This is a genomic window from Mesorhizobium sp. M1143 (assembly GCF_040318435.1).
In the GTDB taxonomy this organism is placed as follows: domain Bacteria; phylum Pseudomonadota; class Alphaproteobacteria; order Rhizobiales; family Rhizobiaceae; genus Mesorhizobium.
The window spans coordinates 1-90,935 of record NZ_JAMYMJ010000022.1; the positions used below are offsets into that span (position 1 = coordinate 1).

94 protein-coding genes are annotated in these 90,935 nt (G+C 63.4%); 36 read left to right on the forward strand and 58 right to left on the reverse strand.

The features are described 5' to 3' along the window. Positions 1-236 precede the first annotated feature (236 nt). From NKH35_RS16455 to NKH35_RS16510, 12 genes are all read right to left on the reverse strand, one after another. Positions 237-512, reverse strand: coding sequence for a sarcosine oxidase subunit delta (locus tag NKH35_RS16455; protein ID WP_023704839.1), 276 nt, complete (start codon positions 510-512; stop codon positions 237-239). A 15-nt stretch (positions 513-527) separates the two neighbouring features. After that, on the reverse strand, positions 528-1,781 hold the full coding sequence (locus NKH35_RS16460) for a sarcosine oxidase subunit beta family protein (RefSeq protein ID WP_023668554.1): 1,254 nt from the start codon (positions 1,779-1,781) through the stop codon (positions 528-530). A gap of 36 nt (positions 1,782-1,817) precedes the next feature. Beyond that, positions 1,818-3,125, reverse strand: a complete 1,308-nt coding sequence (glnT, locus tag NKH35_RS16465; protein ID WP_023668553.1) for a type III glutamate--ammonia ligase — start codon at positions 3,123-3,125, stop codon at positions 1,818-1,820. 30 nt (positions 3,126-3,155) lie between these two features. Further along, positions 3,156-4,484 (reverse strand): FMN-binding glutamate synthase family protein, encoded by a 1,329-nt coding sequence (locus tag NKH35_RS16470; protein ID WP_023687061.1) that lies wholly within the window; start codon positions 4,482-4,484, stop codon positions 3,156-3,158. Positions 4,485-4,490: 6 nt separating this feature from the next. Next, on the reverse strand, positions 4,491-5,219 hold the full coding sequence (locus NKH35_RS16475) for a GltB/FmdC/FwdC-like GXGXG domain-containing protein (RefSeq protein ID WP_023668551.1): 729 nt from the start codon (positions 5,217-5,219) through the stop codon (positions 4,491-4,493). Between the two features lie 4 nt (positions 5,220-5,223). Continuing rightward, complete coding sequence (locus NKH35_RS16480; RefSeq protein WP_023668550.1) at positions 5,224-6,120, reverse strand: class II glutamine amidotransferase; 897 nt, start codon at positions 6,118-6,120, stop codon at positions 5,224-5,226. A gap of 84 nt (positions 6,121-6,204) precedes the next feature. Then, positions 6,205-6,522, reverse strand: coding sequence for a hypothetical protein (locus tag NKH35_RS16485; RefSeq protein WP_023668549.1), 318 nt, complete (start codon positions 6,520-6,522; stop codon positions 6,205-6,207). Beyond that, the gene (locus NKH35_RS16490; protein WP_023704841.1) at positions 6,519-7,208 is read right to left on the reverse strand and encodes a hypothetical protein; all 690 of its coding nucleotides are present in this window, start codon (positions 7,206-7,208) and stop codon (positions 6,519-6,521) included. Before NKH35_RS16490 ends, NKH35_RS16485 begins: the two co-directional genes overlap by 4 nt. Positions 7,209-7,250: 42 nt before the next feature. Next, the gene (locus NKH35_RS16495) at positions 7,251-8,645 is read right to left on the reverse strand and encodes an APC family permease (RefSeq protein WP_023668547.1); all 1,395 of its coding nucleotides are present in this window, start codon (positions 8,643-8,645) and stop codon (positions 7,251-7,253) included. Positions 8,646-8,659: 14 nt separating this feature from the next. Then, a complete protein-coding gene (locus tag NKH35_RS16500) occupies positions 8,660-8,821 on the reverse strand; it encodes a hypothetical protein (protein WP_023668546.1) in 162 nt (53 codons plus the stop codon). Positions 8,822-8,848: 27 nt separating this feature from the next. Further along, positions 8,849-9,226, reverse strand: coding sequence for a hypothetical protein (locus NKH35_RS16505; RefSeq protein ID WP_023668545.1), 378 nt, complete (start codon positions 9,224-9,226; stop codon positions 8,849-8,851). A gap of 28 nt (positions 9,227-9,254) precedes the next feature. Further along, entirely contained in the window at positions 9,255-9,542 is a 288-nt protein-coding gene (locus NKH35_RS16510; RefSeq protein ID WP_023668544.1) for a hypothetical protein, read from the reverse strand. A 283-nt stretch (positions 9,543-9,825) separates the two neighbouring features. On the opposite strand from NKH35_RS16510, the gene NKH35_RS16515 reads away from it, so the two are divergent. The 4 genes from NKH35_RS16515 to NKH35_RS16530 are packed head-to-tail and all read left to right on the forward strand — an operon-like array spanning position 9,826 to position 13,609. Beyond that, positions 9,826-10,959: an aminomethyl transferase family protein gene (locus tag NKH35_RS16515; protein ID WP_023823493.1), complete on the forward strand. Its 1,134-nt coding sequence runs from the start codon at positions 9,826-9,828 to the stop codon at positions 10,957-10,959. A gap of 41 nt (positions 10,960-11,000) precedes the next feature. Continuing rightward, positions 11,001-11,597 (forward strand): dimethylamine monooxygenase subunit DmmA family protein, encoded by a 597-nt coding sequence (locus NKH35_RS16520; protein ID WP_023823492.1) that lies wholly within the window; start codon positions 11,001-11,003, stop codon positions 11,595-11,597. Beyond that, entirely contained in the window at positions 11,594-12,559 is a 966-nt protein-coding gene (locus NKH35_RS16525) for a PDR/VanB family oxidoreductase (RefSeq protein ID WP_023815209.1), read from the forward strand. Before NKH35_RS16520 ends, NKH35_RS16525 begins: the two co-directional genes overlap by 4 nt. 9 nt (positions 12,560-12,568) lie before the next feature. Continuing rightward, on the forward strand, positions 12,569-13,609 hold the full coding sequence (locus NKH35_RS16530) for a heme-dependent oxidative N-demethylase family protein (RefSeq protein WP_352625610.1): 1,041 nt from the start codon (positions 12,569-12,571) through the stop codon (positions 13,607-13,609). A 165-nt stretch (positions 13,610-13,774) separates the two neighbouring features. Here NKH35_RS16530 and NKH35_RS16535 read toward each other — a convergent pair whose 3' ends face one another. Further along, positions 13,775-14,485: a helix-turn-helix domain-containing protein gene (locus tag NKH35_RS16535; protein ID WP_023687066.1), complete on the reverse strand. Its 711-nt coding sequence runs from the start codon at positions 14,483-14,485 to the stop codon at positions 13,775-13,777. A 267-nt stretch (positions 14,486-14,752) separates the two neighbouring features. Between NKH35_RS16535 and NKH35_RS16540 the strand changes: the two genes are divergently transcribed. Continuing rightward, positions 14,753-16,111, forward strand: a complete 1,359-nt coding sequence (locus NKH35_RS16540) for a trimethylamine monooxygenase (RefSeq protein ID WP_352915397.1) — start codon at positions 14,753-14,755, stop codon at positions 16,109-16,111. Positions 16,112-16,152: 41 nt separating this feature from the next. On the opposite strand, the gene NKH35_RS16545 is transcribed toward NKH35_RS16540, so the two are convergent. The 11 genes from NKH35_RS16545 to NKH35_RS16595 form a co-directional block, all read right to left on the reverse strand. Further along, the gene (locus NKH35_RS16545; protein ID WP_352915399.1) at positions 16,153-16,947 is read right to left on the reverse strand and encodes a hypothetical protein; all 795 of its coding nucleotides are present in this window, start codon (positions 16,945-16,947) and stop codon (positions 16,153-16,155) included. A 154-nt stretch (positions 16,948-17,101) separates the two neighbouring features. Then, complete coding sequence (locus NKH35_RS16550; protein ID WP_023820990.1) at positions 17,102-17,239, reverse strand: hypothetical protein; 138 nt, start codon at positions 17,237-17,239, stop codon at positions 17,102-17,104. A gap of 4 nt (positions 17,240-17,243) precedes the next feature. Continuing rightward, on the reverse strand, positions 17,244-18,044 hold the full coding sequence (locus NKH35_RS16555; protein WP_023704846.1) for a hypothetical protein: 801 nt from the start codon (positions 18,042-18,044) through the stop codon (positions 17,244-17,246). 7 nt (positions 18,045-18,051) lie between these two features. Continuing rightward, positions 18,052-20,031 (reverse strand): ABC transporter permease, encoded by a 1,980-nt coding sequence (locus NKH35_RS16560; protein WP_352915402.1) that lies wholly within the window; start codon positions 20,029-20,031, stop codon positions 18,052-18,054. After that, complete coding sequence (locus NKH35_RS16565) at positions 20,028-21,107, reverse strand: quaternary amine ABC transporter ATP-binding protein (RefSeq protein ID WP_023732158.1); 1,080 nt, start codon at positions 21,105-21,107, stop codon at positions 20,028-20,030. Before NKH35_RS16565 ends, NKH35_RS16560 begins: the two co-directional genes overlap by 4 nt. 60 nt (positions 21,108-21,167) lie before the next feature. Beyond that, positions 21,168-22,142, reverse strand: coding sequence for an ABC transporter substrate-binding protein (locus NKH35_RS16570; RefSeq protein ID WP_023732157.1), 975 nt, complete (start codon positions 22,140-22,142; stop codon positions 21,168-21,170). Positions 22,143-22,567: 425 nt separating this feature from the next. Further along, positions 22,568-23,386, reverse strand: coding sequence for an SDR family oxidoreductase (locus tag NKH35_RS16575; protein WP_050590350.1), 819 nt, complete (start codon positions 23,384-23,386; stop codon positions 22,568-22,570). Continuing rightward, the gene (locus NKH35_RS16580) at positions 23,364-24,128 is read right to left on the reverse strand and encodes an SDR family oxidoreductase (RefSeq protein ID WP_023732155.1); all 765 of its coding nucleotides are present in this window, start codon (positions 24,126-24,128) and stop codon (positions 23,364-23,366) included. Before NKH35_RS16580 ends, NKH35_RS16575 begins: the two co-directional genes overlap by 23 nt. A 106-nt stretch (positions 24,129-24,234) precedes the next feature. Then, positions 24,235-25,743, reverse strand: coding sequence for a sugar ABC transporter ATP-binding protein (locus NKH35_RS16585; protein WP_023732154.1), 1,509 nt, complete (start codon positions 25,741-25,743; stop codon positions 24,235-24,237). A gap of 30 nt (positions 25,744-25,773) precedes the next feature. After that, positions 25,774-26,712 carry a sugar ABC transporter substrate-binding protein gene (locus tag NKH35_RS16590; protein WP_023684414.1) on the reverse strand — a complete coding sequence of 313 codons (939 nt, stop codon included), beginning with the start codon at positions 26,710-26,712 and terminating at the stop codon, positions 25,774-25,776. 129 nt (positions 26,713-26,841) lie between these two features. Then, positions 26,842-27,825: an ABC transporter permease gene (locus NKH35_RS16595; RefSeq protein ID WP_050589004.1), complete on the reverse strand. Its 984-nt coding sequence runs from the start codon at positions 27,823-27,825 to the stop codon at positions 26,842-26,844. Positions 27,826-28,108: 283 nt separating this feature from the next. Here NKH35_RS16595 and NKH35_RS16600 point away from each other — a divergent pair, with 283 nt between their 5' ends. After that, positions 28,109-29,071, forward strand: a complete 963-nt coding sequence (locus NKH35_RS16600) for a sugar-binding transcriptional regulator (protein WP_352915406.1) — start codon at positions 28,109-28,111, stop codon at positions 29,069-29,071. A 16-nt stretch (positions 29,072-29,087) separates the two neighbouring features. Here NKH35_RS16600 and NKH35_RS16605 read toward each other — a convergent pair whose 3' ends face one another. From NKH35_RS16605 to NKH35_RS16640, 8 genes are all read right to left on the reverse strand, one after another. Further along, the gene (locus NKH35_RS16605) at positions 29,088-29,621 is read right to left on the reverse strand and encodes a hypothetical protein (protein ID WP_352915408.1); all 534 of its coding nucleotides are present in this window, start codon (positions 29,619-29,621) and stop codon (positions 29,088-29,090) included. Between the two features lie 156 nt (positions 29,622-29,777). After that, positions 29,778-31,265: a xylulokinase gene (locus NKH35_RS16610; RefSeq protein WP_352915411.1), complete on the reverse strand. Its 1,488-nt coding sequence runs from the start codon at positions 31,263-31,265 to the stop codon at positions 29,778-29,780. Positions 31,266-31,285: 20 nt separating this feature from the next. After that, the gene (locus NKH35_RS16615) at positions 31,286-32,608 is read right to left on the reverse strand and encodes an NAD(P)H-dependent oxidoreductase (RefSeq protein WP_023668524.1); all 1,323 of its coding nucleotides are present in this window, start codon (positions 32,606-32,608) and stop codon (positions 31,286-31,288) included. 161 nt (positions 32,609-32,769) lie between these two features. Continuing rightward, positions 32,770-33,873, reverse strand: coding sequence for a mandelate racemase/muconate lactonizing enzyme family protein (locus NKH35_RS16620; protein WP_352915413.1), 1,104 nt, complete (start codon positions 33,871-33,873; stop codon positions 32,770-32,772). Positions 33,874-33,890: 17 nt separating this feature from the next. Then, entirely contained in the window at positions 33,891-34,598 is a 708-nt protein-coding gene (locus tag NKH35_RS16625) for a GntR family transcriptional regulator (protein ID WP_352915416.1), read from the reverse strand. Between the two features lie 181 nt (positions 34,599-34,779). Next, complete coding sequence (locus NKH35_RS16630; protein ID WP_023687079.1) at positions 34,780-35,934, reverse strand: efflux RND transporter periplasmic adaptor subunit; 1,155 nt, start codon at positions 35,932-35,934, stop codon at positions 34,780-34,782. A gap of 14 nt (positions 35,935-35,948) precedes the next feature. Continuing rightward, entirely contained in the window at positions 35,949-39,137 is a 3,189-nt protein-coding gene (locus tag NKH35_RS16635; protein ID WP_023687080.1) for an efflux RND transporter permease subunit, read from the reverse strand. Continuing rightward, positions 39,131-39,391 carry a hypothetical protein gene (locus NKH35_RS16640; RefSeq protein ID WP_023668519.1) on the reverse strand — a complete coding sequence of 87 codons (261 nt, stop codon included), beginning with the start codon at positions 39,389-39,391 and terminating at the stop codon, positions 39,131-39,133. The genes NKH35_RS16635 and NKH35_RS16640 overlap by 7 nt, the downstream gene beginning before the upstream one ends. A gap of 242 nt (positions 39,392-39,633) precedes the next feature. On the opposite strand from NKH35_RS16640, the gene NKH35_RS16645 reads away from it, so the two are divergent. Next, positions 39,634-40,215: a TetR/AcrR family transcriptional regulator gene (locus tag NKH35_RS16645; RefSeq protein ID WP_023668517.1), complete on the forward strand. Its 582-nt coding sequence runs from the start codon at positions 39,634-39,636 to the stop codon at positions 40,213-40,215. 336 nt (positions 40,216-40,551) lie between these two features. Here NKH35_RS16645 and NKH35_RS16650 read toward each other — a convergent pair whose 3' ends face one another. From NKH35_RS16650 to NKH35_RS16680, 7 genes are all read right to left on the reverse strand, one after another. Next, a complete protein-coding gene (locus NKH35_RS16650) occupies positions 40,552-41,574 on the reverse strand; it encodes a LacI family DNA-binding transcriptional regulator (RefSeq protein WP_023668516.1) in 1,023 nt (340 codons plus the stop codon). 136 nt (positions 41,575-41,710) lie between these two features. Then, entirely contained in the window at positions 41,711-42,505 is a 795-nt protein-coding gene (locus NKH35_RS16655; protein ID WP_023668515.1) for an ATP-binding cassette domain-containing protein, read from the reverse strand. A gap of 4 nt (positions 42,506-42,509) precedes the next feature. Further along, positions 42,510-43,496 carry an ABC transporter permease gene (locus NKH35_RS16660; protein WP_352915420.1) on the reverse strand — a complete coding sequence of 329 codons (987 nt, stop codon included), beginning with the start codon at positions 43,494-43,496 and terminating at the stop codon, positions 42,510-42,512. A gap of 118 nt (positions 43,497-43,614) precedes the next feature. Then, on the reverse strand, positions 43,615-44,547 hold the full coding sequence (locus tag NKH35_RS16665; protein ID WP_023692133.1) for a substrate-binding domain-containing protein: 933 nt from the start codon (positions 44,545-44,547) through the stop codon (positions 43,615-43,617). A 297-nt stretch (positions 44,548-44,844) separates the two neighbouring features. Further along, complete coding sequence (locus NKH35_RS16670; RefSeq protein ID WP_352915421.1) at positions 44,845-45,873, reverse strand: ABC transporter permease; 1,029 nt, start codon at positions 45,871-45,873, stop codon at positions 44,845-44,847. Further along, the gene (locus NKH35_RS16675) at positions 45,870-47,414 is read right to left on the reverse strand and encodes a sugar ABC transporter ATP-binding protein (RefSeq protein ID WP_023726381.1); all 1,545 of its coding nucleotides are present in this window, start codon (positions 47,412-47,414) and stop codon (positions 45,870-45,872) included. Before NKH35_RS16675 ends, NKH35_RS16670 begins: the two co-directional genes overlap by 4 nt. 138 nt (positions 47,415-47,552) lie before the next feature. Next, positions 47,553-48,710 (reverse strand): fumarylacetoacetate hydrolase family protein, encoded by a 1,158-nt coding sequence (locus NKH35_RS16680; RefSeq protein WP_352915423.1) that lies wholly within the window; start codon positions 48,708-48,710, stop codon positions 47,553-47,555. A gap of 176 nt (positions 48,711-48,886) precedes the next feature. Between NKH35_RS16680 and NKH35_RS16685 the strand changes: the two genes are divergently transcribed. From NKH35_RS16685 to NKH35_RS16710, 6 genes are all read left to right on the forward strand, one after another. Then, a complete protein-coding gene (locus NKH35_RS16685) occupies positions 48,887-50,164 on the forward strand; it encodes an NAD(P)/FAD-dependent oxidoreductase (protein ID WP_352561100.1) in 1,278 nt (425 codons plus the stop codon). A gap of 96 nt (positions 50,165-50,260) precedes the next feature. Beyond that, the gene (locus tag NKH35_RS16690; protein WP_352519957.1) at positions 50,261-51,142 is read left to right on the forward strand and encodes an ABC transporter permease; all 882 of its coding nucleotides are present in this window, start codon (positions 50,261-50,263) and stop codon (positions 51,140-51,142) included. Beyond that, complete coding sequence (locus tag NKH35_RS16695; RefSeq protein WP_023709184.1) at positions 51,139-51,966, forward strand: ABC transporter permease; 828 nt, start codon at positions 51,139-51,141, stop codon at positions 51,964-51,966. The genes NKH35_RS16690 and NKH35_RS16695 overlap by 4 nt, the downstream gene beginning before the upstream one ends. Before the next feature lie 25 nt (positions 51,967-51,991). After that, on the forward strand, positions 51,992-53,098 hold the full coding sequence (locus NKH35_RS16700) for an ABC transporter substrate-binding protein (RefSeq protein ID WP_352519958.1): 1,107 nt from the start codon (positions 51,992-51,994) through the stop codon (positions 53,096-53,098). Between the two features lie 212 nt (positions 53,099-53,310). Then, on the forward strand, positions 53,311-53,919 hold the full coding sequence (locus NKH35_RS16705; protein ID WP_023687089.1) for a helix-turn-helix domain-containing protein: 609 nt from the start codon (positions 53,311-53,313) through the stop codon (positions 53,917-53,919). Beyond that, positions 53,909-54,994, forward strand: coding sequence for an ABC transporter ATP-binding protein (locus NKH35_RS16710; protein WP_023687090.1), 1,086 nt, complete (start codon positions 53,909-53,911; stop codon positions 54,992-54,994). Before NKH35_RS16705 ends, NKH35_RS16710 begins: the two co-directional genes overlap by 11 nt. Before the next feature lie 440 nt (positions 54,995-55,434). Here the strand turns inward: NKH35_RS16710 and NKH35_RS16715 are convergent, their stop codons facing one another. Beyond that, a complete protein-coding gene (locus tag NKH35_RS16715; RefSeq protein WP_023732141.1) occupies positions 55,435-56,139 on the reverse strand; it encodes an SOS response-associated peptidase in 705 nt (234 codons plus the stop codon). 186 nt (positions 56,140-56,325) lie between these two features. Between NKH35_RS16715 and NKH35_RS16720 the strand changes: the two genes are divergently transcribed. Continuing rightward, complete coding sequence (locus NKH35_RS16720; RefSeq protein ID WP_023732140.1) at positions 56,326-56,679, forward strand: nuclear transport factor 2 family protein; 354 nt, start codon at positions 56,326-56,328, stop codon at positions 56,677-56,679. A 90-nt stretch (positions 56,680-56,769) separates the two neighbouring features. Here the strand turns inward: NKH35_RS16720 and NKH35_RS16725 are convergent, their stop codons facing one another. Together NKH35_RS16725 and NKH35_RS16730 are read right to left on the reverse strand one after the other, a co-directional pair. Beyond that, complete coding sequence (locus tag NKH35_RS16725) at positions 56,770-57,249, reverse strand: SRPBCC family protein (protein WP_023732139.1); 480 nt, start codon at positions 57,247-57,249, stop codon at positions 56,770-56,772. Beyond that, positions 57,246-57,602, reverse strand: coding sequence for an ArsR/SmtB family transcription factor (locus NKH35_RS16730; RefSeq protein ID WP_023687094.1), 357 nt, complete (start codon positions 57,600-57,602; stop codon positions 57,246-57,248). Before NKH35_RS16730 ends, NKH35_RS16725 begins: the two co-directional genes overlap by 4 nt. Positions 57,603-57,767: 165 nt before the next feature. Here NKH35_RS16730 and NKH35_RS16735 point away from each other — a divergent pair, with 165 nt between their 5' ends. Next, a complete protein-coding gene (locus tag NKH35_RS16735) occupies positions 57,768-58,115 on the forward strand; it encodes an ArsC family reductase (RefSeq protein WP_023687095.1) in 348 nt (115 codons plus the stop codon). A 139-nt stretch (positions 58,116-58,254) separates the two neighbouring features. Here NKH35_RS16735 and NKH35_RS16740 read toward each other — a convergent pair whose 3' ends face one another. The 3 genes from NKH35_RS16740 to NKH35_RS16750 all read right to left on the reverse strand — a co-directional run bounded on the left by NKH35_RS16740 (position 58,255) and on the right by NKH35_RS16750 (position 60,884). After that, complete coding sequence (locus NKH35_RS16740; RefSeq protein WP_023704867.1) at positions 58,255-58,611, reverse strand: DUF488 domain-containing protein; 357 nt, start codon at positions 58,609-58,611, stop codon at positions 58,255-58,257. 15 nt (positions 58,612-58,626) lie between these two features. Beyond that, positions 58,627-59,883: an aminopeptidase gene (locus NKH35_RS16745; RefSeq protein WP_023732138.1), complete on the reverse strand. Its 1,257-nt coding sequence runs from the start codon at positions 59,881-59,883 to the stop codon at positions 58,627-58,629. Between the two features lie 86 nt (positions 59,884-59,969). Continuing rightward, positions 59,970-60,884, reverse strand: coding sequence for a LysR substrate-binding domain-containing protein (locus NKH35_RS16750; protein WP_023732137.1), 915 nt, complete (start codon positions 60,882-60,884; stop codon positions 59,970-59,972). Between the two features lie 106 nt (positions 60,885-60,990). Between NKH35_RS16750 and NKH35_RS16755 the strand changes: the two genes are divergently transcribed. The 3 genes from NKH35_RS16755 to sbmA all read left to right on the forward strand — a co-directional run bounded on the left by NKH35_RS16755 (position 60,991) and on the right by sbmA (position 63,813). Further along, on the forward strand, positions 60,991-61,200 hold the full coding sequence (locus tag NKH35_RS16755; protein WP_023732136.1) for a hypothetical protein: 210 nt from the start codon (positions 60,991-60,993) through the stop codon (positions 61,198-61,200). Between the two features lie 83 nt (positions 61,201-61,283). Next, the gene (locus NKH35_RS16760) at positions 61,284-62,441 is read left to right on the forward strand and encodes a YbfB/YjiJ family MFS transporter (protein ID WP_023732135.1); all 1,158 of its coding nucleotides are present in this window, start codon (positions 61,284-61,286) and stop codon (positions 62,439-62,441) included. A 115-nt stretch (positions 62,442-62,556) separates the two neighbouring features. Next, on the forward strand, positions 62,557-63,813 hold the full coding sequence (gene sbmA / locus NKH35_RS16765; protein ID WP_023732134.1) for a peptide antibiotic transporter SbmA: 1,257 nt from the start codon (positions 62,557-62,559) through the stop codon (positions 63,811-63,813). Between the two features lie 26 nt (positions 63,814-63,839). Here the strand turns inward: sbmA and NKH35_RS16770 are convergent, their stop codons facing one another. Beyond that, positions 63,840-64,844, reverse strand: a complete 1,005-nt coding sequence (locus NKH35_RS16770) for a polysaccharide deacetylase family protein (protein WP_352915429.1) — start codon at positions 64,842-64,844, stop codon at positions 63,840-63,842. A 193-nt stretch (positions 64,845-65,037) separates the two neighbouring features. Here NKH35_RS16770 and NKH35_RS16775 point away from each other — a divergent pair, with 193 nt between their 5' ends. Then, a complete protein-coding gene (locus NKH35_RS16775; RefSeq protein WP_023732132.1) occupies positions 65,038-65,700 on the forward strand; it encodes a tetratricopeptide repeat protein in 663 nt (220 codons plus the stop codon). A gap of 76 nt (positions 65,701-65,776) precedes the next feature. Further along, positions 65,777-67,207, forward strand: coding sequence for a ribosome biogenesis GTPase Der (der, locus tag NKH35_RS16780; protein WP_023668490.1), 1,431 nt, complete (start codon positions 65,777-65,779; stop codon positions 67,205-67,207). Positions 67,208-67,440: 233 nt separating this feature from the next. Here the strand turns inward: der and NKH35_RS16785 are convergent, their stop codons facing one another. Further along, complete coding sequence (locus NKH35_RS16785) at positions 67,441-68,349, reverse strand: LysR substrate-binding domain-containing protein (RefSeq protein ID WP_023732130.1); 909 nt, start codon at positions 68,347-68,349, stop codon at positions 67,441-67,443. 117 nt (positions 68,350-68,466) lie between these two features. Between NKH35_RS16785 and NKH35_RS16790 the strand changes: the two genes are divergently transcribed. The 7 genes from NKH35_RS16790 to NKH35_RS16820 all read left to right on the forward strand — a co-directional run bounded on the left by NKH35_RS16790 (position 68,467) and on the right by NKH35_RS16820 (position 74,053). Then, positions 68,467-69,762, forward strand: a complete 1,296-nt coding sequence (locus NKH35_RS16790) for an MFS transporter (protein ID WP_023754075.1) — start codon at positions 68,467-68,469, stop codon at positions 69,760-69,762. A gap of 137 nt (positions 69,763-69,899) precedes the next feature. Then, positions 69,900-71,084 carry a cell wall hydrolase gene (locus tag NKH35_RS16795; RefSeq protein ID WP_023732128.1) on the forward strand — a complete coding sequence of 395 codons (1,185 nt, stop codon included), beginning with the start codon at positions 69,900-69,902 and terminating at the stop codon, positions 71,082-71,084. Positions 71,085-71,349: 265 nt separating this feature from the next. Then, on the forward strand, positions 71,350-71,742 hold the full coding sequence (locus NKH35_RS16800; RefSeq protein ID WP_023668486.1) for an AtpZ/AtpI family protein: 393 nt from the start codon (positions 71,350-71,352) through the stop codon (positions 71,740-71,742). Between the two features lie 65 nt (positions 71,743-71,807). Further along, complete coding sequence (locus NKH35_RS16805) at positions 71,808-72,566, forward strand: F0F1 ATP synthase subunit A (protein ID WP_023668485.1); 759 nt, start codon at positions 71,808-71,810, stop codon at positions 72,564-72,566. A gap of 68 nt (positions 72,567-72,634) precedes the next feature. After that, positions 72,635-72,859 (forward strand): F0F1 ATP synthase subunit C, encoded by a 225-nt coding sequence (locus NKH35_RS16810; protein ID WP_006206606.1) that lies wholly within the window; start codon positions 72,635-72,637, stop codon positions 72,857-72,859. A gap of 92 nt (positions 72,860-72,951) precedes the next feature. Next, positions 72,952-73,551 (forward strand): F0F1 ATP synthase subunit B, encoded by a 600-nt coding sequence (locus NKH35_RS16815; protein WP_023668484.1) that lies wholly within the window; start codon positions 72,952-72,954, stop codon positions 73,549-73,551. Between the two features lie 10 nt (positions 73,552-73,561). Beyond that, positions 73,562-74,053, forward strand: a complete 492-nt coding sequence (locus NKH35_RS16820; protein WP_352915432.1) for a F0F1 ATP synthase subunit B — start codon at positions 73,562-73,564, stop codon at positions 74,051-74,053. 247 nt (positions 74,054-74,300) lie between these two features. Here NKH35_RS16820 and rnhB read toward each other — a convergent pair whose 3' ends face one another. Then, positions 74,301-74,999 (reverse strand): ribonuclease HII, encoded by a 699-nt coding sequence (rnhB, locus tag NKH35_RS16825; RefSeq protein WP_023687104.1) that lies wholly within the window; start codon positions 74,997-74,999, stop codon positions 74,301-74,303. A gap of 154 nt (positions 75,000-75,153) precedes the next feature. Beyond that, complete coding sequence (locus tag NKH35_RS16830; protein ID WP_023684378.1) at positions 75,154-76,308, reverse strand: PA0069 family radical SAM protein; 1,155 nt, start codon at positions 76,306-76,308, stop codon at positions 75,154-75,156. 150 nt (positions 76,309-76,458) lie between these two features. Between NKH35_RS16830 and NKH35_RS16835 the strand changes: the two genes are divergently transcribed. Both NKH35_RS16835 and NKH35_RS16840 read left to right on the forward strand, forming a co-directional pair. Further along, complete coding sequence (locus tag NKH35_RS16835) at positions 76,459-76,962, forward strand: glycosyltransferase (RefSeq protein ID WP_023830306.1); 504 nt, start codon at positions 76,459-76,461, stop codon at positions 76,960-76,962. A gap of 253 nt (positions 76,963-77,215) precedes the next feature. Next, positions 77,216-78,190, forward strand: coding sequence for a hypothetical protein (locus tag NKH35_RS16840; RefSeq protein ID WP_023687106.1), 975 nt, complete (start codon positions 77,216-77,218; stop codon positions 78,188-78,190). Here the strand turns inward: NKH35_RS16840 and NKH35_RS16845 are convergent. The 7 genes from NKH35_RS16845 to NKH35_RS16875 all read right to left on the reverse strand — a co-directional run bounded on the left by NKH35_RS16845 (position 78,180) and on the right by NKH35_RS16875 (position 82,453). Continuing rightward, the gene (locus NKH35_RS16845; RefSeq protein ID WP_352915435.1) at positions 78,180-78,611 is read right to left on the reverse strand and encodes a GFA family protein; all 432 of its coding nucleotides are present in this window, start codon (positions 78,609-78,611) and stop codon (positions 78,180-78,182) included. The genes NKH35_RS16840 and NKH35_RS16845 overlap by 11 nt on opposite strands. Before the next feature lie 126 nt (positions 78,612-78,737). After that, a complete protein-coding gene (gene moaB, locus NKH35_RS16850) occupies positions 78,738-79,292 on the reverse strand; it encodes a molybdenum cofactor biosynthesis protein B (RefSeq protein ID WP_352915437.1) in 555 nt (184 codons plus the stop codon). Beyond that, positions 79,279-80,172: a 4-(cytidine 5'-diphospho)-2-C-methyl-D-erythritol kinase gene (locus NKH35_RS16855; RefSeq protein WP_352915440.1), complete on the reverse strand. Its 894-nt coding sequence runs from the start codon at positions 80,170-80,172 to the stop codon at positions 79,279-79,281. The genes moaB and NKH35_RS16855 overlap by 14 nt, the downstream gene beginning before the upstream one ends. A 26-nt stretch (positions 80,173-80,198) precedes the next feature. Further along, positions 80,199-80,384, reverse strand: a complete 186-nt coding sequence (locus tag NKH35_RS16860) for a membrane protein (RefSeq protein ID WP_023668475.1) — start codon at positions 80,382-80,384, stop codon at positions 80,199-80,201. Between the two features lie 72 nt (positions 80,385-80,456). After that, the gene (locus NKH35_RS16865) at positions 80,457-81,314 is read right to left on the reverse strand and encodes a S49 family peptidase (RefSeq protein ID WP_023668474.1); all 858 of its coding nucleotides are present in this window, start codon (positions 81,312-81,314) and stop codon (positions 80,457-80,459) included. A gap of 120 nt (positions 81,315-81,434) precedes the next feature. Next, positions 81,435-82,229: a tRNA1(Val) (adenine(37)-N6)-methyltransferase gene (locus tag NKH35_RS16870; RefSeq protein WP_023807504.1), complete on the reverse strand. Its 795-nt coding sequence runs from the start codon at positions 82,227-82,229 to the stop codon at positions 81,435-81,437. Then, complete coding sequence (locus tag NKH35_RS16875) at positions 82,229-82,453, reverse strand: putative signal transducing protein (protein WP_023692106.1); 225 nt, start codon at positions 82,451-82,453, stop codon at positions 82,229-82,231. The genes NKH35_RS16870 and NKH35_RS16875 overlap by 1 nt, the downstream gene beginning before the upstream one ends. Positions 82,454-82,673: 220 nt before the next feature. Between NKH35_RS16875 and NKH35_RS16880 the strand changes: the two genes are divergently transcribed. From NKH35_RS16880 to NKH35_RS16900, 5 genes are all read left to right on the forward strand, one after another. Further along, positions 82,674-83,690: a polyprenyl synthetase family protein gene (locus NKH35_RS16880; protein ID WP_023668471.1), complete on the forward strand. Its 1,017-nt coding sequence runs from the start codon at positions 82,674-82,676 to the stop codon at positions 83,688-83,690. An 87-nt stretch (positions 83,691-83,777) separates the two neighbouring features. Beyond that, positions 83,778-84,446 (forward strand): GntR family transcriptional regulator, encoded by a 669-nt coding sequence (locus NKH35_RS16885; protein ID WP_023687112.1) that lies wholly within the window; start codon positions 83,778-83,780, stop codon positions 84,444-84,446. 353 nt (positions 84,447-84,799) lie between these two features. After that, a complete protein-coding gene (locus NKH35_RS16890) occupies positions 84,800-85,393 on the forward strand; it encodes a biotin transporter BioY (RefSeq protein ID WP_352915443.1) in 594 nt (197 codons plus the stop codon). A 110-nt stretch (positions 85,394-85,503) separates the two neighbouring features. Next, complete coding sequence (locus NKH35_RS16895) at positions 85,504-85,920, forward strand: DUF1284 domain-containing protein (protein WP_023684368.1); 417 nt, start codon at positions 85,504-85,506, stop codon at positions 85,918-85,920. A gap of 191 nt (positions 85,921-86,111) precedes the next feature. Next, positions 86,112-87,887 carry a tetratricopeptide repeat protein gene (locus NKH35_RS16900; protein ID WP_023709893.1) on the forward strand — a complete coding sequence of 592 codons (1,776 nt, stop codon included), beginning with the start codon at positions 86,112-86,114 and terminating at the stop codon, positions 87,885-87,887. Between the two features lie 478 nt (positions 87,888-88,365). Here the strand turns inward: NKH35_RS16900 and NKH35_RS16905 are convergent, their stop codons facing one another. After that, the gene (locus tag NKH35_RS16905; protein WP_352514476.1) at positions 88,366-88,827 is read right to left on the reverse strand and encodes a GNAT family N-acetyltransferase; all 462 of its coding nucleotides are present in this window, start codon (positions 88,825-88,827) and stop codon (positions 88,366-88,368) included. 176 nt (positions 88,828-89,003) lie between these two features. Between NKH35_RS16905 and NKH35_RS16910 the strand changes: the two genes are divergently transcribed. After that, positions 89,004-89,948: a glycine--tRNA ligase subunit alpha gene (locus NKH35_RS16910; protein WP_023687115.1), complete on the forward strand. Its 945-nt coding sequence runs from the start codon at positions 89,004-89,006 to the stop codon at positions 89,946-89,948. A 3-nt stretch (positions 89,949-89,951) separates the two neighbouring features. Here the strand turns inward: NKH35_RS16910 and NKH35_RS16915 are convergent, their stop codons facing one another. Then, on the reverse strand, positions 89,952-90,122 hold the full coding sequence (locus tag NKH35_RS16915) for a hypothetical protein (protein WP_352500447.1): 171 nt from the start codon (positions 90,120-90,122) through the stop codon (positions 89,952-89,954). 224 nt (positions 90,123-90,346) lie between these two features. Here NKH35_RS16915 and NKH35_RS16920 point away from each other — a divergent pair, with 224 nt between their 5' ends. Continuing rightward, positions 90,347-90,748: an endonuclease domain-containing protein gene (locus NKH35_RS16920; RefSeq protein WP_023732115.1), complete on the forward strand. Its 402-nt coding sequence runs from the start codon at positions 90,347-90,349 to the stop codon at positions 90,746-90,748. Positions 90,749-90,935: the final 187 nt, after the last annotated feature.

The window sequence follows — 90,935 nt, forward strand, 5'->3', positions numbered from 1 at the left end:
GGTCCGGGTGGGGGTGCGGCACCGGGCCCCCCCCCCGCGCGGGGGGGGGCCCCCCCCCCCGGGGGGGGGGGGGGGGGGGGGCGTGTGGGGGCGGGGGGGGGGTGGCTAGGCGGTCGGGGTGGGCGCCGCGGGGCGCCCCCCCCCCCCCCCCCCCCCCACCGGCGGCCCGACCTCCCCACAAGGGGGAGGTAGGGGGCTGGCGCTTTTCGCGACGGCTACGATTTCGACAGGATAGCTCATTTCGCCACCTGCCTCGCACCAGCCCCCGCCGCCGGTTCCACCGCCGAGATCTCGTGCGTCAGCGTGTTGCGGGTGACCTTCAGCCAGGCCCGGCAGCCACCGCCGTGATACCAGTTCTCAGCCATCACGCCGGCGACATTGTCGCGCAGATAGACGTAGTCGTAGACAGCATCCTCGCCGGCACCCGCCGCCGGCCGTACAGGCTTGGCATCGCCGAGATAGCTGAACTCGCCGAGTTCGCGTTCGCCGCAGAAAGGACAGGTGATACGCATCTTGTTCCGGCCGCCTCAATGCAGGTTCGGTTGGGCGCCTTGGCCCTTTTCGTCGATCATGGCGCCGCGCTGGAAGCGGTCGAGCCGAAACAGCGCCGCCTCCTTGTGCGTTTCGTCACGCGCCAGAAGATGGGCAAAGACGAAGCCCGATCCCGGCGTCGCCTTGAAGCCGCCATAGCACCAGCCGGCATTGAGGTAGAGCCCGTCGACCGGCGTCTTGTCGATGATCGGCGAGCCATCCATCGACATGTCCATGATGCCGCCCCACTGGCGCAGAAGCCGCACGCGGCCGATCATCGGGATCAGCGCCATGCCGCCCTCGCAGACATCTTCCATGACAGGCAGATTGCCGCGCTGGGCGTAGGAATTATAGCCGTCGATGTCGCCGCCGAAGACCAGCCCGCCCTTGTCGGACTGGCTGACATAGAAATGCCCGGCGCCGAAGGTCATGACGCCAGGAATGAGCGGCTTGATCGCCTCCGAGACGAAAGCTTGCAGCACATGGCTTTCGATCGGCAGGCGCATGCCCGCCATCGCTGCGACACGCGACGATGACCCGGCGACTGCCATGCCGACCTTGCCGGCGCCGATCTTGCCGCGCGACGTCTCGACGCCAGTCACCTTGCCGTTGCCGTCCCGGACAAAGCCGGTGACCTCGCAGTTCTGGATGATGTCGACGCCGAGTTCGCTCGCCGCATGGGCATAGCCCCAGACCACCGCGTCATGCCGCGCGGTGCCGCCGCGGCGCTGCAGGAGGCCGCCCTGCACGGGAAAGCGCGCATGGTCGAAATTCAGGAACGGCAGCATCTTCTTCAGCGCCGCCTGGTCGAGCAGTTCGGCATCGATGCCATTGATGCGCATGGTGTTGCCGCGCCGCGCATAAGCGTCGCGCTGCGCATCGGAATGATAGAGGTTGAGGACGCCGCGCTGGCTGACCATGGCGTTATAGTTGAGGTCCTGCTCCATCCGCTCCCAAAGCTTCATCGAAAGCTCGTAGAAGCCGGTATTGCCGGGCAGGCCGTAATTGGAACGGATGATGGTGGTGTTGCGGCCGGCATTGCCGGAGCCGATCCAGCCCTTTTCCAGCACGGCGACGTTTCTGATGCCGAACTCGCTGGCGAGGAACCAGGCGGTGGCGAGCCCATGGCCGCCGCCGCCGATGATCACCACATCGTAGTGGTCCTTGGGCGCCGCATCGCGCCAGGTGCGCTGCCAATTCTTGTGGCCGGAAAGGGCAGCACGGGCGAGCGAGAAGATCGAATATTTCATCAGGTCATTCCGAGGTCGCTCGCACAGCGGGGACGATTATATGTCCAGCGTGTGGTCGCGCTCCCATTGCGTGAAGTGCGAAGCATAGGAATTCCATTCCTGGTGCTTCAGCTTTAGATAAGCCGACGAGAATTCCTCACCCAGCGCCGCCTTGAGCGATTTGTCCTTGTCGTATTCGCGAAGCGCGTCGAGCAGATTGAGCGGCAGCTTCGGCGCGCCTTTCACCGTGTGGCCGTTCTGGTACATGTCGATGTCGTAGCGCTTGCCGGGATCGGCCTTGGAGCGGATGCCGTCGAGACCGGCGGCAATGATGACGGCCTGCAGCAGATAAGGGTTTGCGGCGCCGTCCGGCAACCGCAGCTCGAAGCGGCCGGGGCCGGGCACGCGCACCATGTGGGTGCGGTTGTTTCCGGTCCAGGTCACCGTGTTCGGAGCCCAGGTGGCGCCCGAAATGGTGCGCGGCGCGTTGATGCGTTTGTAGGAGTTCACCGTCGGGTTGGTGATGGCGGCCAGCGCCGAGGCATGTTTCATGATGCCGCCGAGGAAATTCTTGCCCTTGGCCGACAGGCCGAGCTCCATCGCATTATCGGCAAAGACGTTGACCTTGCCGGCCTTGTCCCACACCGAAATATGGGCGTGGCAGCCATTGCCGGTCAGGCCCTGGAAGGGCTTCGGCATGAAGGTCGCGCGCAGGCCGTGCTTTTCCGCTACCGACTTGACCATAAACTTGAAGAACGAGTGCTTGTCGGCGGTCGCCAGCACATCGTCGAAGGCCCAGTTCATCTCGAACTGGCCGTTGGCGTCTTCATGGTCATTCTGGTAGGGGCTCCAGCCCAGCGCCAGCATGTGGTCGCAAATCTCGGCGATGACATCGTAACGGCGCATCACCGCTTGCTGGTCGTAGCAAGGCTTCGATGCGGTGTCGTATTTGTCGGAGATGACACTGCCGTCTGGCGAGATCAGGAAGAACTCGGCCTCGACGCCGGTCTTGACATGCATGCCGTCGGTGGCGGCTTCCGCGATCAGCCGGCGCAGCGTGTTGCGCGGCGCCTGCTCGACCTCCTTGTCGTCCATGATGCAGTTGGCGGCGACCCAGGCGACATCGGGCTTCCACGGCAGCTGGATCACCGAATCCGGATCCGGCACCGCCAGCATATCAGGATGCGCCGGCGTGAGGTCGAGCCAAGTGGCGAAACCGGCGAAGCCGGCGCCGTCCTTCTGCATGTCGGCGATCGCCTGCGCCGGCACCAGCTTGGCGCGCTGGCCGCCGAACAGGTCGGTGTAGGAAATCATGAAATATTTGACGCCGTTCTCTTTGGCGAATGCGGCGAGATCGTTCCCCATTATAGTTCCTCGCTTATTTTGATGTGTTTTTTAGAAGCCGTTTTTCCCCGGTATCCAGTTGGTGCCGGCCAGCGGCACGCCAGCCATGGCGGCGGCTTCGATGGTGAGGGCTACGAGATCCTCGGGCTCGAGATTGTGCAGGCTGTTCTTGCCGCAGGCACGCGCAATGGTCTGCGCCTCCAGCGTTATCACCTTGAGGTAGTTCGCCAGCCGCCGTCCGGCGGCGATCGGATCGACCCGCTTCATCAGTTCGGGGTCCTGCGTGGTGATGCCCGCGGGGTCGCGACCCTCGTGCCAGTCGTCATAGGCGCCGGCGGTGGTGCCGAGCGCATTGTATTCGGCCTCCCAGCGCGGGTCGTTGTCGCCGAGCGCGACGAGCGCTGCCGTGCCGATCGACACCGCGTCGACGCCGAGCGCCAGCGCCTTGGCGACGTCGGCGCCATTGCGGATGCCGCCCGACACGATCAGCTGCACCTTGCGGTGCATGCCGAGATCCTGCAGCGCCTGCACCGCCGGCCTGATGCAGGCAAGCGTCGGCTGGCCGACATTTTCGATGAATACTTCCTGGGTGGCCGCCGTGCCGCCCTGCATGCCGTCGACGACGACGACATCGGCGCCGGCCTTCACCGCAAGTGCTGTGTCGTAATAGGGGCGGGCGCCGCCGACCTTGACGTAGATCGGCTTTTCCCAGTCGGTGATCTCGCGCAGCTCGAGGATCTTGATCTCGAGATCGTCCGGCCCGGTCCAGTCGGGATGGCGTGAGGCCGAGCGCTGGTCGATGCCCTTCGGCAGCGTGCGCATTTCGGCGACGCGGTCGGAAATCTTTTGTCCCAACAGCATGCCGCCGCCGCCGGGCTTGGCGCCCTGGCCGACAACGACTTCGATGGCGTCGGCACGGCGCAAATCCCTGGGGTTCATGCCGTAGCGTGACGGCAGGTACTGGTAGACCAGTTGCTTGGAATGGCCGCGCTCTTCCTCGGTCATGCCGCCGTCGCCCGTGGTGGTCGACGTGCCTGAGAGCGTAGCGCCACGGCCGAGCGCTTCCTTGGCCGGGCCGGACAGCGACCCGAAGCTCATGCCGGCAACGGTGATCGGGATTTTCAGCTCGATCGGCTTCTTGGCATAGCGCGAGCCCAGCACGACCGACGTGTCGCACCGCTCGCGATAGCCTTCCAGCGGATAGCGCGAGATCGAGGCGCCGAGGAACAAAAGGTCGTCGAAATGCGGCAGCTTGCGCTTGGCCCCGGCGCCCCTGATGTCATAGATGCCGGTCGCCGCGGCGCGGCGGATTTCGGAAAGCGTGTAGTCGTCGAAGGTCGCGGATTTGCGCGGCGTCGTCGGCGGGTTCTTGTAGGTCATGCTGCCTCAATACGCGTCGGCGTTGTCGATATTGAAATTGTAGAGCGTGCGCGCCGAGCCGTAGCGCTTGAATTCCGACGGCTTGACGCCGGTGACGCCGGCGCGGTCGAGCAGTCCCTGCAGCAGTTCGATATGCTCGGGCCGCATCTCCTTGGCGATGCAGTCGGCGCCCAGGCTTTCGACCTTGCCGCGCACGAACAGCCGCGCTTCGTAGATGGAATCGCCAAGTGCGTCGCCGGCATCGCCCAGCACCACCAGATTGCCGGACTGCGCCATGAAGGCCGACATGTGGCCGATATTGCCGTGCACGACGATGTCGATGCCCTTCATCGAGATGCCGCAGCGTGAGGATGCGTTGCCCTCGATGACGAGCAGCCCGCCCTTGCCGGTGGCGCCGGCATACTGGCTGGCGTCGCCCTTGATGACGATCGAGCCCGACATCATGTTTTCGCCGACGCCAGGTCCGGCCGAGCCGTGCACGGTGATGGCAGCGCCGTCATTCATCCCGGCGCAGTAGTAGCCGACGCTGCCGCGCACATCGATGCTGACAGGCTGGTCGACGCCGACCGCAACCGAATGGCTGCCCTTCGGGTGCAGCACTTCCCACGCCGTTTCGTTGGAGCCGGGCGTCAGATTGTGAAGCGCCTGGTTGAGCTCGCGCAGCGACGACACATCAAGATCGAAGACCCGGGACGCCTGGTCTTGCGCCGCCTTCGAAAGTTTGGTTGCCGGCATGGGCTCAATGCTCCCAGAAATAGACGGTTGCGGGTTCCGGCTCCCAGACCCTCGCATTGTCTATGCCGGGCAGCTTGGTCAGCGCCCGATATTCCGAGCCAAAGGCGACATACTGGTCGGTCTCGGCCATGACGGCGGGCTTGCAGGCGATCGGATCGCGCACCACGCCGAAACCGTTCTTGGTGCCGACGACGAAGGTGAAGAAGCCGTCGAGGTCGGACAGCGTGCCTTCCAGCGCCTCGCCGAGGTTCTTGCCATGCGCCATCTGCGAGGAGAGATAGGCGGCGGCGACCTCGGTGTCGTTCTCGGTCTCGAATTTCATGCCCTCCCGCACCAGCTCACGCCGCACATTGTTGTGGTTGGACAGCGAGCCATTGTGCACCAGGCACTGGTCGGCGCCGGTCGAGAACGGATGCGCGCCCATCGTGGTGACGGCCGATTCCGTCGCCATGCGGGTATGGCCGATGCCATGCGTGCCGGTCATCGAGCGGACGTCGAAGCGGTCGACGACCGCTTCCGGCAGACCGACTTCCTTGTAGATTTCCACCGCTTCGCCGGCGCCCATGATGCGCACGTCGGGGCGGATTGACTGCAGCGCTTCGCGCGCGGCATCGACCTTGTCGGGCGCGGTTCTCAACACTGCATGGGTGGACTTCACCGCTATGCTCACCGGCGCGCCGATGGCCTTCGCGAGTTCGGCGTCGAGGCCGCGGAAATCGCGCTCGGGCTTCGCGGACTGGATGGTGATCTTGGCTTCATTCCTGGAAGGCGCGCCATAGATGGCAATGCCGGCGCTGTCGGGGCCGCGATCGCTGAGCGATATCAGCATCTGCGACAGCATCGAGCCGAGCTGCGGCTCAAGCGACTTGTCTTTCAGAAAAAGTCCGACGATTCCACACATGTCAGCCTCCCGACGTTACCACTAGACGATGATGTATCGAATGCGTCGTGCGAATTCAATCGTATGAAAAAAATATTCCTGTAGTTACGTATCCGGCTCGATGCGGCCTTGTGAACTATCGCCGCCGTCGCGGGCGCTGTGAATCCATGTGGCGGTGCGGATGCGGGCTATTCTGTAGGCATCGAGGATCGACAGCGCATAGATCAGGAAGCCGCCGGCGTGGCGGCCGACGAAGCTGGCATCGGCCGGCGCGATCTTGGCCGTCACCCAGGCGAGGATCACCATGAAGAACAGGAACTGCAGGCCGCGCACGGGCACGCCCAGAATGACGTGGCCGCTGGCCGGTAAGACGATGGCAGCGCCGAGCACCAGATACGGGTTTGTCGGTGCGGGTGCGCTCATGCGACCTGCCTTTCCTGTCGGTTGATGGCATCGCGCAGCACTGAGGCCGAGGTCAGCAGTCTCTCGACCAGCGTTGGATCCAGCCTTGCGCCGCCGAATGCGGCCTGCCGGAACACGCCGTAGCGCGCCCGCTCGGCCTCGGCCAGCAGCCAGACGATGCGCACGCCGTTCGGGGTGATCAAGAGTTCCTTGGCGCGGCCTTCGGCAAAGATGTCGAGATGGCTGGCGATCAGGTTCTGCGGAAAGCGCGCCGCCCTGAGGTCGGTTCGCAGCACGGCTTCAGCCGGAAATCCCGGAGCCTTCGGCAGCGTATGCTGAAGATGATCGAAATTGGAGAAGGTCGTCGGCGAGCCCGGCCGCATCATCATGTCGAAGGTCGCCGGCACCGCAACCGGCTCTGTGATCGTGACACTCAACCATCGCGCCGGCAGCTTTCGCGTTGCCAGCGTGTCGACGATGGTGCGCAGCTGCACGCGCTGTCCGTTCCATGTGCCGGCCCAGGTGACAACGCCGGCTGTGCCATCGGAGACATCAACGGCATCTGTGATGACGGTCCGGATGCTGGCTGCCTCGGCTGCAAGATCAGCCTTGGCCTTTTTGCGGCTGGCGCGCGTATGCCAGGCGAGGTGCAGGACGAGAGCCACGGCGACCGCCCCGGCCAGCAATGCTGTCGTCACGTCAGACACCTCGTCACGCCATGCCCGCCCAGACCGGCAGGCCCTCTCCTGTCAATAGCCCTGCGGCTTCGGCCACGGCATGGTGAACTGGTCGCCGCGGCGCACATAGCGGTAACGGTAGAAGTGGAACCACAGCGAGATCAGGAAGTAGAAGGCGACCATGGCGATCAGCTGCGTGCCGTAGCCGAGGAAGATCGCAAAGAAGGTCACCACGCAGAGGCAAAACAGCACGATCGCCGGGATCGGGTGGAACGGGTGCGTATAGCCGCGGCGGATCGTGCCCAGCGGCCACTTTTTGCGGAACATCATGATGTTTATGCTCATGAAGGTGTATTGCAGCACGCCCGACAGGATTGAGAAGGTGATCGCCTGGTTGAGGTCGGCGATGAAGGCGAAGGCGAGCGCGATCGGCAACAGGAACAGGATCGAGCGATAGGGCGTGCGGTATTTCGGGTGCACGGCCGAGAACCATGTCGGCAGATAGCGGTCGCGTCCAAGCGAGAACCACGCGCGGGCCGCATCGTTGATACAGCCATTGGCCGACGCCAGTGCCGCGAGCAGCGTGGCGACGAACAACAGGTTTTCCAGCAGCGGGCTGCCGGTCAGCTTGCCGGCGTCCCACAAGGGATAATAGGTGATACCGAGGTACTCCCAGGGCATCAGCGAGGCGCAGACATACCAGGTCATGGCGGCGGCGATCAAAAGCGTGATCATGCCGGCCATGGTGCCGTAAGGCAGCGAACGCGCCGGCGAGCGCACTTCCTCGGCGGCCTGCGTGGTGCCTTCGATGCCGAGATAGTACCAGATGCCGAACTGGAAGGCCGCGATGACGCCGATCCAGCCATAGGGCAGCGCATTGCCGGGGGTGACCAGTTCGTTGAGCTTCAGCACAGCACCCTGCGTCCAGGGGCTGACCGAGAAGAACAGGATAACGATCGAGACATAGGCTATCGCCGTGATGACGAAGTTGACGTTGAGCGTCATCAGCACGCCGCGATAGTTCAGCCATGCCAGCACGACGATGGTGGCGGCAATGAAGGAGTTGTGGGTGAGCCCTTCGACGCCGGCCTTGGCGACGATGGTGTCGCCGAGCAGGATGGCGTCCGAAACCTCCAGCATGGTGTAGGCAAAGACCAGGAACAGCGCGACGTTGAAGGCCATCAGCGGCCCGACAATGTGCTTGGCCTGCGCGTATTGGCCGCCGGCGGCGGCAACCGTCGATGTCACCTCGGAGTCGATCATGGCGACCGAAGTATACAAGAGCCCGACCACCCAGCAGACGATCAGCGCCGCCAGTGCGCCGCCCTTGTCGGCCGAGAAATTCCAGCCGGTGAATTCGCCGACCAGCACGATGCCGACGCCAAGCGCCCAGACATGGGCCGGGCCGAGCACGCGTAGCAGTGAAACCCTGTCGCCGTGTATTGCCGGTTCAAGCGTGATCGTCATTGTTCAATCCCCACTCAGATCCGGTGTTTTTCGGAAGCGGCTTCAAGCTCGCCTTCGCGCGAGGAAGTCAGCACCTCCTCGGAATAGGTCGTGTCGATCTTGAACCAGTCGTAGAGCATCCACAGCGCAAGCACGACCGAGATGCCCCACGATGCGTAAGAGAGTGCGACCCACATGAGCGTGCTTCCCCAAAATCTCTGGCGTTACTTGTCGTCGAACTTTTCGTTGATGACGTCGCGATATTCGCGGTCGGAGGCGCGGAACAGGAAGACGAAATAGCCGATCAGCACCGCCGCCATGATGATCAGCGTCGGCCAGTCGATGATGTAGTGGAAGCGGTTCTGGATGATGTCGTGCGCGGTCTCCGGCGTATAGCCGAGCTTTTCCCAGATCGAGGCCATGGTCGGGTTCTGTCCCAACGCTTCCCAGGTTTTGGCATCGAGCGCGTCGATGGATTTCGCCGCACCCGCCAGGCCGAGTTTCAATGGCAGCCACAGCGCCACGAAAATGGCGACCACGACGACCACGATATCGAAAATCTGCCCGGCCTTGCCTTGTTCCGGCGGCGTGTAGCGCGACATGACTTCTACCCCTCAGGACGTTCTGTTTTCAGGACTTGCGGTTGCGGGCCGCGTCGGCGTTCTTGATGTCGAGACCGTAGATGAAGTCCTTGTCTTCCTTGTAGTGATTGACCATCGCCAGGATGGCGGCCGTATTAAAGATCAGCACGGCGGCGGCAGCGATAGCGACGACGATCTTGATCCCGGTGTCCGGGATGTAGGGCCATGTCATGACAAGCACGAAGAGGATCGTCGCCCAAAGGCAGATGATCAGGAGCGCGGATCCGCGCAGGTCGGAACGGTACAGCGCTTCGATGCGCTGCTGCAGGTCTGACATCGGTTTCCCCTTTTCCAGCGCCCGACCCCGAATTGGCCGCCCGCTGCCCTCTTTCAACAGAGTGAAATTTTTTTCATAAATTCGGGCCGAATCCAGCAATTGTCAAGGTGATTTTACGTTGGGTTAACCGTTTGTCCCCAGCCGCGAATTTTGCCTGACAATGAAATTATTTGCTTCCGGGTATTGCGGCATCAGGACGTTTGCGATCAATATTCGACCAAATGCTCCCGCCTCGCGCAGGGAGCCGGGAACACAATAGAATTTTCGAACGGAGGATTTGCGGATGACGGCATCCTGGAGATTTTCGACCCTGGCGGATCGCCATCGCGCGTTAGGCTCGAAGCTCGAAGACTGGAGCGGCATGGGCACCGCCTGGACCTACGACAAGGACGCCGACGAGGAATACACCGCCATCCGCACCAGGGCCGGGCTGATGGATGTGTCGGGCCTGAAGAAGGTTCACATCACCGGGCCGCACGCCTCACACCTCATCGACCTGGCAACGACGCGCGACGTGGAGAAGATCTATCCCGGCAAGTCGGCCTATGCCTGCATGCTGAACGAGGCCGGCAAATTCACCGACGACTGCATCCTCTACCGCACCGGGCCGAACGCCTGGATGGTGGTGCACGGCTCCGGCACCGGCCATGAGGAATTGCAGCGCGCTTCCGTCGGCCGCGACGTATCGCTGCGCTTCGACGACAATCTGCACGATCTGTCGCTGCAGGGGCCGACCGCGGTCGACTATCTCTCAAAGCATGTGCCGGGCATTCGCGACCTCAACTATTTCCATCATATGCAGACGCAGCTGTTCGGCCTTCCCGTCATGATCTCGCGCACCGGCTATACCGGCGAGCGCGGCTACGAGATATTCTGCCGCGGTCAGGACGCCGGCACGATCTGGGACAGGATCCTCGACGAGGGCAAGAGCGCCGGCATCATTCCGTGCCGCTTCACCACGCTCGATATGCTGCGCGTCGAAAGTTGTTTGCTGTTTTATCCCTATGACAACTCGCAGAAATATCCGTTCGAGAACGAAGGCCCCGGCGACACGCTGTGGGAGCTCGGCCTCGACTTCACCGTCAGCCCCGGCAAGACCGGCTTTCGTGGCGCCGAAGAGCATTACCGCCTCAAGGGCAAGGAGCGCTTCAAGATCTACGGCGTGCTGCTCGACGGCAAGCAACCCGCGGATGAGGGCGCGCCGGTCTATCGCGACGGCAAAAAGGTCGGCGTGGTCACCTGCGCCATGTATTCGCCGCTGGTCGAGAAATCGATGGGAATCGCCCGCCTCGACGTCGACTGCGCGGTCAAGGACACCAAGCTCGAGATCCGCAACAAGAGCGGTTCGATCAGGGCGACGGCGCAGCCTCTGCCCTTCGACGATCCCAAAAAGACCAAGCGCACGGCGAAAGGCTGAGGCACAATCGACAGCGAGGGTTTCGAGGTACGAAGTAGAGAATGGCAGCCAAAACGATCATCAGCCGGCCCATTTACGGAACCCTGTCCCCGCAGCCCGGCAAGCATCATCTTTTCGTGGCGGATGCGGAAGGCGCGCTGGCGATCGTCGATATGGCAAGGACGTCGCGCCCCGGCTTCTTCGACGGCGCCGAAATCGTCTTCATTCCCGGGGCCGACGGCAAGCACGTTGCCGCTCTTGAGGCACTGAAGTCCGCGCAATTTCATGTCGCGCCAACCTTCGCCAGCCTGCTGCCCAGGCTGAAGCAGACGCTTGCCAACGCGCATATGGGCCTGCGCCTCTATCTCGCCGGCACCGAAGGGCTGATCGGCCAGGCCATGCAGGTGGCGCTCGAAGCCGGCATCGATCATACCTCCATGCAGACCGAGCATCGCGGCTCATTGGCGCGGCGCATGCAGTGCGTGCATTGCAAAGGCATCACCGAAAATGTGACGACGCAGCCGGCCACCTGCGCGCATTGCGGCCTGCTGCTTCTGGTGCGCGATCATTATTCGCGACGGCTGGCAGCATTCCAGGGCGTCTGCATAAATGCCGAGGATCGCTCGGAGATTCCTCCCATCGAGGAGGTCTTCCCATGAGCACCGGCACCACCAAGCTCGATGTCGTCGTCAGCGACGTCGTCCCGGTCAACGAACTGGTGACACGCTTCCATTTCCGCCGCCGTGACGGTGAGCTTTTGCCGACCTTTTCCGGCGGCGCCCATGTCGTGGTCGAGATGCGCGATGGCGACCGCACAAGGCTCAATCCGTATTCGCTGATGGGGTCGCCGCTCGACACCCGCGAATACACCATCTCGGTGCGCCGCGACGATGTCGGCCGCGGCGGCTCGCTGTTCATGCACCGGAGCGTCAAGCCTGGCCTGGAGATGGTGGTCAGCTACCCCGTCAATCTGTTCTCGCTCGACCTCAGGGCAAAGAAGCATCTGATGCTGGCCGGCGGCATCGGGATCACGCCGTTCATGGCGCAGACCGCGCAGCTCGCCGGGTCCGGCGGCAATTTCGAGCTGCACTACACCTGCCGCACCGCCTCGCTCGGCACCTATGCCGATGTGCTGCAGGAGCGCTATGGCCGTCGCGTCCGGCTCTATCACGACGACCGCGACGAGCGCATCGAACTCGACCGTCTGTTGTCCTCGCAGCCGCTCGGCACCCATCTCTATGTCTGCGGCCCGGCCGGCATGATCAACTGGGTACGCGACCGCGCGGCCGCTTTGGGCTGGCCGGCGGAGACCGTGCACTACGAGCATTTCGCGGCACCCCAGCCCGGCCTGCCGTTCGACGTCACACTTGCCGTCAGCGCCAAGACCATCCGCGTCGGCGAGCAGCAGAGCCTGCTCGAAGCCATCGAGGCCGCCGGCGTCGATCCGCCCTATCTCTGCCGCGGCGGTGTCTGCGGCCAGTGCGAGACCAACGTCGTCTCGTATGACGGCAAGTTCATCCACAACGACCACTGGCTGAGTGAGGAAGACCACCGTTCCGGCTGCAAGATCATGCCCTGCGTGTCGCGCTTCGAAGGCGAGTCGCTGGTCCTGGAAAGATAGGAGGCGAGCTTGGGCATCACCTTTCGCAAGGAAACGTTTCGCGACGATTTCACCTTCAGGAACAGCCCGGAGCAGATCAGGCGGTTTCCGTTCCCGTTCCACGAAGACGCCTACATGTATGCCGTCAACATCGAGCCGCATGTCGTCGGTCCCAAGGGCAGCGTTCTGGAAAACCTGATCGACGTCGACGAGCACTATGTCGCCGAGATGCAGGACCGTGCACTGGTGCTGGCCGACGATCCGCTGCGCTGCCAGTCGCTGCCGCATATGACGCTGGCCGGCTGGGACCTGCTCGAACTTTTGATGGAGCAACAGGCACTTGGCTATCCCGAGCATTTCACCCTGACCCGCGACGGCGACCGCTGGCGCTGGATCAACCGGCCGCTCGGCATCGACGACACCTTCACCTTCGGCGACACCTCGACACTGCCTTACGGGCCGATGGAGTACATCACCCGCCAGAGCCAGGGTGATTTCTGCATTCTCGATCAGCGCGACGGCAATCTTTGGATGGACGCCGGCATGGTCACCACTCAGGCCGACTGGTCGCTCGATTTCGACATCGGCATGAATTTCTTCGAATGGCACGCGCCGGTGCCGTTGGCGCATGAAAAGGGCATTTTCGTCAGGGCGCTGAAGTTCCTCACCAACATCCAGCAGGGCAAGCCGGCGCGGCGGCTGAACTGGACGATGACCATAAACCCGCGCCTCGACACCAGTCCGGAGAATTACCACAAATGGGGCCCGGACCGCGCGACGGTAACGCCCGAAAATGTCGCCGACAAGGTGCATCTGCGCGTCGAACTGCAAAGCTTCTGGCGGCTGCCGCGCTCGAACGGCATCGTCTTCCCGATCCGCTGCTATCTCATCAAGATGGACGAACTGGTGACACAGCCGAAATGGGCAAGGCGACTGCACCGGGTGATCCGGGATTTGCCGGAAGAGCTGGCCACCTACAAGGGCCTGACGCGGTATCGGCCGACATTGGTGGAATGGCTGTCGAAGCTGGATGATGGCAGTGCGACGTCACCGGGGTTCGGGCCGGACTAAAGGCCCCCTCATCCGGCCGCTGCGCGGCCACCTTCTCCCCGAGCGGAGAAGAGATCGCCAGCGCCGACGCCAGACTCCTCTCCCCTCGGGGAGAGGTCGGATTGCCCCGAATTGCTCTTGCAATTCGGCCTTGGCAATCCGGGTGAGGGGGCTGCGGCGGTCCGACTACCCCGCGCTCTGCGGATAGCAAATAATCGACAGATACCGCATCGGAAGTTTCGTCAGTTGCTCCGGCCCGTGCGGCGCGTCGGCGTCGAAGAACAGGCTGTCGCCCGGCTTCATCGGATAGAGGTTGCTGCCGTGCCGGTACACCACCTCGCCCTCCAGCATATAGAGGAATTCCATGCCCTCATGCTGGAAGGTCGGGAACACATCCGAATCCTCGGTCAGCGTAATCAGATACGGCTCGACGACGACGCCGCTGGTGTTGGAGCCGATATGGCCGAGCAGATTGTATTGATGGCCGGCGCGGGTGCCGCGGCGTTCGACATCTAGCCCTTCGCCGGCCTTGACGAAGACGGCGCTGCGCTCTTCCTCGAATCGGCGGAAGAAGGCGGTGACGGGAACGCCGAGCGCCCTCGACAGCGCCTGCAGTGTGGTCAGCGACGGCGAGGTGATGCCGTTCTCGATCTTCGACAGCATGCCCAGCGAAATATCGGTGGCGACGGCGAGATCGGCGACGGTGATGCCGAGCTTCTTGCGGAAGGCGCGCACCTCGCGCCCGATCGCCACCTCCAGCACTTTTTCGCGGGTGTCGCGAATGGCATGCGGGTTCTGCGTCAGCGGCGCGCGGATGGTTTTTCCGTCCACGGAGGCCTTTGCCGGTGGCTTTGCCCTTGTCGAAGCAGTCTTGGAGTCGGAACTTGTCTTCGCCATCTCGCCTCCGAATCCCCCTGATTATTTCACTCCAGGTGAACATATTCGGTGCCGATACAGAAACGCAACCGCGCAGCAAGCCCCTTAAGTCGAATGGTGTCCGAACAGGATTTACGCCGTCATCCGTTTTTCCGGAAATCCGCTGGGGCGAAACGCGGTTTCTCCACAAGGCCTGTTGACAGCATCCAAGAGGCAATTACTGTCCTGTGAGTGAAATTTGTTTCGTAAGAGCAATTCCAAAAATCGAATGACACCGGGAGGCCTGCCATGAAAACGCGCGTTGCCGTCATTGGAGCGGGGCCATCCGGTCTGGCCCAGCTCAGGGCCTTCAAGTCGGCTGCCGACAAGGGCGCCGAGATCCCCGAAATCGTCTGCTTCGAAAAGCAGTCGGACTGGGGCGGCCTGTGGAACTACACCTGGCGCACCGGCCTCGACGAGCATGGCGACCCCGTCCACGGCTCGATGTACCGCTACCTCTGGTCGAACGGACCGAAGGAATGCCTGGAATTCGCCGACTATACGTTCGAGGAGCATTTCGGCCGCCCGATCGGATCCTACCCGCCGCGCGCCGTTTTGTGGGATTACATCAAGGGTCGCGTCGAGAAATCAGGCCTGCGCGAATGGGTACGCTTCAACAGCCCGGTGCGCATGGTGACTTTCTCCGACGAGAGCAGGAAATTCACTGTCACCGCGCATGACCGCACCAACGACGTCACCTACTCCGAAGAGTTCGACAATGTCGTCGTCGCTTCCGGGCATTTCTCGGTTCCCAACGTTCCCTATTTCGAAGGCTTTTCGACCTTCAACGGCCGTATCCTGCACAGCCATGATTTTCGCGACGCCATGGAGTTCAAGGGCAAGGACATACTGATCATCGGCCGCTCCTATTCTGCCGAGGACATCGGCTCGCAATGCTACAAATACGGCGCCAGATCGATCACCTCCAGCTACCGCTCCAAGCCGATGGGGTTCAAATGGCCGGAGAACTGGAAGGAAGTGCCGCTGCTGCAGAAGGTCGTCGGCAAGACGGCGCACTTCAAGGATGGCACCACCAAGGACGTCGACGCCATCATCCTGTGCACCGGCTATCTGCATTCCTTCCCGTTCCTCACGGAAGAGCTGAAGCTGAAGACCGCCAACCGCATGTGGCCGGACGGGCTCTATGAGGGCGTCGTGTGGGAGAAGAACCCGAAACTGTCCTATATCGGCATGCAGGACCAGTTCTACACTTTCAACATGTTCGACGCCCAGGCCTGGTTCGCCCGTGACGTCATCATGGGCCGCATCAAGCTGCCGTCGGTACAGGCGATGGCCGAGCACGGCGCCAAGTGGCGGGCACGCGAAGAGACGCTGGAAGACGCCGAGCAGATGATCTGGTTCCAGGGCGACTACACCAAGGAATTGATGGACCAGACCGACTATCCCGGCTTCGACGTCGAGGCGGTCAACCAGACCTTCATGGAGTGGGAGCACCACAAGGCGGAAGACATTATGAGCTTCCGCGACCACGCCTACCGCTCGCTGATGACCGGCACCATGGCGCCATTGCACCATACGCCCTGGCTGCAGGCGCTGGACGACTCGATGGAAAGCTATCTCCAGGTGAAGGGCGTGGCGGCGGAATAGGTCGGCGTGATGCAAAACAATGCGCCGGCACCGGCCCAGTTTCAATTCAGAGGGTAGTCGGGAGCCGCATCGGTCTCCGTCACCTTGACCCAGACCAATTCGCTATAATAGGCGCCCTCCGGGCCGGTGCCGTACATGGACAGTCTGTCAGCCATCAGCAGATGTGTCATGTCGTTGAGTGCCCGGCCGGTCGGCTCCTCGGGCCAGGCGAAGACGCCGTCGGTTTTGGCGCCGAACCTCACATCGGTGCATCCGAAATCGATCTCGACCTTCCACGACAGCAACGGCCTGATATCGCTGAGCGGCGGGCGCGGCGGATCGGGCTGCTCGAAATGATGGTCGACCGAGACTCTCGTCGGCAGTGCCGGCGTGATGCCTTTGGCTTTGAAGGAGGCGATGGCGTCGTCGCCAAATCGTGCGAGCAGGCCAGCGTGCCATAACCGGTAGGTCGCGCGGAAAAAGCCGCTGACCCGGATAGATTTGCCATCGTTGTTGAAGACGTTCACAGCGGCGTAGAAACGGCGCAGTCGTGGCGCCAGCGCCCGCCAGTCGCATTCGGCCGGTGTCCCCGGCGTCGCGATGAAATCGTCAAGCAGATCGCTGCCGCGCACATTGGCGTTCAGCACCGTGCAATCCTCACCATGGATATGCCAGTGCCGCCGGAGCTCGGCTGCTGCGATTCCGGGCTTGCGCAGCTCTTCCACCGAGGCGCGAACCCGAGCAATCGCGTAGGACGTAGCCGCATCCAACGTCTCAAACCCCGAAACCACATGCTCGCCGGTCTTGGCCATGTCGAAGACGACGACAGTAAAAGGCGGTTCGCGCTGATCGGGCATTCGGCAGCAAGCTCAGGCTGGTCGAGGATGAAGCAGCTTTCCGCGCGAAAATGCGTCAAAGTCAAGAGCTGGAGCGCGGCCTGCCATTTCCAGAAGAGGCGAACTCCAGAAGAGGCGAAACCGTCTATCCGAGCCGTGCTTGAGCTTTCGCGGCTCAGGGGTCGGAGACCGACCGCGATGATGTCGATGGCAGGTTGTTGCCAGCCCGCGACAATGCCGCGACCCTGGACCGTGCGATGAACACTTCCTGGCCGAGATCGCGTGTGCCGGCCACGGGGCAGGTGATGATCATCACTTCAATCCAGCGGATAGTCGGGAGGCGCCTCCGTCTCGGTCACTTTGGCGGTTAGTATCTCGCAGTCGTTGGCCCAGTCGGGGCCATCGCCGCGCATGGCCATCATGTCGGCCATCAGCAGGAGCTGCATGGTTCTGAACGCCCAGTCGGTGGGCTCTTGCGGCCAGGCGAAGATTCCGGCGGCGTCGCCGCCGAACTTCACGTCATGGCAGACGAAACCGACCTCGACCTTCCAGGATCGCAGCGTCACGCCTGGCGGCGGGTAGGGCGGGTCGGGCAGCTCGAAGTAATTGGCGACCATGAGCTTCGTCGGCTCCGCCGGCTCGATCCCCTTGGCCTTGAAGGCGGCAATGGCGTCGTCGCCAAAGCGCTCGAGGAGGCCGTCTCGCGTCAGCCTGTAGGTCGAGCGAAAGAAGCCGCCCGCCCAGACGGATTCGTTGTTGCCGTTGGAGATCAGCAGCGAGGCGCGGAAGCGGCGCAGCCTTGGCGCGAGAACTTGCCAGTTGCATTCGGCCGGCATCGACGGCGTCGCAATGAAATCGTCGAGTAGATCGCTGCCGCGCACTCCGGCGTTCAGCACCGAACAGTCTTCGCCATAGAGGTGCCAGAGCTGGCGAAGCTCAGCAGTGGCGATGCCGGGCTTGCGCAAGTCCTCCACCGAGGCGCGAACCCGCGCAATGGCGTAGGACGTCGCCGCCTCCAGCGTCTCAAACCCCGAAACTACGTGCTCCCCGTCCGGCTCGCCGGTCTTGGCCATGTCGAAGACGAGTACGGCAAAAGGCGGTTCGCCGGGATTGGACATTCAACAATTATCCTAGTCTTGCCCGCGCCTTCGCCGTCCAGGCATTGAACAGCCGGTCTGCGACGATGCCGATGAAAGCGATGGCGAGACCCGCGACAATGCCGCGTCCGGAATCGGCCTTGGACAGCGCGATGAAGACTTCCTGGCCGAGGTCGCGTGTGCCGACCATGGCGCAGATGATGATCATCGCTAGCGCCATCAGGATCGTCTGGTTGACGCCCAGCATGATTTCGGGAAGCGCCAGTGGCAATTGTACCCGAAAGAAGGTCTGGCGCGGCGTGCAGCCGGAAACCTTCGCCGCCTCGATCAGCGCCGGCGGCACTTGCCGGATGCCGTGATTGGTGTAGCGGATCGCCGGCACCACGGCGAAGGCGACGGTGGCGATCATGGCGGTCACGTCGCCGACGCGGAACAGCATCACCACCGGAATGATGAAGCAGAAGGACGGCAGCACCTGCAGCGTGTCGATGATGGGCGTGACGATCTTTTCGAAGCGGTCGCTGCGGGCGGCCATCAGACCGATCGGAATGCCGATCAGGCAGGCGATGAAGGCCGAGATGCCGCAGAGATAAACCGTCGCCATGGTCTTTTCCCAAAGGCCGGTGACGGCGCAGAAGGCGGTCAGCGCGGCGACGAGAGCGGCGAGACGCAGGCCTGAGAGCTGGTAGCCGGCGAGGCCGAGCAGGGCCACTGCGCCGAGCCACGGAAAGCCTTCGCAGAAGGCGCGCAGCGGGTTCAGTACATTGAGGATGAGCGCCACGCGAAACGCTTCGATCACGTCGAAGAAGTTGATCGTCACCCAGTTGACCGCCGCCTTCCACAGTGGCGCGGTGGTGAAGGTGATCGCCTTCGGCACCGCTGCGAATGCCGGTACGAACAGGCCGAGCAGCGTCGTCACGACCAGGATGGCGATGGCCAGCGACAGATTGGGATAGCGCCGCCAAAAGCTCTGGTTCGCCTGCCGTTGAACGTGGCCCTTCGCCTGTTTGTGGGCGATGGCTTGGCTCAACCGGTCGAGCCCGATGGCGAGTGCCACAATGGCGAGCCCGGCTTCCATCGCTTCGCCGACCTTCAGCGCACGCAGCGCCAGCAGCACGTCGTAGCCGAGGCCGCCGGCGCCGATCATCGAGGCGATGATGACCATGTTGAGCGCCAGCATGATCACCTGGTTGACGCCGACCATCAGCGTCGGCCGCGCCGATGGCAGCAGCACGCGCCACAATTTCTGCCGCGCCGTGCAGCCGGCCATCTCTGAGAAATCATCGATCTCTGACGGCACCCGCGACAGACCCAGCATCGTTGCCCGCACCATCGGCGGCGTGGCGAAGATGGCGGTGGCGATCATCGCCGAGACCGGGCTGTTGCCGAACAAAAGCAGCATCGGGATGAGATAGGCGAAGGTCGGGATGGTCTGCATCAAATCGAGGGCAGGGGAGATGATCAGCCGCTCGGCCCATGGCTTGCGCCACGCCCAGATGCCGGCGAACAGGCCGGTGACGATGCAGAACGGCACCGCGATGGAAATCAGCGCCAGCGTCAGCATGGCGCTGGTCCATTGGCCGAACAGCGCGGTGTAGAGGAAGCAGCCGCCGACCAGCATGCCAAGCTTTCTACCGCCCGCGGCGTGCCCGGCGATGAAGGCGGCGGCGCAGACGCCGATCCAGGACAGGCGCGGCAGGACATAGGCATCGGCACCGTGACCGATCTTGAAATTCTTGGCCAGCAGGTCGAGCGCGAAATCGAGGGGAACGCCGAGCACCGCGGTGATCGAGCGGGTCAGCCAGGACAAGTTCGACTTGATCCAGCGCATCAGCGCACTGACCCAGTCGGCGACGGGAACGACCGCATCGGCCGGATAGTCGACCGCCCATGGCAGCCTCTCCTGCAGCAGGAATACCACCAGCACGGCGGCCAGCGCCAGCGCCCAGATCAGCAGCCAGCGCTGAACCGGCGGCCTCGTTTCGCTGGCGCTTGCCGTGACCGTCATGCGCCGGCTCTCGTATGCTCGATACCGGCCAGCAACTCGATCACCGATTGCGGCGTCACCTCGCCGATCGGCCTGCCGGTGCCGTTGACCACGGCGAAGGGCTTACCCGAAGCGACGATGCTGGCCGAGAAGCTGGCGATCCTGGCGTCGGGCGAAACCGTACCGCCGTGCTCGGCGCCATCGCAGGCACGCATCAGGCTGCGGGCCGAAATCACCTTGGCGCGGTCGACATCGCGGGTGAATTCGGCGACATAGTCGGTCGCCGGGTTGACAACCAGCTGTTCCGGCGTGCCGGTCTGGATGACCTCGCCATCCTTCATGATGGCGATGCGGTCGGCAAGCCTTATCGCCTCGTCGAAATCATGGGTGATGAAGACGATGGTCTTGTGCAGCATGGTCTGCAGCCGCATCAGTTCGTCCTGCATCTCGCGGCGGATCAGCGGGTCGAGCGCCGAGAACGGCTCGTCGAGGAACCAGATCTCCGGCTTGGTCGCGAGGCTGCGGGCAATGCCGACGCGCTGCTGCTGGCCGCCGGAGAGTTCGCGCGGATAGAAATGCTCGCGGCCGCGTAAGCCCACGAGATCGATCACCTCCCGCGCTCTCGTTTCGCGCGTCGGTCGGTCCTGGCCCTGGATGCTCAGGGGAAAGGCAATGTTGTCGAGCACGTTAAGATGCGGCAGCAGCGCAAAATTCTGGAACACCATACCCATGCGATGACGCCGCAGTTCGATCAGCGCCGCATCGGAAATCTTGAGCAGGTCGTTGCCTTCGAATTCGACCTTGCCGTGGGTCGGCTCGACCAGCCGCGACATGCAGCGCACCAGCGTCGACTTGCCGGAGCCGGATAGCCCCATGATGATGAAGATCTCGCCCTGGCGTATTTCGAGATCGACGGCGCGCACCGCACCCACCAGTCCTGCGGCAGCGACATCGGCCATGCTGGCCTTGCCGTCACGCTCGCGGATGAAGCTGGCCGCGTTCGATCCGAACAGTTTCCAGACATTGCGGCAAGCAAGCTTTATCGGCCGCGCATCCTTTGGCGTGCCAACTGCCTGCGGTTCAGTCGCTTCCGTCATCCAATGGTCCTTCTGGAAAATGGAGATAAGACCCGCCGGGTCCGGCTTCCAGTCAGGCGATCACTGCGCCCAGGCTTTCCAGTCGGCTTCGTGGGCAGCGATCCAGGCGGCGGCGACATCTTCGGGCGTCTTGCCGCCGAGGTCGATCTCGCCGCTCATCTTGTTGAGCTCATCGGTATCGATCGTGTACGCCTTGGCCACCTTGTAGGCGACCGGCCATTTGTCCTTCATGCCGGACCAGGAGTATTTCCAGATTTCGCCATGCGGTTTGCCGCAATCATATTTGGCATCCGGGTTGGTGCCCCATTTCGGGTCGGTGTAGCACTCGGGCGTATACTCCGGGAATTCGACCCACTCGCCCTTGTACTTGGCCGGCGCCCAATGCGGCGAATAGATCCACAGCATGATCGGCGCCTTGCGCTGATAGGCCGAGTCCAGTTCGGCGAACATCGCCGCGTCGGTGCCGGCATGGATGACAGTGAAGGGCAGCTTCAGCGCCTCGACGCGCTCGTCGTCAAAACCCTCCCAGGTTACCGGGCCGCCGAGATAGCGGCCCTTCGGCGCCGTCTCCGCTGTCGAGAACGCCTCGGCGCATTTCGGGTCCTTTAGCGCTTCCCAATTGGGCAGGCCGGGGCATTTCTCCTTCATATATTCGGGAAACCACCATTCCTCCTTGGCCTTCGGCCCGAGCTTGCCCAGCCGCTCGGTCTGGCCGGTGGCGTCTGAAGCCTTCATCGCCTCGCCGGCCGTCGTGTCCCAGAACTCCAGGCCGACATCGAGGTCGCCATTGGTGAGACCGGTGGTCAGGCTGGAGAGGTAGTCGGCGGTCGGATATTCGACGGTATAGCCGAGCTTTTCGAGGATACCGCCAAGGATCTTGGCGTTGAGGTTGACGCTGGTCCAGTCGAACAGCGCGATCTTGATCGGGTCGTTGGATTCAGGTGCTGCTGCGTGGACCGGTGATGTAAGCGCACTTGCGGTGGCAAGCGCCAAGGCTCCCATTGATAGGTTCGAAATCACACTGCGAAATGACATGCTTGTTCTCCTGTCAAACCATGTGGAAATTTCTTGATCGTTCCCTTCTTGCGTCTTTTCTTGATTGTGTTGGAAAGGCGGGTCGTTACGCAAGCTCGTTCGCACCAAGCCAGTGCCGCGGCCGCAACTTGCGCAGGCGAAATGGTTGCTCGACTTGGTGTTTATGTGATGCCGGGCGGGCCCGCGTCATGGCATCGGATGGATTGCTGCGTGAGCAATCGTCAACAGATCGATCGCCGCTCCAGCGGCGCTCTCAGACGTGCGAGCCATCAAGGTCCCATGATCTCGGCCGGCGAGCCCCGTCCTCGCCAAGGCCGTTTCATGGGATGAAATTATATATACCAACGTTCATGCGGCGCAACGGCTGATGCCCTGTGCACTGCGGAATTTCAGACTGGTCGATTGCCAACCGCCAGAGCTGACGTTCACGACATGATCAGGCCGCCATCGACATTGATGGTTTGGCCGGTGATGTAGGTGGCGTCGTCGCTGGCGAGAAAGCTGACCAGGCCGGACACGTCCTCGCCGCTGCCGGCGCGCCCCATCGGGATGTTCTTCACCCATTCGGCCATCAGCTCGCCGGGCTTGTAGTCACCCATCAGCTTGCCCCACGCTGCGTCATTATAGGCCCACATGTCCGTGTCAATGATGCCGGGGCAGATGGCGTTGACGGTGATCTTTTCCTTGGCCACTTCCTTGGCCAGGCTCTGGGTAATGCCGACGACGCCGAACTTCGACGCCGCATAATGCGGCGTGTAGATGAAACCCTGCCGCGCCTGGCCCGATGCCGTGTTGATCAGCCGGCCGCCATCGCCATGCTTGCGGATGCGGGCGATCGCTTCCTGGCAGCACAGGAACACGCCCTTGGTGTTGACCGCCAACACCTTGTCCCACTCGGCCTCGGTCATCGCCTCGATCCGGGCGATGGTGATGACGCCGGCATTCTGCACCGAAATGTCGACACGGCCGAATTCCTTCTCGGCGAGGTCGTAAAGCGCGGTGACCTCATCCTTCCTGGTAACGTCCATGCGCATCGACGCGACCTTGGCGCCTGCCGCTTTCAGGCCGGCGGCGACGTCCTCGACGCGGGTATCGATGGCGCTGACCACCACCGCGGCACCTTCCTCGGCGAAGCGCTTCGCCATCGCCGCGCCGATGCCGCCGCTGGCTCCGGTGATCACAGCAGTCTTGCCTTCAAAACGCTTCTGCACTTTTCTTCTCCTACCAGCAGACAAAGCCGCCATCGACGATCAGGTCGATGCCGGTGACGTAACTCGCGGCGCGGCTGGCCAGAAACACGGTCGGGCCGACCATCTCTTCCGGCGTCGCCATGCGCCCCATGGGCGTGTCGCGTTCGAAGATCTTGATCTGTTCGGCGACCTCCGGCCGCTTGTTCATCGGCGTCAGCGTGTAGCCTGGGCTCACCACATTGACGCGCAGGCCGCGATCGGCCCATTCCATGGCGAGGCTTTTCGACATGTGGATGACCGCCGCCTTCGACGAATTGTAATGCGCCTGGGTCAGGCCGCGATTGACGATCGAACCCGACATGGAGGCGATGTTGATGATCGAGCCCTTGCGCCGCGTCAGCATGGCGCGCGCTTCGGCCTGGCAGGACAGGAACACGCCGCTGACATTCACGTCGTAGATTTTCTGCCACTTCTCCAGCGACAGCGTCTCGGCGGCCTCGGCTCCTGCAATGCCGGCATTGTTGACGGCGATGGTCAGTGCGCCGAGTTCCTTTTCGGTGCGCTCGATCGCCGCTGCAAGGTCAGCCTCCGACGTCACCGTTCCGGTCAGCACCAGCGCCTTGCGGCCAAGTGCCGAAATCTTGTGCGCCGTCTCGTCCAGCCCGCCCTTGGAGGTGTGGCCGAAACAGGCTATGTCGGCGCCGGCTTCGGCGAGCCCGATGGCAATGGCCTGGCCAATGCCGCTGCCGGCGCCTGTTACCAGCGCTACGTCGCCGCTGAGATCGAATAGTTTCATGTTGTTCCCCCTCCTAAAATGAGGGGGCGCCAGTCTTTGCTGGCGCCCCGCGCGGTCCGGTCCTTGGGAGGATACCACCTGCTGCGCTTTGTTCCGACTCCTGTCCTCAGCTCGTGGCGAGTTCCATCACCGCGACATTGCTCGCCTCGCTGCGGTCGAGAATGCCGCGCTGGCGGCCGCGGCTCAGCACCAGCACCCGGTGCGACAGCCCCAGCACCTCCTCGAGGTCGGAGCTGACCACCACCACCGCCATGCCGGAGCGGGCGAGGTCGGCGATCACGTCGTAGATAGCCGCACGCGCGCCGACATCGATGCCGCGCGTCGGTTCATCGAGGATGAACACTTTTGGCGGTCGCGACACCCATTTGGCAATGATCACCTTCTGCTGGTTGCCGCCGGAAAGCTTGCTGACCGCCTGGCCAGGTTTGCCCTTGACCCCGAGCCTTGCGATGCCGGCTTCGGCGAATTTCTGCACCGCTTTCGGAAACACCCAGCCCTTCGGCGCGACATGGTCGAAATTGCCGAACGCCAGATTCTCGCCGATGGTCTGGTCGAGCACCACGCCTTGCGCCTTACGGTCTTCCGGCACCAGCACGACGCCGGCCTTGATCGCTGCCGCCGGCCCGCTGAGATGCACCGATTTGCCGGCAACGCGCACCGAGCCCGACGAGATCGGATCGGCTCCGGCGATCGCCCGTACCAGTTCGGTGCGGCCGGCGCCGATCAACCCGGCAATGCCGAGGATCTCGCCTGCTTGGACCGAGAAGGAAACGTTGTTGAAGCTCTTCTCCGGCGAGGACAGGTTGTCGACCTCGAGCAGCGTCTCCTCGCGCGGCGGCGACAGATGCGGGAACATCCGTTCGACCGAGCGGCCGACCATCTGCTCCACCACTGTGCGCACGGGAATATCGGCGCGCTCGTGGCGGGCGACGATGCGTCCGTCGCGCATCACAACCACGCGGTCGGCAATCTGCGCGATCTCGTCGAGACGATGGCTGATGTAGATGAAGGACATGCCCTCCGCCTTGAGCTTGCGGATCTGCTGGAACAAAAGCTCCGTTTCCTCGCCGCCGAGCGCTGCGGTGGGTTCGTCGAAGATCAGCAATTCGGCATTGAGCGTCAACGCCTTGGCGATCTCGACCTGTTGCTGGGCGGCGATGCGCAGCGTGCCCACCTTGCGCTCGGGCGAGACGTCGAGGCCAAGCCGCTTCAACTGCGCCGAGGCCTTGGCGTTCATCTCGGCGCGGTCGATGCGGCCGCCGCGCATCGGCAGGCGCCCGACATAGACGTTTTCCGCCACCGACAGATCCGGCAGCAGCTTCAGTTCCTGATGGATCATGCCCACACCGGCATCGATTGCCGCGGCAGGCGAGGCGGGGGAATAAGGTTTCCCCCGCCAGATGATGGTGCCCGCGTCGGGCCGGGTCGAGCCGGCGATGATATTGGACACCGTCGACTTGCCGGCGCCGTTTTCGCCGAGCAGCGCCACAACCTCGCCCGGCCGCACCTCAAAGCTTGCATCGGCCAGGACCTGGACCGGTCCGTAGCTCTTGCAAAGGCCGTTGACGAAGAGCCCGTTGTGCGGGCTTTCGCTGTGGCGAGGATCAGGAGACATCGTGGCGCTCTCTATAAGCGGTGCCGCAGGTTACGGGTGCTTGGCGATGAACTGCTCGACATTGTCCTTGGTGGTCAGCGTCGCATCCTGCAGCTGCTCGGCCGGAACGCTTTCGCCGGCCACCAGCTTGATCGCCGCATCGACGGCGAGCCGGCCCATGCCTTGCGTCTGCTGCGTCGCGGTGACGTCGAACACGCCGTCCTTCAGCGCCTTGAGTGCGGCCACGTCGCCATCGAAGCCGGCAACCCAGACCTTGTGGCCGGGATTGGCGACCTTGACCGCCTGTGCCGCACCCAGCGCCAGCGCATCGGCCTGGCCGATGACGATGGAGACATCGGGATGCGACTGCAGCAGGTCCTGCGTCAGCTTGAAGCCTTCGTCCTGGTGCCAGCCTTCGCTCCACAATTCGCCGACCACCTTGATATCGGGATAGGCCTTGAGCGCTTCGCCGCAGCCCTTCGAGCGATCGACTTCCGGCGTGGTGCCCTTCTGGCCGTGGATGATGATCAGTTCGCCTTTGCCGCCGGCCTGCTTGGCGATGTAGTCGCACACCGCCTGCGCCGAGGCGACGCTGTTGGTGGCGATGAAGGTGTCGCCGGGCGCGCCGTCTGCATTGCGGTCGACATTGACCACCGGAATGCCGGCGGCCTTGGCGGTCTTGGTCGGCACGGTGGCGGCTGTGGCGCCGGCCGGAATGTAGATCAGCGCGTCGATGTTCTGCGTGATCAAATCCTGTACCTGGCTGACCTGCGTTGCCGAATCGCCCTTGGCGTCGACGGTGACGATCTCGATGCCCTTCTCCTTGCCGTAGGCTTCGACCGACTGCTTGATCTGGTTGAAGAAGTCGGCCTGCAAATTGGCCACCGCGAGGCCGAGTTTCTTGGCCTCCTTGGCCGAGGCCATGTCGGTCAGGCCGAGCAGGGGAATGATTGCGGCAGCGGCGAGCAGCAGTGAACGTTTGGTGAGCATGTGTTTCCTCCGTTGATAGTCAAACTGTCCCGCCAGCGCATCGCGCCCCTTGGAACATCCCAGTTTCGGATCGACCGATCCGTCTATCGCCCGGACGCTCCGGGCGAATTCTCAATTGTGCCCCGTTCTCTATCGCGCCCTGCGCCGCCAGGTATCGCTGGCGACCGCCAGCGCGATCACCACGCCGATCACCACCTGCTGGATGAAGGGCGAGACGCCGAGCAGATTGAGCCCGTTGCGCAGCACGCCGATGATGAGTACGCCGACCGCGGTGCCGCCGATCGAGCCGATGCCGCCCGACAGGCTGGCGCCGCCGATCACCACCGCCGCGATGGTGTCGAGCTCATAGCCGAGGCCGGAACTCGGCTGCACCGAATCCAGCCGCGCGGCGAGCACGATGCCGGCAAGACCCGCAAGCACGGCGCAGATGGCGTAGACCCAGTTGGTCAGTGACTTCACCGGAATGCCGGAGAGCCGCGCCACCTCGGCGCTGCCGCCGATGGCGTAAAGGCTGCGGCCGGTGGCGCGGTAGTTGAGGAAGATGGCGAAGACGATCGCCAGCACCATCATCACCCCGACTGTGACCGACAGGAAGCCGAAATGGCGGATGATCGACAGGCTGGTGAACCAGTCGGGAAAGCCGACAATCTGCGAACCGTCGGTGATCATATTGGCAAGACCGCGCGCCACCGACATCATCGCCAGCGTCGCGATGAACGGCGGCAGCCGGGTGACGGTCACCAGCAGGCCGGACACCAGTCCGCAAAGGCCGGCGACGACCAGTGCTGCAACGACGCCGGCCGCAAGGCCGAGATTGAGATAGTCGGGGTGGGAGACAAAGCCCATCACCATGGCGGCCAGCGCCAGCACCGAGCCGACCGAGAGATCGATGCCGCCGATCAGGATCACCAGCGTCATCCCGATTGCCATGATGCCGAGCACCGTGATCTGGTCGAGTACGTTGAGGATGTTGCGCACGGTGAGGAACGTGTCGGTGGTCAGCGTCAGCGCCAGGCAGAGCAGCAGCAGTCCGATCAGCGGTCCCATGGTTCCGGCAAACAGTGCCGAAAGCTTCGCGGCCGTCGCACCTTGAGCGCCGGGCGCGGCTTTCAACTCGCCAGCCTTCGACTCGCTTGCATCATTACTCACGGCCACTTCGTCTCCTCCGTCAGCGAAACGGCGATGGCCTGCCGTCCGCTCTTGTTCACCAGGCACCTCCCTGTGAACAATTTATCTTTGATGTGCAATTTTGTTCAGCTAAACTGTTCATTAGAAAATTGTCAAGAGCCGTTGCGCCATTCGGCGGTGGTTTGCACCACAGGGCGGTTTGTCCTAGGGAAGGCCAGGGGGCGGCGCTTGCGGAAGATTTCCGAAATTTGCCGCGGGAGGGCAAAAGATGGCGACCGTCGACAACGAGAAAGCCTCGCGCTTCCCCGATGCCGAGCTCAAGGCCCGGGCCGCCTGGCATTACTATGTCGAAGGCCTGACGCAAGAGCGCATTTCCGAGATCCTCGGCGTCGGCCGCATCAAGGTGCACCGCATTCTCTCCGCTGCGCGAGAGGAGGGCATCGTGCAGTTCCGCATTCGCGACAGTGTCGTCGAATGCGTGCAGCTCGAGGAGAGCCTGAAGCAGCGTTTCGGGCTCAGCCAGGCGGTCGTGGTGCCATCAGCCGCTGATCGCAGCAACGCGCCGCTGATGATCGGCCACGCGGCTGCCGCCTATCTCGCCGACAATGTGAATGCCGGCGACGTCATTGCGCTGGGCTGGGGTCGCACCCTGAAATTCGCCATCAACGAACTGCCGAGGCGGCCGATCGCCAGGACGACGGTTGTCTCGATGCTCGGCGGCCTCACCCACGCGCAGCCGCTCAACCCGACCGAAAGCGCCTGGGAGTTCGCCGAAAAGATCGGCGCTGAATGTTTCCTGCTGCCGGTGCCGGTCTATGCCGACAAGCCGGAACAGCGCGATGCCTTCATGAGCCAGCGCAGCGTTCAGGATGTGGTCTTCCGCGCGCGCCGCGCCAACATCGCCGTGCTCAGCGTCGGCTCGTTTTCCAAGGACAGCCCGATCGCCAATTACGGTTTCATCAAACCGAGCGAACTCGAGGAATTGCAGGCGGCCGGCGCGGTCGGCGACCTCTTGTGCCATTTCATCGACGCCGAGGGCCACTCTGTCGACCATGAGGTCAACCGCCGCGTCTGCGCCTATCCGCTGCAGGATCTGTCCGATATTCCGAGCATCATCCTGGTGTCAGGCGGTCAGGAGAAGGTCGCCGTCATGCGCGCCGCGCTCGCCAACACCAGGATTTCGGTGCTCATTACCGATGAGGATGCGGCCAAAGGCCTGCTCAACCGTTGAGCGCTGTCGGCGTCGGTCAGAATTCGCAGGGCTCCGGGTGACTTTCGTCCGACCAGTCGGCCAGTGCGATCGGCACGAATTTTCCCGCGACCGGTTTGCCGTCGTCCAGGTCCTTTGAAGCGGTGCCTTTGCCGGTGAGAAAATTGATGTCGCAGCCGCCCAGCGTCGTCTCGACCGAGCCGTCGGCTTTCTGCACATTCCAGTCCCAGTCGCGACTGTAGCCGGCGACAAGGAATTTTCCGCCGCGCCAGACGATGGTCAGCGTCGCATCCCATGATTTGTTGGCGCCGCAGCCGAAGCACGAGGTGACGACAAGCGATCCCTTGCCCTTGCTTTCGAGCCCGAGAATACGGTCCTGCGTCAGCGCCTTTTTGACAAAGTCAGGCTTGCGCGAAGGATCGAGCTTTCCTTCGCCGGCAGCCAGATAGATCGAGAGATCCGCCAGCCCGCTGTCGGAATCCGCCGCGATCGCGGCCCGATCCATCCTGCCGTCATTGTCCATGTCGAGCGTGACCTCGAAGGGCGGCTCGTCCTGCGCACGCGCCGTCATTGGAGCTGCCGCAAGCGCGACAATCCAGGGCAGGGCGGCAAGGTGAAATACTGCTTTCATGAGCCCGATGAGTCTAGCATTGGCCGGGCAGGACGCAAAATCGGCAAGCTGGCAGGTTGGGCATGGGAGCCTCACGCAGGCAAGCTGCGCTTGAACTCAGATCGCACCGAGCCGCGCGTGGATGTCGCGTGTCGCGTGATAGAGGTCGCGGTAGATCGACTTGCGCGCCCGGTAAGCCGGCACCAGCGTCATATCCGGATCGACACGCCTGGCCGGCGCCGCCGCCATTGCCTTGGCGGCGTCTTCCGCCGAGGCGAACCAGCCGATCGCCGAAGCCGCCAGCATGGCCGCGCCAAGGGCCGCCGCCTCGTTGACCGGCGACACGAACAGCGGCCGCTCCAGCACGCTGGCCATGATCTTCATCAGCAGCGCCGAATTGGTGCCGCCGCCGGCGGCAATCATCTCTCCCGGCTTGCCGCCGCTTTCGGCCTCCATCGCCTCGCTGGCGATGGCCTGCTCCAAAGCGATGCCTTCCAGCGTGGCGCGGAAGAGATGCCTGGGCTCATGGTCGAGCGACAGGCCAACAACGGCGCCGCGCGCCGCGCCATCCCAATAGGGGCTCATGACGCCGGCCCAATAGGGCATGACCAAAAGACCGTCGCCGCCGGCCGCAACATCGACCGCACCCTTCTCCAGTTCTGCCGCGGAAGACGCGCCGGTGGTGCGCACGATCCAGTCGACCAGTTGCATGCCCGAGCGCAGCACGGTTTCCAGCATGAAGCCGGAGCCGGTCGGCGAGACCAGCGTGCGAAACGCGTCCGATGTGGTGACCGTGCCGGAATAGCAGCCGCTGACGACGCCGGAGCCGAGCGAGAGATAGCTCCTGCCGGCACCATAGACGCCCATGCCGAGACCCATGGCCTGGCCATCGCCGGCGCCGGCGACAATTGGCGTGCCCGCTTTGAGGCCAGTCAGCTGGGCAATGCTTTCGGCAAGGCCGCCGCAGATTTCGCCTGGGCCGATCAGCGCCGGCAACTGCCGTGGCTGCAGCCCTGCAGCCGCGACAAGCTCAGGGTGCCATTCGCCTGTCGCGACATCGAGCAAGCCGAGCGGGTCGGCACTTGCCGTGCTGGTAACCAGCCGTGCGGTCAGCCGGTGAACGAAGAAGCCATGAACATCGACCAGGGCGGCGGCGTTGGCCAGCACCTGCGGCTGGTGTTCGGCCAGCCAAGCGATGGCATAGAGCGCCGGCGTCGGATCCGGCGGCTTGCCGCTCCAGTCGCGGATCGTCTCGCGGCCAAGCTCGGCCGACAGCCTGGCGACTTGAGGCCGGGCGCGCTCGTCAAGCCACAGGATCGCCGGGATGAGCGGCGTGCCGGCCTGATCGATCAGGGTGAAGGTCTCGCGCTGATGGGCTATGGCAATTGCCGCCACGCGCGCGGCGCCGACCTTGTCGGCAACCTGCTTCAGCGCACTGATAAGGGCTGCCCACCAATGTTCGGCATCCTGCTCGAAATGGCCGGGCTTAGGATTGGCCAGCGGATAGGCCTCGCGCGCCTGGAACAGCTCCGCGCCGTCGCCGGTGAAGGCGATCGCCTTCACCGCCGTCGTCGAGGCATCGATCCCGATAACGACATCGTCCATCACAGGGAGATCCCGAAGGTTCAGGCGGCGTTGGTCACAAACTGTCCATCCGACTGGTCTAGACGGCGGCGGATCTGCGTTATCACCATCGAATCGTCGGGTACACAATTTTCATAGGTAAGGAAGTCGCCGGTCTTGACCGGCTTGACCACCTTGGCGCGTTCGGCAATCCCGAGCGGCAGCGCGCCCTTGGCGCGGGCGTCCTCCCAGGTCATGGCGAAGCCGCGATAGTCGTTCTCGCCGATCATGCCGAGCGATTGGCCCGCGCCGAGATCGCTCTTGGCCACCGCCACCGCTTCGGCGACCGGATGGTCGAGGGGCTCCATGTCGGCTCGTTTGTAGACAACGGCGCGCGCCGCCGACAGTGGCACTTCAAGGCTTGTCAGGTGATAGGGACGGTAGATCGTGAAATAGGGGCCCTTGCCGACCTTGAGGTCGACCATGCGCTCCAGCACGCGCGGATGCCTCGTTTCGATGATGCAGAACACGCCGGGCGCCACGCCCTTGCCGATAGAATAGTCCACCACGCCCTTGCGGTGCAGCACGCCGCCATCCTCGCGCGGGCAAAGCACGCTGGCCAGTTCCTCCAGCGTCGCCGTCGGGCCGTGCATGCCCGGCACGTCTGGCACCAGCCCGGTGGCGTTGGCGATAGCCACCATCTCGATCGCCGTCTTGGAACCGTCGACGAACTCGACCAGCATGCGCGCATTCATGTTGCGCTCGGCCGCTTCCTTCTCGTAGTCGGCGGGCATGGCGTCGATCTTGAGCGGGTTGTTTTTGCCCTTGCCGGCGGCGATGATGTTGAAGCCGAGGCTCTTGGCGAAGCCGATGATCTCCAGCGTGCAGGCGGGTTCGTCGCCGGCCGCACCGGTGTAGACCACGCCGGCCTTGCGCGCTTCCTCCTTGAGGAAGCGGCCGATCGTAATGTCCGCCTCGACATTGAGCATAACGATGTGCTTGCCGTTCTTCATCACTTCGAGCGCAAACAGCGTGCCGATGTTGGGATTGCCTGTCGCGTCGATGATGACATCAATGCGGCCGGCCGCGGCCAGCGCATGCAGATCTTCGGTGACAGCGATCTTGCCGGCCTCGATGGCGCGGTCGATGGCAGAGGCGTTCGCAGCCTGGACGATGTCGGAGCGGTCATGGCCGGCGAGCAGTGCGGCATCGATCGCCGCTTGCGGCCGCACCTCGGAAATGGCACCGATCCGCATGCCCGGCATCAGCGCCACCTGGACGACGATGTCGGTGCCCATCTGCCCGGCGCCGGCGAGTCCGATGGTGATGGGCCCTTGGGCTTCAGCGCGCTGCAGAAGTTCCGCTGCAAATTGCGGATGGGCCATATCGCTTCCTCCAGTCATGACGCGCCGCAGCGTCAAATCATCATTTTGAACATTCCTATTTCCATTTGAAAAATATTTCAACCCGCAAATCGGAGAATGGCTGCAGGACCAAATCTCCCACGGAGGATTCGTGGGGTGACAGCTTCATGCTGCGCTTGATCTCAGCCGATCTCTAGGAAAGGCTTGCCGAGCAGGTCGGGCACGACATCGATGCCGAGGCCGGGCCCGTCGGGAATGCCCATGTGGCTGCCGGTGACCGGTGGGGCGTTGGAGGCCGTGCGCACCGTCACCCACTCATGGAAGGCGATGGCGTGCAGCCGGCGTTCTTCCGGCGTCGACAGCGACAGATGCGCCATCGCCGCCGTGTCGATCTCGGCGCCGCCCGTATCCTCGACGGTGATCATGAAACCGAGATCGACGGCGACGTCGCGGATTTGCCTTGTCCTGGTTACGCCGCCAAGCCGCGAGATCTTCAGCGTCAGCCCGTCGGCGGCGCCCAGGCGATGGATTTCCAGCATCGCCTCGAGCGAGATGACGCTCTCGTCCAGCACCATCGGCTTGTCGAGCATGCGGCGCACCGACATGTTCTCCTCGATCGTCGTGCAGGGCTGCTCGAACGTGTAGTCGATGCCGCGCGTTGCATCGGCGAACTGCCGCGCCTGGTAGGGTGTCCAGCCGGCATTGGCGTCGCAGAAAATCACCGTGCCTTTCGGCACGGCCGAAGCGACTGCGCTCACCCGCTCGATGTCGTCATGCACATTGCCGCCGACCTTGACCTGCAGCCGGCGGCAGCCCTGGGCGATGATCCTTTTGGCCAGTGCCGCCATCTGGTCGAGCGTGCCGTGGGTGACGACGCGGTAGGTCTCCGCCATGTCGCTCTCGCGGCCGCCAAGCATGGTCACCAGCGGCACGTCGGCGGCCCGGGCCGCCAGATCCCAGCAGGCCATGTCGAGCGCCGACTTGATGTAAGGATGGCCCTTGAACACCGTATCCATCAATCGGCCGATGCCGGCGAGGCCACGCGGGTCCTGGCCGATCAGGTGCGGCGCGATCTCGACCACGCCCGCGCGCGTTCCCGCCGGAAAGGCGGCCGAATAGAAATTGCCGAGCGGCGCCATCTCGCCCCAGCCGGTCACGCCGCTGTCTGAGGTGATGGCGACGATCACCGCATCGAAGCAGTCTGCAACCCGCCCCTTTGACATGCGGTAGGGCCCGTCCACGAAGGGCTGCACGACGCGATAGGCCTTGATGGATTTGATCTGCACTTGTCTGTCCGTTGTCTCTAGGTGTTGAGGAGGGTCAGCCCTTCGATGTTCCGCTGCTCGAGGCCACGCGCATAGGCAAGCAGCTCTTCGAAATCGAGGTCGATATGCTCGCGCGCATGGCGCTGGGCAGCGCGCATGTCGGCGCCCTTCAAGAGCCGCACATAGGTCTCGTGGAGATCTTCGGCCGGCACCGGCTCGTTTCGGGCCCGCTGGTGCAGGGCAAAATACATCTGCAGCCGGCTGGTCAGCCGCTGCCAGGTTTCCCGCAGCACCGAATTGTCGGCCCATTCATAGATCAGCCCGTGCAATTGCAGCGCGGCTTCGATCTGGCGGGTGGTGTCTCGCGCGCGCGTCGCCTGCTTCACTGCCTCGTGCCGGCGGTCGAGTTCGCCGAAGAAGCGCTGGTCGCGCAGCTTCCATGTCCGCTCGATGGCGAATTCATCGAGCACCTTGTTCAGCGAATAGGCGTCGTCGATATCTTTGGCGGTGACATCGATGACGAAGGTGCCGGCATAGGGAATGCTGGTCAGGATGCCTTCCTGCACCAGCTCGCGCATCGCCTCGCGCAACGGCGCACGGCTGACCCGCATCTGCTCGGCGATCCTCAGCTCGTTGAGCTTTTGGCCGGGTTCCAGCTGGCCGGTCAGGATCGCGCGCCGCAACAGCGCGACGATCTCGGCCCGGCGTGTCGTATCCGCGATCGGACTGAAGTCCAGCTTGGCCATTCCGTCACTCCAGTGAGAGCCGGAAACCAGACAAGCAGATTGTCGACAATCCTACAAGATGATTGTTCCGGATTCTTGTGCCTTGCGGTTACTCCAAAAACGGCGTGCGGCGCTCCATAAAAAAACGGCGCCCTCGGCGTGGAAGCCGAAGGCGCCGCAGGACCGGGGCTGATGGGGGTTATCAGCTGGCCGGTTTCTCCTGGGGCAACGGCGAGATCGGCATTCCTGGTCCGATTTTCTGCAGATTGCCCGTTATCACCTGGTCGCCTTCGGCAACGCCGCTGAGGACCGCCACAAGGTCGCCGCTGGTCGCGCCAAGCGAGACGATGCGCTGGTCGACCGTGTTGCCCTTGCCGACGACATAGACATATTTGCCGAGCTGGCTCGAACCCAGCGCCACCTGCGGCACCATCAGCGCGTCGGGCAGCTGCTTGATGTGCAGCCGCACGCGGACATACTGGCCCGGCAGCAGCGAGAACTTCGCATTGCCAATGGTGGCGCGCGCCGTAATCGTGCCGGTCGAGTGGTCGACCGTGTTGTCGATGAAGGTGAGTTCGCCCTTCTGGCTGGCTTCGGTCTCGCCGGGCAGCAGCACCTCGACCTCGATCGGGCCGGCGGCGCGGGCCTGTTCGATTTCGGCCAGGTCCGTCTCGCTCGGATTGAAGGTGACGTAGATCGGGTCGAGCTGCACCAGCGTGTTCAGCACCGTGCCGGCGACGCTGACCAGCGTGCCGACCGAAGCCTGGTTGCGGCCGACGCGGCCGGCAAACGGAGCGTGGATTTCGGCGTAGCTCAAATTGAGCTCGGCCGTCCGCACCGCCGCCTGGTTGACGGCAAGCGACGCTTCGGCCTGGCGCAAGGTGCTCGTGCGCTGGTCGAACCCGTCCTTGGCGAGATAACCGCTCTTGGCGAGTTCGGAGCCGCGGCCGAGATTGGAGCGTGCATAGTCGAGGCTCGCCTGGTCGCGCTGCACTTCGGCCTTGGCCTGGTCGAGAGCCGCCTTGAAGTCGTCGGGCGAGATCTTGTAGAGCAGATCACCCTGGCGCACATCGGCGCCGTCCTCAGCCGTCTGCTCCTGCAGATAGCCGGGCACGCGGGCCTGCAAGGTGACGCTGCGGATCGCCTCGATGCGGGCGGCGTAGTCAAGGTAGATCGGGATCGTCTTCTTGACCACGCTCGTCACCGGCACCGGCATGACGAATGCCGCAGGTGCTGCCGTCGCTGCCGCCGTGCCGGCATTGAGGCTGAGATTGCCCATGTCGAGGAAGTGGACGCTTGCCACCGAGATCGCTCCCAGGGCGACGGCCGTTCCCAAAGCTATTTTCCATTTACGCATTTTGGTCTCCAATTCTATTCGGCTGCTTCGGCCAGGCGCATCGGCGCTGGTTCGGCAGTCGGTTCATTATTGTCCTGGTCATGAGCAGCGTTCGGTTCGCTGCGCACGCGGCCTTCGCGCAGCTGTTCGATGACCGCGTAGAAGACTGGCACGAACACCAGCGACAGGATGGTCGCCGCGACCATGCCGCCAAACACGGTGGTGCCGATCGACTGCCGGCTTGCCGCACCCGCACCCGTCGCAAACATCAGCGGCAGCACGCCGAGGATGAAGGCGAAGGCCGTCATCAGGATCGGCCGCAGCCTCAGCCGCGCAGCTTCCATTGCCGCGTCGACAATGCTCAGTCCCTCCTCGCGCCGCCGCCTTGCAAACTCGACGATCAGGATCGCGTTCTTGGCGGCGAGGCCGATCAGCATGACGAAGCCGATCTGCGAGTAGACGTCGATCTGCATGCCGCGCAGGAACAGGGCTGCGAAGGCGCCGAACAGGGCCAGTGGCACCGCCAGCAGCACCATGAACGGCATCGCCCAGCTCTCATACTGCATCGCCAGGATCAGGAAGACGAAGACGATGGCGAGGCCGAAGACGACCGACGCGATCGATCCTGCCTTGAGCTCCTGGAAGGTGATGCCGGTCCATTCGAAACCGAAATCCCTGGGCAAAGCGGTGGCGGCGGCCCGTTCCATCGCGGCAACCGCCTGGCCCGACGAGAAGCCGGGGGCTGCGCCGCCATTGATGGTGGCCGAGGCGTTGTTGTTGTAGTGCGGCACGGTTTCCGGGCCGACGAACGGCACCAGTTTGCCCAGTGTGCTCAGCGGCACCATGCCGCCGGAGGCGTTGCGCACATAGAGCCGCGAAAGGTCGCCTGCGTCGGCACGTGCATCCTTGTCGGCCTGGATGGTCACCCGGAAGGTGCGGCCGAACAGGTTGAAGTCGTTGACGTAGAGCGAGCCGAGATAGATCTGCAGCGTGTTGAAGACGTCGGGCAGGTTGAGGCCGAGCAGTTTGGCCTTGCTGCGGTCGAGGTCGTAGTTGAACTGCGGCGTCGAGGTCGAGAACGGCGAGAACAGCTGCTGCGGGTTGATTTCCGGCTGCTTGCGCGCCTCGGCGATCACGGCTTGCGTCGCGTCGTTGAGGGCTGAACTGCCGCGCCCGGTGAGATCCTCGACGACGAATTCGAAGCCGCCCGTGGTGCCGATCCCCGGGATCGAAGGCGGATCGAAGGACAGCGCGAAGGCTTCCGGAATCTGCATCAGCTTGCCGCGCACGTCGGCGACGAGCTTCGACGCGCTCTGGTCGGGGCCGCGCTCTTCCCACGGCTTCAGGATGGCGAACTCGACAGCCGAGTTCGACTGCGCCGCACTGGTCAGGAAGTTCAGGCCGCTGATCGAACCGACAATCTCGACTCCGGGCGTAGCTTGGAGGATGTCGCGCGCCTTCTGCGCCACCGCATCGGTGCGTTCCAGCGAGGCGCCGTCAGGCAGCTGGATGACGACGAAGAAGTAACCCTGGTCCTCGACCGGAAGGAAGGTCGAGGGCAACTTCTGCCAGACGAAGTAGGTGGCCACCAGGCCGGCCGCGAACAAGCCGAGCATGATCCAGCGCAGCCGGATGAGGATACGCACGCCGTGCGCATAGGCATGCGACAGTCTGTCGAAGCCCGTGTTGAACCAGCGGAACGGGGCGAACTGCGTCTCGCCGCGATGGCGCAGGAAGGCGGCGCTCAGCGCCGGGCTGAGCGTCAGCGAGTTGAAGGCGGATATGCCGACCGAAATCGCCACCGTCAGCGCGAACTGATTGTAGAGCTTGCCGGAGACGCCGGGAATGAAGGCAACAGGCACGAAGACGGCCATCAGCACTGCGGTGGTGGCGATGATCGGTCCGGTGACCTCGGCCATCGCGGCCTTGGTCGCCGCCAGCGGTTTGAGGCCAGCCTCCAATTGTCGCTCGACATTTTCGACCACCACGATGGCGTCGTCGACGACGAGGCCGATGGCCAGCACCATGCCGAGCAGGGAGAGCATGTTGAGCGAGAAGCCCATCATTTCCATGACCACCATCGTCGCCACCAGCGACACCGGAATGGCGATGGTCGGGATGATCGTCGTGCGCCAGCTCTGCAGGAAGATGAACACCACGGCCACGACCAGCACCAGCGCTTCGCCAAGCGTGATCAGCACGTCATGCATCGATGCCGACACGAAGCGCGTGGTGTCGTAGTGCATGGCGTAGCTGACGCCCTTGGGAAAACGGGCCGACAGTTCCTGCATCTTGTCCTTGACGTGCTGCTGCAGATCGAGCGCGTTGGAACCCGGCATCTGGTAGACGGCGAGCACCACCGTCGGGTCCTTGCCGAAGAAGGCCGACGACGAATATTGCAGCGCGCCGAGTTCGATGCGGGCGACGTCGCGGAGCCGCACCAGCGAGCCGGTGCCGGTGTTGGCGCGCACGACGATGTCGCCGAACTCCTTGGGGTCGCTCAGGCGGCCGACGGCGTTGACCTGCATCTCGAAGGCGGTGCCGGCGGGCGCCGGCGACTGGCCGATCTTGCCGGCGGCCACCTGGACGTTCTGTTCCGAGATGGCATTCTGGACGTCGACGGCGGTGATGCCAAGATTGGCGAGCTTGTCCGGGTCGAGCCAGACGCGCATCGAGTAGCGGCGCTCGCCGAATATCTGGACGTCGCCGACGCCAGGCAGCCGCTTCAGCGGATCGACGACCTGCAGATAGGCGAGGTTACTCAGCGCCACCGGATCGACCGAACTGTCGGGCGAGGTCAGGTTGACGATGAGGACGAAATTTGGGTTCTGCTTCTTGATCGTCACGCCGCCCTGGTTGACGATCGCCGGCAGCGAGGAGGCCGCTTGCGAGACGCGGTTCTGGACGTCGACGGCCGCGGTACTCAAGGAATAGCCGACATCGAAGGTGATGGTGATGGTCGAGGAGCCGTCATTGGAGCTCGACGACGACATGTAGGTCATGCCTTCGACGCCGTTGATCTGCTGCTCCAGCGGCGTCGTCACCGTATCGGCGACCACTTGCGCGCTGGCGCCCGGATAATGGGCGCTGACCACGACCTGCGGCGGCGTGATGTCGGGAAACTGCGAAACCGGCAAAAGGAAATAACAAATCGTCCCGGCGAGCACCATGATGATGGCGATGGCCGAGGCGAAGATCGGACGATGGATGAAAAAGTTTACCACGACACGCAAACCTCTTTAGAAGAACCGGCCTCTTTAAAAGAATGGGCAGACCGGGACAGCCGCCTGCTGCGCACCGAACCCGGGTCCTGCAAAAAATACGAAGACGGCGCCGCGCCGCTGAGGCCCTGCTCATCGGCAACGGTCCTCAGCATCGCTTCGAAGGCGCGCGGGTTGACGCGGTCCGCTTTCATCACCAGCCGGATCATCGGATCCCGGATGGCTTCATCGATGGTCAAATCCTTGCGCTGCGACATTGGAGCGTCTCCATTCCAGCGATTCGCATCGGACGATCGCGAACCGGTTTTCATCTCTTCACCGGCCGGAGCCGCATGACCTGCAATTTTCACCCCGTGTGATCTGGCAGGACCAGTTCACGGCCTTGTTATTGACGGAAGGCCACATAGGTGTTACCAGTAAGTAACATTCGGATAGTTACAGACCGGTAACACCCTAGTCAAGAGGTGAACCGAATTTTTAGGGAGACAAGGAGACTGCGATGGCAGACGGCATTACCGATCGTGTGCGCCCCCGGGATCGAATCCTGGAGACGGCGCAGGACATGTTTCACAAGCATGGCATCAAGGGCGTCGGTGTCGACGCCATCACGGAAGCCGCCGGCACCAACAAGATGACGCTCTACCGTCATTTTGAGTCCAAGGACGAACTGATCGTCCAGTGCCTGCGCGCGTCGGCGGCTAAAGGGGCCGCGATGTGGGACCAATTCGAGGCGGAGCATCCCGGCGACAAGCTCGCCCAGTTGCATGCCTGGATTCGCATGGCCGCTGCTTGCCTGGCGGCTGACGGTCGCGGCTGCGACATGGCCAATGCCGCCGCCGAATTGACCGAGCCGGACCATCCCGCCAGGAGCGTGATCAAGGAGCTCAAGAGCGCTCAGCGCGATCGCCTCGTTGCGCTGTGCCGGGATGCGGGCATCGGTCAGGCCGAGCTTCTGGCCGATACGCTGTCGCTGCTGTTCGAAGGGGCGCGCGTCAGCGTGCAGACCATGGGCTGCCAGGGCCCCAGCACGCAGTTCGTGCGCATGGCTGAAGGCCTGATCAGCTCTTTCAGGGCGCGCTGAATTCCAGCTTTCGGAGTTGAGGAGTCCCCATCATCCGGCGGGGCTTTTGGCTATTCTCCGAACTTGCCCGTCAACTTTAATTTAGATTCATTTGAGAATGAAAAAAGCCCGCTGCCGGGAGGAGGTGGCAGCGGGCTCGATTTCGAACGAGATGCGGGAGGAGGTGCACCGCGCTCAGCGTCGGCATCGCATCTGGGAGGAGTAGATGGCCGACACCCAGATGAGTACGGGTTGCCCAATGATTCGGCAACAATGAAAGTTGCATGGCTGCTGTGCAGATTTGCGGCATCTACCCCGACTTGTCGTACAAATCGGAGAAACCGCCACGGCGCGACTTCACTGCACCGGCACGTTTTCCTTGAAGATCAGCCGTGGCTCGATGAACTTCTTCGTCAGGTAGGGCGCGGCGGACGCGATCGAGCCGAGCAGGCGGATCACAGATTGCTCCGCGATCAGCCGCGCATTCTGGTCGATGACGACATCGGCGAGGTCGTCGACGAGATAGCCGCGCGTTTCCTTGGTCAGGTCGTGGCAGATGAAGACCGGCTTCTTCTTTGGCTTGGCCTCGAGCAGCGCTCTCGCCACACCTGAGCGCCCGGCCCCGACGCAATAGATGCCGAGCAGTTCCGGCTCGTTGTGCAGCGCCTGCATCGTTGCTGTGTAGCTGCCTTCGGGTTCGTCATTGATCTCGACCGCACTCGAGACGGTGAGATTGGGGAATTCCTCTGTCAGTACCGACCGAAAACCCATTTCGCGCTCCTCGTGCCCGCGATAGGAACGCGAGCCGACGACCATCGCCAGATGACCCTGGCGGCCATTGAGGAAGCGCCCCATCAACAGCGCCGCCGTGCGTCCGGCAACCCGGTTGTCGATGCCGACATAGGCCGAACGCGGGGCGGCTGGAACGTCGGAGACCAGCGTGACAAGGCGGATGCCTGCCTCGACCACATCGCGCAATATGTTGCGCGTTCGCGGATGATCGACGGCAATGACGCCGACGCCATTGGCCTTCAGCGACAGATTTTCAACCGCCGCCTGCAGCGCTGCCGGCGAGATGCCGCCGAGATTGTGGATCCGGCACGAGGCGACCAGCGGCAGGCGCCCCGCATAGTCCTCGATGTGCCCGGCGAGGTCGATCATGAAACCGTTGGCGCCGATCGGCAGGAAGAATTCAAGATGCGCCGGCCGCGACGGCAGCGTCACCTGATCGACCACCGGCAAATAGCCGAGCTGCTTGGCCGCCTCCATCACCCGTTGGCGGTTGGCGGCGCTCGCGCCGGCCCGGTTGTTCAGAACCCGGTCGACGGTCGCGGTCGACAGGCCGCAGCTCCTGGCTATGTCGGCAACGGTGGCTTTCATGGCTGTAGTCATAGAGCATGATCCCGAAAAGTGGGAACCGGTTTTCTCGGACAAACGGGAACCGTTTTGTCAAAAGGTCATGCTCTACAACGAGTTAGAGCGGATGCGTTTCCGTGCCAGACGGCGCGAAGACGGTTCAGCCGTGCGATGGCCCGCCTTCGATGATGGCGTCGCGGATCTCCTTGTCCGACATCCCGGTGATGATGCGTTCGACCTCGGCCACGCTGGTCTTCTTCGGGTCGATGTCGTCGGCCACCACCTTGCCCCGACGCATGACGACGATGCGGTCAACCACCTGGAAGACATGGTGGATGTTGTGGGCGATGAAGATGCAGGAATGCCCGGAATCGCGCGCGTTGCGCACGAAGCTCAGCACGCCTTGCGTCTCGGCGACGCCGAGATTGTTGGTCGGCTCGTCGAGGATGATCAGGTCGCTGTCGAAGTGCATGGCGCGCGCGATGGCGACGGCCTGCCGCTCGCCGCCGGACAGGGAGCCGATCGGCGTCGTCGGCGGGATGTTCTTGGAGATGCCGACCTGTTTCAGCAGGTCGCGCGCGACATTGTTCATCGCCTCCTGGTCCATGCGGTTCAAAAAGCGCGGCGGTTTGATCGGCTCGCGGCCGAGGAACAGGTTGCGCGCGATCGACAGCTGCGTCACCAGTGCCGAATCCTGGTAGATCGTCTCGATGCCGTGCGCGATGGCGTCGCTGGTGCTGCGCAGATTGACCTTCTTGCCGCGGATGAAAATGTCGCCGCTGGTCAGCGGCACCGCCCCCGACAACACCTTGATCAGCGTCGATTTGCCGGCGCCATTGTCGCCGAGCAGGCCGACGATCTCCCTTTCGTTGACATGAAAATTGGCGTCTTCGAGCGCCTGCACGCGCCCGTAGGACTTTTTGATGTTGGACATGCGGATGAGCGGTTCAGCCATGGTTCTAGGTCCCTGCCTGATGCCGGCGTTCCAGCCATGAGTGCAGCGCCATCATGCCGAGGATGATGGCGCCGATGAAGATGTTGTAGGCCAGCCCGGGCACGCCGATCAGCACGATGCCGTTGCGCATGACGCGCAGGATGAGGATGCCGAGCACGGTGCCGATGATGGTGCCGCGCCCACCGGTCAGCGCCGTGCCGCCGATCACCACCATGGCGATGACTTCGAGCTCGTAGCCGGTGCCGCTGTTGGGGTTGGCGGCCGACGTGCGCAGCGACGAGATGATGCCGGCAAGCGAAGCCATCACCGACGACAGCACGAACAGGCCGATCTTGACGCCGCTGACGTTGACGCCGCGCGCCCTTGCGGCGCCTGGATTGCCGCCGGCTGCCTGGATCCAGTTGCCGGTCCGGCTTTGCGTCAGCACGTAGCCCAGCGCGATGGCCGCCGCGATGAACCAGAAGAGCGACATGTAGATGCGGAACGGGCCGATGAAGAAATCACCGACCAGCGCTTCGGCCAGCCAGCTGCCCTCGGCGCTCCACGTCCGCTGCGGAAAGCCGTCGGTGACGAACAGCGCGGTGCCGCGCACCACCAGCAGCATGCCGAGCGTCACCAGGAAGGATGGGATTTTCAACTGCGTGACGAACCAGCCATTGACCAGGCCGATGAAGGCGGCGATCAGCAGCGCGGCGAGGAAGCCGACCTCCAGCGAGGTCAGACCGCTGTTGAACAGCGTCCACATCAGCACCGGCGAAAAGCCGAACAGCGAGCCGACCGACAGGTCGAATTCACCCGACGTCATCAACAGCGTCATCGCCAGCGCGATCAGCCCGAGCTCGACGGTGAAGGCCAGCGTGTTGGAGATGTTCTGCGGCGACAGGAAATCGTGGTTGATGCTCCAGAACACCGCGATTTCGACGATAAGCAGAACGAAGGGCCCGAATTCCGGCCTCGCGATCAGGCGTTGGATGAGCGAACGGTTTTCCACTGATAACCCGCGACAGGAAGGGAAAGGCTGAAACCTCGCACGTCGTGCGAAGGGTTCGGCGAAAAAGGAAAAAGACAGTCGCGACCGCGGCTGCGGCCGCGACTGTTGAAGGTCTGGGTTATTTACCGGACAGGATGTCGTCGTAGACCTGCGCGGTGTCCTTTTCATAGAGCGCGCCGGTGATGACGTTGAAGCCCGGGGGAATGCCTGACGCCGCCATGTTGGCCAGCGACAGAGCGACATAGCTGGTCGCCTGCGGGTCCTGCCACTGGCCGGCATTGACGTAGCCGGTCAGCACTTCCTGGGTGGTGTCGAGCGAGTTGCCCCAGCCGACGACCGGGATTTCGCCCGGCTTGATGCCGGCCTGGTCGAACACCCGCTTGATCGAGCCGGTGACCAGATCGCCGAGGCCGATGATTGCCTTGACCTTGGCCTTGTTGGCGGTGAGATAGTCGACCATGCGGTTGATGGCCTCGGCCTGGTCGAGGGTCGCTTCGGTGATCTCATAGGTGATCCCCAGCGGTTCGAAGACGCTCTTGATGCCTTCCTCTTCCTGGACGCCGTAGGTGGCGCCGGGGATTTCGACCGGCATCCAGACGAAGTCGCCCTTCTTCACCAGGCCCTTGTCGACCAGATATTGCGCCCAGTGCTTGCCGAAGGTGACGTTGTCGCCGCCGACATAGGCGTCGAAGCTTGCCTTAGGATCGGGCGTGTTGAAGTTGATGATCGGGATCTTGGCGGTGTTGGCTTCCTTGGCGATTTCGATCAGGCTGCCCGGATCGGGGCTGGTGGTGACGATGCCGTCGGCCTTTGCCGAGATCGCGGCACGCACGGCCTCTTGCTGCGAGGCAACGTCGCCATTGTGGAACGAGGTGTTGACGGTGTTGCCGGTGTCCTTCGCCCATTGCTTGGCACCGGCCAGGAAGTAGGTCCAGACCGGGTCGGCCGGGCCGCCATGCGAAATCCAGTAGAACGTCTTGGCCTGTGCCGCCGCCGGAATGGCCAGCGCCACAATCAAGCCAAGCACGAGTAATCGTAGCCTCGTCAGCATTTGCTTTCCTCCCATGTTGAAAAACGACCTCCACGTCCGGCGATGATCCGGGCGATGCCCTTGATCCTCTCCTCCTGCCAGCGCCGACCCGGATGCGCAGAGCATCTTCTTTTGCGGCCGATGGCAAGCCTCCATCCGCTCAATGGATGGTGGCGCGATGCAACGCGCCATCAGCGATCCCATCAGATCGCATCAGTTAGAGAGCAATTCCAGGAAAAGTGTGAAACGGTTTTCCGCCCGGAATTGCATCAAACCAAGAGATAGAGATTATTCCCGGCAAGCAGGCGGGGCTTAAACTCAGGCGCGCGGATTTTCCTGAAAGCGCTCGGCCTGGCGGTTGCGCAGCACCTTGGCCAGCCGGTCGAGCGCGAGCGCCAGCACCATCACCGCGCCGATCACGAACGGGCTCCATGCGGCGTCGATGCCGAACAGGGTAACGCCGCTCAAGATGACCTGGACGATCAGCATGCCGATCACCGCACCGAAGACGGTGCCGCGCCCGCCGGAAAGCGAGGTGCCGCCGATGATCGACGCGGCAATCGCCATCAGCACGAAACCGCCGCCTTGGTCGACGTCGGTAACGGGAGAGCCAAGCCACAGCGCGCCCGCCAGCCCCGAGACGATGCCCATCAGCACCAGCGTCTGCAGCCGCCCAGCACCTGTCGGGATGCCGGCATAGAGCGCCGCCTGCGGATTGCTGCCGACGGCCTGGATCCGGTAGCCGAAGCGGCTGCGGTGAAGCACGAGGTGCATCACCACCGCCATTGCGACGAAGACAAAGACAGCCGTCGGCACAAGGCCGAACAGCTTGCCGTGAACGATCTCAAAGAAGTCGCCGCCTGGGCTGGCCGGAGCTGTCGCTTGCATCTTGACGGCCACCGCCGCCAGGCCCCGGAACATTGCAAAGGTGCCCAGCGTAACGACGATGGCCGGCAGTCGCAGCGCCACCACCAGCAGGCCGTTGACGAGGCCGAGCCCGGCGCCGAGCAGCACGCCGGCAAGGGCGGCAAGCCACGGGTCGATGCCGGCGGCCAGAAGGAATGCGGTGAGAAGGGCCGCGAGATGGAATATCCAGCCGACGGAAAGGTCGATCTCGCGGAGTGCGAGCACGAACACCATGCCGATCGCCAGCATGCCGGGATACGCAGCGGTTTCCAGCAACGACAGCACATTGGCCTCGTCGAGGAAATCCGGCCGGGCAAAGCCTGTAATCGCCACAAGGACAACGAGCCCGATGAGCGGCCTGAGTTCGACGGGCAGGCGAAGGCTGCGCTTCGGGTGGGCAGCCGAACCGGCAAGCTGTAGCATGGGATCCAATCGTGTCATGCCATGGCTCCCACGAGTTTCTTTTTCGGCCGCTCCGCCTCCGGCATCTCGCCGGTGGTGGTCAGTTGCAGCACTGTCCTTCGCTTCATCTCGGCGCCGGACAGCTCGCCGGCGACCCGGCCGCGGTGGAAGACAAGGACGCGGTTGCTGAGGTTGGTCAGTTCGGACGGCTCGACCGAACGCAGCAAAACGATACAGCCATTGGCCGCCATCTGCCGGATCAGCGCATAGATCTTGCGCTTGGCAGCCGCCTCGATACCGCCAGCCGGATTGTCTAGGAGCAGCACTTGCGGCGCCGTCTCCAGCCATTTGGCGATTACGATCTTCTGCTGATCGCCGGCCAGCAGCGAATTCACCGGCGCGTCCGGCAGGCCCTTGATGCGCAGCGCATCGATCTGCCTTGCGGCGGCGGCGATCGCGGCCTTGGGCGAGTAGCGGCGAGACCCCCAGTTGCGGGCGCCGGTAGCGATGTTGCCTATGTTGAAGGCCAGCGACCGGTCGGGCATCAGGCCGTTGCACAGGCGGTTGGCCGGCACCAGGCCGATGCCGCGCCGCGCCGCTTCGGTCGGATTTCCAGGCAAGCCGTAGCCGTCGGGGAGCCGCACCCTGCCGCTTTGCGCCTGGCGCAGGCCAAACAGCATCTCGAACAGGTCTTCAACGCCCGACCCCTCAAGCCCGGCCAAGCCGAGGATCTCGCCGGAGCGGGCGGTGAAGCTGACGCCGGAAATCCGGCCGCCGCTCAGACCCTCCACCGTGATCCGCGGCCTTATCGTGCTGGCATTGGCCGGCAGTGCAGGCGGGAACAGGCTGCCGCGCTGCTGGCCGATCATGGCGTCGATCACATCGGCTTCGCTCAACGCCGAGCGCTCACTTGTCAGCACGTCACGGCCGTTGCGCATCACGGTGACCTGGTCTGCGATCGCAAACACGTCCTCCAGCCGGTGCGAGACATAGAGCACGCTCGTGCCCTTGGCCTTGAGGTCACTTAGTACGGTGAACAGGTGCTCGGTCTGGCGCCGGTCGAGCGCAGAATTCGGTTCATCGAGGATCAGCAGCCTCGGGCCTTCCAGAATTGCGCGGCCGAGTTCGACATATTGCCGTTCGCCCATGCCGAGTTGTCCCACAGGAGCGTGGACATCGACGTCGAGCTTGAGTTGCCGAAGCAAGGTGCGGCTGCGTGCCTCCATCTCGCGCCTGGAGACGAAGCCATTGCGCAACGGCTCGCGATTGACGAACAGATTGGCCAGCACCGAGCGGTCGGCAAACAGGCCGAGCCCCTGGTGGACGACGCCGAAGCTGTGCTTGCGTGCAGCGATCGGGCTGTCGACGGTGACGATCTGGTCGCCGACGCGGATGGTGCCGCTGTTGGGCCGGAGCACGCCGGCAAGCAGCTTCACCAGCGTCGACTTTCCGGCGCCGCTTTCACCGACGACAGCATGGATGGTCCCCTGTCCGACAGACAGGTTCATATCCCTGAGCGCGACAACGCCGCCATAACGCATGGCGAGATTGCGCACCGATATCATCGGCAAACCGAGCATGCGATTCGGCCCCCACAGACCGCGCCCCGATCCTGGAGCGAATTTCCGATACAGTCACCCGGATTCCGCTAACAAACGGCTTACAGGGACCGGATAGGAACGTTTATCGGCTATCCGTTCGTCCTGGCTGCTCCGAAATCAGATCAGGTCGGCCTTGGCGAGGTCCCGCATGAGATGGCTGGCGCCGTAGGTCCAGTGCGGGCAATCGGGCGACAGAAGCACGCGGTTCACCAGCGCGCCGAATTTCTCTGACGAGATGGTGACGATGTCGCCGATCTTGTGGGTGAATCCCTTGCCCTTCTCGCCGCGATCCTTCGACGGCACGAACATGGTGCCGAGATAAAGCGCCAAGCCGTCGGGATACTGGTGGTGCGGCCCCATGGCGGCCGCGACCAGCTCTTCGGGCGAACGGCTGATCTCGGCCATCGAGCTCGCGCCCTCCAGCGAAAACCCGTCCTCGCCCTCGACCTTCAGCCGCACAGTGGCGCGCATGACATCGTCGATGGAAAAGCTTGCGTCGAACAACCGGATGAAGGGCCCAAGCGAGGCCGAGGCATTGTTGTCCTTGGCCTTGCCGAGCAGCAGCGCCGAGCGTCCCTCGACGTCGCGCAGATTGACGTCGTTGCCGATGGTCGCGCCGACGATCTTGCCGGTGCTGGCGGCGATCATGGCGATCTCCGGCTCGGGGTTGTTCCAGGTGGAGACAGGATGCAGCCCGACATCGGCGCCGAAGCCGACGGACGCCATCGGCTGGCATTTGGTGAAGATCTCGGCGTCGGGGCCGATGCCGACTTCCAGATATTGCGACCAGGCGCCGCGCTGGATGAGCTTGGCCTTGATCTCCATCGCCTCAGGCGAGCCGGGCTTCAGCTTCGACAGATCGTGGCCGATCAGCCCGGCAATGTCGGCGCGGATGGCGTCGGCCTTTTCCGCCGAGCCGCGCGCCTGCTCCTCGATGACGCGTTCGAGCAGGCTGACCACGAAGGTCACGCCCGACGCCTTCACCGCCTGCAGGTCGACAGGCGAGAGCAGATAGGGTTTTGCCGGATCGCGGGTGGCCTGAAAACTGTTGGCGGCGATCGCGTCGAGCGAGCCGATCGGTTCGCCCTTGGCAGAGCGCACGTGTCCGGCCGGATCGGCCATCTCGCAGATGTCGCGCACTGTGGGTGCGGTGGTCGAGGTGACGTCGAAAACGATGCCGTCGCGCACGGTGACCACCAGCGGATGCGAGGCATCGCTTGCCCTGGCTCGGCCGATGAAGAGCCCGTCGGCGGGAAGCTGCGTTGGGTTCGTCATGGCTTACGGTCCTTTGATGATCGAGATGGCAGCTGGGCCGCTGCACTTTCACCGGATTCACGCCAAAGGTCTATCCCGTGGCGCAGGCAATTGTCGGTTCTGACATGAGGCCCGCTCTTTCAAAAAAATGAAACTGGCACTAGAATTTTCATTTTCCGCATACTCCAGGTGAAGCCTTGCCCGCACCGTTTTCCGTTCCGATCTGGCAGAAGCCGCAGACCGCATCCGCCTTCCAGTTGCTCGTCACTGCGCCGGTCGACGTTGCCATCGTCGGCGGCGGCTTCATGGGCCTGTCGACCGCCTTGCACGCAGCCCGGCTCGGTCTCGGTGTACAGGTGCTGGAGGCTGGCGAGATCGGCCAGGGCGCCTCGGGCCTCAATGGCGGCCAGGTCATTCCCGGCCTGAAATATGATCCCGAATGGCTGCTCGAGCATTTCGGCCCCGAGCGTGGCCAAGCGCTGGTCGATTTCGCCGCCTCGACGGCGGATACGGTGTTCGATCTCATCCAAGACGAAAAGCTGGCGGTGCCGTTCACCCGCAATGGCTGGATCCAGGCCGCGCATACCGAAACCGCATTGAAAGCGGCGGCGAACAGGGATCGTCAATGGCGGGCGCGTGGCGCCGATGTCCGGCTTCTGAATGAAAGCGAGATCGCCGCTATGACCGGCGCGCAAGGCTATCTCGGCGGCTGGCTCGACCGCCGCGCCGGTATCATCGATCCGCTCGCCTATACAGTGGAACTGGCGCGCATCGCCGCCGCCGCCGGCGCCAGCATTGCCGAGCGGCAGAAGGTGGTGAAACTCCGCAAGGAGGCCGGCCTTTGGCGTGTCTCAACCGAAAGCGGCGCCGAGGTGCGGGCGAAAGCGGTTGTCCTGGCGACGAACGCCTATACCGATGGACTGCTTCCGGGCCTCGCGGAAACGATCGTGCCGCTGCATTCCTTCCAGGTCGCGACCGCGCCGCTGTCATCCAACCTTGCGGCGACGATCCTGCCGGAAGGGCAGGCGGTGTCCGACTCCAGGCGCATTCTCGTCTACTACCGCAAAACAGCCGACGGCCATCTGGTGCTGGGCGGCCGCGGCCGCATGGCGCGGCCGAGGAGCGAGGCCGACTGGGCGCATCTGCAGCGCGCGCTGGTGCGGCTCTATCCGGCGCTCTCCGATGTCGTCATCGAGAAGCGCTGGTTCGGCCGCGTGGCGATGACACCGGATCACCTGCCGCACATCCATGAGCCGGAAAAGGGCCTGCTCGCCGTGGTTGGTTGCCAGGGCAGGGGCGTCGGCCTGATGACCGCGCTGGGAAAACGCATGGCGGGCTACCTCGCGGGCGGCGATGTCAATCAATTGCCGTTCCCGCTGTCGCCGGTCCGGCCGATTCCGTTCCACGCCTTCCGCCAGGTCGGCGTCGCCGCGACCATCGCCTGGTACCGGATGCTCGACGCCTTCGAGCGCTGATTGGGCGCCGGTCGCCTAGGCCTCGTGGATTCAGCTTGACAGTTTCACAAATATGAAAAAAGCTAAGCCGATTTCATATTTCCGTTGAGCAGTCCGATGTCGAGCATCGTTGCACCAGAAGCGCCGGCAGGGTCGTCCCGAGGCTTCCGCTTCGCCATGTTGCTGCCGGGCGGGCTCGTCACCTTCTTCCTGATCCTGTTTGCCCTCGGCCTGGTGCTGTTCCTCGCTTTGCGCGGCAATGACGGCTCGCTGCTCGGCGCCGGCTTCACGGCAGGCAACTTCATCACCGTGGTCTCCGATCCGCTCTACTGGACGGTGACGCTGCGCTCGCTGGTGATCGCCGGCCTGGTGACGCTGGCGACCGTCGTCACCGCCTATCCCGTCGCCTACTATCTCGCCTTCCATGCCGGCCGCCGCCGCAGCCTGCTTTTGTTTCTGGTGACCCTGCCGTTCTGGACCAGCTATCTCCTGCGCGTCTTCGCCTGGAAGATCGTGCTCGCCTACAACGGCGTCTTGAACTCGGCGCTGATCGAAAGCGGCATCTGGTCGGAGCCGACGCTGGCCTTCCTCAACACGCCGGCGGCGGTGGTCGTCACGCTGGCGCATGCCTATGCGCCCTTCGCCATCCTGCCGATCTATGTGGCGCTGGACACCATCCCGAAATCACTGCTCGAAGCCGCCTCCGATCTCGGCGCCAGACCGTTCACGGCGTTTCGCCGCGTCGTCTTGCCCAATTCGATGCCGGGCGTTCTGGCGGCCGCCCTCGTCGTCTTTGTGCCGACGGTCGGCGACTATGTCACCCCGGCCATGGTCGGCGGTCCCGCCAGCACCATGATCGGCACATTGATCCAGTCGCAGTTCGGCAAGGCCAATGACTGGCCGTTCGGGGCGGCACTTTCAGTCTGCGTGATGCTGGTCATCCTCTGCGTGGTGCTGGTCGCACGCGGCGCCGACCGCAAATTCGGCAGCCGCACATGAGCGCGGCGCGGAGAGATGATGGCCGCGGCTGGCTCGGCGTCTATGTGCTTGCCTATCTCGTCTTCCTCTATCTGCCGGTGCTGTTGATCCCGCTGTTTTCCTTCAACAACTCCATCCAGGCCGCGTTTCCGCTGCAGGGCTTCACGCTCGAATGGTATGCCACGCTCTATGGCAATCCGGCGCTGTCCGGCGCGCTTTTGAACAGTCTCGTCATTGGCGTCGTGGCCGCCGCCGGCGCCACGCTCTGCGGCATCACCGTCTCCTATATGGACCTCTACGGTCGTTCGCCGCTCGCCGCCACCATCAGCGCCATCTCCAGGCTGCCGATCCTGATCCCCGGCGTCATCGTCGGCATATCGTTGCTGATCCTCGTCAATCTCATCGGCCTCGGCCCGTCGCGCATCGCCATCGTTCTCGGCCACATACTGGTGGCGCTGCCGACCACCGTGGTGATCATGCGCAGCCGGTTTGCCGCAATTCCGAAAACCATTCGCGAGGCCGCACTCGATCTCGGCGCTTCCGACTGGACGACCTTCCGGCGGGTGATGTTGCCGCTCTCGCTGCCGGCCATCGTCTCGGCCTTCATGCTGGCCTTTCTGATTTCCTTCGACGAGTTCATCGTCGTCTTCTTCCTCGCCGGCACCGAGCCGACGCTGCCGCTCTACATCTGGAGCCAACTGCGTTTTCCTCGCTCGCTGCCGACCGTGATGGCGCTGGGGACAGCTATCCTTGCTGTGTCCGTCATCATCGCCGGCATCGCCGAAATCCTGCGCCATCGCGGGCTGAGCACAGCCCGTCGGACGGCGCCCACCAGTCCAGCCTGAACCATAACAAAAGAGGAGAACCGAAATGGCATTCGACCCGAAATCAATTACTGGGCTGAAACCGATCACTGGCCCGAAATCGATCACTGCAAAGACAGCCCGCACCGGGCTTGCCGCGCTTGCAATCGTCCTGTCGTCGACTGTCGCCTTCGCCGCCGACAAGCTGCAATATTTCACCTGGTCCGGCTATGAACTGCCCGACTTCAACAAGAGCTTCCTGACGGCCCATCCCGATGGCGTCGAGGCCTCGATCTTCGGCGACGACGACGATGCCTTCACCAAGGTCAAGGCCGGCTTCCGCCCCGATATCGCCCATCCCTGCTACGACAAGGTGGCGCGCTGGAACAAGGAAGGCCTGCTGCAGCCGATCGATACCAAGCGCATCAAGAACTGGGATTCGATCTTCCCGGTGTTCAAGAACCTGCCCGACATCCAGGCCGGCGACGGCAAGGTCTGGATGGTGCCGTGGGATTGGGGCAACACCTCGATCCTCTACCGCACCGATCTGGTGAAGAACCCGGAAGCGAGCTGGAACCTTCTGTGGGACAAGCAATATGCCGGCCGCATGGCGACCATCGATGCCGTGCATGACACCCCGATCGTTGCCGCACTTCTGGCCGGCGTAAACCCCTTCGACATGACGCCCGAGCAGATGGACAAGGTGGCGGAAAAGTTGCGCGAGCAGCGTCCCCTCCTCTCCAACTACACCACCGACATGACCTCGGTCGAACAGGCGCTGGCCAGCGGCCAGCTGGTCGCCGCCATGACCTGGAACGCGTCGGCAACCTCGCTGAAGAAGCAGGGCGTGCCGGTCGAGTTCATGAAGCCGAAGGAGGGCATGCTGACCTGGGCCTGCGGCTTCGTCATGCTCAAGGACGCCAAAAACGTCGACCTCGCCTATGACTTCATCAACAGCCGGCTCGACGCCGACTCGGGTAAGTACCTGATCCAGGCCTACGGCTATGGCAGCTCGCTCAGCACCGCCTTCGCCGGCGTGGCGAAGGACGAACTGGACAAGCTGCAATTGCCGGCGGACCCGGAGGTGATGCTGAAGACCACCATCTTCACCGGCCCGATGAAGCAGAACGACGATGTGGCGAAGATGTTCGAGAAGGTGAAGGCCGGGGGGTGAGCAGCGCAGACCTCACCTTCTCCCCTTGTGGGAGAAGGTGGATCGGCGCGCAGCGCCGAGACGGATGAGGGGTGGTCCAGGGAACGCCAACGTCTCACTCCGCTGGAACACCCCTCATCCGTCGCCTTCGGCGACACCTTCTCCCACAAGGGGAGAAGGGGGAGCTCTTCGGCGCTGCGCCGCGCCAATAGGACAGTTACAAGGACCCACGCATGGACATGCTTGACGACGCAACCGAGAAACCAAAGGCCGACGCCGACATCCGCGTCGGCCGGCGCGTGCGGGCGCTGCGGCTGGAGCGCAATTTGTCGCTGGCCGAGCTGGCAGCAAAAGCCGGCGTCTCCATCGGTGCGCTGAGCCAGATCGAGCGCGGCCTGTCTTCGCTGCGCGTCAAGGTGATCTGGCCGCTTGCGGCCGCGCTCGACATCGAGCCTTCGGCGCTGATCACCGACGGCAACGAAGCCGCCAACGATCTCTATTGCGTGCGCGCCGACAAAAGGCGGCAGCTCCCGGTCAAGTCGGAAGGCATCGCCAAGGCGCTGCTGTCGCCGCCGGGCGCGGCGCTGACCGGCCTCTTGGTGACCGTGGAAGCCGATGGCGGCACGGCGGAAGCCTACGCGCATATCGGTCACGAGTTCGGCTATGTCCTGTCGGGCGAGGTCGAACTGGTGGTGGACTCGACAAAATACGTGCTGAAGAGCGGCGACTCCTTTGCCTTCAAGAGCACGCTTCTGCACGCCTTCCGCAATCCCGGCACCGAGCCTTGCCAGATCCTCTGGGTCAACACCACCAAGCCGTCCGAGGTTCGCGATGGCGCCTGATGCGCTGGTACGCCTGGACACGGTCTCGAAGGTTTTCCCCGGCGGCATTGTCGGGCTCGACGCCGTCGATCTCGACATTATCAGCGGCGAGTTCATCACCCTGCTCGGGCCCTCGGGCTGCGGCAAGACCACCAGCCTGCGCGTCATTGCCGGTTTCGAGAGCCCGTCGAGCGGCAAGGTGCTGCTCGATGGTCGCGACATCACCGCGCTCAGGCCGTTCGACCGTCCCGTCAACACCGTGTTCCAGGATTATGCGCTGTTCCCGCATATGAACGTCGCCGAGAATGTCGGCTTCGGCCTGTCGCTGCGCAAACTGTCCGGCGCCGAGCAGGCAAAGCGCGTCCGCGAAGCCCTCGACATGGTCGGCCTCGCCGACAAGCTCGGCGCCCGCGTTTCCGAACTGTCGGGTGGCCAGCGCCAGCGCGTCGCGCTCGCCCGCGCCATAGTCTGCGAGCCGCGCGTTCTGCTGCTCGATGAACCGCTGTCGGCGCTCGATGCGCATCTGCGCGAACAGATGCAGGTCGAACTGAAGCGGCTGCAGTCGCGGCTCGGCACCACCTTCGTCATGGTCACCCACGACCAGACCGAAGCGCTGTCGATCTCCGACCGCATCGTCGTCATGAACAAGGGCCGCATCGAGCAGATCGCGCCGCCGGCTACGCTTTACGACCGGCCGGCGACGAAATTCGTCGCAAGCTTCATCGGCACCATGAACCTCTTGCAATCGCGCTTCATCGGCCGCGACGGCGACCGCCTGCGCTTCGCCGCTGGCGGGCTTTCGCTGGAAGCAACATCTGAAACCGGCGACACACCCGGCGAAGGCACTGAGCGCACCATCGGCGTTCGCCCCGAGGACTTGCTGGCCACCACCGATGCCGCCGCCGGCACCGCGCCGGCGCGCGTCAACTCCATCGTCTTCCACGGCCGCACGCTGCGGCTGCATGCTGAGCTGGGGCAGGGATTGCCGGTGGTGATCGATGCGCCGCGCCAGGCCGAGGGCTTTCAATTCAGCGTCGGCGACGTGGCGCATATCAGCCTGCGCCGTGGTGCCAACTGCCCTATGCTGCCAAGCTGATCCAACCCAATCCCTTCATCGACGGTTGGATTTAACCTGCTGTGAAGATCGCCAAGGTGGAATTAAGTGTGAATTGACTCGCAAAGGAACATATTCCTACTTTGCGGGATGCCCGAACTAAGCACCCGACCGCGCCGAAATGTGCAAACCCTCTGCTTGGCGCATGAAGTCGGGCAGCTAATTCGTGTTCGATGTCGGAACTGCAACATCACTCGACACTATCTGCCTGGCGATCTCGCAAAGCTGGTTGGTGATATCCCCTTTTGGGATGTGGAGCGGCACATGCGGTGCGAGCGCTGCAAAGGTCGTGAGCTCGATGCAGGCATCATTCTGCCAAGCGCTGCTGAACGCCTTAAAATTCGCGTCAGACGTCTTGTCGAAATCCGCATGGTTCGCCGGGTAATCTGGCGAGACGACGATTGAGGAGAGCCGATTTCGGGCTAAAACAGAGACCCTTGGGCCGGGGCCTGTGGTGGGAACTTGATCTGTGTGGCTGGCTTCTCAACGATCACCAACGCGTCGTTGGGCGCCGTCCGCTGCAAACGCCGTGCTTCCGACCATGGCGCCGTCAGCCAAGCCTCGGTTTCCTCCGGCGTGGTGAGGATCACGGGCATAGCCTTCTCATGTATCGGCGCAATGAGAGCATTAGGCTTGGTGGTCATGAAGGCGTATAGCTCGAAGTCGCCGGGACCGTCCTTGACCTTTCGCACGCCCTGCCAAGACGTCCAGAAACCAGCGAAGAAGAACAGCGGCCGGCTCTCGCCACGGGCAAACCAGTAATTTCGCTGGATTCCTGTTTCCGGGTCTTTATCGTTCGCCGCAGGGCTGGGCTCGGCGAAGCTGGTCACCGGCACGACACATCTGTGCTCGACGCCCACATATTGCTGCCAGTGCGAATATTGCGGATTGCGAACGTTGGTGGTGCCGTAGTCGGCCTTACCTTTCATGCGCTCGGGCGGCGTTGGCAAACCCCAAAGCAGTTTCGCCAGTTCACGCTCCCCATCCGCCCTGTTGCGAACGACCAGCCCAGGTTGATTGGGATAGACATCAAGCGAAGGTTCGAGGTTGCCGCTGATATCGTGCAATGTGCGGGTCCATTGGCGGACCGCCTCTTGCGTCGTCGTGATGTTGTAGAGGTTGCACATGCACCCAGCATTGCGGAATTGGCTTTTGTCTGCAACCGAAGTCGCTGTCCGACGCCGCCGCAATCGTCGTCACACAGCCGCGCTATATCATCGTCCTGACACACCTTGTCAGCTGTCGTGTGGGTAAAGGTGGCGGGCCGGCAAGCGCTTCCCTACTTCAAACCAGTCTGAACAGGAGGAACACACATGACCATCGCGGATGTTGCCAAGGATTTCACCGAAATGCTCCAGCAGGGGGATCACCTGGGTGCTGGTGAAAAGTACAATGCCGATGATATCGTCAGCCTCGAAGCGATGGAGGGGCCGATGGCCATTGCCCGTGGCAAGGAAGCTCTCAGGCAAAAGGGCGAATGGTGGCAAGCGAACCACGAACTCCATGGCGGCTCTGTCGAAGGCCCCTATGTCAACGGCGACCAGTTCGCGGTGCGCTTCAAGTTCGACATAACGCCCAAGGCCACCGGCGAACGGGTCACCATGGACGAGGTTGGCCTGTACACGGTCAAGAACGGCAAGATCACAGAAGAGCGCTTCTACTACTGAGCCCGGGTGCCGTCGGGTTCCGGCGCGCTTCGCTGCACGACCCAAAAACCAGGCGGCCGGGACAAAAGTCCTGGCCGCAGTGGGAAAAGCTCAAATGGTCTTCACATACTGCGCCAACTGATCGGCCACCGTGCCCCAGCCGTCGAAGAACCCCATCTCTTCATGATTGTTGCGGGTAGCCTGGTCGCGATGGATGGCCGTTGCCGTGTAGCGCGTGCCCTTGTCATCCGACTGAAGCGAAATGACTGCGGTGATGAAGGCCTCGCCCGAGGGCCGATAGCCCGGCAGCAGCGCATCGGTCCACACCAGCCGCTCGTTCGGCACGATCTCGAGATAGCAGCAATGGCGGTCGTTGACCTCCTTGCCGTCGGGCGATTGCATGCGCGTCCGGAACAGTCCGCCCGGACGAAGGTCGATCTCGCAATCGGTGATCAGCCAGGGCTTGGGCGTGAACCATTGCTTGACATGCTCCGGCACCGTCATCGCGCTCCACAAGAGTTCGCGCGGCGCGTCGAGCTTGCGCTCCAGCACAAGGTCCAGTCTGGGGTCGGGCTTGAAGGGATAGCTCACTTTTCTTGCTCCTTGAGGCTCATCACATAGGCGTCGAATTGATCGAGTCGGCGCTCCCACAGCGTGCGCTGTTCGGCCAGCCAGTTTTCGGCGAGCTGCAGCGGTTCGGGCGCCAGCTGATAGGTCCTGGTGCGGCCGATTTTTTCCGATCGCACCAGACCGCAGCCTTCCAGCACTTTCAGATGCTCGATGAAGGAAGGCAGCGCCATCTCGAAAGGCTGCGCCAACTCGCTGACCGAGGCCGGACTGCGGTTCAACCGCTCGACCACGCGCCGCCGCGTCGGGTCAGCCAGCGCGCGGAAGATGCCGTCGATCGGCGGGAGACTTGTAGTTGGGGCGTGGAGGCTTGGCATGGGCGATCCTGAGGTCCGTCGACGGGTATAGAAAGATACTTAGGAAAATTCCTTAGTATTGGCAAGCCCTAAAAATGGGCTGATGTGACCGGGGTGCTGGCAAAGCGGGAAGGACGGTTTTAGGCTGTCCGGCGGATTCGACCACCAGCCCAAGGGAAGTGCGTTTTGACGATCACCATGTACGGCATCACCACCTGCGACACGATCAGGAAGGCGCGCACCTGGCTGGAGGGCCACGATGTGCCTTACCGTTTTCACGACTACCGGGCCGAGGGGATAGAGGTGGGCAGACTGGATGGATGGATCGGCAAGGTTGGCTGGGAAAAGCTGCTCAACAAGGGCAGCACGACCTTCCGCGAACTGCCCGACAAGCACAAGCAAGGGCTCGACGAGAAGAAGGCCAGGAAGCTGATGCTGGCCAACCCCACGATGATCAAGCGCCCGGTGCTCGAGGTCGGGGATGAGATTTTGGTGGGGTTCAAGCCGGAGGCTTATGAAGGGGTGGTGAAGTAGCGTAGCCCTGCCTCGTCCAGCCTATGGCGTAGCAAGGAGCGAAGCGACGCAGCGCAGACACGAGGATGACGAACGCGTGGAGGGCGATCGCTAATTGTGAAGGCTTTCGCTTGCGGCGTATGCAGCGGTTCGCTGTCTCTCAACCCGTCCAGCGCAAATACCCCGCCAACGCCACCGCATTGTTATGCGCCTCGTCATGTGCGCCATAAAGCAGCGTCACCTTGGCCTTGCCGAGCAAGCCACGCAGTTTCGCCACCGCTTCTCTATTCCCATCCAGCTCGACCGAATACCGCACCTGAAACTCCGCCCATCGCGCCGGCTCATGTCCGAACCACCTCCGCAATTCATCGCTCGGCGCGATCTCCTTCAGCCACAGCGTCAGCGCGGCATCCTCCTTGCTGATGCCGCGCGGCCAGATGCGATCAACCAGCACCCGCTGCCCATCATCGGGCGCGGGTGCTTCGTAAATTCGCTTGACCGTCAGGTCGAAGGCCATCCGCCCTCCGCGAGCTTACGCCCACTCACCCTTGCGCATCACCGGCACCTTGCGGCCATCCTTGTGCACGCCGTCTATGTCGATCTTGTCGGAGCCGATCATCCAGTCGATGTGGATAAAACTCTTGTTGCCGCCGCGCTGGGCGATTTCGTCCTGGGTGAGCGAGGCGCCGTCGACGAAGCATTTTGAATAGCACTGCCCGAGCGCGATGTGGCAGGCGGCGTTCTCGTCGAACAGCGTGTTGAAGAACAGCAGGCCGCTGGCCGAGATCGGCGAGGAATGCGGCACCAGCGCCACCTCGCCGAGCCGGCGCGAACCCTCGTCGGTGTCGAGCACTTTCTTCAGCACGTCCTCGCCCTTCGAAGCCTTGGCCTCGACGATCCTGCCCTCTTCGAAACGCACCGAGATATCGTCGATCAGCGTGCCCTGGTAGGACAGCGGCTTGGTCGAGGATACACGGCCGGAGACGCGCCGTGCATGCGGCGTGGTGAAGACCTCCTCGGTCGGGATGTTCGGATTGCAGGTGACGCCGTTCTTGGCAGTCGAAGCGCCGCCCATCCATTCATGGCCATCGGCCAGCCCGACGGTGAGGTCGGTGCCCGGGCCGCTGAAATGCAGATCGTGAAAATTATGGCCGTTGAGCCATTCGGTGCGGCTGCGCAACGCTGCATTGTGCGCCGTCCAGTTTGCGATCGGGTCTTCCACATCGACCCGTGATGCCGAAAAGATCGCATCGGCGAGCTTCACCACCGCGACATCGTCGGCATCGCCGGGGAAGACCTGTTTTGCCCAGGCGAGATCTGGGAAAGCGACGATGTTCCAGTTGATGTCGAAGCCGGTGATCTTTTCCAGCGCCGGCTGGTAGGCCATAGAGTTCGCCTTGTTGGCGCGCGCCACTTTCGCCGGGTCCTGCGCCGACAACAGCGACGGGTCCTCGCCGCGCACGGCAAGCCGCGCCGCATTGTTGGAAAAGGCCTTCGCCATGCCTTCATACATCCAGCCGGCGGCGCGGTCGAAGCCGGCATCCGCGCCGTAGCGGAAGCGCGCCAGCGTGATCTCGTCATCATTGAAGATTGGGGTCACCAGGCCGGCGCCCGCTTTATAAGCGTGCTCAACGATGCGCCTGGTCAGCGGCAGTGCGGCGATCGACGAGGTCAGCACCAGATCCTGCCCCGGCTGCAATTGCAGCCCCACCTTGATGGCGACTTCCGCCAGCCTGTCGAGCTTCACCGGGTCGATGGTTGCGGAAACGCCGCGCGAATGTGTGGTCATGATCCTGCCCTGCCTTGGTCTTGGAGGTGAAGCTCCAACATAGATCGGCGCGGCTGTGCTTTCCAGCACCGTCGCGACGGACAGCCCTAGGCAGCGCTTTCCAGCGCGCTGAACTGCGCCACGGTCGCCGCGATTTCCTCGCGGATCCAGATCTTGAAATCGCGCACCTTGCGGCTTTCGGTCTTGGTGGCCGAGGTCACCAGCCAGTAGCCGAGGCCGCTCTGCGCCCGCACGCCGAAAGGCGCGACGAGGCGGCCGTCGGCCAGCGCGTCGGCGGCCAGCAATTGCCAGCCGAGCATGACGCCATGGCCGGCGATTGCCGATTCCAGGCACAGCATCGGGTCGGTGAAGCGCGCGCCTTTGCGGAAGGTGACTGGTTCGACGTCAGCGGCTTTGAACCAGCTCTCCCAATTGATCATCGCCCGCTCGTCGGTGATGGCGCAGGTCTGCGCGAGGTCTTCGATCGATTTCAGTTTCTCGGCGATCACCGGCGCGCAGACCGGGAAGACTTCCTGCGCCAGAAGCAGCTCCGCCCGCCCGCTCGGCCATTTGCCGTCGCCGAGCCGGATGGCGATGTCTATGTCGGAGCGTTCGAGATCGGCGAGCCGCACCGAGGCGTCGATGCGCAACAGCACATTGGGATGCCGGTCGAAGTGACGTGACAGCCGCGGCAGCAGCCATTTCGAGGCGAAGGCCGGCGCCACCGAAACCACCAGCGTGCACTGGCTTGCCTCGTCGGCCAGCGCCACCGCCTGCGCCAGCTCGCGAAAACCGGCGCCCAGCCGGGCGGAAAAAACCGTGCCGAACTCGGTCAGCACCAGCCCGCTCGCCGTTCGTTCGAACAGCGCCTGTCCAAGCTGCTTTTCGGCGCGGTTGATCTGCTGGCTGACGGCGCTGACGGAGACGTTGAGCTCGCCGGCAGCGGCCGCCAGCGAGCCGAGGCGGGCGACGGTTTCGACGGCGCGCAGGCCGTTGAGATGGACGCGGTTCAGCATAGCCATTCCAGTTTTTCTAAACCGGCGCGGCCGAAATCTCAATTGAAAGACGGCGGAATAGAGCAGATTTTAGCGGGACAGTCAGACCGGCGAGTGGGCCGAGGAGGCAAGGATGGTGACGATCTTATCATTGCTCAAGATCTTTGCGGCTGTTGGCGCGCGGCAAGGCCCGCGCCATGCCGGCGACGCCGTCAATTGGGTGATCGATCCCCTGTCGCATCCGGTGTTCGACACCATGTCTGAGCGCGAGCTTGGCGACATGCCGTTCCGGCTGACGGCGCGCCGCACCGCCTACGAGACCGGCGCAATCGGCTGTGGTTGAGATTCTTAGACATTAGTCGCGAGCCTACTGGCCCAACACAAAGCGGATTGTTTCGGCGGCCGCCAAATCTATTGTGCGCTGCAATGAACGCTGCGCCATCACCCTTGCGTCTAGCCGTAGCCGGCATGATCGCCATGGCCGTTGCCATGGGCATTGGCCGCTTCGTCTACACCCCGATCCTGCCCGGCATGATGGAGGAACTGCATCTGTCGCCGGCCGATGCCGGCTGGATCGCTTCGGCCAACTATCTCGGCTACCTCGCCGGCGCGCTTGCGGCGGCCGGCGGCTGGGCGCATGGGCGCGAGCGGCTGCTGATGTTTGGCGGCCTTGCCGCAAGTGCTGCGCTCGCCGGCCTGATGGGGCTGAGCGAGACGATGACCGCCTTTGTCGTCATCCGCTTCCTTGCCGGCCTGGCCAGTGCCTTCGTCATGGTGTTCATGGCCTCGATCGTCTTTGGTCATTTGGCAGCCGCCAACAGAAGCGACCTGCAGGCGCTGCATTTCGGCGGCGTCGGCCTCGGCATCGCGGCATCCTCGGCGCTGATGGCGGTTCTGGTCACCGAACATGCCGGCTGGGCGTCGGGCTGGCTGTGGTCGGCGGCGATTTCCGCCGGCGGCCTTGCGCTTGTCGCCTGGCTTGCCGGCGGCACCGCGCCCGCTACCGGCCTGGCCGGGCGCGAACCGGCGCTGCCCAAGGACCGGTCGCTGATAAAAGTTATCGTTGCCTACGGCCTGTTCGGCTTCGGCTACGTGGTGACGGCGACGTTCCTCGTTGCCATCGTGCGCCAGGGCGGCGGCGGCCGCGTCTTCGAGGCGACCGTCTGGATGGTCACCGGCCTTGCCGGCTTCCCCTCGGTGTGGCTGTGGCAGAAGGTAGCGGCACGGATCGGGCTTTATGCCGCCTATGCCTTGGGCTGCCTGGTCGAAGTGGTCGGCGTCACCGCCAGCGTCGCCATGGGCGGCGCCGCCGGCCCGTTGCTCGCGGGCGTCCTGCTCGGCGGCACCTTCATCGCCGTTACAGCACTCGGCCTGCAGACCGCCAGGCAGCTCGTGCCGCAGGCGCCGCGCCGGATCTTCGCCATGATGACCGCCGCCTTCGGCATCGGCCAGATCGTCGGCCCTGTCGTCGCCGGCCTGCTGGCGCAAGCCTCGGGCAACTTCTTCCTCGCCTCGATCGTCGCTGCTGGCGTATTGCTGGTATCTGCTGGGATCACCTGGTCGGCCGCGCCAAAATCGCCATGATTGTGGTCTTGCTCGATGCCGGGCATCGGGCACGGGCATTTGCTTTCCACCTAATGTGTGACTTTATGCCCGCTGAACCCCGCTGATTTGCGCATCGACCGAGGATTTCACCACAGTGTTCGTATCCTTCTTCCCGCAGCCGAAGCTGTTTTTCACCTCGGCCGCCGTCTGGAGCCTTTTGCTCATCATAATTTGGTTTTTCGGCGGCCAAGAGCTGGGTACCCTGATTGGGCTTGCTCCGGTGGCAGCCGACACGCCCGTTGGCGTTGAAGTCTTTTGGTCTGACCCGTTCGTCTGGTTCTACCTATACTACGGCACAGGCGTAGCGCTTTTCGCTGGCTTTTGGAGGTGGTATTCACCCCATCCTTGGCAGAACTGGTCGATCCTTGGGTCCGCGCTCATTCTCTTCGTGATCTATTTCCAGGTTCAAGTGGATGTAGCCTTTAACGCTTGGTACGGACCGTTCTACGATCTCATACAGCGGGCGCTCGGCAAGGCGTATTCGACAACGCCGTGGGATTTCTACAGCCAACTGCTGACCATCTCCTGGGTCGCTGGATTGGCCGTTGCCGTGGGTGTCCTTAACCTATTTTTTGTGAGCCATTGGATCTTCCGCTGGCGCACGGCGATGAATGAATACTACATGTTCTATTGGGACAGGCTTCGCACTATCGAAGGAGCGTCGCAGCGTGTCCAGGACGACACCATGCGCTTTTCCACGACGATGGAAGCACTCGGTGTGAATTTGGTCCGCTCGGTAATGACGCTGATCGCATTCTTGCCCGTTCTCCTCGTTCTGTCGAAAAATGTAACTGAATTGCCAATCGTCGGAGAGGTCCCTTACTCCCTAGTGGTGGTAGCGATTGTTTGGTCGATTTTTGGGACTACTTTCTTGGCGCTCGTCGGCATCAAGTTGCCAGGCCTCGAATTCCGTAACCAGCGCGTCGAGGCTGCCTATCGAAAAGAACTTGTTTATGGTGAAGATGATCCGAATCGTGCTCGGCCGCCCACTGTCGCCGAACTATTTAACAATGTGCGGCGAAATTACTTTAGGCTTTACTTCCACTACATGTATTTCAATGTGGCTCGCATATTTTATCTTCAGATAGATAATATATTCCCTTATATAGTATTGGTCCCAACGATGGTGGCCGCCAAAATCAGTTTGGGTCTATTGAACCGAATTCTCGATGCCTTCGGGCAAGTGCGCTCCTCGTTCCAATATCTCGTCAATGCGTGGACAACGATTGTCGAGCTTCTGTCCATTTACAAGCGCCTGCGTGCCTTCGAGGCAATTATCCACGGCGAGCGGCTTCCCGATATCGATCGTCGTTTCCTCGCGCGCCAGGCAAAGGAACCCGACCCGGCTTGATCCTATTTGCACAGACGGTTGGCGGCTCAGCCGCCCACCGCCGCCTGCCTCTCGCTACCACGTTGCCGCTGCACATAATCGCGAAAACTGATGCATTCGACGTCGGCTTTCACGCACGTCTCGTCGGCAAAGCGCTCCAGCGCGTTCCAGTAGGCGCCGTCATTCATCAGCGTGAAATGGAAGCTCAGCACCAGCGGGATGCGCTTGCCCTGATATTGCTTGTCGAAGGCGGCGCGGAACGCCTGGTAGGTCCGATCGCTGAACTCGGCTGCCTGGCTCGGCCGCTCGAAACCGCCGGAATGCCTGACATAGAGATTGTAGTCCATGGCGATCACCGGCCTTGAACTCGGGCCTTCCGGGATCTGTGGCAGCGAAAAGCGGGTCAAGCCGCCGCTGGTCGGCGGCTCGACCGGGCCATTCGAAATGCCGCTGGCGTCATAGTGGTAGCCTGTTTCAGCCAGGGCCTCGTAGAGCCCTTTGCCGGTCGAGAGGTAGGGTGCGCGAAAGCCGACAACCACATATGCGATAGCGTGCCAGCCTGCCGGCTCGGGTGCTATGCCGTTGATCGTATAGGCGTTCTCCAGAATGCGCCCGAACGATGCGAATTCCTTCAGCCAGTCGGTCTTGCTCCAGTCCTTGCCGTCGAAATGGCCGCAGCCATGGCTGGCAATGTCATGGCCCTCCGCAGCGGCAAGCCCGATCTGGTCGAGTCGGTCCGCGACTTCCTGCTTCGAGACGGCAAAGCCGATGTTGGATTTGCCCGCGGACCTGGCCGGCGCGGTGTATTCGGCGCGTGTCTGCTGCGACAGCAGGAACACGCAGGACAGAAAGTAGGTGAAATGCGCGCCGGTGCGCTTGGCCAGCGCCCGGCTGCGCTGCCATTGCGAGATCTCCCGGGCGCTATCGAACGAGATGATGACGATTTGCTTCGGCTTTGCCGGGGCAGGCGGCGCCGGCGGGTCGGCGAAAGCCGCACCAGCCATGGCAAGCACGGCTGAGGAAAACGCAACAACGCGGGACAAACGTGGCATCGGCAATCTGGGCTTGATCTGGAGGCAGTCCAAGCCGGCTATCGGCAAAATGTGGCGTGGGTGCGATCAACGTCGGCAGCTATGCGCCCGGCGATTAGCCGATTTTCCTGCCGAGCCCCTTCCATGCCCGCGAAATTTCGCTAAAACGCGGGCTCAAGAAGCGCCCCTGTTAGGGCAGCAATGGTTTTGATTGATGTCCGACGACAGTTTTATCCGCGAAGTCAACGACGAGATCCGTCGCGAGCAGGCGCAGGCGCTATGGGACCGCTTTGGTCCGGCGATCCTTGGCCTCGCCATCCTGGTGGTGCTTGGCACCGCCGCCTTCGTCGGCTACCGCTATTGGGACGAGACCCGCGCCAACCGCTCCGGCGATGCCTTCTCGCAGGCGCTGAAGCTTGCCAATGACGGCAAGAGCGACGAGGCGCTGACCGCCCTCGAACAGCTGGAAAAGGACGGCTACGGCGCCTATCCGCTGCTCGCCCGCATGCGCGCGGCAACCGTCAAGGCCGACAAGGGCGACTTTGCCGCCGCCGTTACGGATTTCGATGGCGTCGCCGCCGACACCGCCATTCCGCAGGGCATTCGCGACATGGCGCGCCTGCGGGCAGCCCTGCTGCTCGTCGATCACGGCTCCTTCGCCGATGTCTCCAGCCGCGTCGAGGCGCTGACCGCCGACAACAACACGCTGCGCCACACGGCGCGCGAAGCGCTCGGCCTTGCCGCCTGGAAGGAAGGCAAGACCCAGGATGCGCTGAAGCTGTTCGACCAGATCGCCGCCGATGACGGCGCCCCGCGCAACGCGCGCCAGCGGGCGACGCTGATGTCCGAACTGATCCGCGGCTCGGGCGCGTCATGATACGCATCGCCCAAAGCCTGCCCTCGGGCCTGACCCAAGGGCGCGCTGCGGTTTGGGCGATGATATGGATAGCCGGATGAGCTTCAAAGTCGCCATTATCGGCCGGCCCAATGTCGGCAAATCCACGCTTTTCAACCGGCTGGTGGGACGGAAGCTGGCGCTTGTCGACGACACGCCGGGCGTGACCCGCGACCGTCGCGTCCACGCGGCCAAACTCTACGATTTGCATTTCGACGTCATCGACACCGCCGGCTTCGAGGACGCGGCCGCCTCGACGCTGCCCGGCCGCATGCGCGCGCAGACCGAGATCGCCATCCGCGAAGCCGACCTGATCTTCTTCACCATCGACGCCAAGTCCGGGCTTTTGCCCGACGACCGCACCTTTGCCGAGATCGTGCGCAAGTCCGGCAAGCCGGTCGTGCTGGTCGCCAACAAGGCCGAGGCCAAGGGCGCCCAGGGCGGCATGCTGGAAGCCTGGGAACTCGGCCTCGGCGAGCCGATTCCAGTCTCGGCCGAGCATGGCCAGGGCATGCCCGATCTGCGCGACGCGGTGATCGAGGCGCTGGGCAAAGACCGCGCCTTCGGCGAGGAAGAAGACGAGGCCGAGGACGTCGCCGCCAGCGAGGTGCTGATCGGCGAGGACATCACCGATCCCGACGCCGAACCCGCCTATGACGACACCAAGCCGATGCGCATCGCCGTCGTCGGCCGGCCCAATGCCGGCAAGTCGACGCTGATCAACGCGTTGATCGGCGAGGAGCGGCTGCTGACCGGCCCGGAAGCCGGCATCACCCGCGATTCCATCTCCGTCGACTGGGACTGGCATGGCCGCCGGCTAAAACTGTTCGACACTGCCGGCATGCGCCGCAAGGCCAGGATCCACGAGAAGCTGGAAGTGATGTCGGTGCAGGACGGCTTGCGCGCCATCCGCTTTGCCGAGATCGTCATCATCGTGCTCGACGCCACCATCCCGTTCGAGAAGCAGGATCTGCAGATCGCCGACCTGATCATCCGCGAGGGCAGGGCGCCGGTCATCGCCTTCAACAAATGGGACCTGATCGACAATCCGCAGGAACTGCTGACGGAACTGCGCGAAAAGACCACACGGCTTTTGCCGCAGGTGCGCGGCATCCAGGCGGTGACGGTTTCGGCCGAGACCGGCCGCAGCCTCGACAAGCTGATGGATGCCGTCATCAAGACGCACAAGGTGTGGAACAGCCGCGTTTCCACCGGCAAGCTCAACCGTTGGCTGGAAAGCATTCTGGCGCATCACCCGCCACCCGCCGTCGCCGGCCGCCGGCTCAAGGTCAAATATGTCACCCAGGCCAAGACCCGGCCGCCGGGTTTCGTCGTCCAGTGCTCGCGGCCCGACGCGATGCCGCAATCCTACGTGCGCTACCTCTCCAACAGCCTGCGCGAAGCCTTCGACATGCCCGGCGTGCCGATCCGGATAGCGCTGCGGACTTCGGACAACCCGTTCGCGGGGAGAGCGAACAAGCGCAAGTGAGCGATGACGGTTGCGGAATTCTCCGCAAGATTGGCGGGACAGCACCCCCCTCTGCCCTGCCGGGCATCTCCCCCGCAAGGGGGGAGATCAGTCGTTTCGTCTTTGGAGCCTCTCTTGCAACGTTGAAAATTGGCGAAAGCATTCGCGAGATCCAATCTCCCCCCTTGCGGGGGAGATGTCCGGCAGGACAGAGGGGGGTGTGACGGAACGCTACGCTGGACAGCCGCTTCCGTCTAAGCGACCTCTCTCAACCGCTCGTCCTGCGGCAGCGCCGCCACCGCCGCGTGCCACAATATATCCGCCAGCCGCGCCGCCACCGGGTCCAGTTCGGCGTCTTTCTGGTGCAGCACCAGCGCCATGGTCGGCAGCGCGGGTAAGCCCAGCGTTTGCGGCGCCATCGCCCTGACATTGGCCGGCAGGCCGATATCGGTGCGGATCGTCAGGCCGAGGCCGGCGGCGACCGCCGCCCAGATGCCGCCAAGGCTGGGGCTGGAGAAGGCCATCCGCCATGGCAGGCCGGCGCGGTCGAGCGTTTCCGTCGTCACTGTGCGCAGCAGGCATGGCGCTTCCAGCGCCACCAGCGGCAGTGCCTCGCCCTCGCGCAGCCTGGTCTCGATCAGCTTTGCCGGCCCGATCCAGCGCAATTGCGCGCCGCCGACATGCCGGCTGTAAGGCAGCGCCTGGCCGCTGTCCCAGGCCAGCGCAATGTCGAGATTGCCTGATGTGATCCGCTCGGCGAGTTCATAGCTGCGCCCGATCCGCGCCTCGATCTTGACCTTGGGGTGCGCGCGGGCGAAGCGTCCGAGCACCTCCGGCAGCACCGCCTCGCCGAAATCCTCCTGCAGGCCGAGCCTGACCCAGCCTTCCAGTTCCACGTCGTGGATGGCCGAGGCCGCCTCGTCGTTCAACTCGAGCAGCCGCCTGGCATAGCCGAGCATGGTTTCGCCGGCTTCGGTCAACGCCAGTCCGCGGCCCGACTTGCGGAAGATCGGCGTCGCCGCCTGGTCCTCCAGCTTCTTCAGTTGCGCGCTCACCGCCGAGGTCGAGCGTCCAAGCCGGTCGGCGGCCTTGGCGAAGCTGCCGAGTTCCATGCCGGTGACGAAGCTTCGGAGGACATCGAGGTCGAAGGTTACGCGGCGCATCTCAACGATCCTGTTTTTCGGGTACGATTGTCAAAAAATTCCCGATATTCGGGATGAAGTTATGGCGGTAAAGACGAGGTGTCAAGGTCCCGAGAGGGCATCAACAGGAGTCCCGCCATGTCGATTGCCGACGCAAATTGTGAGCCAGGCCGGGTTGGCCGAGCCGCCGCCGTCAGGTCGAAGGCTGAACGATTTCGCGCCAATCATCGCTGGAAGGTGCTTGGCATCGGCGTTGCCGCCAATGCCAGTTTCTCCGCCACCTTCGCCGGCATACCGGCGGCGGCGGTGTTTCTGCGGTCGGGCTATCACTTGAGCAATGGCAATCTCGGCCTGGTCCTCGGCCTTCTCGGACTGGGCGTTGCCTTGAGCGAACTGCCCTGGGGTCTGCTCACCGACCGCTGGGGCGATCGCGGCGTGCTATTGACCGGCCTTGGTGCGACCGCGGCGTGGCTCGCCCTGATGGCGTTGTTCATCGTGCCCTCAGTGACCTATGTGCCTGGCGTCGCAATGCTGGCCGCATGCCTTCTGGTCACCGGCCTGCTCGGCGGCAGCGTCAACGGTTCCAGCGGCCGCGCCATCATGGCCTGGTTCCACGAAGGCGAACGTGGCTTTGCCATGAGCATCAGGCAGACCGCGGTGCCGCTCGGCGGCGGGCTCGGCGCGCTGGTCCTGCCGTCGCTGGCATCGGTGCACGGTTTCGCGGCGGTCTTCGGGCTGCTGGCCGCCATGAACGCCGTCTCTGCGCTGTTTGCCTGGCGATGGCTGCACCAGCCGCCGGAATTGGACAATGCCGGCAGCATGGCCATGGCAAAGTCGGGCGGTCCGGCGCCGCTGCGCAATGTCGAGGTCTGGCGCATCGCCACCGCCATCGGCCTGCTCTGCTTTCCGCAAGTGGCGGTGCTCACCTTCGCCTCCGTCTTCCTGCACGATTTCGCCGGCATGGCCACGCTCACGATCAGCGCCAGCCTTGCCGCGGTGCAGACCGGCGCGATGGTGATGCGCGTCTGGAGCGGCCGCTTCACCGACCGCCATGGCAACCGCCGCTGGTTCCTGCGCCTCTGCAGCATGACGAGCGCGCTTGGCTTCGCGGCCGTCTGCTTGCTGGTCCTGGCGGCAGGAGCCACGCCAGACGCCCATGCCGCGTTGATCCCGGCGATCGACGTGCTGCTGGTCGTTGCCGGCATTTCGGTCTCCGCCTGGCATGGCGTCGCCTACACCGAACTCGCCACGCTTGCCGGCGCCAGCCGCGCCGGAACCGCGCTCGGTCTTGCCAACAGCTTCGTCTTCATCGCCTTCTTCGTGGTGCCGACCGCCATTCCGGCTTTGCTGCTCATCTGGTCGTGGCCTGGCGTCTGGCTGGTGGGCGCGCTCTGCGCCATGATTGCATGGCCAATTTTCCTGCGGCCGAACTGACGGGTTGGCCGGCCTGCAAGCGGCGTCCCATTTCGGGCCGCTTCGGAAAAACACGATCAACCGCGTTAACCCCGCATCAAGGTTAATGCTTCACTTTGGCTCTCCAGTGGCTCAGTGGCGTTTCTGGAGAGTTCCCCGTGCATCGACGTGTCCTGAAGCGGCTGGCCGCCGCCGCCGGTGAGAAAAAACGTTCCTTCGTATCGCCATTGGTCATCGGGCTCGGCATCTGGATCGGCTTTCCAACTGTCGTCGCCTACCAGGACATGGGCAGCTTGATTTCCGGCCTCGAAGCCTCGGGCACCCGCTGGAACTCTTATGTCGAGCGCTCCGTCGCCGGCTCGGTTCATGCCGCCGAAATGCCTTTCATCGATTCCGTCACCACCGGTTCGCTCTCGGGTTCGGGCGTGCGCCTGCCCGGCGTCGGCAAGGTCTCGTTTCGCGGCAAGGGCAATGTCGCCGGCATCACGCCCGACGAGGACCGCATCATGCGCGCCGACAAGAAGGGCCGCATCATCCAGGTCTCGCCGGTGGCGCCGCCGAAGAACTTCAATGCCGGCTCGATCTTTCAGCGCACGTCCTCGCTGCTGCGGCCGAGCATGGACAGCGGCCTGAAGCTCGCCTTCGCCAAGCCCGGCATCAAGGGCAAGGAAATCCAGATCGCCCAGGCCTTCCACACCAACGTGGACAAGAAGCCCGATCCCGGCGTGCCGGCCATGCTTGCCGCGTTGGTCAACAATGACAGACCGGACGTGCTGGCCACCGCCTATGCCCAGGCCGAACCCGATTACGCCAAGGCCTCACCCTTCGAAGCGCTGCTGCAGGACGAGGAGCCGAGCAGCGGGCGCTTCATTCCGCCGATGGCCAAGGGTGACCACTCGTGGATCCAGAACCCGCTGCCGGCCAGCGTCTTCTCCACGAAGGAGCAGGCCTGCCTCGCCAACGGCATCTATTTCGAGGCGCGCGGCGAATCCGTGCGCGGCCAGGCCGCCGTCGCGCAGGTCATTCTCAACCGCGTCCGCAATCCGGCCTATCCGAACTCGATTTGCGGCGTCGTCTACCAGAACGACAACTGGCTGAACCGCTGCCAGTTCTCCTTCGCCTGCGACGGCAGCAAGAAGCGCATCGAGAGCCCCGCCCATTACAAGACCGCGCAGGACGTCGCGATGGCGGTCACCGCCGGCAAGATATTCATTCCCGAAGTCGGCTCATCGACCCACTACTACGCCAACTACGTCCATCCGGGCTGGGCGCGCACGATGCAGAAGATGACCAAGATCGGCCTGCATATCTTCTACCGCACCTATGGCGGCGGCTGGAGCTGAGCCCTTCGGCTTGCCTGTCGCAAACGAACCGCAAAGGCCCTGGAAGCCGAAATCGGACAGCGGTCGCCGGACGGATTCGGGGCATGTGCCGACCCGATAGTGCCGGGCACGATGTCGCACCTCGCCAAGTAATTGATTCCAATAGAAAAAATACATGGCTTTGAAGTCCCGCCCGTGGCTTGACGGGCGCAAACCCTCTAACTATGTTGCCGGCGACTTTAGAAGCGGACGGACGGTGACGGTCTGACCGGGCAGGGGGGTTACGATGGCCGACAAGAACGGGCCAGACGGAACCGGAGAAACCGGCCGCGGCAGCAAGCACGAGGCCGACATCCGCGACGAAGATCTCGAACGCCGCCGGCGTGAGCTTGGAGCATCGCTTGCGACAAGACGGCCGGATCAGCTCGAGGGGAATGACGGCGCGAAAGCGACGGCCGGATATGGCCAGGCGCTCAAGCTGTCCAGCGAGTTCATCGCCGGGATAGTGGTGGGTGTGGGCCTTGGCTGGTTTCTGGATCGCGTGGCGGGAACCTCGCCATGGGGTCTGGTCGTCGGCTTGTTGCTGGGCTTTGGCGCCGGCGTGCTCAATGTCCTGCGTTCGTCAGGTGTTGTGGCGGAATTCGGAAAAAGCGAGAAGTCGCACGATCCGAAAGAATGAAATGGCGCGCCGCCAATGGCGCACAAGGACACTTAAGGCCGCTCGCGGTTTTGACGGGGATGTAAATGGCTGCTGACAAGGTCGATCCGATCCACCAGTTCCATATCGTCAAGCTGATTCCGATCAATATCGGAGGCTATGACCTGTCCTTCACCAATTCGTCCCTGTTCATGGTCGCGACCGTGCTCGTCGCATCGGCGTTTCTGTACCTCTCGACCTCCAGCCGCAGCCTTGTTCCCGGGCGCCTGCAGTCGGTTTCGGAAATGGGCTACGAGTTCGTCTCCAACATGCTGCGCGACGCCGCCGGAACGCAGGGCATGAAGTTCTTCCCCTTCGTGTTCTCGCTGTTCATGTTCGTGCTGGTCGCCAACCTGCTTGGCCTTTTCCCCTACTTCTTCACCGTCACCAGCCACATCATCGTCACCTTCGGCCTCGCAGCCCTCGTGATCGGAACCGTCGTTGTCTACGGCTTCACGAAGCACGGTCTGGGCTTCCTCAAGCTCTTCGTGCCGCACGGCGTTCCGGTGTTCCTGTTACCGCTGGTGGTGCTGATCGAGGTGATCTCCTTCGTGTCGCGCCCGGTCAGCCTCTCGGTTCGTCTGTTCGCCAACATGCTGGCCGGCCACATCACCCTGAAGGTGTTTTCGGGCTTCGTCGTCAGCCTGAGCGCGCTCGGCGCCGTCGGCGTTGCCGGTTCGGTGTTGCCGCTGGCCATGGCAGTCGCGCTGACCGCGCTGGAATTGCTGGTCGCTTTCCTGCAGGCCTACGTCTTTGCGGTGCTGACCTGCATGTATCTGAACGACGCCCTGCATCCCGGGCACTGACCTTAGAATTTCCGGCATCTTTCGCCGGATGGAATTGCAACGGAATTACAGATCCAAAGGAGTTTAAAATGGACGCAGAAGCAGCAAAGTACATCGGCGCCGGTATCGCTTGCCTGGGCATGGGCGGCGCGGGCATTGGCCTCGGCAACATCTTCGGCAGCTACCTGGCGGGCGCCCTGCGCAATCCGTCGGCCGCCGATGGCCAGTTCGGCCGCCTGATTTTCGGCTTCGCCGTGACCGAAGCTCTGGGCATTTTTTCGCTTCTCATCGCGCTTCTCGCCCTGTTCGGCTGAGCCCCTGTTCGGCCAATTATCGGTCGGACGAGCATTGGGAAGAATTGGCTGGCCGCATTCCTGCGGCCATGCCTGATATCAGGGGATAGTCCATGTTCGTGACATCTGCGTTTGCGCAAGAGTCCGCACCCGCCGCTGAAGGCGCCCATACCGGTACGGAAGGCGGCACGCATTCCGGCGCCGGCGTGCCTGCCGAGGCGCACGGCACGTTCCCGCCATTCGATCCGGCGACGTTTCCGTCCCAGCTTCTGTGGCTGGCGATCACGTTCGGGCTGTTCTATCTGTTCCTGAAGAAGGTGGTGATGCCGCGCCTTGGCGGCATCATCGACGTCCGCAGCGATCGCATCACGCAGGACCTCGACCAGGCCGCCAGGCTGAAGGGCGAGGCCGACGCCGCCGTTGCCGCTTACGAGCAGGAACTTGCGGAAGCCAAGGCCAAGGCCAACGCGATAGGCCAGCAGGCCAACGACGCTGCCAAGGCTGAAGCCGAGGCTGCCCGCAAGAAGGTCGAGGCCGCCCTCGACAAGAAGCTCGGCGAGGCCGAGGCCAGCATTGCTTCCATCAAGGCCAACGCCATGAAGGAAGTCGGCACGATTGCCGAGGACACCGCTTCAGCCATCGTCGATGCGCTTGTCGGCGGCAAGACGAGCAAGGCCGAGATCTCGGCTGCGGTCAAATCCGTGGCCCGGTGAGGAGCACATCATGGACGCCACATCTCTCGCAACGCTTTGGGCAACAGTTGCCCTCGTCATTTTCCTCGGCGTTGCCGTTTACATCAAGGTGCCAGGCCTGATCGCCAAGTCGCTCGACGCCCGTGCGACCAAGATCAGCGACGAGCTTGCGGAAGCCCGCCGGTTGCGCGAAGAGGCCCAGCAACTGCTCGGCCAATACCAGAAGAAGCGCAAGGAAGCAGAGCAGGAGGCCGCAGCCATCGTCGCTGCCGCCAAGCGCGAGGCCGACATGCTTGCCGCCGAGGCGCACAAGAAGACCGAAGACTATGTCACCCGCCGCACCGCGCTTGCCGAGCAGAAGATCGGCCAGGCCGAGCGCGAAGCCGTCGCCGAAGTGCGCGCCAGCGCCGTCGACATCGCCGTCGAGGCGGCCCGCACGCTGCTTGCCGGCAAGATCGACGCCAAGGTCGGCGCCGACCTGTTCAAGTCCGCGCTGCAGGACGTGAAGGCCAGGCTGAACTGAGCGGCGTTAACTCGCTGACATCAAGCCGCCCGGGCAACCTGGCGGCTTTTTTGTTGAGCGGCGACGGAGATTGGCGAAGGCGGTGGTGCGCCTGATCTCCCCCCTCGAGGGGGAGATGTCGCCAAAGGCGACAGAGGGGGTCGGTTCGACCAGGCGCGACGCTCTTTCTGCGACCAAGAAGGGCTAGCGCTTCACGCGCGGTGACCCCCTCTGGCCTGCCGGCCATCTCCCCCTCAAGGGGGGAGATTTAGCTGTCCAACCCGACAAACCCTTCTTCCTCAACCACCTCAACCCCACCCAGCCTGAACGGCGCGAATGACGCCCGGTGCAGCCTTGCCACCGGACCATGCGCTTCGATCGCGGTGCGGTGCCGCACGGTGGCGTAGCCCATATGGACTTCGAACCCGTAGCGTTCGTGGTGGCTGCCGCAGCCGCACATCATGCGGTCGCGCATCACCTTGGCGACGATCGAGGCGGCGGCGATCGATTGCGAGCGCTGGTCGCCCTTGATCAGCGCGCGGCCTTCGCAGAGGAGGCCCGGCGGCACATCGCGGCCATCGGCCAGCGCCAGCTTCGCCTGGATCGGCAGGCCGGCAAGGGCGCGGCGCATGGCTTCCAGGCTGGCCTTGAGGATATTGCTGCCGTCAATGCCTTCGGCGCTGACCGAGGCCATCGACACGCCGAGCGCTGACCCCAGGATTTTCAGGAACAGCGCCTCGCGCTGCAAATGGTTGAGCCGTTTGGAATCGTCTAGCCCGTCGGGAATGTTGGCGGGATCGAGGATCACCGCCGCCGCCACCACCGGCCCGGCCAGCGGACCGCGGCCGGCCTCGTCCATGCCTGCCACCGGCCACAGGCCTTCAGCCATCGCCTTCGTCTCGAAGGAGAAGTCGGGCTTTTCGACGATTTCTAAAAGAAGCGGAGAATCGGAACGCGCGCGAGCCATGTTGCGGCGAGGTTCGCATCGGCTCCGATTCTCCGCAAGTCCCTCCAGGGTCGAGTGGGGCAAGACCGGGAGGGCACCGTCTGCAGGCCGGGGGACAGGCCGGACGGGATTCTTGGGTCGCCTGCCAACCACGAGGGCAGGGCAGGCGCTACTCTCAGAGCAGCATCAGCTGCTCGGTCGCCTTGGCGGCGGCGACAAACTGGTCGGTTCGGAGCGTGCGCCGCTCGGCGTTGAGGCCGAGCCGCTTGGCCGTGATCTCGAAGCGCCGGCCGATCTGCCAGGCATAGGGGCCGGCGCCTTTCATCCGCTTGCCCCATTCCGAATCATAGTCCTTGCCGTCGCGCATCGAACGGATCAGCGACATCACGTGCCGGTAGCGGTCGGGATAGTGGCGCAGCAGCCAGTCCTTGAAGATCGGCGCCACCTCGAGCGGCAGGCGCAGGATGACATAGCCGGCCTCGCGGGCGCCTGCGGCGCGTGCCGAATCGAGGATACGCTCCATCTCCTGGTCGGTCAGGCCGGGAATGATCGGCGCCACCATGACAGAGGCCGGGATGCCGGCATCGGAAAGCTGCCGGATTGCCTCAAGCCGCTTGGTCGGCGTCGACGCGCGTGGCTCCATGGTGCGCGCCAGCATGCGGTCCATCGTCGTCACCGACAACGCCACCTTGGCCAAGCCCCGTTCGGCCATGCGCGACAATATGTCGATGTCGCGCGTCACCAGATGGGATTTGGTGACGATGCCGACCGGATGGCCGCGCGCCTCCAGCACTTCGAGGATCTCGCGCATGATCCGGTATTGTTTCTCGATCGGCTGGTAGGGATCGGTGTTGGTGCCGATGGCGATGGTGCGCGGCTGATAGCCATCCTTCGACAGTTCCTTGTCGAGCAGCCGCGCCGCATCCGGCTTGGCAAACAGCTTCGCTTCGAAATCCAGCCCAGGCGACAGGCCCATGAAGGAATGCGTCGGCCGGGCGAAACAATAGACGCAGCCATGCTCGCAGCCGCGATAGGGGTTGATCGAGCGGTCGAAGGAAATGTCGGGCGATTCGTTGCGGGTGATGATGGTGCGCGGCTTCTCGACCTGCACTTCGGTCTTGAACGGCGGCAATTCCTCCAGCGAATTCCAGCCGTCGTCGAACACATGCCGGCTGACCGGCTCGAACCGGCCGGACGGGTTGATGCCAGCGGAACGGCCGCGGTTGCGATCCGGACGGACGCGCATGCCGCTCTGTTCGATCATCGCATTGGCCATCTCGGCTCGCCCTGCTCCGAAAGCAGCAATGTCCGCACGCACGATATGTTCCATTTTGGCCCTTTCCCAAGGACTGTCGGCTGGCTGTCGAATCGCTCTGTTCATGAAAATAATCCTATTTCGCTGATGAGAACAAAGCAAGAACTTTTTAGTTGGACCATGCAAAACTGGCGCTGCGCCGGGCTTTCCGCTATTCGGCTAAAAATGCTCAGCGTTCTCATCGAAACCCGGGATGACGAAGAAGGCCTTGCCCGCACGCTCGCCTCATTGATCGGCGGCGCGGTCGAGGGCGTGGTACGCGATGTCATCGTCTGCGACACCGGCTCGACCGACCAGACGCATCGGGTTGCCGATCATGCCGGCTGCCATTTCGTCGCCGGCGGCATCGGCGCGGGAATCAGGCAGGCGAAGGGTGACTGGCTGCTGTTTCTCGAGCCGGGCGCAAGGCTGGCCGACGGCTGGATCGACGACGTCGTCGCTCACACGGCGCGGCAAACCATGCCGGCGCGCTTTTCCCGTGCGCGCGGCAGCCGCACGCCGTTCCTGTCACGGGTGTTTTCGGGCAACCGGGCGCTGGCCGAAGGGCTGGTCATCAGCAAGCGCCAGGCCGCTGCCCTGTCGAAGAACGCGCACAGCGCCGAAGCCCTTGCGCGCGGTCTCGCCACCAGGCGGCTCGACGCCGAAATCTGGCTGGCGCCGAAGAAGTGATGTTTCTCCCTTCTCCCCGTTCCCAGGGAGAAGGGTGCCCGAAGGGCGGATGAGGGGCAGCGTCGGCGTCCCCCCGGAATTGACACTGTCCGCTGCGCCGTCCGGCTTTTTCGCCGCAAAAACCTATTGTGCATTGCACAAAAGCTGACGCGGGATTAGCATTCCGTTGATGCGGGATATCGGGTTTGGGTAGTGCCGGAGCGGTAAGCAAGCGCCGCGTCGTCGTTGCTGCCGTTCATATCTGAGGACCCCGATGAACCTTTCGTCCCCTGACAAATCCGGCGCCCCCAGTCTGGAAGCCATTGCCCGCAACGGCAGCCTGCTCCGCCGCATTGCGGTGCGTATCCCGACCTATCTGTCCGACCTGCGCGAAAATCCCGCATGGCTGCCGATGTTCGTGCTTGCCCGCACCATGCCGGCGCGCAAGCTGCACTGGCTTGGCGCCAAAGCCGCGCGCCCCGCGCAGAGTGCCGGAGCGACGATGTTCAGGGGCGTCGACCTCAAGTCGATCGTCGCGGCGCTGCGCACCGATGGCCTGTTCTCCGGACTGGTCCTTCCGCAGGCAATCCACGAAGAGATCGCCAGCTTTGCTCAGAGCACGCCGTGCTTCGGCAATTTCGACCGCCGGCTCGAATTCATGCCCGGAGAACACGCAGAAGCCGAGAAGCGGTTCGGCCGCTCTTTGCTCAGCGGCCACTATTTCGAGCGCATCCTCGGCTGCAAGGCGGCACTCGCCATCCAGAACGACCCGCTGCTGCTCGACATCGCCCAGCACTATCTGGGCGGGCAGGCAAAGCTGATCACCACGCGTGTCTGGTGGAGCTTTCCGACCGGCGAGGCTTCCGACGCCGACAAGAACCTTGCCTCGCTCGGCAAATATCATTTCGATCTCGACGACTGGCGGATGCTGAAATTCTTCTTCTATCTCAAGCCCTGCGATGCCGGCACCGGCCCGCATGTCTATGTCAAAGGCAGCCACAACAGGCGCAGCCTCAAGCACCAGTTGACGCTGCTGGTCGGCCATCCGGCGCAAGACGTGCTCAAGGTCTATGGCGACGACAGCCCGGTCACGCTGACCGGCGAGGCCGGCCTCGGCTTCGTCGAGGACCCGTTCGGCTTCCACATGGGCACCGTGCCGTCCACCACGCCACGGCTGATGATGGAGGTCGGCTTCGGCGTCTCGCCGCCCTCGCGCCGCCGCTTCCACGGCGAACCGGTCATCCGCTGAGGCCGGAGCGGATCTCGACCGGCATCCAGCGCGCTTGCCGCCGGGCAATGCGACCCTCTTTGTTCTCGGCATCATAGTCCATTGGGACCGGCTCGCGGTTGAACCGCGGCCGGTCATCCAGCGCATTGACGATGACGATCGCTCTCGGTTCGCCGTCGGTGGTCACAGCAGCGACATAGACGCCGCAGTCCCGGCAGATGAGATAATCGGCGGTGCGCAATCCGAACCGGTATCGGTGCAGCCGCGCCTTGTCCTCGACCGAGACGATCAATCGGCCCTGCGGATCGGCGGCGGCGCGCGAACCATGCCGGACACAGAACGCGCACTGGCAGGCGCGGATCTCCACCTCGGCCGGCTCGATTCCCGTTTCGAACGTCAGGTGGATGTTGCCGCAATGGCAGCCGCCGCGGTGCGCGCTCATTGGATCTCTTCCGTCTTGACTTGGCGACAGACTATCCGCCCGACGACCCGGAGGAAATGACCTCTCGAAGGCGCACGCGCCATTCTGCCTGACAAAGGCAGCACTTGGCAGGCACTTTGCCTTGGTTTACGAGGCGGCTTTGCCGCGCCGCAAATGCTCGTCCAGGCGCGGCATGATCTCGACGAAGTTGCAGGGCATGTGGCGGTAGTCGAGCTGCGGTTTCAGGATGCCGTCCCAGGCGTCCTTGCAGGCGCCGGGCGAGCCCGGCAGCACGAAGACGAAGGTGGCGTTGACGACGCCGCCCGTCGCTCGGCTCTGCACTGTCGAGGTGCCGATCTTGTCGTAGGAAATGCGGTGGAACACTTCGGAAAAGCCATCCATGCGCTTCTCGAAGATCGGCTCCAGCGCCTCCGGCGTCACGTCGCGGCCGGTAAGACCGGTGCCGCCGGTGGTGATGACGACATCGATGTCTTCGTCGCGCGACCAGCCCAGCACCTTGTCGCGGATTTTCTCCCGGTCGTCGGTGACGATGTCGCGCGCGGCCAGGACATGGCCGGCCTCGGCGATGCGATCAGCCAGCGTCTGGCCGGATTTGTCGTCGGCAAGGCTGCGCGTATCGGACACCGTCAGCACCGCGATGCGCACCGGAATGAACGGCCGGCTCTCGTCAATTTTGGCCATCGGCCCCCTCCGAAGCGATGCTTCGTGTCGCGGCGACAAACCACTCCGGTTCGCGGCTGCGGATCTCGGCGGCGGCGCGCTTGGCGACATTGCCGGTCTCGAACAGCCCGAAGCATGTCGCGCCGGATCCCGACATGCGCGAGAATCCAGATCCGGCCCTGTTCAGCAGGGAAAGCGCTCGGCCGATGGGCGGCTGGATCGCCTGCGCCGCCGGTTCGAGATCGTTGCGGGTGATCTCCAGCCAGTTGCGGACACTGTGGAAGTCAAATGCACGCGGCAGCGGCGGCAATCCCTCATTGTCGCGTTTCTCAAGTGCGTTGAACACATCGGGCGTCGAGACAGCGACGCCGGGATTGACCAGCACCAAAGCGAGCGCCGGAAAATCCGGCACCAGCGACAGCTCGTCGCCGACGCCACGCGCAACCAGCGGTTTTGCCGCAAGACACATCGGCACGTCGGCGCCGAGCGTGAGACCGATCCGGCTCAGTTCGGCCTCGCCGATGTCGAGCCCCCAGGTCCCGACAAGACCGTGCAGAACGGCGGCCGCGTCGCTTGAGCCGCCGCCGACGCCGGATGCGATCGGCAGGTTCTTTTCCAGCCGGATGGCAACCGGCGGCGTGCTCTGCTGGCCGGCCTGCCTGCGCAGCGCCTCGCGCGCCTTCACCACCAGATTGCTGTCGTCGATCGGCACGGAAGTCGCGTAACGACCCGATACGGAGAACCGCTCGGCGTCGGCAGGCTCGATCTCGACCCTGTCGCCGAAGCGGGTGAAAACGACCAGGCTCTCGAGCAGATGATAACCGTCGGCGCGCTTGCCGGTGACGTGCAGCGCCAGATTTATCTTGGCGGGCGCAAGCCACGTCCGGGCTCCGGCATCCAAACTGTCGGCTGCTGACGGGATGATGCTCAGTCCTTGGCCAGGCGGTATTCGCCGGTCTTGGGATCCTGGACCAGCGTGCCGTTGGTGCCGTTGGCTGCCTGCTTTTCGGTGCGCCGCACCTTGGCGGTCACACGTTCGGCCTCGCGGACGAAGGTGCGGTAGCCGAAATAAGCGGCTGCGCCGACAACTGCGAAGAAAATGATCTGTGGCATTTCAAAGCTCCTCCCTCGCAAGGCGGCAAGGCAGACTGTCAAGCCCTCATGCTAGACGCTTTCCCTGCTTTTTCAAAGCCCGAAGCGCGCCCACAATGCGCGCTCTTCCGCCGCATCGATCACGCCGCTTGCGGCGGCGGCGGCAATATCGGGCGCTGAAAAGTTCGAGCCGAACAGGCCGATGCGGCCAAACAGGCCACGCGGCGCGGTGACCAGCCTGAGCTGGGTTTTCGCGCCGAAGCGGGTTTTCAGTACCGTGCGCATGTCGCTCAACGCATCGACGAGGCCAAGCTCCAGCCCTTTCTTGCCGGTCCAGAACAGGCCGGTGAACAGGTCCGGATCGTCCTTCAGCTTGGTGCCACGGCGTTCCCTGACCAGGTCGATGAAGGTCTCGTGCACTTCCAGCTGCAGCGCCTTCAGGCGCTCGACGTCTTCCCTCTTCTCCGGCTTGAACGGGTCGAGCACCGCCTTGTTCTGGCCGGCGGTGTGGACACGGCGCTCGACACCGATCTTCTTCATCAGTTCGGGAAAGCCGAACGAGGCCGAGACGACACCAATCGAACCGACGATGGAGGACGGATCGGCAAAGATCTCGTCGCCGGCGACCGCGATCATGTAGCCGCCCGAGGCCGCCACATCCTCGACGAAGACCAGCACCTTCTTGTTCTTCTCGACCGCGAGGTCGCGGATGCGCTTGAAGATCAGCCGCGACTGCACCGGCGAGCCGCCAGGCGAATTGATCGAAATGGCGACGGCGGGCGCATCGAACAGGAACGCCTTTTCGATGAGGGCGGCGGTGGACGCCAAGGAGAGGCTCGGCCGGAACGGGCCGCCGCCGGCCATGATGGTGCCATGCAGCCTGATGACGGGAATGGTGACGACGCTGGATCGCCAGGATTTCGGCAGCAGGCGGTTGAAAAGGCGTTTCACGAGGTGGCTGTCTCCAAATGGCTTCAACGCATGTAGGGATTTGCCGGTCAACGGCAATGCTGCAATCCATCTCAGCCAACTGTGTGCCGGTTTTGCGGCAACGACACTGACGGGCCCAAATCAATCGCCAAACAGCGACGCCAGTCCGTTGTTGATCATCTCGGTTCGTTCCGACGGGCCGTCGCCCGTTTGCCCATGCAGCATCAAAGGCGGGCGGATCGACAGCTTGCCGCGCGCGCCGAGCGCTGCCCTAACGACAATGCGGATTGCGGCTGCTTCCGGGCGCGGATGCACGGCCAGCATCTCGGCGTCGCCGAAGCGGCCCGACAGGGCATCGAGGAGGTCGCCAAGCTGTTCCGGCCGCGCAATGACGGCCAGGCCCCCGCGCGGCTTGGCGACGGCAGCCGCACTTCGGATCCAGCTCTCGAACAGCCCGTCGTCCATGACATGCGCTTGCCGCCGCAGCGGATCTGGCGTGGCACGGTCTTGCGCCGCGTTGAAGGGCGGGTTCATGATGACGAAATCGAAGGAATTGTCGGCAAGGCCGGCTTGCGTCCGCGCCCGGCCCGACAGCGTGACGTCGGCGGTCAGCACCGAGGCGCGATTGCCGAGATGCGCATTGCCGGGATGGGCGAGCGTGGTTGTGGCGAAGCCTGCCATCTCGGTCGACCGTTCGACGAGCACGACCTGCGCCTCTGGGCAGCGCGACAGCACGGCGAGACCCGCCGCACCGGCGCCGGCGCCGAAATCGGCGAGGCGTCCAGAAAAGCCGGATGAAACTGCTGCCGCCAGCATCATGGCATCCATCCCGGCGCGATGCCCTGTCCTGGGCTGGACAAGCCAGAAGCGGCCGCGATGGAAGGCATCGACCGTATGGGCCGGCGTATCGCTGGTAAGCGCGCTCGCTTCAGCCATTATGTCTGGCGGATTTCGTTCTCGATGCCGGCGTCTTTCAAGATGCGCCGCGCCTGATCGGCCTGGTCGGCATCGACCATCACGCGCTTCTGCAAAAGACCGATCGACCCTTCGAGAATGCTCATGTTCTGGTCGGCGACGAAGCAGGCAATCCCGGCATCGCGCATCAGCGATTCGACAAAGGAGATGATCACGGCATCGTTGGTGCGCACGAGTTCTATCATCGGACGAAGTTCGCAGGTTGCAGCGTTGATGTAAACGCTGGAGCATGGCGCCGAAAGTGTGGAGCGGTTTTCGGGCAACGGCATGCGGTCGCTAAGGTTGACACGCCGTCACCGCAGCCGCGCCAATTCGCCTCTTGCCGTGCCCGTATGTGCCGCCCTAGAGTCCCAGGCGGGACCAGGGTGCCGTCGCACGCGTGATCAAAGACGGGAGTGTTTGTTGGTGGGTGTCGTTCTCAACATCGAAAACGGGAAGCGGGAACCCGCCTCCATCAAGGATCTCATCGACCTGACAGCAGCCGATATGGGGCGCGTCAACAAACTGATCCTATCCAAGGCCGGCTCCGACGTCGAGATGATCCCGGAGGTCGCCAATCATCTGATCTCGTCGGGCGGCAAAAGGCTGCGTCCCATGCTGACGCTCGCGGCGGCCCAGATGTTCGGCTATTCCGGCGAGGGCCACGTCAAGCTCGCCACCGCGGTCGAGTTCATGCACACCGCCACGCTGCTCCATGACGACGTCGTCGACGAGAGCGGCATGCGGCGCGGCAAAAAGACTGCCCGCATGATCTGGGGCAACCAGGCGAGCGTGCTGGTCGGCGATTTCCTGCTCGGCCAGGCTTTTCGCATGATGGTCGATGTCGGTTCGCTGGAAGCGCTCGACATCCTGTCCAGCGCCGCCTCGATCATCGCCGAGGGCGAGGTGATGCAGCTGGCGGCAGCCAAGAACCTCGATACCACCGAGGACGAGCATTTCGCCGTCATCAAGGCCAAGACCGCGGCGCTGTTCTCGGCTGCCGCCGAGGTCGGCCCGGTCATCGCATCGGCGACGCGCAACGATCGCGCCGCATTGCGCTCCTACGGCATGAATCTCGGCCTTGCCTTCCAGCTCATCGACGATGCGCTGGATTATGGCGGCTCCAGCCAGGAGCTGGGCAAGAATGTCGGCGACGATTTCCGCGAAGGCAAGGTTACGCTGCCGGTCATCCTCGCCTACCGGCGCGGCACCAAGGCCGAGCGCACCTTCTGGAAGCGCGCCATCGAGGACAATGTCACCGACGATGCCGGCCTGGAAAAGGCGATCGGCCTGATGACCCGCCATGGCGCCATTGCCGACACCATCGGACGGGCCCGCCATTTCGGCGAGATCGCCCGCGATGCGCTGGCACCGCTGGAGGCGACGCCGCAGAAATCGGCGCTCATCGACGTCATCGACTTCTGCATCAGCCGGGTGAACTGACCCGCGCCTGGCGCCAAAGCAAGTTTGCACGCAAAATCGGGCAATCACCGCTCGACAATCGGCAGCAGTGCAAATTATCTATAAAACATGGCAAAGACCGCAGACGACACCATCGCCGTGCGCATCAGCAAGGTGCTGGCGGATCGCATCATATCGGGCGCGATCGAACCCGGCGCCCGGCTGCGGCAGGATCACATCGCCGAGGAATTCCAGACCAGCCATGTCCCGGTGCGCGAAGCCTTCCGGCGCCTGGAGGCGCAAGGGCTGGCGGTCAGTGAGCCCAGGCGGGGCGTGCGCGTCGCCGCTTTCGATCTCGGCGAGGTAAGGGAAGTCGCCGAAATGCGGGCAGCCCTCGAAGTGCTGGCGCTGCGCCATGCCGCGCCGCATCTGACGGCTTCCATTCTCAACCTTGCCGAAGAAGCCACAAAGGCCGGCGACAAATCCCGCGATGTCCGCTCTTGGGAGGAGGCCAACCGCACCTTCCACCGGCTGATCCTGGCGCCCTGCGGCATGCCGCGGCTCATCGCCACCATCGACGATTTGCACGCCGCAAGCGCCCGCTTCCTGTTCGCCGCCTGGCGCTCGGAATGGGAAATCCGCACCGACCAGGATCATCGCGCGATCCTGAGCGCGCTGCGGCAAGGCAACACCGAATCGGCCGCGGCCACGCTTGGCCGGCACGTTCAGTGGATCGGCCAGAAACCGGTCAAGACCGCGTCGGGCAAGATGCGCGAAGCGTTTGCCATCGTCGGGTAGGGACGAAGGGACAAGTCGTCGGATTCCGCGCGTAGCGATCCTTCACACCCCCCTCTGTCCTGCCGGACATCTCCCCCGCAAGGGGGGAGATCAACAGCTTTGCCGTTGCGTTAGTCCTGCAACGTCGGCCATTGGCGAAAGCAAAGGCGACATCCGATCTCCCCACTTGCGGGGGAGATGGCCGGCAGGCCAGAGGGGGGTGCTGTCCCGCCAGCCTTTCCAAATGTCCTTTATTCGACACGCAAGCCCAAGCCTTTTTAGGGGCGAGGGTTGCCATTCCCGCGCAAATATGGATTCGATAATAGATCGAACAACAAAATTATCTATAATTCAAACCAGCCAGGGAAGCCGCCATGACCGACATCGCCTTTTCGCCCTCCAAGCCCTCCTTCAGCCCGTTGCGCCTGCAAACCCGCTCGTATGCCTGGCAAGCCGCGACCGTCGTCCTCGGTACGCTGTTTCTGGCGCTGTTGTCCCAGATCGAGGTGCCGATGGTGCCGGTGCCGGTCACCATGCAGACCTTCGCCGTGACGCTGGTCGGCGCACTTTATGGCTGGCGGCTTGGCGCCATGACCATCATCGCCTGGCTCGCCGAGGGCGCCGTGGGCTTTCCTGTCCTGTCCGGAGGGGCAGCGGGCGCGTCGTATTTCGTCGGGGCAACGGGCGGTTATCTCTTCGCCTTCCCGCTCGTCGGCGCGCTTGTCGGCTGGCTGGCCGAGCGCGGCTGGAACGGCAACCGCGTGCTGCTCGCCTTCGCCGGCATGGTCCTCGGCAACCTCGCCTGCCTGGTTCTCGGAACGGCCTGGCTCGCCGTCATGATCGGCCTCGAACAGGCCATCGCCTTCGGTTTCCTGCCGTTCCTCGTCGGCGGCCTGCTGAAATCGGCGCTCGGCGCCGCGACGCTCAAGCTGTTTTGGAGCAACAAGGCGGACCCGGCAGGAGCATGATCCCGAAAAGTGGAGTCCGGTTTTCGGAAGAGATCATGCTCAAACAAAGAGATGGAGCCCCATCCCGATACCATCGGGATGGAACAGGCTCCGCTGGTGCGTCCTGACCGATGACCGTCCGGCTGCGCTCCCACCATCTTCTTTGCCTGCTGACCTATATCGGCGAAGGGTACAGCGCAGCCTTCGTCGCCAACTATGACGTGATCGCGAAACGTCTGGGCCGGGGCGAGGATATTCTGATCGTCTCCGGCCCCGACGACATCTGCCAGCCGCTGCTCGGCGGGGCGCAGCCCCACTGCTTGCGCGAAAGCGCCGCCGGCCGGGACGAGCTGGCAGCACGCGATGTCGGCAAGCTGCTGACCCGGCCGATCCGGGCCGGCGTCCGCTTCAGCCTCGACGCGGCAACGCTTGCCGGCTTGCGCGCCGCCTTTGCAGCCGGCGTGACGCGTGAGGCCTGCCAGGGTTGCGAGTGGGCCGGCCTGTGCAGCACTGTCGCGGCAGGCGGATATCGCGATGTCAGGCTGTAGCTCCCAACCCCGATCTGCTATTGTCGGAACCGATAGTGTCTGCGTCGCCATGGTTTGTTAATCGGGTGACCCGATTGTGAATTCGGCCCGGATTGAAGCCTGACCCCAAAAAGGCCATGCTTTGTCAGGAAACATCGAGTCTATGGCTTCTCCGCGCCGACGCGGGATGGCGCTTGGCTGAAAGGGATACGATGCGGCAAGGACGTGCGCGCTGGCTCGCGGGGCTGGCAATTGTGGCAGGGATGGCGATTTCTCCGCTGCCTGCCTACGCCAAGGAATCGACCGGCCCGGTCAAGATCACCTCCTTCTCGGGCGCCTATCTCGCCGCCCGCATCGCCGAAGGCGACAACGACCTCGACAATGCCATCGCTTATTACAAGCAGGCGCTCGCCTTCAATCCCGGCGACACCTCGCTGCAGCAAAGCCTGATGCTGTCGCTGATCGCGCAAGGCCGCTTCGAGGAATCGCTGGTCTATGCCGACAAGCTCAAGGCAGTTCCCGACGTCGAGCGCTTCTCGCGTCTGGCTCTGGCGGTCGATTCCTTCCACAAGAAGGATTTCACCAAGGCGCAGTACTGGCTCAAGCTGTCGCTCGAATCCGATCTCGACCGGCTGATTTCCGGCGTCATGTCCGGCTGGGCACAAGAGGGCGCCGGCGACCCCACCGGGGCGATGGCCTCGATCGACAAACTGCAGGGGCCTGACTGGTTCGGCCTGTTCAAGTCCTTCCACCGCGCGCTGATCGCCGATGCCGCAGGCCTATCGGACAAGGCCGACGCGCTTTATGACGCGACCCTGACCGACGTCACGGCCGGCGGTGCCGCGCCCGAGACATGGATGCGCAACGCCCAGGCCTACGCGTCTTTCCTGGCGCGCAAGGGAAACAAGAACAAGGCGCTCTACGTGCTCGACAAGGCCGAGGCGTTCGCGCCCGGCAAGCTCGACATCCAGGCGCTTCGCGACAGGATCAGCAAGGGCGACAAGATCGAGCCCTTCGTCGCCAGTCCCTCCGAAGGCGCCGCTGAAATCCTGCTCGACCTCGCCATCGCGCTCAATCGCGGCGGCGGCGAGCCGTTCGTGCGCCTCTATCTGCAATATGCGCTCGCGCTCAAGCCCGACAGCGACGCCGCTTTGGTGCAGCTTGCCGCCGTTGCGGAGCAGCTGAAGGACGGCGAAGGCGCCATTGCGCTCTATAGCCGCATTCCAGCCTCCTCGCCGCTGAAGGAGCTTTCCGACCTGCAGCTCGGCCTCAACCTTGCCGATCTCAACCGTCACGACGAGGCTATCGCCCATCTCAAAGCATTCGTCGAAGCTCACCCCGATGACATGCGCGCCTATCTGGCGCTGGGCGGGGTCTATGCCTCGAAGGAGGATTTCCGCTCCGCCGCCACTCTCTACGACAAGGCGGTCGCGGTGCTGAAGACGCCGACCAATGCCAACTGGAACATCTACTATCAGCGCGGCATCGCCTATGAGCGGCTGAAGGAATGGCCGAAGGCCGAACCGAACTTCCTCAAGGCGCTTGAGCTGTTCCCCGACCAACCGCAGGTGCTGAACTATCTCGGCTATTCCTGGGTCGACATGAACATGAACCTCAAGGAAGGCCTGGCGATGATCCAGAAGGCCGTCGACCTCAGGCCGAGCGACGGCTACATCGTCGATTCGCTGGGCTGGGCCTATTTCCGCATGGGCCGGTTCGACGACGCCGTGCGCGAAATGGAGCGCGCCGTGTCGCTCAAGCCGGAAGATCCGGTGCTCAACGACCATCTCGGCGATGCCTATTGGCGCGTCGGCCGCAAGCTCGAAGCCACTTTCCAGTGGAATCAGGCGCGCGACCTGAAGCCGGATCCCGATGTGCTTGCCATTTTGCAGCAGAAGCTGATGAAGGGCCTGCCGCCGATCGAATCCAACACGGCGCAGGAAACCCCGAAGGTCAAGCCGGCCACCCCGCCAGCGCCGAAGGGGTGATCGGGCCATACTTCTGATGAAACGGGGCTCGCTGAGCCCCGTTTTTTCGGCTTGGCATCTTAGAGCAATTCCAGGAAAGTGTGCGCGGTTTTCCGTTCGGAATTGCGACAGAAACAAAGAGATAGAGACGCCCTATCGCGATCGTCATTCTGTGGCGGAGCAAGGAGCAAGGAGCGAAGCGACGCGGCGCAGACCATAGAAGCCATGCCGTGACCTTAAGGCGTTGCGAGGGTGCAGAATTCTGCTCCGCTTCGTTCTTCGATCAAGGTCACGGAATGGATTCCAGGTCTGCGCGACGCCGCTTGGCGGCTGCTTCGCCCTGGAATGACGAAGTCGGGAAGGCTTTCAGCCAATCTCCAGCGTTGGCGCTCATTCTAGAGCGCGTCGCGCTGAAACGGATTCATACGACGCGCTTTAAGTCTTTGTTTTGATGCATGTCGTTGTCCCAGAGCCGCGGCACACTTCTGGGCGACATGCATTAGAACAGCTTTCGGTAGACGACGAACCCCGAGAGATCGCCGATCTTGTTATAGAGCTTCATCGCCGTGTGGTTGGTTTCGTGTGTCAGCCAGTAGACGCGGCTGGAGCCTGCGGTTTGCGCCCTGGTATAGACGTCTTCGATCAGTGCCCGGCCGACGCCCTTGCCGCGCGACGCCTCATTGGTGAAGAGGTCCTGCAGATAGCAGTTCGGCGAAATCGCCGTCGTGGTGCGGTGGTAGAGATAATGGACAAGACCGAGAAGCTTGCCTTCGCTCTCCGCGACCAGCGCATGCATCGGCTCATAGGCATCGAAGAAGCGCGACCATGTCATTGCAGTGATGTCACCGGGCAGGGCGGTCTCGCCCGAGCGGCCGTAAAACGCATTGTAGCCGTCCCACAGCGGCAGCCATTGCTCGTAATCCTCTCGGGTGACGGGGCGTACGGTGAACTGGCCTTGCATGGCTGAACCTTTGTCGTTGAAGCTGAGCGAGCAAACGGCCACCGGCACCGTCCGGCAATGGGCCAGTCCGAAGCAAAGCGTTCAACCTCTCATCAAGGCGGCGATAGGCGCTGCCTTGACGCCTACCGGCCCGGCAACTAGGGAATGGCATCATTTCAGCGCTTTCCGAGGCCGCCGTGACGTCAGACAGTCCAGCCCATATGCATCCCAGCCGCTCGTTCCAGGGGCTGATCCTGACCCTGCACAATTACTGGGCCGCCTATGGCTGCGTCATCCTGCAGCCTTACGACATGGAAGTCGGCGCCGGCACCTTCCATCCGGCCACCACGCTGCGCGCGCTCGGGCCCAAGGGCTGGAACGCCGCCTACGTCCAGCCCTCGCGCCGGCCCAAGGACGGCCGCTACGGCGAAAACCCCAACCGGCTGCAGCATTATTACCAGTACCAGGTGATCCTGAAGCCCAACCCGCCGAACCTGCAGGAACTCTATCTCGGCTCGCTCAAGGCGATCGGCGTCGATCCGTTGCTGCACGACATTCGCTTCGTCGAGGACGACTGGGCAAGCCCGACGCTTGGCGCCTGGGGGCTCGGCTGGGAGTGCTGGTGCGACGGCATGGAAGTGTCGCAGTTCACCTATTTCCAGCAGGTCTGCGGCATCGAATGCGCGCCGGTGGCGGGAGAACTGACCTACGGCCTGGAGCGGCTGGCCATGTATGTGCAGGGCGTCGACAATGTCTACGACCTCAACTTCAATGGCCGAGAAGGCGCCGAAAAAGTCACCTATGGCGATGTCTTCCTGCAGGCCGAGCAGGAATATTCCAGGCACAATTTCGAATATGCCAACACCGCCATGCTGCTCAGGCATTTCGAGGACGCCGAAGCCGAATGCAAGGCGCTGCTCGCGGCCGGCGCCCCGGCTTCGAACGACAATCTGCCGATGCACCGCATGGTCTTCCCGGCCTATGACCAGTGCATCAAGGCCAGCCACGTCTTCAATCTGCTCGACGCGCGCGGCGTGATTTCGGTGACCGAGCGGCAGAGCTACATCCTGCGGGTGCGCAATCTGGCGAAGGCCTGCGGCGAGGCGTTCCTCCAAACCCAGGCCGGCGGCCTCGCCGCCTGAGGCTCACTTCATCATTTCGGGGGACATGTTGATTGGGGCCAACATCGGGCCAGTCGATCCGGCCATGGTCCGCAAAGCCTGCCGTACGCCCGGCATCGCGAAGGCGCCATGGGCCTGCGCGGTCAAACAGGCGCTGAGCGCGATGATCTGCAGAAGTCTCGATGCCGTTTTCATGGTCGTTCAGCCAATAAGTTCCCTGCCTGAGCGTTCGTCGCTTCAGCGCTGCGTTTGGTTCATGGAAATCTTTGATCAAAGGACGGGCGGGCTGGTTGCGGCCCGACAGGGGCGGTCAAAATTTCTGGAAACAGCGGTCAGCCGAGTTGCTATGCCCTCTTACCTCCCCCTAGATGGGGGAGGTCGCCGCGAAGCGGCGGGTGGGGGTGACAGCGCGACGTTCCATGCCAAAACTCGATCGATTCAAGCTGCAGTCTGCGCAAAGGCTTCGCGCGGCGATGACCGACGAGGAACGCATCCTGTGGCGGCATCTGTGGCGCATTCCAGTAGAAGGCACTCATTTTCGCAGGCAGGCGTCGGTAGGCGTTTACTTCCCTGATTTCACCTCCCACCGGCTGAAGCTGATCATTGAGGTGGACGGTGTCCATCACAGCTTCGATGACCAACAGCACCATGACGAACGTCGAACGAAATGGTTTGAGAGCCAGGGTTATCGAGTCATCCGCTTCTGGAACCATGAAATCAAAAACGAACTGGATTCCGTGCTCGATACGATCTATGCGGCGGTGGAAGAACGAAAATCACACCTGCGTTTGCGCGATGGTGCCGAAGGTATCGGCGGCTGAGAGGTCGCCACCCCACCCCGGCGCTACGCGCCGACCCTCCCCATCGAGGGGAGGGTGGGAGCCTAACTATGCCTGATCTGCTTCTAGAACTTCGCTCCGAGGAAATCCCCGCCCGGCCGCGCAACCGCAGCGCCGGAGGCGCGAGGACGCGCAATCAGGGAGAAGGCATGCGGGTGGAGAAACTCTG

Coding starts and splice junctions, on each gene's coding strand:
- NKH35_RS16455 (WP_023704839.1), bottom strand. CDS start 512: ATGCGTATCACCTGTCCTTTCTGCGGCGAACGCGAACTCGGCGAGTTC.
- NKH35_RS16460 (WP_023668554.1), bottom strand. CDS start 1,781: ATGAAATATTCGATCTTCTCGCTCGCCCGTGCTGCCCTTTCCGGCCAC.
- glnT (WP_023668553.1), bottom strand. CDS start 3,125: ATGGGGAACGATCTCGCCGCATTCGCCAAAGAGAACGGCGTCAAATAT.
- NKH35_RS16470 (WP_023687061.1), bottom strand. CDS start 4,484: ATGACCTACAAGAACCCGCCGACGACGCCGCGCAAATCCGCGACCTTC.
- NKH35_RS16475 (WP_023668551.1), bottom strand. CDS start 5,219: ATGCCGGCAACCAAACTTTCGAAGGCGGCGCAAGACCAGGCGTCCCGG.
- NKH35_RS16480 (WP_023668550.1), bottom strand. CDS start 6,120: ATGTGTGGAATCGTCGGACTTTTTCTGAAAGACAAGTCGCTTGAGCCG.
- NKH35_RS16485 (WP_023668549.1), bottom strand. CDS start 6,522: ATGAGCGCACCCGCACCGACAAACCCGTATCTGGTGCTCGGCGCTGCC.
- NKH35_RS16495 (WP_023668547.1), bottom strand. CDS start 8,645: ATGACGATCACGCTTGAACCGGCAATACACGGCGACAGGGTTTCACTG.
- NKH35_RS16500 (WP_023668546.1), bottom strand. CDS start 8,821: ATGTGGGTCGCACTCTCTTACGCATCGTGGGGCATCTCGGTCGTGCTT.
- NKH35_RS16505 (WP_023668545.1), bottom strand. CDS start 9,226: ATGTCGCGCTACACGCCGCCGGAACAAGGCAAGGCCGGGCAGATTTTC.
- NKH35_RS16510 (WP_023668544.1), bottom strand. CDS start 9,542: ATGTCAGACCTGCAGCAGCGCATCGAAGCGCTGTACCGTTCCGACCTG.
- NKH35_RS16515 (WP_023823493.1), top strand. CDS start 9,826: ATGACGGCATCCTGGAGATTTTCGACCCTGGCGGATCGCCATCGCGCG.
- NKH35_RS16520 (WP_023823492.1), top strand. CDS start 11,001: ATGGCAGCCAAAACGATCATCAGCCGGCCCATTTACGGAACCCTGTCC.
- NKH35_RS16525 (WP_023815209.1), top strand. CDS start 11,594: ATGAGCACCGGCACCACCAAGCTCGATGTCGTCGTCAGCGACGTCGTC.
- NKH35_RS16535 (WP_023687066.1), bottom strand. CDS start 14,485: ATGGCGAAGACAAGTTCCGACTCCAAGACTGCTTCGACAAGGGCAAAG.
- NKH35_RS16540 (WP_352915397.1), top strand. CDS start 14,753: ATGAAAACGCGCGTTGCCGTCATTGGAGCGGGGCCATCCGGTCTGGCC.
- NKH35_RS16545 (WP_352915399.1), bottom strand. CDS start 16,947: ATGCCCGATCAGCGCGAACCGCCTTTTACTGTCGTCGTCTTCGACATG.
- NKH35_RS16550 (WP_023820990.1), bottom strand. CDS start 17,239: ATGATCATCACCTGCCCCGTGGCCGGCACACGCGATCTCGGCCAGGAA.
- NKH35_RS16555 (WP_023704846.1), bottom strand. CDS start 18,044: ATGTCCAATCCCGGCGAACCGCCTTTTGCCGTACTCGTCTTCGACATG.
- NKH35_RS16560 (WP_352915402.1), bottom strand. CDS start 20,031: ATGACGGTCACGGCAAGCGCCAGCGAAACGAGGCCGCCGGTTCAGCGC.
- NKH35_RS16565 (WP_023732158.1), bottom strand. CDS start 21,107: ATGACGGAAGCGACTGAACCGCAGGCAGTTGGCACGCCAAAGGATGCG.
- NKH35_RS16570 (WP_023732157.1), bottom strand. CDS start 22,142: ATGTCATTTCGCAGTGTGATTTCGAACCTATCAATGGGAGCCTTGGCG.
- NKH35_RS16575 (WP_050590350.1), bottom strand. CDS start 23,386: ATGGCGGCTTTGTCTGCTGGTAGGAGAAGAAAAGTGCAGAAGCGTTTT.
- NKH35_RS16580 (WP_023732155.1), bottom strand. CDS start 24,128: ATGAAACTATTCGATCTCAGCGGCGACGTAGCGCTGGTAACAGGCGCC.
- NKH35_RS16585 (WP_023732154.1), bottom strand. CDS start 25,743: ATGTCTCCTGATCCTCGCCACAGCGAAAGCCCGCACAACGGGCTCTTC.
- NKH35_RS16590 (WP_023684414.1), bottom strand. CDS start 26,712: ATGCTCACCAAACGTTCACTGCTGCTCGCCGCTGCCGCAATCATTCCC.
- NKH35_RS16600 (WP_352915406.1), top strand. CDS start 28,109: ATGGCGACCGTCGACAACGAGAAAGCCTCGCGCTTCCCCGATGCCGAG.
- NKH35_RS16605 (WP_352915408.1), bottom strand. CDS start 29,621: ATGACGGCGCGTGCGCAGGACGAGCCGCCCTTCGAGGTCACGCTCGAC.
- NKH35_RS16610 (WP_352915411.1), bottom strand. CDS start 31,265: ATGGACGATGTCGTTATCGGGATCGATGCCTCGACGACGGCGGTGAAG.
- NKH35_RS16615 (WP_023668524.1), bottom strand. CDS start 32,608: ATGGCCCATCCGCAATTTGCAGCGGAACTTCTGCAGCGCGCTGAAGCC.
- NKH35_RS16625 (WP_352915416.1), bottom strand. CDS start 34,598: ATGGCCAAGCTGGACTTCAGTCCGATCGCGGATACGACACGCCGGGCC.
- NKH35_RS16630 (WP_023687079.1), bottom strand. CDS start 35,934: ATGCGTAAATGGAAAATAGCTTTGGGAACGGCCGTCGCCCTGGGAGCG.
- NKH35_RS16640 (WP_023668519.1), bottom strand. CDS start 39,391: ATGTCGCAGCGCAAGGATTTGACCATCGATGAAGCCATCCGGGATCCG.
- NKH35_RS16645 (WP_023668517.1), top strand. CDS start 39,634: ATGGCAGACGGCATTACCGATCGTGTGCGCCCCCGGGATCGAATCCTG.
- NKH35_RS16650 (WP_023668516.1), bottom strand. CDS start 41,574: ATGAAAGCCACCGTTGCCGACATAGCCAGGAGCTGCGGCCTGTCGACC.
- NKH35_RS16655 (WP_023668515.1), bottom strand. CDS start 42,505: ATGGCTGAACCGCTCATCCGCATGTCCAACATCAAAAAGTCCTACGGG.
- NKH35_RS16665 (WP_023692133.1), bottom strand. CDS start 44,547: ATGCTGACGAGGCTACGATTACTCGTGCTTGGCTTGATTGTGGCGCTG.
- NKH35_RS16670 (WP_352915421.1), bottom strand. CDS start 45,873: ATGACACGATTGGATCCCATGCTACAGCTTGCCGGTTCGGCTGCCCAC.
- NKH35_RS16675 (WP_023726381.1), bottom strand. CDS start 47,414: ATGCTCGGTTTGCCGATGATATCGGTGCGCAATCTCGCCATGCGTTAT.
- NKH35_RS16680 (WP_352915423.1), bottom strand. CDS start 48,710: ATGACGAACCCAACGCAGCTTCCCGCCGACGGGCTCTTCATCGGCCGA.
- NKH35_RS16690 (WP_352519957.1), top strand. CDS start 50,261: ATGTCGAGCATCGTTGCACCAGAAGCGCCGGCAGGGTCGTCCCGAGGC.
- NKH35_RS16695 (WP_023709184.1), top strand. CDS start 51,139: ATGAGCGCGGCGCGGAGAGATGATGGCCGCGGCTGGCTCGGCGTCTAT.
- NKH35_RS16700 (WP_352519958.1), top strand. CDS start 51,992: ATGGCATTCGACCCGAAATCAATTACTGGGCTGAAACCGATCACTGGC.
- NKH35_RS16705 (WP_023687089.1), top strand. CDS start 53,311: ATGGACATGCTTGACGACGCAACCGAGAAACCAAAGGCCGACGCCGAC.
- NKH35_RS16710 (WP_023687090.1), top strand. CDS start 53,909: ATGGCGCCTGATGCGCTGGTACGCCTGGACACGGTCTCGAAGGTTTTC.
- NKH35_RS16715 (WP_023732141.1), bottom strand. CDS start 56,139: ATGTGCAACCTCTACAACATCACGACGACGCAAGAGGCGGTCCGCCAA.
- NKH35_RS16720 (WP_023732140.1), top strand. CDS start 56,326: ATGACCATCGCGGATGTTGCCAAGGATTTCACCGAAATGCTCCAGCAG.
- NKH35_RS16730 (WP_023687094.1), bottom strand. CDS start 57,602: ATGCCAAGCCTCCACGCCCCAACTACAAGTCTCCCGCCGATCGACGGC.
- NKH35_RS16740 (WP_023704867.1), bottom strand. CDS start 58,611: ATGGCCTTCGACCTGACGGTCAAGCGAATTTACGAAGCACCCGCGCCC.
- NKH35_RS16745 (WP_023732138.1), bottom strand. CDS start 59,883: ATGACCACACATTCGCGCGGCGTTTCCGCAACCATCGACCCGGTGAAG.
- NKH35_RS16750 (WP_023732137.1), bottom strand. CDS start 60,884: ATGGCTATGCTGAACCGCGTCCATCTCAACGGCCTGCGCGCCGTCGAA.
- NKH35_RS16755 (WP_023732136.1), top strand. CDS start 60,991: ATGGTGACGATCTTATCATTGCTCAAGATCTTTGCGGCTGTTGGCGCG.
- NKH35_RS16760 (WP_023732135.1), top strand. CDS start 61,284: ATGAACGCTGCGCCATCACCCTTGCGTCTAGCCGTAGCCGGCATGATC.
- NKH35_RS16770 (WP_352915429.1), bottom strand. CDS start 64,844: ATGCCACGTTTGTCCCGCGTTGTTGCGTTTTCCTCAGCCGTGCTTGCC.
- NKH35_RS16775 (WP_023732132.1), top strand. CDS start 65,038: ATGTCCGACGACAGTTTTATCCGCGAAGTCAACGACGAGATCCGTCGC.
- der (WP_023668490.1), top strand. CDS start 65,777: ATGAGCTTCAAAGTCGCCATTATCGGCCGGCCCAATGTCGGCAAATCC.
- NKH35_RS16785 (WP_023732130.1), bottom strand. CDS start 68,349: ATGCGCCGCGTAACCTTCGACCTCGATGTCCTCCGAAGCTTCGTCACC.
- NKH35_RS16790 (WP_023754075.1), top strand. CDS start 68,467: ATGTCGATTGCCGACGCAAATTGTGAGCCAGGCCGGGTTGGCCGAGCC.
- NKH35_RS16800 (WP_023668486.1), top strand. CDS start 71,350: ATGGCCGACAAGAACGGGCCAGACGGAACCGGAGAAACCGGCCGCGGC.
- NKH35_RS16805 (WP_023668485.1), top strand. CDS start 71,808: ATGGCTGCTGACAAGGTCGATCCGATCCACCAGTTCCATATCGTCAAG.
- NKH35_RS16810 (WP_006206606.1), top strand. CDS start 72,635: ATGGACGCAGAAGCAGCAAAGTACATCGGCGCCGGTATCGCTTGCCTG.
- NKH35_RS16815 (WP_023668484.1), top strand. CDS start 72,952: ATGTTCGTGACATCTGCGTTTGCGCAAGAGTCCGCACCCGCCGCTGAA.
- NKH35_RS16820 (WP_352915432.1), top strand. CDS start 73,562: ATGGACGCCACATCTCTCGCAACGCTTTGGGCAACAGTTGCCCTCGTC.
- rnhB (WP_023687104.1), bottom strand. CDS start 74,999: ATGGCTCGCGCGCGTTCCGATTCTCCGCTTCTTTTAGAAATCGTCGAA.
- NKH35_RS16830 (WP_023684378.1), bottom strand. CDS start 76,308: ATGGAACATATCGTGCGTGCGGACATTGCTGCTTTCGGAGCAGGGCGA.
- NKH35_RS16835 (WP_023830306.1), top strand. CDS start 76,459: ATGCTCAGCGTTCTCATCGAAACCCGGGATGACGAAGAAGGCCTTGCC.
- NKH35_RS16840 (WP_023687106.1), top strand. CDS start 77,216: ATGAACCTTTCGTCCCCTGACAAATCCGGCGCCCCCAGTCTGGAAGCC.
- NKH35_RS16845 (WP_352915435.1), bottom strand. CDS start 78,611: ATGAGCGCGCACCGCGGCGGCTGCCATTGCGGCAACATCCACCTGACG.
- moaB (WP_352915437.1), bottom strand. CDS start 79,292: ATGGCCAAAATTGACGAGAGCCGGCCGTTCATTCCGGTGCGCATCGCG.
- NKH35_RS16860 (WP_023668475.1), bottom strand. CDS start 80,384: ATGCCACAGATCATTTTCTTCGCAGTTGTCGGCGCAGCCGCTTATTTC.
- NKH35_RS16870 (WP_023807504.1), bottom strand. CDS start 82,229: ATGGCTGAAGCGAGCGCGCTTACCAGCGATACGCCGGCCCATACGGTC.
- NKH35_RS16875 (WP_023692106.1), bottom strand. CDS start 82,453: ATGATAGAACTCGTGCGCACCAACGATGCCGTGATCATCTCCTTTGTC.
- NKH35_RS16885 (WP_023687112.1), top strand. CDS start 83,778: ATGGCAAAGACCGCAGACGACACCATCGCCGTGCGCATCAGCAAGGTG.
- NKH35_RS16890 (WP_352915443.1), top strand. CDS start 84,800: ATGACCGACATCGCCTTTTCGCCCTCCAAGCCCTCCTTCAGCCCGTTG.
- NKH35_RS16895 (WP_023684368.1), top strand. CDS start 85,504: ATGACCGTCCGGCTGCGCTCCCACCATCTTCTTTGCCTGCTGACCTAT.
- NKH35_RS16900 (WP_023709893.1), top strand. CDS start 86,112: ATGCGGCAAGGACGTGCGCGCTGGCTCGCGGGGCTGGCAATTGTGGCA.
- NKH35_RS16905 (WP_352514476.1), bottom strand. CDS start 88,827: ATGCAAGGCCAGTTCACCGTACGCCCCGTCACCCGAGAGGATTACGAG.
- NKH35_RS16915 (WP_352500447.1), bottom strand. CDS start 90,122: ATGAAAACGGCATCGAGACTTCTGCAGATCATCGCGCTCAGCGCCTGT.
- NKH35_RS16920 (WP_023732115.1), top strand. CDS start 90,347: ATGCCAAAACTCGATCGATTCAAGCTGCAGTCTGCGCAAAGGCTTCGC.